At 67.1% G+C, this 115343-nt stretch carries 104 protein-coding genes and 3 pseudogenes (1 of these 107 running past the window's edge); 52 read left to right on the forward strand and 55 right to left on the reverse strand.

All coding sequences use genetic code 11. The features are described 5' to 3' along the window. From B0T44_RS03570 to B0T44_RS03580, 3 genes are all read left to right on the forward strand, one after another. On the forward strand, positions 1 to 1299 hold a 1299-nt coding region (locus B0T44_RS03570), incomplete at its 5' end, for a DUF2252 domain-containing protein (RefSeq protein ID WP_139795313.1). Positions 1300 to 1417: 118 nt separating this feature from the next. After that, positions 1418 to 2320, forward strand: a complete 903-nt coding sequence (locus tag B0T44_RS03575) for a hypothetical protein (RefSeq protein WP_077115193.1) — start codon at positions 1418 to 1420, stop codon at positions 2318 to 2320. Positions 2321 to 2368: 48 nt separating this feature from the next. Beyond that, positions 2369 to 3172, forward strand: coding sequence for a phosphatase PAP2 family protein (locus B0T44_RS03580; protein ID WP_254854141.1), 804 nt, complete (start codon positions 2369 to 2371; stop codon positions 3170 to 3172). Positions 3173 to 3215: 43 nt separating this feature from the next. On the opposite strand, the gene B0T44_RS03585 is transcribed toward B0T44_RS03580, so the two are convergent. Then, the gene (locus B0T44_RS03585; protein ID WP_077115435.1) at positions 3216 to 5141 is read right to left on the reverse strand and encodes an acyl-CoA dehydrogenase family protein; all 1926 of its coding nucleotides are present in this window, start codon (positions 5139 to 5141) and stop codon (positions 3216 to 3218) included. Between the two features lie 140 nt (positions 5142 to 5281). Between B0T44_RS03585 and B0T44_RS03590 the strand changes: the two genes are divergently transcribed. From B0T44_RS03590 to B0T44_RS03605, 4 genes are all read left to right on the forward strand, one after another. After that, on the forward strand, positions 5282 to 6976 hold the full coding sequence (locus B0T44_RS03590; protein ID WP_081511527.1) for a threonine/serine exporter family protein: 1695 nt from the start codon (positions 5282 to 5284) through the stop codon (positions 6974 to 6976). A 103-nt stretch (positions 6977 to 7079) separates the two neighbouring features. Then, positions 7080 to 7787 carry a biliverdin-producing heme oxygenase gene (locus B0T44_RS03595; protein WP_077115192.1) on the forward strand — a complete coding sequence of 236 codons (708 nt, stop codon included), beginning with the start codon at positions 7080 to 7082 and terminating at the stop codon, positions 7785 to 7787. Between the two features lie 487 nt (positions 7788 to 8274). Continuing rightward, entirely contained in the window at positions 8275 to 8913 is a 639-nt protein-coding gene (locus B0T44_RS03600) for a TetR/AcrR family transcriptional regulator (RefSeq protein ID WP_077115191.1), read from the forward strand. A gap of 3 nt (positions 8914 to 8916) precedes the next feature. Next, positions 8917 to 10599 (forward strand): FAD-binding dehydrogenase, encoded by a 1683-nt coding sequence (locus B0T44_RS03605; RefSeq protein ID WP_077115190.1) that lies wholly within the window; start codon positions 8917 to 8919, stop codon positions 10597 to 10599. A gap of 19 nt (positions 10600 to 10618) precedes the next feature. Here the strand turns inward: B0T44_RS03605 and B0T44_RS03610 are convergent, their stop codons facing one another. Both B0T44_RS03610 and B0T44_RS03615 read right to left on the reverse strand, forming a co-directional pair. After that, on the reverse strand, positions 10619 to 11440 hold the full coding sequence (locus B0T44_RS03610; protein WP_077115434.1) for an IclR family transcriptional regulator: 822 nt from the start codon (positions 11438 to 11440) through the stop codon (positions 10619 to 10621). A 127-nt stretch (positions 11441 to 11567) separates the two neighbouring features. Next, entirely contained in the window at positions 11568 to 12011 is a 444-nt protein-coding gene (locus B0T44_RS03615) for a thioredoxin family protein (protein ID WP_077115189.1), read from the reverse strand. 328 nt (positions 12012 to 12339) lie between these two features. On the opposite strand from B0T44_RS03615, the gene B0T44_RS03620 reads away from it, so the two are divergent. Then, positions 12340 to 12972, forward strand: a complete 633-nt coding sequence (locus B0T44_RS03620; protein WP_077115188.1) for a maleylpyruvate isomerase family mycothiol-dependent enzyme — start codon at positions 12340 to 12342, stop codon at positions 12970 to 12972. Positions 12973 to 13067: 95 nt separating this feature from the next. On the opposite strand, the gene B0T44_RS03625 is transcribed toward B0T44_RS03620, so the two are convergent. Then, entirely contained in the window at positions 13068 to 14822 is a 1755-nt protein-coding gene (locus B0T44_RS03625) for a 2-isopropylmalate synthase (RefSeq protein WP_077116418.1), read from the reverse strand. Positions 14823 to 14990: 168 nt separating this feature from the next. Here B0T44_RS03625 and B0T44_RS03630 point away from each other — a divergent pair, with 168 nt between their 5' ends. The 3 genes from B0T44_RS03630 (at position 14991) to B0T44_RS03645 (ending at position 17410) form a co-directional block, all read left to right on the forward strand. Next, positions 14991 to 15662: a FadR/GntR family transcriptional regulator gene (locus B0T44_RS03630; RefSeq protein ID WP_077116417.1), complete on the forward strand. Its 672-nt coding sequence runs from the start codon at positions 14991 to 14993 to the stop codon at positions 15660 to 15662. Next, positions 15659 to 16459: an ABC transporter ATP-binding protein gene (locus B0T44_RS03635; RefSeq protein WP_077116416.1), complete on the forward strand. Its 801-nt coding sequence runs from the start codon at positions 15659 to 15661 to the stop codon at positions 16457 to 16459. Before B0T44_RS03630 ends, B0T44_RS03635 begins: the two co-directional genes overlap by 4 nt. Before the next feature lie 282 nt (positions 16460 to 16741). Next, entirely contained in the window at positions 16742 to 17410 is a 669-nt protein-coding gene (locus B0T44_RS03645; protein WP_077116415.1) for a PaaI family thioesterase, read from the forward strand. Positions 17411 to 17555: 145 nt separating this feature from the next. On the opposite strand, the gene B0T44_RS03650 is transcribed toward B0T44_RS03645, so the two are convergent. Genes B0T44_RS03650 through B0T44_RS03660 form a run of 3 tightly spaced genes read right to left on the reverse strand, consistent with a single transcriptional unit; the run spans position 17556 to position 20676 of the window. Beyond that, the gene (locus B0T44_RS03650; protein WP_077116414.1) at positions 17556 to 18722 is read right to left on the reverse strand and encodes a sulfotransferase family protein; all 1167 of its coding nucleotides are present in this window, start codon (positions 18720 to 18722) and stop codon (positions 17556 to 17558) included. Positions 18723 to 18736: 14 nt separating this feature from the next. Then, complete coding sequence (locus tag B0T44_RS03655) at positions 18737 to 19513, reverse strand: SDR family oxidoreductase (protein ID WP_077116413.1); 777 nt, start codon at positions 19511 to 19513, stop codon at positions 18737 to 18739. After that, positions 19513 to 20676, reverse strand: coding sequence for a hypothetical protein (locus B0T44_RS03660; RefSeq protein ID WP_077116412.1), 1164 nt, complete (start codon positions 20674 to 20676; stop codon positions 19513 to 19515). Before B0T44_RS03660 ends, B0T44_RS03655 begins: the two co-directional genes overlap by 1 nt. Before the next feature lie 81 nt (positions 20677 to 20757). On the opposite strand from B0T44_RS03660, the gene B0T44_RS03665 reads away from it, so the two are divergent. Genes B0T44_RS03665 through B0T44_RS03685 form a run of 5 tightly spaced genes read left to right on the forward strand, consistent with a single transcriptional unit; the run spans position 20758 to position 26954 of the window. Beyond that, positions 20758 to 21663 (forward strand): helix-turn-helix domain-containing protein, encoded by a 906-nt coding sequence (locus B0T44_RS03665; protein WP_077116411.1) that lies wholly within the window; start codon positions 20758 to 20760, stop codon positions 21661 to 21663. 32 nt (positions 21664 to 21695) lie between these two features. Further along, positions 21696 to 22628, forward strand: coding sequence for a sulfate adenylyltransferase subunit CysD (gene cysD, locus B0T44_RS03670; protein ID WP_077116410.1), 933 nt, complete (start codon positions 21696 to 21698; stop codon positions 22626 to 22628). Then, positions 22628 to 24460, forward strand: a complete 1833-nt coding sequence (gene cysC, locus B0T44_RS03675; RefSeq protein ID WP_077116409.1) for an adenylyl-sulfate kinase — start codon at positions 22628 to 22630, stop codon at positions 24458 to 24460. Before cysD ends, cysC begins: the two co-directional genes overlap by 1 nt. Positions 24461 to 24517: 57 nt before the next feature. After that, positions 24518 to 26308 (forward strand): acyl-CoA dehydrogenase, encoded by a 1791-nt coding sequence (locus B0T44_RS03680; RefSeq protein WP_077116408.1) that lies wholly within the window; start codon positions 24518 to 24520, stop codon positions 26306 to 26308. A 40-nt stretch (positions 26309 to 26348) separates the two neighbouring features. Next, positions 26349 to 26954 carry a TetR/AcrR family transcriptional regulator gene (locus tag B0T44_RS03685; protein WP_245839205.1) on the forward strand — a complete coding sequence of 202 codons (606 nt, stop codon included), beginning with the start codon at positions 26349 to 26351 and terminating at the stop codon, positions 26952 to 26954. Positions 26955 to 27318: 364 nt separating this feature from the next. On the opposite strand, the gene B0T44_RS03690 is transcribed toward B0T44_RS03685, so the two are convergent. The 5 genes from B0T44_RS03690 to B0T44_RS03710 all read right to left on the reverse strand — a co-directional run bounded on the left by B0T44_RS03690 (position 27319) and on the right by B0T44_RS03710 (position 32680). Further along, positions 27319 to 27906 carry an NAD-dependent epimerase/dehydratase family protein gene (locus B0T44_RS03690; protein WP_077116406.1) on the reverse strand — a complete coding sequence of 196 codons (588 nt, stop codon included), beginning with the start codon at positions 27904 to 27906 and terminating at the stop codon, positions 27319 to 27321. Between the two features lie 98 nt (positions 27907 to 28004). Further along, complete coding sequence (locus tag B0T44_RS03695; RefSeq protein ID WP_175647994.1) at positions 28005 to 28292, reverse strand: hypothetical protein; 288 nt, start codon at positions 28290 to 28292, stop codon at positions 28005 to 28007. A gap of 234 nt (positions 28293 to 28526) precedes the next feature. Beyond that, positions 28527 to 29513: an NAD-dependent epimerase/dehydratase family protein gene (locus B0T44_RS03700; protein WP_077116404.1), complete on the reverse strand. Its 987-nt coding sequence runs from the start codon at positions 29511 to 29513 to the stop codon at positions 28527 to 28529. A 102-nt stretch (positions 29514 to 29615) separates the two neighbouring features. Beyond that, positions 29616 to 32183 carry an MFS transporter gene (locus B0T44_RS03705; protein ID WP_077116403.1) on the reverse strand — a complete coding sequence of 856 codons (2568 nt, stop codon included), beginning with the start codon at positions 32181 to 32183 and terminating at the stop codon, positions 29616 to 29618. A gap of 11 nt (positions 32184 to 32194) precedes the next feature. After that, on the reverse strand, positions 32195 to 32680 hold the full coding sequence (locus B0T44_RS03710; protein WP_077116402.1) for a MarR family winged helix-turn-helix transcriptional regulator: 486 nt from the start codon (positions 32678 to 32680) through the stop codon (positions 32195 to 32197). 254 nt (positions 32681 to 32934) lie between these two features. Between B0T44_RS03710 and B0T44_RS26930 the strand changes: the two genes are divergently transcribed. Continuing rightward, a complete protein-coding gene (locus B0T44_RS26930; RefSeq protein ID WP_077116401.1) occupies positions 32935 to 33486 on the forward strand; it encodes a DUF8020 domain-containing protein in 552 nt (183 codons plus the stop codon). Positions 33487 to 33593: 107 nt separating this feature from the next. Here B0T44_RS26930 and B0T44_RS03720 read toward each other — a convergent pair whose 3' ends face one another. Next, positions 33594 to 34781: an MFS transporter gene (locus B0T44_RS03720; protein WP_077116463.1), complete on the reverse strand. Its 1188-nt coding sequence runs from the start codon at positions 34779 to 34781 to the stop codon at positions 33594 to 33596. Between the two features lie 57 nt (positions 34782 to 34838). Here B0T44_RS03720 and B0T44_RS03725 point away from each other — a divergent pair, with 57 nt between their 5' ends. From B0T44_RS03725 to B0T44_RS03735, 3 genes are all read left to right on the forward strand, one after another. Next, positions 34839 to 35576 (forward strand): helix-turn-helix transcriptional regulator, encoded by a 738-nt coding sequence (locus B0T44_RS03725; RefSeq protein ID WP_077116400.1) that lies wholly within the window; start codon positions 34839 to 34841, stop codon positions 35574 to 35576. A gap of 313 nt (positions 35577 to 35889) precedes the next feature. Then, positions 35890 to 36678 carry an SDR family NAD(P)-dependent oxidoreductase gene (locus B0T44_RS03730; RefSeq protein ID WP_077116399.1) on the forward strand — a complete coding sequence of 263 codons (789 nt, stop codon included), beginning with the start codon at positions 35890 to 35892 and terminating at the stop codon, positions 36676 to 36678. 29 nt (positions 36679 to 36707) lie between these two features. Beyond that, complete coding sequence (locus tag B0T44_RS03735) at positions 36708 to 37046, forward strand: hypothetical protein (RefSeq protein ID WP_077116398.1); 339 nt, start codon at positions 36708 to 36710, stop codon at positions 37044 to 37046. Between the two features lie 114 nt (positions 37047 to 37160). Here B0T44_RS03735 and B0T44_RS03740 read toward each other — a convergent pair whose 3' ends face one another. Both B0T44_RS03740 and B0T44_RS03745 read right to left on the reverse strand, forming a co-directional pair. Further along, entirely contained in the window at positions 37161 to 37433 is a 273-nt protein-coding gene (locus tag B0T44_RS03740) for a hypothetical protein (RefSeq protein WP_245839206.1), read from the reverse strand. 329 nt (positions 37434 to 37762) lie between these two features. Then, positions 37763 to 38950: an alcohol dehydrogenase catalytic domain-containing protein gene (locus B0T44_RS03745; protein ID WP_077116397.1), complete on the reverse strand. Its 1188-nt coding sequence runs from the start codon at positions 38948 to 38950 to the stop codon at positions 37763 to 37765. 186 nt (positions 38951 to 39136) lie between these two features. Here B0T44_RS03745 and B0T44_RS03750 point away from each other — a divergent pair, with 186 nt between their 5' ends. Further along, the gene (locus B0T44_RS03750) at positions 39137 to 40546 is read left to right on the forward strand and encodes an MDR family MFS transporter (protein ID WP_077116462.1); all 1410 of its coding nucleotides are present in this window, start codon (positions 39137 to 39139) and stop codon (positions 40544 to 40546) included. A 70-nt stretch (positions 40547 to 40616) separates the two neighbouring features. Here B0T44_RS03750 and B0T44_RS03755 read toward each other — a convergent pair whose 3' ends face one another. Further along, on the reverse strand, positions 40617 to 41609 hold the full coding sequence (locus B0T44_RS03755; RefSeq protein ID WP_077116396.1) for a hypothetical protein: 993 nt from the start codon (positions 41607 to 41609) through the stop codon (positions 40617 to 40619). A gap of 481 nt (positions 41610 to 42090) precedes the next feature. Here B0T44_RS03755 and B0T44_RS03760 point away from each other — a divergent pair, with 481 nt between their 5' ends. The 4 genes from B0T44_RS03760 to B0T44_RS03775 all read left to right on the forward strand — a co-directional run bounded on the left by B0T44_RS03760 (position 42091) and on the right by B0T44_RS03775 (position 46313). Beyond that, on the forward strand, positions 42091 to 43272 hold the full coding sequence (locus B0T44_RS03760; protein ID WP_077116395.1) for a DoxX family protein: 1182 nt from the start codon (positions 42091 to 42093) through the stop codon (positions 43270 to 43272). A 315-nt stretch (positions 43273 to 43587) separates the two neighbouring features. Then, the gene (locus B0T44_RS03765; RefSeq protein WP_077116394.1) at positions 43588 to 44088 is read left to right on the forward strand and encodes a DUF3558 family protein; all 501 of its coding nucleotides are present in this window, start codon (positions 43588 to 43590) and stop codon (positions 44086 to 44088) included. Between the two features lie 166 nt (positions 44089 to 44254). Next, the gene (locus tag B0T44_RS03770; RefSeq protein WP_077116393.1) at positions 44255 to 45475 is read left to right on the forward strand and encodes a PucR family transcriptional regulator; all 1221 of its coding nucleotides are present in this window, start codon (positions 44255 to 44257) and stop codon (positions 45473 to 45475) included. Positions 45476 to 45536: 61 nt separating this feature from the next. After that, positions 45537 to 46313, forward strand: coding sequence for a M50 family metallopeptidase (locus B0T44_RS03775; protein ID WP_077116392.1), 777 nt, complete (start codon positions 45537 to 45539; stop codon positions 46311 to 46313). Between the two features lie 43 nt (positions 46314 to 46356). On the opposite strand, the gene B0T44_RS03780 is transcribed toward B0T44_RS03775, so the two are convergent. Next, positions 46357 to 47133, reverse strand: coding sequence for a siderophore-interacting protein (locus B0T44_RS03780; protein ID WP_077116391.1), 777 nt, complete (start codon positions 47131 to 47133; stop codon positions 46357 to 46359). A 149-nt stretch (positions 47134 to 47282) separates the two neighbouring features. On the opposite strand from B0T44_RS03780, the gene B0T44_RS03785 reads away from it, so the two are divergent. Further along, the gene (locus B0T44_RS03785; RefSeq protein ID WP_077116390.1) at positions 47283 to 48548 is read left to right on the forward strand and encodes a phthiocerol/phthiodiolone dimycocerosyl transferase family protein; all 1266 of its coding nucleotides are present in this window, start codon (positions 47283 to 47285) and stop codon (positions 48546 to 48548) included. Here the strand turns inward: B0T44_RS03785 and B0T44_RS03790 are convergent. After that, positions 48526 to 50190 carry a metallophosphoesterase gene (locus B0T44_RS03790; protein WP_245839207.1) on the reverse strand — a complete coding sequence of 555 codons (1665 nt, stop codon included), beginning with the start codon at positions 50188 to 50190 and terminating at the stop codon, positions 48526 to 48528. The genes B0T44_RS03785 and B0T44_RS03790 overlap by 23 nt on opposite strands. 432 nt (positions 50191 to 50622) lie before the next feature. Then, entirely contained in the window at positions 50623 to 52734 is a 2112-nt protein-coding gene (locus tag B0T44_RS03795) for an AMP-binding protein (RefSeq protein WP_077116460.1), read from the reverse strand. Between the two features lie 345 nt (positions 52735 to 53079). Between B0T44_RS03795 and B0T44_RS03800 the strand changes: the two genes are divergently transcribed. Continuing rightward, entirely contained in the window at positions 53080 to 53304 is a 225-nt protein-coding gene (locus B0T44_RS03800) for a hypothetical protein (protein ID WP_077116389.1), read from the forward strand. Positions 53305 to 53356: 52 nt separating this feature from the next. Beyond that, entirely contained in the window at positions 53357 to 54277 is a 921-nt protein-coding gene (locus B0T44_RS03805; RefSeq protein ID WP_077116459.1) for an LLM class F420-dependent oxidoreductase, read from the forward strand. A 53-nt stretch (positions 54278 to 54330) separates the two neighbouring features. On the opposite strand, the gene B0T44_RS03810 is transcribed toward B0T44_RS03805, so the two are convergent. Together B0T44_RS03810 and B0T44_RS03815 are read right to left on the reverse strand one after the other, a co-directional pair. After that, positions 54331 to 55746 carry a three-helix bundle dimerization domain-containing protein gene (locus tag B0T44_RS03810; RefSeq protein WP_254854182.1) on the reverse strand — a complete coding sequence of 472 codons (1416 nt, stop codon included), beginning with the start codon at positions 55744 to 55746 and terminating at the stop codon, positions 54331 to 54333. 149 nt (positions 55747 to 55895) lie between these two features. Continuing rightward, positions 55896 to 57437 (reverse strand): phytoene desaturase family protein, encoded by a 1542-nt coding sequence (locus B0T44_RS03815; RefSeq protein ID WP_077116388.1) that lies wholly within the window; start codon positions 57435 to 57437, stop codon positions 55896 to 55898. 255 nt (positions 57438 to 57692) lie between these two features. On the opposite strand from B0T44_RS03815, the gene B0T44_RS03820 reads away from it, so the two are divergent. Then, positions 57693 to 58817 carry a TerD family protein gene (locus B0T44_RS03820; RefSeq protein ID WP_077116387.1) on the forward strand — a complete coding sequence of 375 codons (1125 nt, stop codon included), beginning with the start codon at positions 57693 to 57695 and terminating at the stop codon, positions 58815 to 58817. 27 nt (positions 58818 to 58844) lie between these two features. Here the strand turns inward: B0T44_RS03820 and B0T44_RS03825 are convergent, their stop codons facing one another. Next, a complete protein-coding gene (locus tag B0T44_RS03825; protein WP_077116457.1) occupies positions 58845 to 60506 on the reverse strand; it encodes an AIM24 family protein in 1662 nt (553 codons plus the stop codon). 308 nt (positions 60507 to 60814) lie between these two features. On the opposite strand from B0T44_RS03825, the gene B0T44_RS03830 reads away from it, so the two are divergent. Further along, the gene (locus B0T44_RS03830) at positions 60815 to 61165 is read left to right on the forward strand and encodes a hypothetical protein (protein WP_077116386.1); all 351 of its coding nucleotides are present in this window, start codon (positions 60815 to 60817) and stop codon (positions 61163 to 61165) included. A gap of 259 nt (positions 61166 to 61424) precedes the next feature. On the opposite strand, the gene B0T44_RS03835 is transcribed toward B0T44_RS03830, so the two are convergent. From B0T44_RS03835 to B0T44_RS03850, 4 genes are all read right to left on the reverse strand, one after another. Then, entirely contained in the window at positions 61425 to 62336 is a 912-nt protein-coding gene (locus tag B0T44_RS03835; protein WP_077116385.1) for an alpha/beta fold hydrolase, read from the reverse strand. 73 nt (positions 62337 to 62409) lie between these two features. Continuing rightward, positions 62410 to 63408 (reverse strand): glycoside hydrolase family 17 protein, encoded by a 999-nt coding sequence (locus tag B0T44_RS03840; protein WP_139347767.1) that lies wholly within the window; start codon positions 63406 to 63408, stop codon positions 62410 to 62412. A 183-nt stretch (positions 63409 to 63591) separates the two neighbouring features. After that, entirely contained in the window at positions 63592 to 63909 is a 318-nt protein-coding gene (locus tag B0T44_RS03845; protein WP_245839209.1) for an alkylmercury lyase, read from the reverse strand. Positions 63910 to 63978: 69 nt separating this feature from the next. Then, on the reverse strand, positions 63979 to 64581 hold the full coding sequence (locus B0T44_RS03850; RefSeq protein WP_077116382.1) for a TetR/AcrR family transcriptional regulator: 603 nt from the start codon (positions 64579 to 64581) through the stop codon (positions 63979 to 63981). 53 nt (positions 64582 to 64634) lie between these two features. On the opposite strand from B0T44_RS03850, the gene B0T44_RS03855 reads away from it, so the two are divergent. The 7 genes from B0T44_RS03855 (at position 64635) to B0T44_RS03885 (ending at position 71764) form a co-directional block, all read left to right on the forward strand. Beyond that, positions 64635 to 65555, forward strand: a complete 921-nt coding sequence (locus B0T44_RS03855; RefSeq protein ID WP_077116381.1) for an alpha/beta hydrolase — start codon at positions 64635 to 64637, stop codon at positions 65553 to 65555. Between the two features lie 87 nt (positions 65556 to 65642). Then, entirely contained in the window at positions 65643 to 66245 is a 603-nt protein-coding gene (locus B0T44_RS03860; protein WP_081511533.1) for a PepSY domain-containing protein, read from the forward strand. 346 nt (positions 66246 to 66591) lie between these two features. Continuing rightward, on the forward strand, positions 66592 to 67050 hold the full coding sequence (locus tag B0T44_RS03865; RefSeq protein ID WP_217697475.1) for a GNAT family N-acetyltransferase: 459 nt from the start codon (positions 66592 to 66594) through the stop codon (positions 67048 to 67050). Positions 67051 to 67390: 340 nt separating this feature from the next. Next, positions 67391 to 68878, forward strand: coding sequence for a flavin-containing monooxygenase (locus tag B0T44_RS03870; RefSeq protein WP_077116380.1), 1488 nt, complete (start codon positions 67391 to 67393; stop codon positions 68876 to 68878). Then, positions 68875 to 69132, forward strand: coding sequence for a hypothetical protein (locus B0T44_RS03875; RefSeq protein ID WP_077116379.1), 258 nt, complete (start codon positions 68875 to 68877; stop codon positions 69130 to 69132). Before B0T44_RS03870 ends, B0T44_RS03875 begins: the two co-directional genes overlap by 4 nt. A 235-nt stretch (positions 69133 to 69367) precedes the next feature. Further along, positions 69368 to 70564, forward strand: a complete 1197-nt coding sequence (locus B0T44_RS03880) for an NAD(P)/FAD-dependent oxidoreductase (RefSeq protein ID WP_077116378.1) — start codon at positions 69368 to 69370, stop codon at positions 70562 to 70564. 303 nt (positions 70565 to 70867) lie between these two features. Further along, positions 70868 to 71764 carry an RNA polymerase sigma-70 factor gene (locus B0T44_RS03885; RefSeq protein ID WP_077116377.1) on the forward strand — a complete coding sequence of 299 codons (897 nt, stop codon included), beginning with the start codon at positions 70868 to 70870 and terminating at the stop codon, positions 71762 to 71764. Between the two features lie 126 nt (positions 71765 to 71890). Here B0T44_RS03885 and B0T44_RS28460 read toward each other — a convergent pair whose 3' ends face one another. From B0T44_RS28460 to B0T44_RS03910, 5 genes are all read right to left on the reverse strand, one after another. Next, positions 71891 to 72514 carry an RloB family protein gene (locus tag B0T44_RS28460; protein WP_077116376.1) on the reverse strand — a complete coding sequence of 208 codons (624 nt, stop codon included), beginning with the start codon at positions 72512 to 72514 and terminating at the stop codon, positions 71891 to 71893. After that, complete coding sequence (locus B0T44_RS03895) at positions 72444 to 73826, reverse strand: AAA family ATPase (RefSeq protein WP_077116454.1); 1383 nt, start codon at positions 73824 to 73826, stop codon at positions 72444 to 72446. Before B0T44_RS03895 ends, B0T44_RS28460 begins: the two co-directional genes overlap by 71 nt. 272 nt (positions 73827 to 74098) lie before the next feature. Next, positions 74099 to 74344 (reverse strand): hypothetical protein, encoded by a 246-nt coding sequence (locus B0T44_RS26285; RefSeq protein ID WP_139347766.1) that lies wholly within the window; start codon positions 74342 to 74344, stop codon positions 74099 to 74101. Between the two features lie 272 nt (positions 74345 to 74616). Beyond that, positions 74617 to 75054, reverse strand: a complete 438-nt coding sequence (locus B0T44_RS03905; RefSeq protein WP_077116374.1) for a DUF4254 domain-containing protein — start codon at positions 75052 to 75054, stop codon at positions 74617 to 74619. Then, positions 75048 to 75503 (reverse strand): DNA-directed RNA polymerase subunit beta, encoded by a 456-nt coding sequence (locus B0T44_RS03910; protein WP_077116373.1) that lies wholly within the window; start codon positions 75501 to 75503, stop codon positions 75048 to 75050. Before B0T44_RS03910 ends, B0T44_RS03905 begins: the two co-directional genes overlap by 7 nt. Positions 75504 to 75750: 247 nt before the next feature. Between B0T44_RS03910 and B0T44_RS03915 the strand changes: the two genes are divergently transcribed. The 3 genes from B0T44_RS03915 (at position 75751) to B0T44_RS03925 (ending at position 77529) form a co-directional block, all read left to right on the forward strand. Continuing rightward, complete coding sequence (locus B0T44_RS03915; RefSeq protein WP_077116372.1) at positions 75751 to 76635, forward strand: helix-turn-helix domain-containing protein; 885 nt, start codon at positions 75751 to 75753, stop codon at positions 76633 to 76635. Beyond that, the gene (locus B0T44_RS03920; protein ID WP_077116371.1) at positions 76632 to 76853 is read left to right on the forward strand and encodes a DUF397 domain-containing protein; all 222 of its coding nucleotides are present in this window, start codon (positions 76632 to 76634) and stop codon (positions 76851 to 76853) included. Before B0T44_RS03915 ends, B0T44_RS03920 begins: the two co-directional genes overlap by 4 nt. A 247-nt stretch (positions 76854 to 77100) precedes the next feature. Further along, on the forward strand, positions 77101 to 77529 hold the full coding sequence (locus tag B0T44_RS03925; RefSeq protein WP_217697474.1) for a nuclear transport factor 2 family protein: 429 nt from the start codon (positions 77101 to 77103) through the stop codon (positions 77527 to 77529). Here B0T44_RS03925 and B0T44_RS27470 read toward each other — a convergent pair. Continuing rightward, positions 77526 to 78484, reverse strand: a pseudogene (locus B0T44_RS27470) (integrase core domain-containing protein). The gene B0T44_RS03925 and the pseudogene B0T44_RS27470 overlap by 4 nt on opposite strands. After that, positions 78403 to 78735: pseudogene (locus B0T44_RS26290) on the reverse strand (nuclear transport factor 2 family protein); the annotation flags it as partial. The pseudogenes B0T44_RS27470 and B0T44_RS26290, both read right to left, overlap by 82 nt. A gap of 99 nt (positions 78736 to 78834) precedes the next feature. Here B0T44_RS26290 and B0T44_RS28465 point away from each other — a divergent pair. Then, positions 78835 to 79200, forward strand: coding sequence for a winged helix-turn-helix transcriptional regulator (locus tag B0T44_RS28465; RefSeq protein ID WP_368025865.1), 366 nt, complete (start codon positions 78835 to 78837; stop codon positions 79198 to 79200). 349 nt (positions 79201 to 79549) lie between these two features. Here the strand turns inward: B0T44_RS28465 and B0T44_RS03945 are convergent, their stop codons facing one another. From B0T44_RS03945 to B0T44_RS03985, 8 genes are all read right to left on the reverse strand, one after another. Further along, the gene (locus B0T44_RS03945; RefSeq protein ID WP_077116369.1) at positions 79550 to 80332 is read right to left on the reverse strand and encodes an ESX secretion-associated protein EspG; all 783 of its coding nucleotides are present in this window, start codon (positions 80330 to 80332) and stop codon (positions 79550 to 79552) included. Next, the gene (locus B0T44_RS26295; protein WP_077116368.1) at positions 80329 to 81642 is read right to left on the reverse strand and encodes a hypothetical protein; all 1314 of its coding nucleotides are present in this window, start codon (positions 81640 to 81642) and stop codon (positions 80329 to 80331) included. The genes B0T44_RS03945 and B0T44_RS26295 overlap by 4 nt, the downstream gene beginning before the upstream one ends. After that, on the reverse strand, positions 81639 to 82019 hold the full coding sequence (locus B0T44_RS03960; protein WP_077116367.1) for a hypothetical protein: 381 nt from the start codon (positions 82017 to 82019) through the stop codon (positions 81639 to 81641). Before B0T44_RS03960 ends, B0T44_RS26295 begins: the two co-directional genes overlap by 4 nt. Before the next feature lie 11 nt (positions 82020 to 82030). Beyond that, a complete protein-coding gene (locus tag B0T44_RS03965; RefSeq protein ID WP_081511547.1) occupies positions 82031 to 82618 on the reverse strand; it encodes a DUF3558 domain-containing protein in 588 nt (195 codons plus the stop codon). A gap of 164 nt (positions 82619 to 82782) precedes the next feature. Beyond that, positions 82783 to 83973 carry a cation:proton antiporter gene (locus B0T44_RS03970; protein ID WP_077116366.1) on the reverse strand — a complete coding sequence of 397 codons (1191 nt, stop codon included), beginning with the start codon at positions 83971 to 83973 and terminating at the stop codon, positions 82783 to 82785. Between the two features lie 9 nt (positions 83974 to 83982). Continuing rightward, on the reverse strand, positions 83983 to 84465 hold the full coding sequence (locus tag B0T44_RS03975) for a cation:proton antiporter regulatory subunit (protein WP_077116365.1): 483 nt from the start codon (positions 84463 to 84465) through the stop codon (positions 83983 to 83985). A gap of 109 nt (positions 84466 to 84574) precedes the next feature. Next, the gene (locus tag B0T44_RS03980; RefSeq protein WP_077116364.1) at positions 84575 to 85228 is read right to left on the reverse strand and encodes a response regulator; all 654 of its coding nucleotides are present in this window, start codon (positions 85226 to 85228) and stop codon (positions 84575 to 84577) included. Position 85229: 1 nt separating this feature from the next. Further along, positions 85230 to 86258 (reverse strand): sensor histidine kinase, encoded by a 1029-nt coding sequence (locus B0T44_RS03985; RefSeq protein WP_077116363.1) that lies wholly within the window; start codon positions 86256 to 86258, stop codon positions 85230 to 85232. 178 nt (positions 86259 to 86436) lie between these two features. On the opposite strand from B0T44_RS03985, the gene B0T44_RS03990 reads away from it, so the two are divergent. Genes B0T44_RS03990 through B0T44_RS04000 form a run of 3 tightly spaced genes read left to right on the forward strand, consistent with a single transcriptional unit; the run spans position 86437 to position 88551 of the window. After that, complete coding sequence (locus B0T44_RS03990; protein ID WP_077116450.1) at positions 86437 to 86721, forward strand: cation:proton antiporter regulatory subunit; 285 nt, start codon at positions 86437 to 86439, stop codon at positions 86719 to 86721. 8 nt (positions 86722 to 86729) lie between these two features. Further along, on the forward strand, positions 86730 to 87224 hold the full coding sequence (locus B0T44_RS03995; RefSeq protein ID WP_245839210.1) for a CBS domain-containing protein: 495 nt from the start codon (positions 86730 to 86732) through the stop codon (positions 87222 to 87224). Positions 87225 to 87267: 43 nt separating this feature from the next. Further along, positions 87268 to 88551, forward strand: coding sequence for an ArsB/NhaD family transporter (locus B0T44_RS04000; RefSeq protein WP_077116361.1), 1284 nt, complete (start codon positions 87268 to 87270; stop codon positions 88549 to 88551). Between the two features lie 5 nt (positions 88552 to 88556). On the opposite strand, the gene B0T44_RS04005 is transcribed toward B0T44_RS04000, so the two are convergent. Then, a complete protein-coding gene (locus tag B0T44_RS04005) occupies positions 88557 to 89411 on the reverse strand; it encodes a bifunctional 5,10-methylenetetrahydrofolate dehydrogenase/5,10-methenyltetrahydrofolate cyclohydrolase (RefSeq protein ID WP_077116360.1) in 855 nt (284 codons plus the stop codon). A 180-nt stretch (positions 89412 to 89591) separates the two neighbouring features. On the opposite strand from B0T44_RS04005, the gene B0T44_RS04010 reads away from it, so the two are divergent. Both B0T44_RS04010 and B0T44_RS04015 read left to right on the forward strand, forming a co-directional pair. Further along, the gene (locus B0T44_RS04010; protein WP_081511579.1) at positions 89592 to 90464 is read left to right on the forward strand and encodes a YdcF family protein; all 873 of its coding nucleotides are present in this window, start codon (positions 89592 to 89594) and stop codon (positions 90462 to 90464) included. A gap of 98 nt (positions 90465 to 90562) precedes the next feature. Further along, positions 90563 to 91843 carry an APC family permease gene (locus B0T44_RS04015; RefSeq protein WP_254893653.1) on the forward strand — a complete coding sequence of 427 codons (1281 nt, stop codon included), beginning with the start codon at positions 90563 to 90565 and terminating at the stop codon, positions 91841 to 91843. Positions 91844 to 91924: 81 nt separating this feature from the next. On the opposite strand, the gene B0T44_RS04020 is transcribed toward B0T44_RS04015, so the two are convergent. Both B0T44_RS04020 and B0T44_RS04025 read right to left on the reverse strand, forming a co-directional pair. Further along, positions 91925 to 92317: a MerR family transcriptional regulator gene (locus B0T44_RS04020; RefSeq protein WP_077116358.1), complete on the reverse strand. Its 393-nt coding sequence runs from the start codon at positions 92315 to 92317 to the stop codon at positions 91925 to 91927. A gap of 3 nt (positions 92318 to 92320) precedes the next feature. Next, positions 92321 to 93841, reverse strand: a complete 1521-nt coding sequence (locus B0T44_RS04025) for a SulP family inorganic anion transporter (protein ID WP_077116448.1) — start codon at positions 93839 to 93841, stop codon at positions 92321 to 92323. Positions 93842 to 94085: 244 nt separating this feature from the next. On the opposite strand from B0T44_RS04025, the gene B0T44_RS04030 reads away from it, so the two are divergent. Beyond that, complete coding sequence (locus B0T44_RS04030) at positions 94086 to 94760, forward strand: formylglycine-generating enzyme family protein (protein WP_497006529.1); 675 nt, start codon at positions 94086 to 94088, stop codon at positions 94758 to 94760. 187 nt (positions 94761 to 94947) lie between these two features. Beyond that, positions 94948 to 95865 carry a HemK family protein methyltransferase gene (locus tag B0T44_RS04035; protein WP_077116356.1) on the forward strand — a complete coding sequence of 306 codons (918 nt, stop codon included), beginning with the start codon at positions 94948 to 94950 and terminating at the stop codon, positions 95863 to 95865. Here B0T44_RS04035 and B0T44_RS04040 read toward each other — a convergent pair. After that, positions 95844 to 96671, reverse strand: a complete 828-nt coding sequence (locus B0T44_RS04040; protein WP_077116355.1) for an SDR family NAD(P)-dependent oxidoreductase — start codon at positions 96669 to 96671, stop codon at positions 95844 to 95846. The genes B0T44_RS04035 and B0T44_RS04040 overlap by 22 nt on opposite strands. Before the next feature lie 44 nt (positions 96672 to 96715). After that, the gene (locus tag B0T44_RS04045; RefSeq protein ID WP_077116354.1) at positions 96716 to 98287 is read right to left on the reverse strand and encodes a succinic semialdehyde dehydrogenase; all 1572 of its coding nucleotides are present in this window, start codon (positions 98285 to 98287) and stop codon (positions 96716 to 96718) included. A gap of 175 nt (positions 98288 to 98462) precedes the next feature. Between B0T44_RS04045 and B0T44_RS04050 the strand changes: the two genes are divergently transcribed. Then, positions 98463 to 99149 (forward strand): TetR/AcrR family transcriptional regulator, encoded by a 687-nt coding sequence (locus B0T44_RS04050; RefSeq protein ID WP_077116353.1) that lies wholly within the window; start codon positions 98463 to 98465, stop codon positions 99147 to 99149. 34 nt (positions 99150 to 99183) lie between these two features. Here B0T44_RS04050 and recD read toward each other — a convergent pair whose 3' ends face one another. Genes recD through recC form a run of 4 tightly spaced genes read right to left on the reverse strand, consistent with a single transcriptional unit; the run spans position 99184 to position 108063 of the window. Further along, entirely contained in the window at positions 99184 to 101124 is a 1941-nt protein-coding gene (recD, locus tag B0T44_RS04055) for an exodeoxyribonuclease V subunit alpha (protein WP_077116447.1), read from the reverse strand. Then, entirely contained in the window at positions 101121 to 101318 is a 198-nt protein-coding gene (locus tag B0T44_RS26300; protein ID WP_139347765.1) for a hypothetical protein, read from the reverse strand. The genes recD and B0T44_RS26300 overlap by 4 nt, the downstream gene beginning before the upstream one ends. Positions 101319 to 101362: 44 nt before the next feature. After that, entirely contained in the window at positions 101363 to 104689 is a 3327-nt protein-coding gene (locus B0T44_RS04060; RefSeq protein ID WP_077116446.1) for a UvrD-helicase domain-containing protein, read from the reverse strand. Then, positions 104686 to 108063, reverse strand: coding sequence for an exodeoxyribonuclease V subunit gamma (gene recC, locus B0T44_RS04065; protein WP_077116352.1), 3378 nt, complete (start codon positions 108061 to 108063; stop codon positions 104686 to 104688). Before recC ends, B0T44_RS04060 begins: the two co-directional genes overlap by 4 nt. 285 nt (positions 108064 to 108348) lie before the next feature. Between recC and B0T44_RS04070 the strand changes: the two genes are divergently transcribed. The 3 genes from B0T44_RS04070 to B0T44_RS04080 all read left to right on the forward strand — a co-directional run bounded on the left by B0T44_RS04070 (position 108349) and on the right by B0T44_RS04080 (position 110326). Continuing rightward, complete coding sequence (locus B0T44_RS04070; protein ID WP_254854180.1) at positions 108349 to 108546, forward strand: hypothetical protein; 198 nt, start codon at positions 108349 to 108351, stop codon at positions 108544 to 108546. Positions 108547 to 108669: 123 nt separating this feature from the next. Beyond that, a complete protein-coding gene (locus B0T44_RS04075; RefSeq protein ID WP_077116350.1) occupies positions 108670 to 109554 on the forward strand; it encodes a serine hydrolase in 885 nt (294 codons plus the stop codon). Positions 109555 to 109675: 121 nt separating this feature from the next. Further along, the gene (locus B0T44_RS04080; RefSeq protein WP_077116445.1) at positions 109676 to 110326 is read left to right on the forward strand and encodes a DUF2267 domain-containing protein; all 651 of its coding nucleotides are present in this window, start codon (positions 109676 to 109678) and stop codon (positions 110324 to 110326) included. Positions 110327 to 110337: 11 nt separating this feature from the next. Here B0T44_RS04080 and B0T44_RS04085 read toward each other — a convergent pair whose 3' ends face one another. The 5 genes and pseudogenes from B0T44_RS04085 to B0T44_RS04105 form a co-directional block, all read right to left on the reverse strand. After that, positions 110338 to 112005 carry an ABC transporter permease gene (locus tag B0T44_RS04085; protein WP_077116349.1) on the reverse strand — a complete coding sequence of 556 codons (1668 nt, stop codon included), beginning with the start codon at positions 112003 to 112005 and terminating at the stop codon, positions 110338 to 110340. Beyond that, on the reverse strand, positions 112002 to 112937 hold the full coding sequence (locus B0T44_RS04090; protein ID WP_077116348.1) for an ABC transporter ATP-binding protein: 936 nt from the start codon (positions 112935 to 112937) through the stop codon (positions 112002 to 112004). Before B0T44_RS04090 ends, B0T44_RS04085 begins: the two co-directional genes overlap by 4 nt. Then, positions 112934 to 113617, reverse strand: a pseudogene (locus B0T44_RS04095) (dienelactone hydrolase family protein); the annotation flags it as partial. The pseudogene B0T44_RS04095 and the gene B0T44_RS04090, both read right to left, overlap by 4 nt. Positions 113618 to 113691: 74 nt before the next feature. Continuing rightward, positions 113692 to 114114 carry an Hsp20/alpha crystallin family protein gene (locus B0T44_RS04100; protein WP_077116347.1) on the reverse strand — a complete coding sequence of 141 codons (423 nt, stop codon included), beginning with the start codon at positions 114112 to 114114 and terminating at the stop codon, positions 113692 to 113694. A 225-nt stretch (positions 114115 to 114339) separates the two neighbouring features. Then, positions 114340 to 115343: the 3' portion of a cytochrome P450 gene (locus B0T44_RS04105; protein WP_077116346.1), read on the reverse strand. The gene runs 496 nt beyond the window's last position; 1004 of the gene's 1500 nt are visible here — the last part of the coding sequence; its start codon lies off the right edge, out of view; its stop codon occupies positions 114340 to 114342.

Genomic DNA, 115343 nt, shown 5'->3' on the forward strand with positions numbered 1-115343 from the left:
CGCGCCGACACGCGGCCGGGGGTGGTCGAGCACATTGCGGCAGGCAATGTGGGCAGGCTGGCGCATCTGGTGCCGTTGCGGATCGGCCGGATGGCGGCCTCGCCGTTCACCTTCTATCGCGGCGCGGCCGGGTTGATGGCCGCCGATCTGGCGGGCAGTCCCGATACCGGGCTCGCGGCGCAACTGTGCGGCGACGCCCACGCCGCGAATTTCGGCCTGTACGGCACCTCACGCGGCGAGATCGTCATGGATATCAATGATTTCGACGAGACCGTGGCCGGGCCGTGGGAGTGGGATCTGGAGCGGCTGGCGGCCAGCCTCGTGCTGGCGGGCCGGGAGGGCGGAGCCGGTGCAGACGACTGCCGTACGGCCGCCCGCGACGCCGTCCGCTCCTACCGGCACACCATCGCCGCCCTGGCCGAGGCCCCCTTCCTCACCTCGTGGAACGCGTTACCCGACGAGTCGATGATCAGCAAGGCCAAGGCGGACGACCTGCTCGACAACTTCAAAAAAGCCGCGAAAAAGGCGCGCAAGAACACCAGCGCCAAGGTCGTGGCCAAATGGACCGAGCATCTAGAGGATCACGAAACCGGGATCAACCGCCACCGCTTCGTCAGCGATCCACCGATCCTCACCCATGTCGCACCCGAGGTGGCCGAAGCGGCGATAGACGCGCTGGAGGACTACGCCGACACCTTGCGTGAATCACGGCGCGGGCTGCTGGCCCGGTTCGCGGTGTCCGATATCGCCTTCCGCATCGTCGGCACCGGCAGCGTCGGCTTGCACAGCTATGTGGCGCTGCTGCACGGCAACGACGGCGAAGCCCTTGTGCTGCAACTGAAACAGGCCGCGCCGTCATCGCTGGCGCCCGTGCTCGGGGTCGGCGCGCCGCCGCACGAAGGACAACGAATCGTGCACGGGGCCAGGCTCGTGCAGGCGGAAACCGATATCCTGCTCGGCTGGACGACGATGCGGGTCACCGAAAGTGACGGTGCCATCAGGGAGTTGCCGTTCATCGTGCGCCAGTTCCGCAATCTCAAGGGCGGGATAGCCCCGCAAGAGCTGGAACCGCATGATCTCGACGACTACGGCAGGCTGGCGGGGGCGCTGCTGGCGCGGGCGCATGCCCGCTCCCTCGACCCACGGCTGACCGCCGGGTACCTGGGCGATGACGAACGGTTCGACGAGGCAGTCACCGAGTTCGCGGTGCGTTACGCCGACCGCACCGAAGCCGACCACGCCGAACTGGTCGCCGCCGTGCGCGCCGGAAAACTTCCGGCCGAGCCGACGGAGGGGTAGCGTTCGACAGCGGTACCGCCGTTGTCCGCCGGACACCCTGCGGGACCGCCGAATTCGGGCCGGCGCCGACCCGCCCTCGTATCCTTGCGGTAACGGTCGATGTGAAGGGTGGTCGCCAATGCTCGTGAAAGTGCAGAACAGCACCGGCAGCAATGCTGAACAAGCATTGATCGGCTGGCTGCGCACCTGGAAGGACCCGGGTAGCCCGCACGGCGTAGCCACCATCAACTGCAGCCTGTTCCAGGCCGGTACGCTGCACCAGTTCGACGCGGTGATCTGGACGCCGACCAGCTGCGTGGTGATCGAAGCGGCAGCGTTGCAGAGCCCACAGCACGGGACGCTGCATATCCCGTTGAACGGGGCGTGGACGGTGGCCGGCGAAACCGCCGTCTTCGCAGGCACCGACCGGCGCACGCTGCTGGAACGCTCGCGTGATCACACCTTCGCCCTGCAGAGCTGGCTGGCCGCCCGCGGTCTCGGCCAGCGCGCGGTACACGGGATCGCCCTCGTGGTGCCTCCGCGCGAGGCGAAGCTTCAGGTCGAGCAGGCCTGGAGCGACCCGGGGTTCGATGTCATCCTCGGTGACGACCCCGACCGGCTGCGCCACTACTTCGATGTGCTCGCCCAGTCGGAGAAGCATCTGTGGACCGCCAACGATGTCGCGGTCGCCTTCCGCGGGCTCGGCATCCTGCCGTATCTGCCCGCCCCGCAGGAACTGCTGGCCGAAGGCTTCCTCGGACCGATCGACGTCACTCTCTGGCACGGTGGCCCCGCCCAGGCCCAGGCCGAGCAATACGCGGAAGAACTGGCCGCGGCGCAGCGTGAAGCCGATAAACCGTCGATGCTGCGCGCGATCCGTTCCCCCTGGTACAGCCCGTGGCGGCTGTACCCCCGCGAAACCGGGGACGTGGATTTCGGGCGCGCCCTCATGCGCGCCACGCTGGCCATCGGCATGTTTGTCGCGATCGCGTGGATGATCTGGTTCATCGTCAGTGCGGTCGCCACCTATATGCCGGGCTGACCGCGGTCGCCCGATTACCCGGCGGCAGCGGCGACTATCGTCGGTCCCGTGATCACGGACCCCGCCGCATCGGACGATACCGAGCCGGGCCGCACCACCGGAAACGACGACGATGCTGCGTCGGCCGGTCCGCATCCCGGTGCCGCGACCTCGGACACGGTCGCGCCCTGGCCCTCGGTCACGCCTCACGTTCAGCCGGATCGGCCAGCCCAGCCGGCTCGGCTGGATCGGTTATCGGGGGCGGCACCGAGCCCGGCGACGCTGGGCGGTCTCGTCGTCGGAGGCGCCGCGGTGACCGCCGCGGTGCCGACGACCTTTCCCGCCGACGGGGACGCCACCGAGTTCGATCAGGTGGTGCGCGGGCCGGTGAACGCCGCCCTGGACCCGCGGCCCTGGATCGCCGAGGTCTTCGCGCTGGCCAGCAATACCTGGGTGGTCTTCGCGCTGCTGCTTTCGGGCGCGGCCTGGTTCGCCTGGCAGCGGCGCTGGTGGGAAACCGGAACCATGGTTGTCGTCCCGGAAGTGGCGGTGTCGATCAACACCTGGGTGCTCAAACCGTGGTGGGGTCGGCCGCTGCACGACTATCTGGCCTACCCCAGTGGCCATACCGTACATCTGATCGCGGTGGCCACCACGTTCCTGCTGCTGATCGAATCGGCAAGGGCCCGGATAGTTCTGGTGCTGCTGACGGTCTTCGCGTGGACGGTGGCCGGAGCCGGGATGGTCGCGCTCGACTATCACCTGCCCACCGATGTGGTGGGCGGCGCCGGAGCCGCTGTCGCGCTGTCGGCCGGGTTGTACTGGGTTTTCGCCGCCGGGCACCGCGGACTGGCGGGATCCCGGAGGATCTGATGCCGGGCGCTGGCACAGCGCCCGGCATGTCGATCCGTTTCGCTCACTGCCGTTCGTACACGCTGGCGTCGTGGAGCATCGCCGCCCGCAGCATGCTCTCCGGGACGCCCATCGCCTCGGTGAGGGTAAGGGCGTCCGGGCGGAGTTTGTCGACGAGTTCGTTCACGCCGCGGCGCACCGCCTTGGCCCGTTCCACCGACATGAACCGGTGCATGATGTACCAGGCCGAGTTCTCCTCGAGCATCGAGTAGACGTACAGGTCGCAGACCCGTTCGGCGAGTTCACGCGCGTCCGGGTCCTCGATGAGGCCGATGCCTTCGATGAAGGTCTCCAGCACCAGCCGGTCGATATGGGCGGTGCCTGCGGCGAGGATATGGTCCTGGGCGTTGTTGAACGCCTCGAACGGGCTGGTTTCCTGGGCGCGGACGCGCAGCCGGTCCGCGGCGGTGCGAACCAGGTAGTCCTCACGATCGGCGAACAGCTGCAGTTGCACCGAGCGACGCGACAGGTCGCCTTCGTCGACGGATTCGCCGCTGCGGTCACGCAGGGTTTGAATGAGCTGGCGGACGCCGGAGCGTTTACGCACCACGTCACCGGCCATGGTCGCCGCGAACCGCACCCAGCCCAGCGCATCCAGATCGCGGATCTCGTCGGCGTAAGCGGTGAGCAGTTCCTTGGCCACCAGCTGGGTCAACACCACGTTGTCGCCCTCGAATGTGGTGAACACGTCGGTATCGGCTTTGAGGGTGACCAGCCGGTTCTCGGTCATGTAGCCCGCGCCGCCGCAGGCTTCCCGGCACTCCTGGATGGCGCGGGTGGCGTGCCGGGTCTGGGCAACCTTGAAACCGGCCGCCCGCTTCTCCAGCGCCCGCTGCGCGCCCGGTTCCAGATCCTGGCCGGTCTGCACCAGATGCATCCGGCGCACCAGGTCGTTCTGCGCGAAGGCCAGCGCATACGATCGCGCGACCAGCGGCAGCAGCCTGCGCTGATGGTTGCGGTAGTCCAGCAGCACGGTTTCGCCGCCGGTGTCGGGGTCGCTGAACTGGCGCCGTTTCATCCCGTACCGCATGGCGATACTCAGCGCGACGCGCGTGCCCGCGGACGCCGCACCGCCCACGCTGATCCGCCCGCGCACCAGCGTGCCGAGGGTGGTGAAGAAGCGGCGGCTCGGATTCTCGATCTCGGAACTGTAGGTGCCGTCCGGGGCCACGTCGGCGTACCGGTTCAGCAGGTTCTCCCGCGGTATCCGGACGTGGTCGAAAACGATGCGGCCGTTGTCGACGCCGGGTAGCCCGCCTTTCAGGCCGCAGTCGGAGGTGGTGACGCCGGGCAGGTCGTTGCCGTGCTCGTCGCGGATGGGTACCAGCAGGCAGTGCACGCCGTGGTTGCCTTCCGCGGTGATGAGCTGGGCGAATACCGCCGCCATCCTGGCGTGCTCGGCGGCGCCACCGATGTAGTCCTTACGCGCCGACGGCGTCGGCGTGTGCACCACGAATTCCTGAGTGTCCGGATCATAGGTGGCGGTAGTTTCCAGGCTGGCGACATCGCTGCCGTGCCCGGATTCGGTCATTGCGAAACAGCCGAGCAGATCCAGCGACAGCAATCGTTTGACGTGGTCGCGGTGCCGTTCGGTGCCGAGGTTTTCCACCGCGCCCCCGAACAGGCCCCACTGCACACCGGCTTTCACCCATAGCGACAGATCCGTGTAGGCGAGCATCTCCAGCGCGACAACGGCCGCACCGGGCTCGCCCGTGCCGCCGTTTTCTCTGCGGAAGCCACGCTCGGCATACCCCATCTGGGCGACAGCGCGCATCTGGTCGAGCACCCGCGCTCGCGCGGCGCGGAAGTCGAGGCTGGGATCGTCGGTGAACCGGTCGCCGGCCAGCTGGGTGCGGGCTTGTTCGCGGATCTCGCTCCACGGCCCGTCCAGTGCTGCGCGCAGGTGATCTGCCGTCGATAAGCTGCTCATGATTTCGACCATAACCTCGCCGGGGACCTCCGTCGGGGAACGTAGCGCGGCGAGCGTCGAGGTCCACGTAGTGAACGTCACAATCACAGCGTGCCGAGGTGAGTGTGCGGATCCGCTGTCGATGACTACCTTCGACGGCTATGGCAGTGCAAGCGCTCCCGGAAGGAGACAAGACCGAACCATTGGTAGAGGACTTCGCCGCTCGCGGTCCCCGACGGCGCCGGATTCCCTTGCGGCTACCGGTTTTGACTCAGGCGTTCGGGAAGCTTGTCGCCGACCGGCAGGCCACCGCCGACACCATCGTCGCCGCGCCGACGCCGCTGCAGCCGATCGACCTCACCGACGACGCGCAGGTCGCCGAGGTGCTGGATCTGGCGATCCGGATGGGTGAGGTGGTTCTCGCGGCAGGCAGCGCCGTCACCGACACCACCACCACGGTGCGATTCATCGCCGCCACCTATGGTCTGGCGCGTTGCGATGTCGACGTCACCTACAACGCGATCCGTATCTCGGTGCGCCGTGATCCGTTTCTGCCTCCGGCCAGTTCCCTGCGCATCGTGCACTACCGCAGCATGGATTTCACCCGCCTGGCGGCCGTGGACCGGTTGACTCGCCGGATCCGCACCGAGGTGGTGCCGCCGGACGAGGCGCGCGCCGCGCTCGATGCCATCGTCTCCGCGCCGCACCCCTACCGCCGCTGGGTGGCCACGCTCGGCTGGTCGCTGATGGCCGCCGCGATCGCGGTGCTGCTCGGCGGCGGAATCGTGGTGTCGGTACTCAGTTTCTTCACCACGGCCGCGATCGACCGAACCAATCGAATACTGAACCAGTACGGTCTGCCGTTCTTCTTCCAGCACCTGGTGGGTGGTGCGATAGCGGCGGTTCCGGCGGTCGTGCTGGCCACCCTGGCCGGGCCGCTGCACATGGACGTCGATCCCACGCTGATCATCGCGGCGGGGATCACGGTACTGCTCAGTGGTTTGTCGCTGGTCGGTTCGGTGCAGGACGCCATAACCGGGGCCCCGATCACGGCGGCAGCGCGGCTGCTCGAGGTCATGATGATGACCGGCGCGATCATCGCGGGTATCGCGCTCGCGCTGAGCGGCGCGAACGTCCTCGGCCTCACCGTGCCGCCGTTCGAACTCACCCCCGGCCGGGTGATCACGGATCTGCCGGTGAAGCTGCTCGCGGGCGCGGTGGCGGCGCTGGCGTATTCGCTGGCCTGCTATGCCGAACGCCGGGCGTTGGCGGCTGCCGCGCTCAGCGGCGCGGCGGGCACCATCTGCTATCTGCTCACGGCCGAAACCGGGTTCGGGCCGGTGATCTCCTCCGGCGTCGCGGCCACGGTGGTCGGCCTGGCCGGTGGTCTGATGGCGCGCCGCGCCCTCACCCCGCCGCTGGTCGTCGCGGTCGCGGGCATCACCCCGCTGCTGCCCGGTCTGAGTATCTACCGTGGGCTCTACGGTCTGCTCAACGACGAACTGCTGATCGGCGCCGACCAACTGCTTGCCGCGTTCGGTGTCGGGTGCTCGCTGGCTGCGGGTGTCACTCTCGGTGAATGGTTCGACCGGACGGTGCGCAGGCCACCGATCCTGCGCCGGTTCGGTTCACTGCGCCGCCCGGTCGTGCGGCGCAAACGTCGCATCCCCGGCGCACCGGTGAATTTGCGCAAACGTCGCAGCAACTCCGGCGCGCCGGTCAACCTGCGTAAGCGCAAGGTCGATCTGCGCCGGGAGAAGCGTTCCGGTGCGGGGGCGTCCGCAACAGTGCACCAGCTCGACCCGAACAGCCGCACACCCGAACCCGGATCGAGCTCGTCGCGGGGCAACGACTGAGCCGGTATCGTCGGAGCTTCGATCAGGGTCCGATCAGGGCCGGCCGTACCGAGCGGGCGTTCACAGCAACGGTTCTGCCCGCACCATGGCAGGAGGTAGGCGGATGTCGCTGCCGGATACACCGAGCACGACCGGAACGGCCGACGGTGATACGGCCGCCGTCCCCTTTTCGGCGCTGATCCGTGCCGCCACCGCCCGCCAGCACGAAGAGGCGGAGAACTCCTCGTTCATCAGCGATATGCTCGGCGGCTCCCTCGGTATGGAGTCCTATCTGCGCTACACCGGCCAACTCTGGTTCATCTACCGGGCGTTGGAGGGCCGCTGGGACAGCCTCACCGAGGATCCGATCGCAGGCCCGTTCATCCGCCCGGAACTGGCCCGCACCGCCGAACTGGAGCGCGATCTGGCGCATCTGGCGGGCCCAGGATGGCGTGACGGCCTCGAGCCGCTGCCCGCAACCGCCGTGTACGCCGAACGTATCGACGAATGCGCCCGCAACTGGCCCGCCGGCTACATCGCCCACCACTACACCCGTTATCTCGGTGATCTGTCCGGCGGGCAGGTCATCAGGGGCACCGCGGAAAAGTTGTGGAGTCTGCCGCATCGCGGTGACGGCGTCCGCTTCTACGTCTTCGAGGGCATCGGCAATCCGGCGGCGTTCAAACGCGAATACCGCGCCCTGCTCGACCGCATCCGGATCGACGATCTGGAACGGCGTCGCGTGCTCGACGAAGGTCGGCGCGCGTTCAGCTTGAACACCGACCTGTTCGCCGAACTCGCCGCGGAGTTCCCCGCCCGCCGCCCGTCCTGACCGGTCACCCGGCTGGGGATTCCCCGCGACCGGGTGGGTCCCTGCGCTCCACTACCTGCTTGGCGCCGCGTGCTCATCTCGACGACCGTCTCCTCCGCGGTCCCGTAGACGAGGGCCTCTCTGAAAGGAGGGGCTTCCAAACCCCCCGCGCGAGCTGGATTTCGGTGTTCACCGCAGACAGCAGGAAAGCAAACACTGCGCGGTATCCGGCACTGCATGGCCTTACGCCCGCTCCGCAGGCGTTCATGTCTCCGCTGGTCCGGCGGCGACAGTCCGGGGCTGCCAGATGCGCTGACCTCCGCCTGAACGCGGAGGCTTGCCCGTTACGTTCACTGGGCGCGGACAGTGCGGGTAGAGCGGCAGTGCCGATCGGAAACCAGGATGGAGCGAACGCTGTTTCCCACTGCGGGCAGGTGCCGGTCTGATACATTCACGAATCGGATACATGGCTGTATCGGCGAATCCACCGGCTACGAGGAGGCGCAAGATGCCGTCGTCCGCAGCGGACGTGCCGGTCAAACCGTTGACCAAGCGGCGCGCCGAAACACGGGAGCGGCTGCTCGCAGCCGCGTACGAGGTGTTCGCCGAGGTCGGGTTCGGGCGTTCGACGGTGGAGCAGGTATGTGAGCGGGCCGGGTTCACCCGTGGTGCGTTCTACTCGAATTTCGTCTCACTGGACGAGCTGTTTCTCACGATGTGGGAGCAGCGGTCCACCGCGATGCTCGCCGAGGTACGGCAGACACTCGCCGCCATGTCGGTTGACGATATGAGCGATCTGCGGACCGCCGTCACCCTGCTGGCCGATGCCGTCCCCGTCGACGAGGGCTGGTTCCGCATCACCGCCGAGTTCACCGCCCACGCACTGCGTACCTCCGGACTGCGGCAGGTGATGGCAGCACGGGAGAAGGCGATCGTGGCGGCGTTGCTACCGGGTATCGAGGCGGCGCTGTCGCGTATCGGCCGCGTCGTGCCCGACCCGGCGGCCTTGGGGCAGGCGCTGGTCGCCGTCCACGACGGCACCTCGACGCAGGTACTGCTGGAACCAGGCAACCCGAAGGTAGGCGCCCGGCGCACCGAACTGTTCTGCCATCTCGTGCTCGCCTACAGCACCCCGAACGAAGGATGAACCGTGTCCGAATCCCTCGCGGCCGAGGCCGAAGTTGTTGTCGTCGGCGCAGGCCTGGCCGGGCTGGTCGCCACGTATGAACTGGTCCGCGCCGGACGCAAGGTGCTGGTACTCGATCAGGAGAACCGCAACAATCTCGGCGGCCAGGCGTTCTGGTCGCTGGGCGGTCTGTTCTTCGTCGACAGCCCGGAACAGCGACGCCTCGGTATCAAGGACTCCTACGAGCTGGCGCTGCAGGACTGGCTGGGTTCGGCCGGGTTCGACCGCGACGACGAAGACCACTGGGCCAGGCAGTGGGCGCGCGCGTACGTGCGGTTCGCCGCCACCGAGAAACGTGACTATCTGCGCGACCTCGGCCTGCGGGTGACACCGTTGGTCGGATGGGCCGAACGCGGCGGGGGCTCGGCCGACGGGCACGGCAACTCGGTGCCGCGGTTCCATCTGGCCTGGGGCACCGGGCCGGAGGTGGTGCGGGTGTTCGCCGAACCGGTGCTCGACGCGGAGCGGCGCGGCCTGGTGCGTTTCGCGTTCCGGCATCGGGTCGACGAACTGATCGTCGACGGTGACACGGTCACGGGCGTGCGCGGCAGCGTGCTGGAACCCACCGAACTCGACCGTGGGCATGCTTCTTCGCGGACCGTGGTCGGTGACTTCGAATTCCGGGCCCGCGCAGTAGTGGTGACCTCCGGCGGTATCGGCCACAACTACGAGCTGATCCGCAAGAACTGGCCTGTCGATCGACTTGGCCCGGCACCGGAAACGCTCATCTCCGGTGTTCCCGCACATGTGGACGGGCGCATGCTCGGTATCACCGAGGCCGCGGGCGGTACCATCGTCAACCGCGACCGGATGTGGCACTACACCGAAGGCATCGTCAACTGGGACCCGATCTGGCCCGATCACGCCATCCGGATCATTCCCGGGCCGTCATCGATGTGGTTCGACGCCACCGGTAAGCGGCTGCCCCCGCCGTGTTTTCCCGGTTTCGACACCAACACCACCATGAAGGCGATACTGGCCACCGGCCACGACTACTCGTGGTTCGTGCTCACCCAGGCGATTATCGAGAAGGAGTTCGCGCTCTCGGGTTCAGAGCAGAACCCCGATATCACCGGCAAGGACATCAAGCTCACCCTCGCAAGCCGGGTCGCCAAGGGCGCACCGGGACCGGTGGAGGCATTCAAACAGCACGGAGTCGATTTCGTCGTCGCCGACACCCTCGACGAACTCGTCGCCGGAATGAACAAGATCGCCCGAGGCCCGCAGATCGACCGCGCCGACCTGGAACGCCAGATCGTGGCCCGCGATCGGGAGATCACCAATCCCTTCACCAAGGACGCCCAGGTGATGGCGATCCACAATGCACGCCGCTATTTCGGCGACAAGGCGGGGCGGGTCGCCAAACCGCATCGCCTTCTCGACCCGGCAGCAGGCCCGCTCATCGCGGTCCGATTGAACATCCTCACCCGCAAAACTCTGGGCGGTCTGCAAACCAACCTGGACTCGCAGGTGATGCGCCCGGACGGGACCCCGCTGCCCGGACTGTACGCCGCGGGTGAGGTGGCTGGTTTCGGTGGCGGCGGCGTGCACGGATACAACGCGCTGGAGGGCACGTTCCTCGGCGGATGCATCTTCTCCGGCCGCGCTGCAGGCCGGGCGATCGCTGCGAGCCTGTCCGATTCCTGACAACCGGCGCCGCGCGGGTTCAGGAGCCTGCCAGTAGCCGCGTGGCCTCTCCGGCCAACGCCAGCAGCAGCCGCGCCTGGTGGCCGGTATCCACCGGGCGGTCGCCGTCGACCCGCGAGGACAACGACAATGCGGCGACGGCGGTCCCGCGTTTGCGCACCGGGACCGCCACACACGCGATACCGGCGATCGATTCCTCGTTGTCGACGGCCACACCTTGCCGTTGGCGGATCCGGGCCAGCTCCCGATCCAGTTCGGTGCGGTCGCCGATGGTGCGCGGAGTGAGTTGCGGTAGCCGTTCCCGCAGCGACGCCACAGCGAACCCGGGCTCGAGCGCCGCGAGCATCGCCTTGCCGAGCGCGGTGCTGTGCGCGGGCATCCGGCCACCGAGCCGGGTGGGGACGATCGCGGTCTGTCTGCCGCCCGCCTTGTCCAGGTAGAGCACATCGCGACCGTCGAGGATGCCGAGATGGCCGACAGTGTCGGTGCGCAGGCACAGTTCGTGCAGCAGCGGGCCGACCGCGGAGCGGATCTCGTTGTGGCCCGCGGCGAGCCCGCCCAACTCCAAGGCGCGCGTCCCCAGCCGGTAGCCGCCGGGCGCATGGGCGAGCCACCGCAGCCGGATCATCTGGTCGAGTATGCGGTGCACGGTCGAACGCGGCAGACCGGTGCGTGCGACGAACTCGTGCAGGGTGAGGGTTGGTGTGGCGCTGTCGAAGGCGTCCAGGATCAGCGACATCCGCTCGATCATCGATACCGGCGGCGATATCCGGCGCGGCGGCCCGGCACCACGCCACGGCCCGCCGGGCTCCGGATGGTGACTCAGCAGCTCGACAGTCAATCCCAACCTCCATCGTGCGGCCCGATTCAGCATATGAGCGCGGTCGCACACCGTATCGAGATTCGCGCGGACATCGCTGTGCGAACTGTCACACGGGAACTGCCCCGCTACCGGGCGGCGCCGCGGATCACAGGCCGGGCCAGCCGTAATGCTGCGTTCCCGGCGCCGGTCCCGCCAGACGAGACGGCGCAGCATCGGCCGGCGGCGCCTGCTCGGGCGCGACGGCGTGTTCACGGCGGAACGCTTCGATATCCATCCAGCGAAGGTGCTGGACCAGCTCCTCTAGTTGCTCCCCCGGCAGGAAACCGGCCTGCGAATACACCAGCGTTCCTTCGCGGAACCCCATGAGCCAGGGGAAGGCGTCGACCCGGGAGGTGGCCATCAGGGCCTGTTCGGCTTCGCCGTCGACCGTGGCGTGCACAATATCCGGGTGCGATGCGGCCGACTGCTGATAGATCGGCGCGAAACGGCTGCACCAACTGCACCACGACGCCCAGAACTCCACCAGGACGATGTGGTGGCCGGTAACGGTCCGGTTGAACGTCTGCTGGGTCAATGGTGTCGTAGGCATCTGATCCCTCCCGGCGGGCCCGCGCCGCGCGCGGACGAGCCTGTATGGACAAGCGATCTCGTATCCTCGCACGGACTTCTACCGGTCGCCCGACGAGCCTCCAGCACCTGCCATACCGCGCATCGCCTATGCGACATACTCCGGTCACGCTCGGCCGACCGGGACTGTGACGGTGCATGCTGAAACTGCTGGGAACAGCGTCTCGCTGTGGCCGATGCGCTTTCGGTCTCCTGTGCGTCCCGGTGCAGTGGCGCCCGAACCGATGAGAACCCGGGAGTTGACCCGTCTGTACTCGCGTCCGGGCAGTGCGAGAAAGTGAGGAACAGCGATGGCCGATACCCCCGAGGTGCGAGCAGCGGTCGCGGCGCAGCGCCGTGATCTGGTCGAACTGCTCGGCGGCTTCGACGAGGCGCAGTGGGAGGCGCCGAGCCTGTGCGCGGGCTGGCGGGTGCGGGAGGTGGTTGCGCACATCACCATGCCGTACCGGTTCTCGCTGCCCCGGTTCGTGTTCGGGATGATCAAGGCCAGGGGCGATTTCAACCGGATGGCCGATCGTGCAGCCCGCGCCGACACCACGCGGTACAGCGACGCCGAACTGCTCGCCTCGCTGCGCGACAACGTGGATCATCCGTGGAAGCCGCCGCGCGGCGGTTTCGTCGGTGCGCTGAGCCACGACGTGATCCACGGCCTCGACATCGTGGTCGCGCTCGGCCTCGACCATCCGGTGCCCGCCGACCGGCTGCGCCTGGTGCTCGACGCCATCGAACCGCGGAACGTCTCCTATTTCGGTGTCGATCTCGACGGCGTCCGGTTACGCGCCGACGATCTCGACTGGAGCTACGGCGAGGGCGCTGAACTGACCGGCAACGCTCAGCATCTGCTGCTGGCCCTGTCCGGACGCACCCTGCCCACTGGCACACTGCACGGCTCCCCCGCCGCCCGCTTCACCCGAGCCGGGTAACCGCGCGGCCACAAGCCCGCAGTTACCCGTCCCCGTGCAGTGGACGCCGATCTGCGGCTCGGCGGACGGCACCGGCGGCCGGGCCCGCTGTGGCGTCAGGCGCCGGCGGCGGCGCGCAGCAGCGCCGCGATGGTGGCGTCGCGCACCGTATCGCCCAGCCCTGCGCACCAGCCGCGCCGGTCACCCGCCCGGTATTCGAGATAGGCGATCATCCGGCCGGGCAACTGCTGGGTGTCCACCGTCAGCGGTTCGACAGCGCGACCGGCCTCGGCCAGTGCGGCCGTAACGGCGGCGATCGGATCGTCGCCGGGGTGTTCGCTGGCCCGGCTCGCTCCGTCGACAGTAAGAGTGACGCCGATGAACGGCGCAGTCTCCGATCCCGAAGCACGCCATTCCTTCAACTCCACCGCTGGGCCGTCCGGCTGCTCCAGGTACACCTGGTCGAACAGGTCCCGCAGTTCGGCGGCGGTGACCTCACCTCCGGTGCCGTCGGTGTGTTCCTGCACGTGCCGCGCGAAATCGATCTGCAGCCGACGCGGCAGTTCCATCCCGTACCCGGTGCACAAGAGGTAGGCGATACCACCCTTGCCGGATTGCGAATTGACCCGGACGACGGCCGTGTAGTCGCGGCCGATATCAGTGGGGTCGATCGGCAGATACGGAACGCGCCATTCGATCTCGCTTTCCGACCGACCTGTTGCCGCCGCCCTGGTGCGGTGCTCGGCCAGCCCTTTGCTGATCGCGTCCTGATGGGTGCCGGAAAACGCGGTATGCACCAGATCGCCCACATAGGGATGACGTTCATGGACAGGCAGGCGAGTGCAGTATTCGACGGTGCGGCGGATTTCGTCGATATCGGAGAAGTCGATCATCGGATCGACGCCCTGGGCGTGCAGATTCAAGGCGAGAGTGGCGATATCGACGTTTCCGGTGCGTTCCCCATTGCCGAAAACACAACCTTCGACTCGTTGCGCGCCTGCGAGCACCGCCAGTTCCGCGCAGGCGATCCCGGTGCCGCGATCGTTGTGCGGATGTACCGACAGGATGATGCCGTCGCGGCGGGCCAGGTTGCGATGCATGTATTCGATCTGATCTGCGTAGACGTTGGGGGTGGCGACCTCCACGGTGGCGGGCAGGTTCACGATTACCGGGCGCTGCGGTGTCGCGTCCCACAGTTCGGTCACCTGATCGCAGATGTCGAGTGCGTAGCCGGGTTCGGTCAAGTTGAACACCTCCGGCGAGAACTCGAACCGCACATCGGGCAGATCACCCGCACAGTCCAGCACCGCGCGGGCACCGTCGAGGATCAGCGCACACAGCTCACCGATGTCCTTGCCCAGCACGGTTTCCCGCCATACCGGTGCGGTGGCGGTGTACATGTGCACGACCACCTGGTTGCGCAGTCCGCGCACCGAGTCGACGGTGCGTTCGATGAGGTCGCGGCGGGCGGGGGTGAAGACAACGACGGTGACGTCTGCGGGCGCGATATCGGTGTCGGCGAGCAACCGTACAAAGTCGTAGTCGGTCTGCGACGCCGACGGATAGCCGACCTCGATTTCCTTGTATCCCATGGCGACGAGCAGTTCGAAGAACCGGCGTTTGCGGCTGGGGTCCATGGGCTCGGCGAGTGCCTGGTTGCCGTCTCGCAGGTCCACCGGCACCCACAGCGGGGCGCGCTCGATGCGGGCTTGCGGCCAATTCCTTTGACTGAGCGGGACTTCCACCCGGTCGTAGACATTGCGGTACCGATGCGAAGGCATCTGAGAGGGTCGCTGCCGGTTCCACGCCGGCGCGTCGGCGGGTACGGCGCCACCGGGGGTGTCGATGGTGGGAAAGGTGCGCGTGCTCATGGTCTTCTTCCTGGCCTGTTGCCGTCACGAATGCAGTGACCGGCCGCCGACGGACCCCACGGCGGGGTGGCCGGTCGTATCAGGCCCCGCCGTGGCGGCGGAGGAGAAGCACGGGGCGGAACATATGGCAGACTCTACACAACTCCTCAGACAAGTAGCGAGGTTTACGTGGTTTCCGAGATACGTCGCCACCCACTGGCCGAACAGACGGCAGCGGTGCTGCTCGACCGGATCCGTCACGGCGAATGGCCGCTGGGGCACCGGCTGCCCGGCGAGACGACACTGGCCGCTCAGCTCGGCGTCGGCCGCTCCACCGTGCGGGAGGCGGTCCGCGAACTGGCGGGCAAAGGGGTGCTGAGCAGCCGTCAGGGAGCAGGGGTTTTCGTCACCGCGGTCGATATCGTCGAGGACTGGGATATCGTGTTGCGCCGCGCCACCATCGTCGCCGTGATCGAGGCGCGGATCGCCATCGAGGCGGAGGCCGCCGCGCTGGCCGCGCTGCGGCGCACCCCCGCCGACCTGCGAACCATTCGCCGAACACTGGGAAAACGGAGCACCGAGGGACAGTCGGTAGCCGAGCACGTGGACGCCGATATGGCGTTTCACCGCGCGGTCGTGATCGCCGCGCACAACGACATCCTCACCCAGTTGTTCGACAGCTTCCTGCCCCGGCTGCGGCTGGCGATGATCGATATGCTGACCATCCGGCCGGTCCCCGCACCAGCCGCCGACCAGGCGGCACACGAGCATCTGGCCGACGCGATCGCGGCCCGCAACCCCACCGCGGCGGCCGAATCCAGCCGCACCCATCTGCAGGCCATGAAGGAGTCTTTCCGGTGAATGTCACCCCGGTACTGGAACTGACGGAGGTCACCTTCCGGCGTGACGGCAATCAGATCATCGACGGCATCTCGCTCACGGTGCGCTCCGGCGAACACTGGGCGCTGCTCGGCCCCAACGGGGCGGGTAAAAGCACCCTGCTCGGTTTCTGTGGGGCGCGCACTCACCCCACCTCGGGAACCGTGCGGGTGCTGGGCGAACAACTGGGGCGGGTGGAACTGCAGCGGCTGCGCCGCTCGATCGGCCATGTCGATCCACGCCACCCGCTGCGTTCACCGCTCACGGTCCGCGAGGTGGTGCTCACCGGCCGCACCGGCAGTATCGACATACCGCAGCGGTGGGCACCGTCCGCCGACGAACTCGCCCGCGCCGCGGCCGTGATCGACACCGTCGGCATGTCGGCCAAAGCCGACCGCACCTGGCCGACTCTGTCCCAGGGGGAACGCGGCCGCACCCTGATCGCCCGTGCGCTCATCACCGAGCCCCGCTTGCTGCTGCTGGACGAGCCGTCGACCGGGCTCGACGTGGCCGCCCGCGAACAACTCCTGCACACCGTGGACGCCCTCGGCCGCACCCACCCTGATATCGCCTCGATCCTGGTCACCCACCACCTCGAGGAGCTGCCCAGCAGCACCACCCATGCCATGCTTATCGCAGGCGGACGCACCGTCGCCGCCGGTCCAGCCGCCGAAACCATCACCACCGCAGCCATTTCCGCGGCCTTCGACCACCCCGTGCACGTCGGCTACGACGGACAGCGCTGGACTGCCCGCTCACCGCTACCACAGGCGATATGACGTCCGGCGATCGAACAACCTCCCGGTACCGGCGCACCGCCGGACCGGAACCGTTGTCGGTGCGGTCGTGGGCCTATGCGTGCGGCGCAGCCCATGACCGCGACCTGAACGCTGCGAACAATATCCTCGCGACGGGGCTGAAGAGGGCCATAAGCCCTGCCGCCCGGCCGAAGGCAAGTCCCGATGAGACAGGAACTCACCGCACGGAGAACATCGCAGGTGTTCCCGCATAGGGGTCCCGGCCGTGCACGACCGGGAGAACGTTAACGATAACGTGTTCTCATGGACGAACAACGGCCCGGGCACGGGCTGCCGAGTGCCGAGCACCACGAGGGCGCTTTCCGGCCTATGTCGGAGCTGATCGACGCGGTGCGCAATACCGACACCCTGCGCGGCGGACCGCACTACGGGATGTTCATCGAACAGGTGCGCACACTCATGGACCGGGTCAGGCTGGCCTGCCCGTCCGACGAGGTGGCACTCGAGGCGATCAGCGTGCTGGAGAAGCTCAACGACCGGCTGGAAACAACGGTGGTGGACGAATGGTCGACCCCCAACTGGACCCGCTTCGACCTCCCTGCCCACGGCAACATCACCCTGCCGCCGTACGAGGTCGATGAGGCTAACGCCGACGGTGTACGTGCCCGCATCATCTACCGCACCTTCTACCTGGGCGGTAACGCGGCCGTGCACGGCGGCCATATCTCGCTCGGCTTCGACAATCTGATGGGCATGGCGGCCGCAGCGCACAGCGGCGGCATCACCCGCACCGCTTCCCTCACTGTCGACTACCGCTCGGTCACCCCGCTCGACACCGAACTGCAACTGCATGCGTGGGCCGAGAACCGTGACGGCCGCAAGATTTATATCCGCGCGACCTTGCACCACGGGGAACGTCTCTGCGCCGAAGCCACCGGCCTGTTCATCGTCCTCGAACCAGGACAGGCCTGACCTGGCGGCAGGGACTGACCGTGCGGCAGCCCGCCGAGCCGGTTGGGGTCCGCGTGGCACAGCCCCCGTTCTCGGCGGATCTGCTCGAACTACTCCCACGGTTTATAGGGGTACAGTTTTGAACCTGTACCCCTATAAATAGGGATCAGCGCCCGCCGGGGAAGTAAACGTCCAGGTAGGGGTCGAATTCAGCGTTCACTTCCTCGGTGGTGAGGCCGAAATCCTCGAGGGTGTAGCGGTGGGCCGGGCGGGCAGCGCCGGAGGCGGATTCGCTGTGCAACGCGGTCATCGCGGTGCGCGTGTCCTCGGTGAACGGCAGGTCGAAATGCCGGTAGATGGATTCGACGGTGCCGATGGGGTCGGCGACGAAATCGTTGTAGTAGACATCGCAGAACTGGGCCTGATCGTGGCGTCGGCGATCGGCGAGGAAGGTGCGGGCTCCACGGGACCACAGGTCGAGCTGGGCCCGGCCGACGACGGGACCGCGGAATTTGTCGGACCAGCCCGCCGAGGCCTGTTCGTTGAGGCTGCACACCGAGGCGATGATGGTGCTTGGTGCGCGGTGCATCTGGATGACCAGGGCATCGGGGTACACGGCGAGCAGGGCGTCGAGGGCGAACAGGTGGCTGGGGTTTTTCAGTACCCAGCGGCGATCGCGATCGTTGAGACCGATGAGCTGCAGGTTGTGCCGATGCCTGCGGTAGGCGCCGGTCCAATCCTGCTCGCGCAGCCATTCAGAGTAGCGGGGCAGATAGCCGAGGCATTCGTAGGAGATCGACATCGCCGACTGGCGCAGCAGCTGCCAGCATTCCTCCACCTGGTCGGCGGAAATATGGTGCACACCCATGAACTCGGGGTGTTCGACATGGTGTTTCTCGTAGCCGGCCTGCAACCGCTGAAAGACCGGGTTGTCGGCCCAGGTGTCGCGCGGCGGACGCGGCTGCGGCATCTCGGTCAGCCACATCTCCAGCCCCTGATGGGCGGGGTCGGCGGTGAGCAGGCGGTGTACGGCGGTCGTACCCGAACGGGGCAGGCCGGTGACGAAGATCGGCCGGGTGATCGGCACATCGGCGTGTTCAGGATGCTGTTTCCATGCCGATTCGCTGAGCAGCCGGGCGATCAGCGCGCCGCGCAGGAACGCGCGGTTCACCTTGTTGCCGAACGGGGTCAGTTCGGCGTCCTTCTCGTAGGACTCCAGCAGCACCGCGAGTCCGGTGCGGTAGTCGTCGTCGCCGAAATCGTCGAGGCCGACCACTTTGGTGGCCGAGGCATGCAGGTCGTCGATGGTGCCGACATCATCTCTGCCGATCATGGTGTTTTCCGCTCCTAGTGGTGGTATTCGCCGCAGTTGACGTCGAGACAGGCCCCGGTGATCGCCCGGGCGAGCTCGGAGGCGAAAAACACCACGGCGTCGGCGATCTCGTCGGGTTCGGGGAGTTTGCGCAGGTCGATGGTGGCGGCGGTTTCGGCGTAGACCTCGTCGACGGTGGTACCGCGCTGTGTGGCCAGATAGTTGAAGTACCACTTCAGGTTGTCGCCCCAGATATAGCCGGGTGCGACGGTGTTGACCCGGATTCCGCGCGGCCCGAATTCGGTGGCCAGGCTCTGCGCGAGCGCCAGCAGGCTCGCCTTCGCCATCTTGTAGGGGCCGAACGTGCGCCGGGAATGCCGCAGTACCGCGGAGTTGATCATCACGACCGAGCCGCGGGTTTCGGCGAGGGCGGGCGCGAACAGCCGGGTCAGCCGCAGCGCGGCGAGCACATTCGTTTCGAAACCGGCGCGTACGTCGGCGAGGTCCACCTCGGCCAGGTCGACGATCGGCGGGATCGCGAAGGCGTTGTTCACCAGGGTGTCGACCCGCCCGAACGCGTCTTGCGCTGCGGTCACCAGATTGCGCGCGGCGTCCTCGTCGTTGATATCGGTGGGCACGGTCACCGCACGCCTGCCGAGTTCGGTGATTTCTTTGGCCACTTCGTCGAGTCGCGATGCGGTGCGCGAGGCCAACACCACATCGGCGCCGGCGACAGCGGCGCGTACCGCGATCGCGCGGCCGAGTCCCGGGCCGACGCCGGAGACGACGACGACCTTGTCCTGTAACAGCATCAGCCCAGCATCCTTTCCGCCACCGCTGCCTGCCTGGCCGCGATTCGCGCTTTCCACCCTTCGGGGGTGATCCGTGACTGCTCGTAGTAGGGCAGCCGGTCGGGCAGCTCGTCGACCCGCACCACCTCCACGGTGGGCCCGTCCTCGGGTTTCATCTCCCGCGACAGCCGCTGCCAGCGGAACTGCAGATAGCCGCGGGCGTGGCCGGTGCGTTCGATCCAGTTGATCAGTCCCGGGTCGCGTTCGCTGACCACCAACCGGATCATCCCGTCGGGGTCGACGTGGGATTGATCGGCGTTGAGGCTGGTCTGGTGGTTGATGTAGTCCAGCGACAGATACCACATACTGCCCAGCTGGAAGCCCTGGTACGGGGCATCGGATTTCGGAACCGTGATGATCATGGCTTCCGCATCGTCCAGCTCGTAGTGGCCGGCCGAGGAGAACTGGGTGGTGAGGCCGCCCGGGGTGGCGCGCGGCTCGGTCATGGTGTTGACGGGCAGGTTCAGATAGAACCATTCGGGGAAGGCGAGGAACGTCTTCAATCGTGACACCAGGATCTTGCCCGCCACCTCGTACCGCTTGGCCATCTGCTCCTTGGTCGGTGCGGGCGGCGCGTCACCGGCCCGGTCGATGCGCTGGATACGCAGGGTGCCCGGCCGTTCCTTGCTCCAGTCGCCGTAGACCTCCCGCACCGCCAGCATGGCCGAATCCGGGGCGAGCCGGACATAGTTGCGGGCGGCAGGTCCCGGCCCCAGACGTAATTCGAACGAACCGTCCGGGGCGATATCTATGGCGCGATCGTCGAAGGCGGTCTCGCTTTCGGGTACTTCTGTCGGGGAATAGTTGCCGTTGAGCACCTGGAAACTCAGGTCGCGGGTGGTGCCGCGGGTGCCGGTCACCAGATATTCGGCGTCCGGGCGCAGGTAGGAGTGGAAGTAGAGGGTGTCGGGGTTGTCCAGCCCCATTTTCGTGTACGGCCCGGTCGACTGCACAAAGAATGGGAAGTCGCGATCGTAGGCCCAGGCCATCTGAACGGCCGCGCGAATACTGCCCGCCAGATAGTCGTAGCCCTCGGCGAGGTCCTGTTCGGTGCGGATATGCGGGGCGTCGGTGATGATCTGCTCGGCGGCGGCGATGGCTTCGGCGAACGGCTCGGTCAGCACAGTAGTCTCCGTGTTCCATATATGTACCGGTCTGGTACATTTCGATTCGTCAAAGATTAGAACTTGTTCTAGGAGCGGTCAATGCCATCCAGGGTTCCGGCGGTTACGCGGCGCTCGGCGCCCACCCAGCGGGTGGTGGCGGTGCTCGATTTCTTCGTCGACAACCGGGGCCGCCGCGCCGGGCTCTCCGAACTCGCCCGGGCGTTACACCTGGCCAAACCGACCTGCCTGGGCATCCTCACCGAGCTCACCGCGGCCGGATACCTGACCAGGGACCCACGCACCCGCAGCTACGGTCCCGGCCCGGCACTGATCGCCGCGGGCCGGGTGGCGCAGGACGGTTTCACCGTTGCCTCACTCGCCCGTCCCGAACTGGAACGCCTCAGCACGAAATACCGCACGACCTGCACCGCTTCCGCCATCGTCGGCGAGCGGATCAGCGTGCTGGAAAGCACCGGACCCGGGATGGTGCGCGTCGGCGCGTCGTACCATTTCGCGCCACCGGTCGGGTTGATGTACGTGCTGTGGGATACCGATGCCGCGTTCGATGCCTGGCTGGCCACCCCACCGTCGGTACCGCTGGAGCAGGACGAGACCCGGTTGCGCCGCATCGTCGCCGAATGCCGCGAACGCGGCTATCTGGTGGAGAGCATGACCGGCGCCGGCCGTCGCCTGTACTCGCTCCTGGCCGGGGTCGCCGCCCACGATCTGCCCGACGACCTGCGTGAAGCCGTGGCCGAACTGGTCACCAGCCTCGGCGAGCGGGTCTATCTGGGTTCGGATCTGCGGCCCCGCAAGGAACATCCGGTGAGCCTGCTCGCAGCGCCCACCTACGACGCCGACGGCAGACAGCAGCTGGTGCTCACCATGTACGTCGGTGCGTCGATCACCGGCGCCGACATCACCCGCCGCGGTAGCGCGCTGGTCGCCGCGGCCGATGCGGTCACCGCTGCCGCGGGTGGACACAAACCGGATACGAACCGTTGACCTTTGATAGGAACGTGTTCTAATTTCAGAGCGTGAGCCAGTACGCAAAGTCGACGGCGAGCAGCTACGAGCTACCCCATCAGGCGGTGCTGGAGGCCGAGTCCGTTCACATATTCCGAGAAGTCGCCGCCACCTTCGAGCGGCCCGTGCTGCTATTTTCCGGCGGCAAGGATTCCGTGGTGATGTTGCATCTGGCAGCGAAGGCCTTCTGGCCTGCGCCGCTGCCGTTTCCGGTACTGCATGTCGACACCGGGCACAATTTCGACGAGGTCATCGAATTCCGTGACCGCACCGTCGAGCAATTCGGGCTGCGGTTGATCGTCGGCCGAGTGCAGGACGATATCGACGCAGGCCGGGTCGTCGAGGACATCGGGCCGCGCGGCGGACGCAACCGGTTGCAAACCACCACCCTGCTGCGTTCCATCCGGGAAGGCCGTTTCGACGCGGTCTTCGGCGGCGCCCGCCGCGACGAGGAGAAGGCGCGCGCCAAGGAGCGGGTGTTCAGTTTCCGCGACGAGGACGGCCAGTGGGATCCGCGGCGGCAGCGCCCCGAGTTGTGGAACCTGTACAACGGCAAACACCGCCCGGGCGAGCACATTCGGGTGTTCCCGCTGTCGAACTGGACCGAACTCGATATCTGGACCTATATCGCCGCCCACAACATCGACTTGCCGCCGCTGTACTACGCGCACCGCCGCCCGGTGGTCCAACGCGACGGAATGCTGTTGGCGCACACCCGTTTCCTGCATCTACTCGACGGAGAACAACCGTACGAGGCGACCGTGCGGTTCCGCACGGTCGGCGACGCCACCTGCACCGGATGTATCGAATCCACCGCCGCCTCGCCCGCCGAGGTGGTCACCGAGGTCGCCACCGCCCGGGTCACCGAACGCGGCGCCACCCGCGCCGACGACCGGATCTCCGAGGCCGGGATGGAAGACCGCAAACGCGAAGGCTATTTCTGATGAGCACCCTGTTGCGCCTGGCCACCGCAGGCAGCGTCGACGACGGTAAATCCACACTGATCGGACGTTTGCTGTTCGATTCCAAAACGCTGTTCACCGATCAGCTCGCCGCAGTGGAGCGTTCCAGCCGCGACCGCGGCGAGGACTACCCCAATCTGGCCCTGCTCACCGACGGCCTGCGCGCCGAACGCGAACAGGGCATCACGATCGACGTGGCCTACCGCTATTTCGCCACACCCAACCGTAAGTTCATCATCGCCGACACGCCGGGGCATGTGCAGTACACGCGCAATATGGTCACCGGGGCCTCCACCGCCGATCTGGCGTTGATCCTGGTGGACGCCCGCACCGGCGTGATCGAACAGACCCGCAGGCACGCATTCCTTGCGTCCCTGCTCGGCGTCCCGCATCTGGTGCTGTGCGTGAACAAAATGGACCTTGTCGACTGGTCGGCGGAACGTTTTACCGAGATCAAGGAAGAATTCGCCGGTTTCGCCTCCCGGCTCGATATCGCCGATCTGACATTCATCCCGGTATCGGCGCTGCACGGTGACAATATCGTGCACCGCAGCACCGCCATGCCCTGGTACGAGGGCACCCCCCTGCTGCACCATCTCGAGCAGGTGCACATCGCCTCGGACCGCAATCTCATCGACGCGCGGTTGCCCGTACAGTACGTGATCCGCAGTCACAGCGCCGATTTCCGGGGGTACTCCGGCACGGTCGCGGGCGGTGTTTTCGCCCCGGGCGACGAAGTCACCGTACTTCCCTCCGGGCTCAGTACGACGGTGACCGCGATCTGGGGTCCGGGAGGCACCCCGGTCGCCGAGGCGTTCCCACCGCAGGCGGTGACACTGCAGCTCGCCGACCACCTCGACATCGGCCGCGGCGACCTCATCTGCCGTCCCGCCAACCGCCCGCACACCGGACGCGATCTGGATGCCATGGTGTGCTGGTTCGCCGACGACACCGCGCTGCGCCCCGGGGCGACCTACACCCTCCGGCACACCACCCGCGGCGTCGCCGCACAGGTGCGGTCGCTGGACTACCGGCTCGATGTCAATACCCTGCACCGCGACGGCGCGGCGGAGTCGTTGTCGCTCAATCAGATCGGCCGGGTGCAGTTGCGCACCAAACAGCCGCTGCTGTTCGACCCGTACCGGCGTAACCGGTACACCGGTAGCTTCATCCTGGTCGACGACAGCACCGGCGATACCGTCGGCGCGGGGATGATCACCGGGCCGAGCCTGCCGTCGTCGCGGGTGGTCTGGCACGCGAACGCCGTTGGCCGCGAGGAGCGCGCCAGCCGCGGATTGACGGTGTGGCTGACCGGTTTGTCCGGGTCGGGTAAGTCCAGTGTGGCGGTGGAGCTCGAGCGGCGGCTGGTCGCAGCCGGACGGCCCGCGTTCCTGCTCGACGGTGACAACCTGCGGCACGGACTCAACTCCGACCTCGGTTTCGGCGCCGCCGACCGGGTGGAGAACGTGCGCCGGGTGGGCGAGGTCGCCCGGTTGTTCGCCGAGGCCGGTGTGGTGGCGATCGTCTCGCTGATCAGCCCCTATCTCGCCGATCGGGAGCGAGTGCGCGCGGTGCACGATGCGGCGGGTATCCCGTTCGTGGAGGTGTACGTCGATACCCCGCTGTCGGTGTGCGAATCCCGCGATCCGAAGGGTATGTACGCCAAGGCGCGCGCCGGTGAGATCCGTGGTTTCACCGGTATCGACGACCCGTACGAACCGCCCCTGTCCCCCGCGCTCGTGCTGCGACCCGATGACGGTGACCCGGCCGCTATGGCCACCGCGATCCTGTCCCTCCTCGCCACGATGCAATAAGGACCGCCCTACCCATATTTGATACGGTAGGCAGCACGTGTACCGAAAGGGGTGTCGATGCGGTCTACCTTGCTGTCGCGGCGGGATCTGGAGTTCCTGCTCTACGAATGGCTCGATGTCGAGGCATTGACCGAGCGGGAACGCTACAGCGAGCATTCGCGGGACACTTTCGACGCGGTACTCGACCTGAGCGAACAGCTGGCCACCGAGTACTTCGCCCCGCACAACAAACGCAACGACGCCTCCGAACCCACCTTCGACGGTGAGCGGGTCACCCTCATTCCCGAGGTGGGCCGGGCGCTGTCGGCGTTCGCCGCGGCCGGTTTACCCGGCGCGAGCATGGATTACGAACTCGGCGGCACCCAGCTGCCCACCGCGGTCGCGCAGGCGAGTTTCGCCTGGTTCCACGCGGCCAACCCCGGTACCGGCGCCTACCATTTCCTCACCGTCGCCAACGCCAACCTGCTCAGCACCTACGGTAGCGCCGAGCAGGTGGAGCGGTTCGTGAAACCGATGCTGACGGGGCGGTTCTTCGGCACCATGTGCCTGTCGGAACCGCAGGCCGGATCGTCGCTGGCCGATATCGTCACCCGCGCAGAACCGCGCGAGGACGGCACCTACCGGCTGTTCGGCACCAAGATGTGGATCTCCGGCGGCGATCACGAACTCGGCGACAATATCGTGCACCTGGTGCTGGCGAAGATCCCTGGCGGGCCGGCGGGCACCAAGGGGATATCGCTGTTCGTAGTACCCCGATTCCTGGTCGGGTCCAACGGCGAGATCGGTGAGCGCAACGATATTGCGCTGGCCGGGCTCAACCACAAGATGGGATTCCGCGGCACCGTCAACACTGTGCTGAACTTCGGTGAAGGCCGGTGGACGCCGGACGGCGAGGCGGGCGCGGTCGGCTATCTGCTCGGCGAACCGCATCGCGGCCTCAGCTACATGTTCCACATGATGAACGAGGCGCGGATCGGGGTCGGGCTGATCGCCGCCGCACTCGGCTACACCGGCTATCTGGAGTCCCTCGATTACGCGCGCACCCGCCCGCAGGGCCGCACCAAGGGTGCAGGCGATCCGGCCGCGCCGCAACGCCCGATCGTGGAGCACGCCGACGTCAAACGCATGCTGCTGGCGCAGAAGGTTTACGCCGAAGGCGCGCTGGGACTGGTGCTGTACTGCGCGCGGCTGGTGGACGAGCAGCGCACCACCGATTCCGACGACGAGCGCCGTACGCTCACCCTGCTGCTGGACATCCTCACCCCGATCGCCAAGAGCTGGCCGTCGCAGTGGTGCCTGGAGGCCAACAGCCTGGCCATCCAGGTGCTCGGCGGTTACGGCTACACCCGTGAATACAACGTCGAACAGCATTACCGCGACAACCGCCTCAACCCGATCCACGAGGGCACCCACGGTATTCAGGGCCTGGATCTGCTGGGCCGCAAGGTGACCCAGCACGGCGGGGCGAGCCTGCGCGAACTCGACAGCCGGGTCCGAGCCACTATCGCGGCGGCGCGGAAGGAAGACGCGAACGAGTTCGCCGACCCGCTGGAGGCATCGTGGGAGCGGCTGGTGCAGGTGACCGCGAGCCTGTTCGCCTCCGGCGATATCGAACGCGCGCTCGCCAACAGCTCGGTTTACCTGGAGGCGTTCGGGCATATCACGCTCGCCTGGATCTGGTTGGAGCAGCTGCTCGCCGCCCAGGGACGCGAGGGCGACTTCTACTCCGGCAAACGGCAGGCCGCGCGTTTCTTCTATCGGTATGAGCTGCCCAAGACCGGTCCGCAACTGGATCTACTCGGCGAACTCGACACCACCACACTCGAGATGCGCGACGCCTGGTTCTGATCTATTTAGATACATCTAGCATACGGTGTATCATTCATCGGTGACGACCAGCCCCAGTACGCGCCGCCCGCCCGGCCGCCCAGCCTCGGCCACCCGCGAGGAGGTCGTCGCACTGGCCCGCCAGGCATTCCTGGCCGGCGACCGCGTCGATATCCAGGCCATCGCCGCCCGCCTCGGCCTCAGCCGTGCCTCGATCTACCGCTGGTTCGGCTCCCGAGACGGCGTCCTCGGTGCCGTACTGGCCGGGGAATTCGAAGCGCTCATCGAACGCGCCGATACCCGCCGCCGCAGTTCCGGCGGCCAGCGCATCCTCGACGTCCTCGACCGGGTCAACCGCTGGATGGCGGACAACGAGCCTTTTCGTCGCTATTTCGACAACGAACCCCTGGCCGGTCTGCGCATCCTCACCACCGCCGACGGCCCGGTCCAACCCCGGGTTGTCGCCGCCGTCGCGGAACTCATCGCCCGCGCCGAAGACGACGACGACTACTTCCCGCCGCTCGAACGCTCCCTACTGGCCTACTCCCTGGTCCGTCTCGGTGAAGCGTTCCTTTACAACGACAACGTCGCAGGCATTCGCGGCGACGTCGACCGCCTGCACCGCGTCCAGTCGGCCCTGCTCGGCCTACCTCCCTCCGGCGCATAGCGACACCGAAACCGGTGCCGTCCTGCCGGGCGTACCGCGCTCCCGAATGGCCGCGCCGATGCGTTCCCGAGTTGCGCGCCGATCACCGATCTCGAGCCGGCGACCGAAATTGGAATCGGCGTGATCTGAAACCGGCAGTCCACGCAAAGGGTGGCGCAATACGGCCGTCCATCTCCGTACGCCCTGTTCACGCCCAATGGTTACGCGGCACGAGCAACGTGGGGCTATATCGGGCTTCCGGTGCCCGGACGCTGATGTCCGCGCCTACGCCCGGCGAACAATCTCGGCCGGTGCGGCGACGTCCAAGAGTGACGGACCAGGCGGCGCCGTGCGGATGACCACCCGGACCTGGGTGCGCGGCGCATCAGCGCTCGGGTGCATCCGCGAGTACGACGACCCCGGTGGGCGCATCCAGCAACGGCACCGTGCGTTCGGCGGCGGCGTCGACGTGGATGCGGGGGTGGTCGGGCAGATCGGTTTCGTAGTAGGTGCCGGGACCGAAGAGTTGGCCGTAGCGGATCACGACACCGCCGATATCGAGTACGGCCTGTTCGTGGCCCGCAATGACCTCACCGCGGCCGGGTGGGTTCCAGGCGATGCTCTGGGCAAGGAAACGGGGCACCGCCGCGGCCGCGGCGGCGGCGATGAGGTTGGCGGTGCCTTCGGTGCGGATACGGGCGTTGGCGGCGGCCAGCTCCTGGATGCGGGAGGCGTCGTCGGGTAGATCGGTGAGCTGGTGCATCACCAGATCGGGACGGAAGCCGACTACCGCCGCGGTGAGGGCCGCCGCGTCGTACACATCGCAGACGACCGGCTCGCCGCCTGCCGCGCGGATCGACGCCGCCCGGCTCGCCGAGCGGGTCGTTCCCGCAACAACGTGCCCGGCCCCGGTCAGCAAGGGCAGCAACCGGATGCCGAGCACGCCGGTCGCACCGGCCAAGAAGATACGCACCCGCCCAGATTAGTGCGAGACAGCTGAGCTCGGATGCTGGAACCCGTGCGACCAACCGGCCGCACGGGCGCACAAACGAATGCGGTGCGGGAGCTGGTTCAGGCCCCGACTATCGCGTTCATGATCGTCCCCGCGCTGGTGGCCACCGCTCCCCCGGCCATGGCGCCCGCCACCATCTTCGGTGACTGTAGGGTGCCACCGCTCCACTTCTCCCAGGCGAACCGGCCGCCACCGTAGGTGATAGCAGTTATCCCGGAGAGCAACGTAGCCCAGGTGAAGTACCTGGACAACTGCATGGCTTTATCAGAGAGGGGCGGCGCTTCCGGAGTCGGATTACCCATCTGCGCCACAACTCCGTAACTGTCGTGCAGCGCGGCGAGAATCATGCTCACGTTCGTGCTCCTTCTGGCGATGGTAGTGATACCTGGGCTGGAGATTCACGAAAGAGCCGGGCGGCACGCGACTGCAGAAGCCGTTGACCGCGTGACGCCTCGGTGTCCGCGGTGGAGAACACAGACGCGATAGATTGAACCCCAGCAAGATCACGACTGGGCGACGACACACCGCGATTTTTCGTCCGTCGGCGTGGCGGGCGGCGTGTCGCGGAACCCGGCCCGTGATCAGCCCAGTTGCCTGCGCACGGATTCGGTGATGGCGGGGCCGACGGGACGCCAGGTGAGGCCGAGGTCGGACAGGGTGCGCGAATCGTCGGTGGGGGTGGCGGCGGTGAGCAGCCACGCCGCCTCGTAGCTGAGGCCTGCGCTCACCGGCAGCAGGCGGGAAACGGCGTCGGTGGCGCGGCCGAGACCACGGAACAGCGGTGCGGGCACCGGGATACGGCGGAAGGGACGGCCCACTGCCGCTTCCAGGAGGTCGACGATCTCGTCGAAAGCCAGCAGATGGCCGCCACACAGGTAACGGCGCGGACCCTGCCCCGGGCGCATCACGGCGGCGTGCACGGCGGCCACGTCGCGGACGTCGATCATCTGCATACCACCGCGTAGGCGCGGGGCAAACCTGGCGCGCACCATCACATCCCAGCCGTTGGCGGTGATACCGGGCTGTTCGCCCAGGCCGGGACCGACCACGCTGGAGGGGTAGGTGATGATCACGGGTGCGCCGGTGGCCTGCAGGGCGCGGGCGATGCGGTCGGCGGTGGATTTGGTACGACCGTAGGCACTGCGGCCCGCAGCGGTGGGGCTGTCGGGGCCGATCACCGGGTCGGGGCAGGGGAACAACGCGCTGTAGCTGGCGACGTGCACGATCGGATCCAGCCCGAGCGCCGCCGCACGAGCCAGCAGTTGACCGGTGGCGTCCACGTTGACTTCCCACATCAGCTGTTCACGGCGGTCGTCGGTGCCGACAACACCGGCCGCGTGCAGAACCGCGTCGCAGCCGTCGAGCAGGGATTCGATGGTGTCGTGGTGGCGGATGTCGCCGACGAGCGTGTCGATGACGCGGCCCGAGTCCGAGGCCGCCTTCGACAACGCCTCGGGTACGGCTTCGTTCGGTTGCACCAGCAACCGGACATCGTGCCCGTCCTCGAGCAGGGCGAGGACGGTGTGGGCGCCCAGGTATCCGGTTCCGCCGGTGACCGCGATCCGCATGGTGTTCCTTTCCGCAGGTGTCTGCAGGGAGCCGCCGACCCCTCGATCGACGACGAGCGAGCGGCCGTGCCCGCCGGACGGAGAGCACGGCCGCTCAGCTGTTCACTGTCCTGCTCGGTCTTCCAGGTCGTATCCGAGCCGTACGTTGTGGGCGACCTCGCCGCCTGCGATGGTGATCCGGCTGCTCACCGGCGGATAACCGCGGGCGACAACGGTGTAGTCACCTGCGGCCAGGTCGGTGACCACATAGCGGCCGTTCTCGTCGGTGAGCGCGGAGGCGGTCAGCTGGCCGGTGGCGTCGAGCACGCTGATCTGTACGTCCGCCACGGCGCGATCGCCGTCGGCGAATGCCGCACCGATCAGGACAGCGTTGGGCTCCAACTCGATATCGTGGTGCAGCAGGCCGCTGTCCGGCACGGTGAGCGTGGTCGCGACCGGACGCATACGGTCCGCGACCGCGACAAGGGTGTAGGTGCCTGCAACCACGCCGTGGCAGGTGTAGGACCCGTCTTCGGAGGAAAGGGCCGAACCGATGACTTCACCGCGCTGATCGGTCACCGTGACCGTCGCACCGGCGAGCGCGGCCCCGCGCGCCGAACGGACCACTCCGGTCACTTCGCCCGATCCCAGCAGGGTGATGTCCACTCGCTGCGCCCGCTGCCCAACGGAAACGTTCACCGCGGCGGGTTGATGCCCGCCCGCCGACGCGATCAGCACATACGAGCCTGCCGCGGGCACGCCGATCCGGTAGTCGCCGCCTGCGCTGCCGTGACCGCGCCCGACCTGCCTGCCACGCTGATCGATCAGCGTGAGCACGGTATGGGGGACAGCCCGGCCGTCCTCGCGATGCACCCGGCCACCGATCGAGGGGCCGCCGTCGGAACCGTCGAGCCCTGGCGAATCCACGGCCATTACCACCCTTTCCGGGGCGCTCAGCTGCGCCCCGCGCTCGGCACCCGAGGGCCGCGCGCCTGCAGCGGCCAGCACCGGTTCCGGCTCGGAAAACACCTCAGCGGCCCCTTCCCACACCTGTGACTTTTCCCAATCGGACTCCGCGGCTTTCGCTGTCTCGGCGTCCGGCTCGTGCACCGCCATCGGATCGTCACGCAACGGAATCTCCTTCATGAACAGCAGCACCACACACGCCAGCAGCACCACCGCGGCGGCTGAGTAGAACACCCCCTGCATGGACTCGGTGAACCCGGTCAGCACCGGAACCCGGATCGCATCGGGCAGGGCCGCGATACCACTGGTGTTGCTTTGGGTTTCGTTGAGCCGGGCGGCGTCGAATCCGGGCGGCAACTGCCCGCCGAACGCGTCGACGATCTTGTTGGGCAGCAGGTTGAACAGAATGGTCAGGAAGATCGCGACACCGAGGGTGCCACCCATCTGCCGGAAGAACGTCGCCGACGCGGTGGAAACGCCCATATCCGAACGTGGTCCGGCGTTCTGCGCGGCAATGATCAAGGTCTGCATACAGCCGCCGAGCCCGAGTCCGATGACCGCACCGTAGGCCAGCGGCTGCCACAGCGGGCTGTCGTAGTGCACCTGCGCGTACAGCACCGCGCCCACCGCGACGACGAAGGCGCCGACCACCGGCAAGATCTTGTAACGGCCGGTCTTCTTGGTGATCTGCCCGGCGATCCCCGAACCGATCATGATGCCGAGCACCAGCGGCAGCATGAGCAGACCCGCCTCGGTCGGCGAGTAGCCGCGCACCACCTGGAAGTACTGGGGCACCATGGTGATCGCACCGAACATGCCGACGCCGATGAGGAAACCGCCGAGGATGACGATGCTGAACGTGGAACTGCGGAACAACCGCAGCGGGATCAGCGCGGCATCTTTCATCAGCAACTCCACCAGCACGAACAGCACCAGCCCGCCCGCGCCGATCCCGTAGCAGATCAGGGATACCTGCGAACCCCAGCCCCATTCGCGGCCGCGTTCGGCAACGATCAACAGCGGGACCACGCAGACGGTGAGCATGATTGCGCCGAGCCAGTCGATGCGATGTTTCTGCCGCCGATGCGGGACATTGAGCACCTTGGCGACCACCACCATCGCGATCACCCCCACCGGGACGTTGACCAGGAACACCCAGCGCCATCCGTCCAGGCCCGCCAGCGATTCATGGTCGGAGAAGAATCCGCCGAGCACCGGGCCGAGTACCGTGGCTGCCCCGAAGACCATCATGAAATAGCCCTGGTAGCGCACACGTTCGCGGGCGGGAACCAGATCGCCGACGATGGTCATCGCCAGCGACATCAGACCGCCCGCACCCAGGCCCTGGAAGGCGCGGAATGCGGCCAGCTGATACATCGTCGTGGCGAAGGTGCAGGCTATCGAGCCGATGATGAACAGCCCGATCGCAACCAGATAGAACGGTTTACGCCCGTAGATATCGGCGAGTTTGCCGTAGAGCGGGGTGGTGATGGTCGCGGTGATCAGATAGGCGGTAGTCGCCCACGCTTGTTCGTCGAAACCGTGGAGGTCGTTGGCGATACGCACGATGGCGACGCTGACGATGTTCTGGTCCAGCGCCGCCAGGAACATACCCAGTAGCAGGCCGGACAGGATGGTCAGTACCTGCCGGTATGACAGGGCCGGGTGCGCCTGGTCGTCCGGTTCCGGTGCGGCCGGGATCCGAGTTGAGGTTGCGGTGGTCATTGTTGTGAGCCCTATTTCTGATCGGCTGGGTGTCGTGGAGTTTTCTCTATCCCGGTATTGAGCCGGTCGATCAGTGCGACCAGGGTGCCGCGATCCTGTGCGGGCCAGTCGGCCAGGATCTCGGCCAGCCAGTGGGCGCGCGCCTCACGGCTACGCTCGAGCACCCGCTCTCCCTCCGCGGTTGCCGCGAGCACACATGCGCGCCCGTCGATCGGATCGGCCCGGCGTTCGACCAGACCGTGTCGCACCAGCGATGCACTCTGCCTGCTGATGGTGGACAATTCGGCGTGCAGTAGTTCGGCGAGTTTCCCTGTACGCTGCGGCCCTTCGTGAACGAGGCAGTACAGCACCGCTAACGCGGGTCGTTCGAGTCCGTCGGGTTCTGGCAGCTGTGCTTTCGCCCGGTTGATCGCGCGCACGAACCGGCTGAGTTGGACGCCGAGACGATCGGCGACGTCGAAATCGGCCGCGCTGATCTCGCCGCGGGCAGCGCACATCGGAACTCACCTTTTTCACCAGCAAACATGATTGGCAACGACAACTAGTTGCTTTGGGCAACTATACGTATCGGGTGTAATTCGTGGATCACCAGGGCCCCGGAGAACATCTGGCAACCAACACCATTGGCGGGCGGTATCGGCAAAAGCATTGTTTCCCACGGGTCGTGCCGCAAGAATGATCCCGAGGCCGAGATCCGGCTTCTTGGGGACCCGCCGGCGCCCAGCGCCGGCAGAACAAGTGGGGAAACATCATGAGAGCCAAGCAATTCGCCGCCGCTGCCATGCTCGCGATCGGCGCACTCGGCGTCAGTACCGGCACCGCGCACGCGGGCCCGGCCGCCCCCGAGGTGAGTGTGCGCGCCGCCGAACAGGGGATCGGATACGTCGCAGCGCCCACCTCCGACGGCACCGGTGTCGTCGCCACACTCGACGCGGGCAGCTTCCGGCTCACCCAGGACGCCACCGCCGTCGTCCTGTCCGACAACACCGGCCGCACCGTCGCCACCCTTCCGCTGGCTGTCCAGGCCTTCGGTCAGACCTCGGCGCTCGCACCCGCGATCTCCGATTCCGGCCGCACCCTGACCCTGACCCCCGTGAACGCTCCGCGCAGCAGCGAGCACATCGCGGAACTGGTCGACGAAAGCGAGACCCTGGCCCGCAAACAGCACAACGCGGGTATCGGCGCACTCATCGGCGCCGGTATCGGTGCGGTGCTCGGCTTCTTCCTCGGCGGTGTCGGCGCCCTGCTGACCATCCCGATCGGGGCGGGTATCGGCGCGCTCATCGGCTACGCCACTCCTTGACCTCCTCCTCACCGGGAACGGTGAGGATTCCTACGCAACCGCACCGGTGATGGGGTCTGTTCGGTGGGTTCCTGCTTCACCGGCGTCTGCCAACACGGGTGCTGGTCTTACGTCGCCTCCACAGCCGGTGCGGCGTCCATCGCGGTTTCAGCTGCCCGCGAGGCGGCAGGATCGCGCAGGGTGCGGAACAGCAGCCAGCTGAGCACGGGCATCACGACCAGCGGGATCAACGCGACCTGCAGGGATGTCGCATCGGCGAGGCGGCCCAGCACGGGACTGGCCAGTCCACCGATGGAGACTGTGAGCCCGAGGGTGACGCCACTGGCGGTGCCGACTCGTGAGGGCAGGTAGTCCTGTCCGAGGGTCACCTGCAGCGAGAACGGCACATACAGCCCGACCGAGGTCAACGCCACGAACAGGTAAACACCCGGGCCCGGTACCCACACCACTCCGGCAATCACAATTGCGGTGAGCACATACGACCACCGCGACACTGTCACCCGGTCCCAGCGCGCGGCCAGATACCCGCCCAGCACCGAGCCGACCACACCGCCGAGGTAGAGCACGAACAACGCCGCCGTGCCCGCGGCCGAGCTCCCACCCATACGCCCGCTGATGTGGAGGGCGATGAAGGTACTCGAGCCGACGAACGCGATCGAGCGAAACACCACCGCCAGTGACATCCGCACGAATGATGCGACATCGTCGTCCCCGGCCGGCGTGAACTCGGCGACCCCGGCGGCCTGGCGCTGCTGCAGGGCACGCAGCACCGGCACGGTTATCGCTGCTCCCGCCAGGGCCGGTAGCAGCAGCAGCGGTGTCCAGTGCAAGCCACCGACCGCGACCGTGGCAGCAACCAGCAGCGGCGCCAGCGCGAATCCGATATTGCCGCCGGTGGAGAAGTACGCCATCGAGGTGTGGCTGCCGCGGCTCGCAGCTCGCGCGATCCGGGCGGCCTCGGGATGATAGGCCGCTACCCCGATCCCCGAGATAGCGGCGAACACCAGGGTGAGCGCATAGGAGCCGGACAGGCCGGTGACCGCGATTCCCGCACCGCCGATCACGGTGCTCACCGGCAACAGCCACGGCATCGACCACCTGTCGGTCAACGCACCGAACAACGGCTGTACCACCGATGACAGCAGTGACGCCGCCAGCACGATCCCCGACACCGCGGCGTAGGTGTAGGCGCGTTCGGCAACGAAGAACGGCACGAGCGCGGCGACCGCGCCCTGGTACACATCGACGCAGGCATGGCCGCTGGACAGCAAAAAGACAGAGGTGTTTCGTCGCACGGACTCCATGCTCACCAGCCAGCAGCTGTCGCACTTCCGATAAACTGACAGTCCGTAATGGAAATCCGCCATCAACCCGCCGCGCCGACCCGCGCCCAGCTACTCGCCCCCGGCGAAGAGATCGACGCGCACCGCCACGACGACCATCAGATCATCTACGCCGGCCGCGGGGTGCTCTCGATCACCACCGGTTCCGGAACCTGGGTCGCCCCCGGCACCCACGCCATCTGGATTCCCGCCGGAACCGCGCACGCCCACCGCGCCTACGGCGAACTCGAACTGCACCTGCTCGGCCTGCCCGCTACCGACAACCCCCTCGGCCTGACCTCGCCCACCGTGCTGATCGTCGGTCCCTTGCTGCGGGAACTGCTCATCGCCTACACCCGCGACACCGGCGACACCCCCGAACGGGCCAGACTGCGCGCGGTTCTGCTCGACCAGCTGCGCGCCTCACCACAACAACCCCTGCACCTGCCCACCTCCACCACACCGCTACTACGCACCGTGTGCGGCATGCTGCTCGACAACCCCGGCGACACCCGCACCCTGACCGAACTCGGCCGCGACGTCGGCGCCAGCGCCCGCACCCTGTCCCGACTGTTCCGCAACGACCTCGGACTGACCTTCCCACAATGGCGCACCCAACTACGCCTGCACCATGCCCTGATACTGCTCGCCGACCGAACCCCGGTCACCACCGTCGCTCACCGCTGCGGTTGGGCCTCGGCCAGCGCCTTCATCGATACCTTCCGCACCACATTCGGCCACACACCCGGTACCCACCTCCACTTCTGAGCTACCGCCCCCATAAGCCCAGCTGTTTGCACAAAGTCGCTCATGGCCAGGATCCAGCGCTCAGTCGCTGGGGCTTCGTCACGCACGGTGCGTTCCCAGACGTGGCTCTGGCGGCGTCCGGCCGGGCGCGAGCATCGGCCCATATTCGACCACGCAGCCTCAGTCCTATGGACCGGTATCACTGACAGTTTCGTGCAGCCTCTCAGCTGGTTCCGATCGGCTTGTCGCCGGGCGTTCATTGCGCGTGTGTAGGCGTCGGGCCTGGCTCACACGGATCAGGTATGACCGCCGCACACCCGGGTAGACGCAGGATATGAGTGACAACCCTCCCCTCGCCTTGATCACCGGAGCGTCCAGCGGGATCGGCTTCGAACTGGCCGATCAGTTCCGCAGGCACGGCTACGACCTGGTGATCGCGGCCGAAGATCATGCGATAGACACCGCGGCGGACTCACTGCGGGCAGCGGGGGCGCGGGTGCATCCGGTGCGGGTTGACCTGCGCGCCGCCGAGGGCGTGGAACGTCTGTATGCGACCGCGACACAGGACGGGCGCCCCCTGGCCGCGGTGGCGTTGAACGCCGGTGTCGGGCGCGGCGGCTATTTCGCCGATACCGATCTGGCCCAAGAACTCGACGTCATCGCGCTCAATGTGCAGTCCACCGTGCACCTGACCAAGCTGGTACTGCCGGGGATGATCGAACGCGATGACGGAAAGCTGCTGTTCACCTCGTCGATCGCCGCACTGATGCCCGGCCCTCGCCATGCGGTGTACAACGCGACCAAATCATTCGTCCAGTCCTTCGCCGAAGCGCTACGCGAAGAGCTCCGCGACCACCACATCACGGTCACCGCGCTACTGCCCGGCCCGACCGATACCGATTTCTTCCGCCGCGCGCGGCTGCTGAGCAGCCGGATGGGCCAGGCGCCCAAAGACGACCCGGCCGAGGTGGCGCGCCAAGGTGTGGACGCGCTGATGCAGGACAAACAGCAGGTCGTCGCCGCCTCACTGGCCTCGAAGGGGATGGGGCTGGCCGGGCGGCTGCTGCCGGATACGGTCAAGGCCAAAGCACACGACGTATTCGCCGGACCGCCGCGGGCGTAACGAACTCCACTCGGCCGAAGGAGAACAGCATGCTTCCGATCGCCACCCGCATCGCATGGGGTACCGCTGCCGCCGCTTTCCTGACGCTCGCCGCCGCCCCGCTGGCCAACGCCTACCCGGCAGGGCCGTGGGGTGTCGAGGGCCCCTGCCGGGGTCTTGCCCCGCACGAATGCCCGGCCATCCCTTCGGATGACGGGCTCACCTGGACCTACGCCGGGCGGGCGCTGCATTACGACAAACTGGGTGTACTGGTCTGTGCAACGAGTGCCGACAAACCGCTGGAGAACATCGTCTGCGAGGGCGCGATGCTGTTGGTCCGGGCGGTACCCCCGACCCCGTTCGGCCAGTTGCTCGGGCCGCAGAGCTGAGTTCCCACGATACAGCTGGCCCCCTGACCACCACGGTGCCCGGTCCCGTCATAAAGCATCTCCTGTGTGCGATGGCGCCGGTGTCCCGGGTTACCGGGCACCGGCGCCATCGGATCAGCCGACGGTCACCGGCTCCGGCTCGGCGGCTGCCCGGGGACGGGTGCGCAGCAACACCAGGCCCAGTGCTGCGGCGGCGACCACGAATCCCGCGCTGATCCAGGCGCCCGTGGACATGGCCTCGGCGAACGCGGCTTTCGCTGGTTCGGCGTACCCGAGTGCGAAAGCGGGGCCGATGGATTCGTGGGCGGCAGCGGGAGCGTCGACGGGCATGTTGGCGGTGAAACCACCGGCCGGGACGTTCCCCAGCAGGGCGATGCTGATAGCCATACCGACCTGCGTCTTCGGACAGGTGTTGCCTGCGCTCGCGTGGGAGAAGGCCTACGGCAATGCCCCGGTCGACACCGACGGGATGATGCGCGTGATGGAACACATGACGCAGGGCTATCCGGAAATGCTCGACGACTACCGCCACACGGTGCCGCGGGACCAGAACGCGGCCCGGGTGATGGCGTTCGATTTCGGACTGCTCTGCGTACTGGACGGGCTCGCCGCACGGCTGCCCGAGCAGCGGGGAACGAACCCGAACCGAGCGATGACCGTGGCGAGCCCGCTCGCAACAGTAGGCACCCCTAGCGGTTCGGAGCGCAGAGCGCGGATCAGGCGGCCGGCTCGAGCAGAATCTTCACCGCTGCGTCGGCCTTGCGCTGGAATGTCGCATAGGCCTCGGGAGCGCCGTCGAGGGGCAGCCGATGGGTGGCGAAACCATCCACGCCCAGCGGGTCGTCGTCGCCGAGCAGCGGCATGATGTCGTCGACCCAGTGTTTGACGTTGGCCTGCCCCATCCGCACCTGGATCTGCTTGTCGAACAGCACCCGCATCGGCATCGGGTCCGCCATACCGCCATACACCCCGATCAGGGAAATGGTTCCGCCGCGGCGCACGATATCGATCGCGTCGTACAGCGCCGACAGCCGGTCGATTCCGGCGGTGTCCATTACTTTGCGCGTGACGAAATCGGGCAGGAAGCCCGCCGACCACTGCGCCAGCGATGTGATGGGGGAACCGTGGGCTTCCATGCCGACCGCATCGATCACCGCATCGGCGCCGCGACCGTGGGTGAGCCCGCGGATGATCTCGCCGAGCGGTTCGTCGATCGCGGTGCGGTCGATGGCCTCGATACCTCGGGCCGCGACCCGCGCCACCCGTTCGGGCACCCGGTCGACACCGACCACGGCGTAGCCCCGGTGGGCCGCCACCCGGCAGCACATATCGCCGATCGGGCCGAGCCCGAGCACGACGAGGAGGCCGCCGTCGGGTACCTCGGCATATTCGACCGCCTGCCATGCAGTGGGCAGCACATCCGACAGGTAGAGGAACCGGTCGTCGGCGGGGCCGGGCGGCACCTTGATATGGGTGTAGTCGGCGTGCGGTACCCGCAGGTACTCGGCTTGACCACCGGGCACCTGCCCGTAGAGCTTGGAATAGCCGAACAGGGCGGCGCCGCTGTGCTGTTCGTGCACCTGGGTGGTTTCGCACTGGGTTTGCAGGCCGTGGGTGCACATATAGCAGTCACCGCAGCTGATCTGGAATGGAACCACCACGCGGTCGCCACCGGACAGCCCCGTCACGGCAGGGCCGACTTCTTCCACGATGCCGATGGTTTCGTGCCCCAGCACGTCGCCCTGGCTCATATACGGCCCGAGTATCTCGTACAGATGCAGATCCGAGCCGCAGATACCGGCAGAGGTGACCTTGATGATCGCGTCGGTGGGTTGCTCGATCCGAGGATCCGGAACGGTCTCCACGGCGACCTTGCGCTTTCCCTGCCACGTCACAGCTTTCATACGTACTCCTCGCCCGGTCGGGTCCGTCTGTCCCCGGGCCTACCCTGGCCCCTGCGGTCGAAACCGAATGGGGCGGCAGCGGACCGCCCGAACCTGCGCTGACCAGCGCTCGAGCGGTACGGGGAATAGCGGCCGCTGCTTTACGTTCGACCCAAGTGGTTAGGTGTACGAACGAAGGGGTTGCCGGTGGTGACCGACGCTGCCCACATCCGGGTCGGACTACGGTCCGAGCGCGGGCCGATCCTCGGCTCCCTGATGCTGTCCACGGGGCTGGTCGCGCTGGATTCGACGATCATCGCCACCGCGGTGCTCACTATTACCGAAAGCCTCGGTGGGTTCGCCCAATTTCCGTGGTTGTTCTCGATCTACCTGCTGGCGCAGGCGGTCACGGTGCCGATCTACGGCAAGATCGCCGATATGGTCGGCCGCAAACCGGTCATCCTGTTCGGTATCGCGGTCTTCGCGGTGGGGTCGCTGCTGTGTGGGCTGGCGGGCAGCATGCTGGGGTTGATCATCTTCCGCGCGATCCAGGGCGTCGGGGCGGGCGCGATCCAGCCGATGACCATGACCATCGCCGGAGACCTGTACACGCTGGCCGAACGCGCGAAGGTCCAGGGCTATCTGGCCAGTGTCTGGGCGCTGTCGGCGGTGGCGGGCCCGCTGTTGGGTGGAGTATTCGCCGAGTACCTCAGCTGGCGGTGGATTTTCCTGATCAATATCCCGCTCTCGGCATGGGCCGGGTGGATGCTGCTGCGGCATTTCTCCGAAACCGCGCCCCGCCAGCGCACCCGTGTCGATTATCTAGGCGCGGTGCTGCTCACGCTCGGCGCCGGGGCGCTCATCCTCGGGTTGCTCGAAGGTGGGGAGGCGTGGGCATGGGATTCCCCGGTGAGTATCGTCATCTTCGCAGGCGGTGCGCTGGTGCTCGTCGTCTTCGCGCTGGTGGAACGGCGAGCTGCGAACCCGGTCCTACCGCTGTGGCTGTTCACCCGGCGGGTGGTTGTTGCCAGCAGTCTCGTTTCGCTGCTGGTCGGCGCGCTGGTGCTGGGCCTCACCTCTTACGTGCCGACCTTCGCCCAGGGCGTGCTGGGTACGGGTGCGCTGGTGGCCGGTCTGACGGTGGGTGCGCTGACGCTCGGCTGGCCGCTCGCCGCGACGAACGCGGGCAGGGTCTATCTGCGGATCGGGTTCCGGGCGACCGGTCTCATCGGCGGTGCCCTGGCCACCATCGGCGCGGCGAGCACGCTGTTCATCACCGAGAACTCCACCGTGTGGCAGATAGCGGCGTCATGTTTCGTGATCGGCGGCGGCATGGGCTTGATCGCCACGCCGACGCTGATCGCCGCCCAGACCAGTGCCGAATGGAATGAGCGCGGCGTGGTCACCTCGGCGAATATGTTCGCCCGTTCCATCGGCAGTGCGGTGGGTGTCGCGGTGTTCGGCGCGCTGGTCAACTCTCGGGTCGACGCCGACCAGCCCGCGCCCGCGGCACTGGCCGACGCCGTGCACCTGGTGTTCATCGCGGTCACCGTGATGGCGGTGACGGTGCTGCTGGCCGCGGCGGCGATGCCGCGCCGCACGACAACCACCGCCTGATATGAGCTGCGCTACTGCGCTGGTCCGTGCTGGGTGCGCGGGTCGGCCGCGCACCCAGCACGGCAAGCGGTCATCCGGCTGCCGGAAGCACCTCGACGAGTTCGGCGGCATCGAATTCGATCACCTGCCGGACCCGGGAATCGGCGACCGGACCAAGATCGGCGACGACGACGCCATCGTTGTTCGTCACCGATTCGACGACCGCCTCCAGGGGGCTGCCGTCGGTGCCTGCAAGGCGGATGCGGTCACCGACAGCGAGGGCGTCTGCGCGGACGCCGTCGTCGGTGCGGCGCGGACTGTACACACCGCAGTAGGTGCGGCCGGCCATATCGCCGACACCGCGCTGAGCGATCGTCCACCACACCGGATTCGTGCTGTCGCCCGCGTTGCGCCGATGCCAGCGCAGTACCCGGTCGCGCCCGGCTTCGGCGGCTGCGCGACTTTCGTGCACCGAAACATGCCGTTTCACCGGCGCGCTGCGCGGTTTCACCGTGCCTTCGGCGCCGTCGACGACGAGCACCCAACTGGCGGATACGTCCTGGTCGAGAGCGGCACGCACCCTTTTGGCCAGGCCGTGGCCGGGAGTGGCGCCGAGTCGGTCGGCGACTTCGGCGAGGTTTTCGGCCAACCCGAGCGCCCGCAGGAATTCGGCGACCGCCAATTCGGCCGTGCCGAGTCGCTGCGCCAGCACCGGCATCGGCGTCCTGTCCCGCCACGCCGCCCTGGCCAGATGCTCATGCTCGGTGAGCCACAGCGACGACGCGCTGTGGGTGTGATGTTCGACCACCACCGACCACCAGTCCCAGTCCGGTTCGGCCGCCAACCGGTCACGGATCCAGCTCGCCCGCTCACCGGCACGCACTTTCTCACCCGGGGGCACGAAGTTGCGCAGCACCGCTTGCACGGCCGTCGGCGTGCGACCCAGTTCGGCCGCGATCGCGGGCAGTTCGACACCTGCCCGCAACCGAGCCTCGATCACCCGGTACTCCGATTCCCGCCACGACGCACCGTGCTGCCGCGGCGGCAGCAACTGCTCCTGCTTGATTTCACCCGTCCAAGTCATCACAGAACCCCCGTTCCTGATGCGCCGACGAAACCTGAAAGCATTGCACAGCAACGTCTTTCATGGTCTCCGCCGACTGTTTCCTACCCTGTGAAGGATACTCGGGGGGTCTGACAGAAACGGGCCGCGCGCAGGCCGACGCAGGCATGAAATCCGCAGCGCGCACCGGTGGACCGGCATTCTCCTACGGCAAGGTTGTCAGCGTCAACGGCAGCTCTGATGAGCCGCCGTGTCTCCGCGTAACTTGCCCGGCCCCCGTCCCTACAACTTGGATCCCCCACCATACGGTCGACCTTTTCCTTGAAACAGGGCATGAGCTCTGAGGGCTGTCCTCGTTGCGTCGATCTCCGGCCGGAACCACCCCCTCTATGCGCCCGCTGTTTCCCGGTGCCGATGCCGGGTACGCGGGGACTGGCCTGGTCTGGACCGCGATGTCCTGCCGGAACAGGATCGACAAACACCGAGGAAAGGGGTTCACGCCATGCTGATACGCCGGCTTGCCCGCCCGCTGCTGGCGAGCACGTTCGTGGTGGACGGAGTCCAAACCCTGATGCATCCGGACTCCCGGGTCAAAGAGGCATCGACGCTGGTGCGCCAGGGTGAGCAGACGTTGCCCACCGAGGTCGCGGCGAAACTGCCGTCCGACCCGAGCACGCTGGTCAAGGTCACCGCTGCCACCCAGGTTGCGGGGGGAACGCTGCTGGCGCTCGGCAAGGCGCCGCGCCTGGCCGCGCTGGCGCTGGCGGCCACGGTCGTCCCGGCGACGGTCACCGAGCAGAACTTCTGGTCCGAATCCGATCCGGAGCGCAAGAGCGCCAAGCGGACCGCTTTCCTCAAAGACGTCGGCCTGCTGGGCGGGTTGATCATCGCCTCGGCCGATACCGCGGGCAAACCGTCGCTTGGTTGGCGTGGCCGTCGCGCCGCGCACACCACGGCGGCCACGGTAAGCGGGGCGCTGCCGTTCGCCGGCACTAAGAACGGTACGGGCGAGGCGTTGCTCGAGCAGTTGCAGCACGCCGCGGACCGCGGCCGGGAACTGGCGGGCACTGCAGCGACGAAGGGCGCAGCGCTCGCCGAAACAGCGCAGCAGCGCGGCCCGGGCTGGGCCGAAACCGCCAAGAGTCGCAGCGCGGAATTGGCCGAGGTTGCCAAACACCGCGGAGCCGAGCTGGCCGACGTCGCCAAACACCGCGGCGCGGAGGTCGCCGATGTGGCCAAACATCGGGGCGCCGAGTTCGCCGATATCGCCAAACAGCGTGGCAGCGCGCTTGCCGAAACCGCGCAGCATCGGGGGCCGGAGTGGGCCGATGTCGCCAAGCACCGCAGCGCCGCCCTGGCCGCAGCCGCGCAGCAGCGCGGCCCGGTATGGGCCGATCTGGCCAAACACCGCGGTGCGGAGGCCGCCGAGCGCGCCAAGCATCGCGGCGCCGCGCTCGGTGAGGTGAGCAAACACCGCGGCCGGGCCAAGAGCGAGCAGGCTTATCAACGCGGAGCCGAATGGGCTGATCTGGCCAAGCATCGTGCCGCCGAATTCGCCGACATCACCAAACATCGTGGTGCGGCGATCGCCGAAGCGGCGCAGAAGCGGGGCACCGAGCTGGCGGAAACGAGTCCGTCCGCCGCGCGCGGCAAGAAGCGGTGGGGCAAGTCGAAGCGGTGCTGATCGGGCGTCACCCTGCCACAACTGCTCAGGCTGTCGCCGTGGGCGCCGCAGATCGCCGCCGGTGGCGCACAGCACCGCCACAGCCTGCGGCGAACCCGGACGAACTGGACACAACCCGATGAGGACCCTGCGGGATTGCCGCCGGAATGCGGTGTGATCGCGGGGTTTTCGTCGTATCCGCTGCGCAGACCCAGTGGTCGTCACAGGCCCGCCGATCCCGGAACCTCGAGGCGCAGCCACCTACCGCGTCGGAATCGACTGTGACAGCGCACAAGACGGATGCGCCGGAACGCTTGCGGCCGTTAGCATCCGCCCATGATCCGCCTGGCCGCCATCCTGATCACCGCGGGCGTTGTCGTTACCGTATGCGGCTGCGCCGAGCCCGTGTCACCGGAGCCGGAGCCTCCTGCGTCCTGGGATCCTTGCACCTTGCCCGATGCGCTGCTGGAGCAGGCCGGTTTTGCCGCCGCATCCCGACGTAAGGACGTCGCTGCCAACACCGGGTGGGCCGGCTGCGGTTGGAGCAGCGACGATGCCGCGGTGCGGGTGCTGTTCGCCGACGGTGTGCCACTGGCGCAATTGCGCGCAGGCGACGAGGTGCGCGACCCCGCCGATATCACTGTCGCGGGTCGTGCGGGGCTGCGTTTCCGCACCGGCGACGACGATCCGGGCGCCGCGTGCAGTGTCGCGCTGCCGACCGGCACCGAGGGTCTGGTGCGCATCCGCATCGACCGCTCGCCCGGCGCACCGGGCGAGCGCGCGTGCGCGCGCGCCGAACGCACAGCGGCCGTTCTGGTGCCCGCGTTGCCCCGGTGATCAGCCGCTGAACTGGGGGCACCCAGCTCCACTGTGACCGCTCACAATGGTGTGCGGCTGCCGGTCATCGCCGCTCCAGTGACGGCTGGAAAGTGTTCGACGCCCGATACCGGATAGCTACCGTGTACCGGCAGTGACGCATATCTCGGGGGCAGAAGGAGTCAGCATGACCGTCGACAGCGTGGCCAGGACGAAATTGACCGTATCGGGGCAACCGATGTCGGCGCCGCTACAAGACGTCCGGACGTTGTCGCGGCATATGGTCGGCCATTTCGTGGAAAACGTCGTGCCGTGCGGCACCCTGCCCGGCGATGCCATCTCCGGCGATGTCACCACCATCACCCGTGTCTGTCTGGAACTCGCGGTGAGCGTGCTCGACGGCCAGGACATTCCGGAAAAGACCCGCCGCCTGGAGAACGCCGCGGCGGGTTGGGCGCGGGAAGGGGTGCCGATCGACACCATTCACCACGCCATCCACGAGGGCTTCAAGCTCGGATTGGATCTGGTGGTGTCGAATGCGACGGTCACCGACTACTCCAACCTGGTCGACGGCGCGAAACTGGTTGTGGAGATGCTGGACCGGGTGACGGTGTCGATCTCCATGGCCTATGTGCGCGAACTGCGTTCGGTGGTCAGTGAACACCATACGGCCGTGCACACCCTCACCTCCGCGCTGCTGGGTGGGCACAGCACCTCCACCATGGCACGCGAATGCGGTATCGAGATCGCCGCAGCGTATCGGGTGCTGGCGGTAGCGATTCCGGCCCATCCCGACGAAGCGGTGCCCGCCCTGGACGGCAAGGTCGTCGCGCGGCGGAAACTGCGCAGGGTGCAGGCCGAATTGGCGATCCGCTGCGGTGACACCGCGCTGTCGCTGCTCAGCGTCGACGGTGGCACCGTCCTGCTGCCCGCACAGGCGCGCGCCGACGATGCGCTCGACGAACTCATCGCCCAGTTGTCGAAGGCGGCGCAGGTGCCGATCACCGCGGCGGTGGTGGAATCACCCACCGCGCAGGTCCCTTCGGCCGCCGACCAGGCGCATGAACTGCTGGATATGGTGCAACGCCTGCGTTGCGTGCCCGGCCTGTACCGGTTCGACGATATGGCGCTCGAGTACCAGCTGACCCGCCCCGGCCCCGGCCGCGAATACCTGGGCTCGCTGCTCGATCCGCTCGACGATCACCCCGAACTGCTGGAAACCCTGCAACGCCATATCAGCAACAACCTCAACCGTCAGCGCACCGCCCGGCTCATGCACATCCACACCAACACCATCGATTACCGGCTCAAACGGGTCGCCCAGCTGACCGGTTTCGACCCCACTCAGCCATCGGGGCTGTGGTATCTACGTTCGGCTCTGGTAGCGCGCAGCTATCGCACGAACTGACCGGTCGATGCGGTGAATATCCCGGCGGGCGCAACCCCCGCCCGCCCGATAGGGTGCGGCGGTGGACACAGCGCAATTGGTCGAACGCGGCAGCTCCATCGCCGACCGGCTCACGACGACGCAGGCGGCGCCGCCGTCCTGGCTGGTGCTTGGCGCCGCCGCAGTGGCGCTGCTACTGGTCACCTACCGGCCGCTGTGGCGGCTGACCCGCAATGTGGTCACCATCGCGCACGAAGGTGGGCACGCGCTGGTGGCTTTGCTGACCGGGCGCAGGCTCAACAGCATCACCTTGCATTCGGATACCTCCGGCCTGACCGTCTCTAGCGGTAAACCGTACGGGTTCGGCATGGTTCTGACCGCGCTGGCCGGTTACCCCGCTCCCCCGCTGATCGGCCTCGGATTCGCCGCGCTGCTGGGCGCGAACCGGATCACCCTCATGCTGTGGATCGCCATCGCCGCGCTGGCCGCGATGCTGATCATGGTCCGCAATGTGTACGGCGTGCTGTCGGTATTCCTCACCGGCGCCCTCGTTTTCGGGGTGTCCTGGTTCGGTTCGGACACCCTGCAGGCCGGGTTCGCCTATCTGGCGACCTGGCTGCTGCTGTTCGCGGGCAGCAGGCCGGTGCTGGAGTTGCAGCGCACCCGCTCCCGGCTGCGGGACGGCACCACCGATGCCGACCAGCTCGCCCGGCTCACCCGCCTGCCCGGGCTGCTGTGGGTGCTGGTGTTCGGCGCGATCGCGTTGGCCGCACTGGTCATCGGGGCGGGGCTGCTGCTGTCGGCGACGGCCGGGATCTGCCTGCCCATCCCCCAGGGTGGTGCCTGCCCGGCGACCTGACGCCGGGCAGGCACGCGAGACCTGGTTCAGCGGGGGGCACGGCTCACCTGCCGGTTTCGGCGGAGGCCAGTTCTTTCTTCCAGACCCGGAACCCCTCTTCGGTGCGGCCGCGACGCCAATACCCGGAAATGGAGGCGAATTCCGCGGGCACACCACGCTCCTTGCGGATATAGGGACGCAGATTGTGCATCACCGCCTGCGCCTCACCGTGGATGAACACACCCGCCTGTCCCGGCAGCCACGCGGCCCCGCGCACGGCCGCGATCAGCGGGGCATTGTCGCCGGCCCGGTCGTCGCCGACCTCGTGCGCGGCCGCGCCGCGGTGGATCCAGGTGACGTCGACCAGCGCCTTGGATGCGAAAGCGATCTCGTCGCCTGCGTCGGCCACTTCGATGAACACCTTCGCGGGCGCGCCCTCCGGCAATGCCTCCACGGCCGCGGAGATGGCAGGCAGGGCCGATTCGTCACCGGCGAAAAGGTGCCAGTCGGCGTCCGTACGCGGAGCGTATGCGCCGCCGGGACCGTACATCGTCACCTGCTCACCCGGCTGCACCGTCGCAGCCCACGGTCCGGCGATACCTTCGTCACCGTGCACGACGAAATCGATGGCTATCTCGCGGGCGGCGGTGTCCACCGAGCGCACCGTGTAGGTGCGCATCACCTCACCGCCTGGCTGGTCGAACAGCAGCTTGACGTAGGCGTCGGTGAAGTCGTTGGGGGTGAAATCGTCGAATCCGGGGTCACCGAGATACACCCGGACGAAATGCGGGCCGAGCCGCTCGGTGCGCGACACGGTCAGGGTCGTGCGCTTCCTGGCCATCAGATCTCCCTCACGAGTTAGGTTCCCCTAACCGAACGTACCAGGCCGGTCCGCGGAGCCGGTAACGGTCACCCAGCGCGGTCCGAATTACCCAGCGAGCACCCGCTTCTGGGCTAGCCTCACTGCATCACCCCGGGGAAGGCACCACCATGACCGCAGCCACCATCGTTCGCCCATTGGCTCCGAGCGAGCAGATCTTTGCTTTCGGTGAGGTGTTCGTCGGGTATTCGGCCCGGGTGGCGGGCCGGCTGGATACGGCGGCGCTGATCTCGGCGTTCGAGACGGTGGTCCGGTCACGTCCGCTCCTGGCCGCCGCGCTGGAGCCAGGGGCTGGGTTCGGGCACACACTGGTGACGTCGGAACCCGCCGCTGCCGCCGCTCCCACCGTGACGGTCACCGACGGCGACCCCGAGCAGCTGCTCACCGGCGCCGAACTCGACCAGCGCCGCGCCGTCTGCGCCCTGTGCGTGGTCCGCCGCGGCGATACCGCCGCTGTCACCCTGCTCACCCATCACAGCATCGCCGACGCCATCCATTCGCTGGCAGTGTTCGAAGAGCTCTGGTCCTGCTATTGCGGGATCGTCGCAGGGGAAACCCCGCGTCTCACGGCGCACCCTTACCCCGCGCCCGTGGAGGAACTGCTCGCGGCCCGCAACGTGACAAAGTTCCCGGCCCCCTTCCCGAGCTCCCCGCAGCCGCTCCCGCCCGCGCCCCCGTCGTCCGCCGACGAGCCGTATCCGACGCTGGTCACCTCCCGCTGCCTGCTCACCGAGGCGCAGACCGTCGCGTTGACCGAGCTGGGGCGCTCGGCGGGAGTGACGATCCACGGTCTGGTCTCGGCGGCGCTGCTGCTCACCGAGTCCGCGGCCAGGCAGCGGCCGCTGACCGAGCTGATGTGCTCGTATTCGGTGGACCTGCGTCCCCGGGTGAGCCCACCGATCGGCGCGACCGAAGGCACCAATGTGCTCGGCTTCACCGGCTACCTACCCGCGGCCGATACCGAACCCACCCTCGTCGGGCTGGCCCGCGGGGTCTGCGCCGCGCTGCGTGACGGCCTCGCCTCCGGTTTCATCCAGCAGACACCGCTGCAGCTCCCCGATATGGCCGGCGCGCCGCCACCGAACAGCAACGGCACCGTCATGACCACCAACTGGGGGCGCATCGCGCCGCTGCCCACCCCGGAGGATCTGCGTGTAACCGACTTCCGTTCCACCATGATCGCCAAGCCCGACCGCACCGGCCGCAGGCCCCAGCAGCCCGGCGGCGGAACCACCATCGTCAGCACCTACGGCGGACGGCTGAGCATCGAGATCCATCACCCGCCGGAGTTCACGCCCGTCCAGCTGCCCCGTATCGCCCGGCTCACCGAGCTGCTCGGTGGATCGTCCGCGGTCAGGGCTGCTGGAGCGAGGTGAGTTCGAGAACCGTCACATCCGAGGGTGCGGCTACGCGCACCGGCGGACCCCAGGCCCCCGCACCCCGGGTGACGTAGAGCTGGGTGTCACCGTAGTGCTCCAGACCGGCCAAGGTCGGGTTCGCCAGGGCGGCAAGGAGATTGCCCGGCCAGAGTTGCCCGCCGTGGGTGTGGCCGGACAGTTGCAGGTCGACGCCGTGGTCGACAGCATCGTGCACGAGCACCGGCTGATGCGCCAGCAGTACACACGCCCGGTTCGTATCGCGTCCGTCCAAGGCGGCGGCGACATCGGGCCCGCGGCCCAGGGCTTCACCTTCGATGTCGTCGACGCCCGCGAGGTCGAAGTCGGGGAGCGCGACCCGGCTGTTGAGCAGCACCCGCATCCCCAGCTCAGCCGCGTGCGCAATCCACTCGTCGGCGTCGGAGTAGTACTCGTGATTGCCCGGCACGTAGTAGGCGCCGAGCCGTGCCCGCAGCCCGGCCAGCGGAGCGACCTCCGACCGCATATCCGCGACCCGGCCGTCGGCGAGGTCACCGGCGACAGCGATCAGGTCCGGCCGTGTGCCGTTGACGGTCTGCACCACTCGCTCGGCGAAACCGCGCCCCAGCGCCGGTCCCAGATGCAGATCGCTGAGCAGCGTGATCCGGAAGCCCTGTCCGCTGGCGGGCAGTTTCGCCAGCGGCACGGTGACCCGCCGCACCATCGGCCCGTTCAGCACCCCGTAGGTGCCGGTGCCGACGGTCGCCGCCGCCGCTGCCACGGTCGCCCCCGCGGCGAGGCGGGAGACGAACAACCGGCGCGATATCGGCCGAGGACGGGGTTCGGTTTCGGCCTGTTCCTGCGCTTGTCCAGCCGGCGGCACTCCGGTGCCGGGACCAGCCGCGATATCAGCAGGCTCCGGGGCCGAGCCTTGCGCCGCGGCTGCGGAATCAGCGCGTCCTGGATCCGGTGCTGTCGTCGCCGTGACAGCACGCCCTCCCGGGTCCGCGGAACCAGCGGCGGACTCGGCTGATTGCGGTGTGGAAACCGGTTTCGGGAGCACTGCCGTACCGGCGCGGGCCGATGCCTGGACAGCAGCACTGCCGCTCGGTTTCTGGGGCTCTGCGGCGTCAGCACTCTCCCGACCCGCCACACCCTCCACACCTGCTGCGCCCGTCACACCCGTCGGACTCGCCACACCCGCTGCAGCAGCGCGTGTTCCGGAAACCTGTTCGTCCGGCGTGGAGTCACCGGCACTCGGCCGAGCGACAGCAGTAGCGTGGGTGGTTTCCGCGTCGCTGGTTTCCGGGACTTCGCTCGGTTCGGGTGCCGTAGCCGCGGTCCCTGCGTCTCTGCGTGACAACGCCCGCAGCAGCAGCGGCCGCACCACCTCGCCGACCAGCACCCCGATCAGCAGATACAGCAACAATGCGGCGCACAGATACCCCGGCCAGGCGACAGCGCGAATCACACCCAAGGGCGCCCCGCTCGAGGGCACGGCGAACGCCGCCATCATCAGTACCACGCAGAGCACCAGCCCCATGGTGCCCGCCCACCACCACACCGATCCCCGCGTGGTCGTGTCTCCCACCAGCCGCCGCCACACATGCCAGGGCAGGCCGACGAGCAGCCCCAGCACGACAATCCCAGCGAGTACCGTCACAATTACCACCACAGTGGGGCGCCTCTTCCTGACTTACTGCACCTGCGGCCGCTGAACTTACGCCCACCCGCTCCGCGTCCGCCTCACACTACGACAACCGCCTACCCCTGCCCTCACTCACCGTCTTCCTCGAGGCGACGCCCCCGCGTCGGCGCCGCGTTCCGATCGGCCGAGTCATCCCTGCATCCTGCCTGCTCGGCGCCCGCTGTACCGGACGACGCGACAGCTTCAGAACCGACCGAGAACCATGGGCCGTCCGACAGCCACGGCGGGCCGGATGTCGACAGATACCGTGCGAGCACTACAGACCTGCGATAGCTCTGCCCGTTGATTTCCAGTGCTGTGGCGTAGTTTCCGGTGCTGTGGCGTGGTTTGGCGTCCGCTTCCGAACGCGGAGGGGCTCTATCCCTACCCGGCTCTGCGGGGGAGCCGTTACGCCGAGCCCGGCACCCCCACCCCGCCGATTCCTGGTGGCGCGGGTGAGCGGCCCACTTCCGGCCCGGTGAGCAGGCGTTTGAGGATCTTCCCGGTTTCGCCGCGGGGAAGGGCGCTGAGGAAGGTGACGTCACGGGGGACGGAGAAGCGGCTGAGGCGGTGGCGGATGTAGGTGCGGATCATATCGGGGTCGAGGCCGGAGCCTTCATGTTTCACCACGAAAGCGGCCAGCCGCTGGCCGAATTCGTCGTCGGGGACGCCGACGACGGCGACCTCACTCACCTGCGGCAGATGGGACAGCGCTTCCTCCACGGGTCGGGGGAAAACGTTCTCGCCACCGGAGATGATCATCTCGTCGTCGCGTCCGGCGACGAACAGGCGCCCGGAGACGTCCAGGTAGCCGAGGTCGCCGGTGTCGAGCATGCCGTCGGCTTCATCTGGCGGCGCGGAGTTGACGTAGCCGTCGAAGAGCATGTGGTTGCCGACGAAGATGCGGCCGGTGGCCCCGATCGGTACGGGTTTGCGATCCGCGCCGAGCACCGCGACTTTGGTGCCGAGCGGTGGGCGGCCCGCCGTCGTCGGGGAGGTGCGCAGGTCCTCGGGAGTGGCGATGGACGCCCACGACACCTCGGTGGAACCGTAGACGTTGTAGAGGATTTCGCCGTAACGGTCCATGAACCGCAGCACCGTCGCCCCCGCCAGCGGTGCGCCGCAGCTGATCACGTGACGCAGGCTGGAAGTGTCGTAGCGGCTGCGGATCCCGGCGGGCAGGTCGAGGATCCGGTTCACCATGGTCGGCACCACGATGAGGGTGGCGACGCGGTGTTCTGCGATCCGGCGCAGGCAGTCCTCGGCGTCGAAACGTTGCGGCAGCACCACGGTCGCGCGCAGCGCGGTGCTCAGTTGCAGCCCGGCCAGGCCCCAGGTGTGAAACAGTGGCGCGGGGATGAGCATCGCCTCGTCCATCTGCATCGGAATCCGCGACAGCAGCGCGGCGATGGTGGCGAACCCCTTCGGGTGCGGGCGTCGCGCACCTTTGGGGGTGCCGCTGGTTCCGGAGGTGAGCACGATCAACCGTCCGGGCTGAGTCGGTGTGCGGAAAGTGTTCTCGCCCTGGGCGATCAGCTCGTCGATGGTGACGCGGCCGGGCACCGGGGGGCTGCCGTCGGTGTTGTAGCGCGGGATGTCGTTGTGCAGGTAGCAGACGAGTTCTTCGAGGTCGCCGTCGACGAACAGGGCCGAAAGACGGTGCCGCTGCACGATCTCCTCGATCCGCCGCCCGGACAGCCCCGCGTTGAGCAGGGCGACGTCGACGCCGAGTTTGCCCGCGGCCACCATGGTCTCCACCATGCCCGCGTGGTTGCGCGACAGCAGCCCGATCGCATCGCCTGAGTCCAGCCCCGTTGCGCTCATAGCCCCGGCCAGTGCGTCGCTGCGCTGATCCATTTCGGTGAACGTGCGGGTGCCGCGGTCGTCGACGACAGCGATCCGGTCGGGTGAGTGCGCGGCTCCGGCCGCGTAACCGCCCGCCAGGTTGAAGCCCCATTTGTGCAGTCCGCGCACCTGTTTGAGGGCCAGCGCCGGATTGGTGGCGCGCACCACCCCGCTCGTCATCACCTGCCGCATGACACCGGCTTGCATCCGCACCGGGGAGTTCTCGCCGTTGACGACGACAGAGGTGGGCACTGCGCGCACGATATCGGCGACGCGGCGGAGCCCGCGCTCGGTCCAGTCGGCAATGGCGGCGTTGGTCAGGTCGCTGACCCGCCGGTGCACCCGGCCGGGAGTGAAGTAGGTGACCGAGACCTTGGCTTTGTCGCCTTCTCCGAGCAACCGGACCGAGGCGAAACTGCCCAGCTCATGGCAGTGCAGTTCCACGCTTTCGTACCAACGCCCGACCCGCATCTGCACTTGTATGAGGCGAATACCTGCCTCGGGGGTGCCGATGCGGAACTCCAGCACCGGATGCTGTCCGGGGATGTCGAGCCGCTCGCAGGCGCCGATGCCTGCAAAGACCCGGGGATAGGTGTTCGGATCCAGCAGCAGATCCCACACAGAGGAGCGGGATGCGGGGAGATCCACTACCACATCGATGACGTCGGTGACCACTGCTTGCAACTTCTCGTCGGCCCGCAACGAACAACTCGGGTCGGCGGGTAACCAATCTGTAACGCCGATCACAATACCGCGCCACCCTGGTTCACACCACCACCGCCGCAGTCCCGGAAATGCGGGATGACCTGCTATAAGCCCGGTTTCACGAGGTTCACCGGCCCGCTACACGAGGATCGCAGGCCGCGCTGTTGGAACTTGCCCAAACCTTGCCGCGCAGCGGTGTGAAACTTCCCAGCGACCACAGATGTGACGACAAACACAATCGATGCCCGTTAGATTCGCGGTGTCGCTATCCCTGCTCGCGTCATTCGGCGCGGAACCGGCGCCGGAGGAACGCTGATGAACCCACAGGGTCGCCGTGTGGCGATCACGCACACCGACGAAATACTCAACTACTTCGGCAAATGTGGGGCGTGCGGCTATCCCGCCCGCGCGGCCACCACCAGGCAGGTCTACGACAACGGTGATGTCGAAACCTCTGTGCTGGCCACCTGTTCCCTGCCCTGCGGCTGGTCCGACCAGGTGCAGCCGACCACCATGACGAGGTCGCCGTCGCGCGCTTGATCTGCCTGGACCGGTAACCGGACGTGCAGCCGGGTCGGGCACGATGGTGGGCATGGAACTGCGCATTTTCATCGAACCGCAACAGGGCGCCGACTACGACACACAGCTGCGGGTGGCCAGAGCGGCCGAAGACCTGGGTTTCGCGGCGTTCTTCCGGTCCGACCACTATCTGCGCATGGGTGGCGCCGACGGCCTGCCCGGCCCCACCGACTCGTGGATCACGTTGGCGGGACTGGCCAGGGAGACCAGCCGCATCCGGCTCGGCACCTTGGTCACCGCGGCCACGTTCCGGCTGCCGGGACCGCTGGCGATCCAGGTGGCGCAGGTGGATCAGATGTCGGGCGGCCGGGTGGAGTTCGGGCTCGGCACCGGCTGGTACGCCGAAGAGCACGCCGCCTACGGGATCCCGTTCCCGGAGCAGAAGTTCGCTCCGTTCGAAGAGCAGCTGGCGATCGTCACCGGGCTGTGGGAAACCGAACTCGGCGACACCTTCAGCTTCGACGGCGCGCACTACCAGATCGTCGACTCCCCGGCATTACCGAAGCCGGTGCAGCGGCCGATACCGGTGATCATCGGCGGCGGTGGGGCACGCCGCACCCCACGGCTGGCGGCTCGGTATGCCTCCGAGTTCAATATGCCGTTCGCCTCGATCGACGACAGCTCCGCCCAGTTCCAGCGGGTGCGCGCCGCGGCAGAGGAACACGGCCGAGCGGCCGGCGACCTGGTGTACTCCAACGCGCTGGTCGCTTGCGTCGGCTCCAGCGATGCCGAGGTGGCCCGTCGAGCCGCCGCGATCGGACGTGAGGTCGACGAGCTGCGCAGCAACGGTCTAGCCGGTTCCCCCGCCGAGGTGGTCGACAAGATCGGCCGCTACCGGGAGATCGGCGCCCAGCGAATCTACTTGCAGATCCTGGATCTGTCCGATCTGGATCATCTGGAGCTCATCGCGAACCAGGTGGGCGGACAGCTCTGACAGTCGACGGGGTGGGTGCGCCCTCGGGCACACCCACCCTGTTCTCGTTCAACTCACTGATAGGCGTTGGCGACACCTTCGAGGAGGTGTTCGAGGGTTTCGTAGGCGGGGACGTCGACGACGTCGATCAGTTCCTGCGTCACCGGGACGTCGTGTTCGGTGACGACCTCGGTGAACTTCGCGACGTCACCGGTGCGGAACCCGTGTTCGGCGGCCAGCGACTGCAAGCGAGGGTCGGTGGACAGCAGCCGGCCGACGCGGTCGCCTTCATCGCCCAGCGGTACCAGGGTGTGCCGCGAGACCACCGTAGGCGACGGGTACATCAGTACCATGCCCGGTTTGATCTTGTCCTCGATGGTGGCCGCAACGAACTGCGCCTCGTAGATCCAGGCCAGCGGCGCGGGCCCCATGCCAGCGGAGAGGTATTCGGTGAACGGGCCCTGCGTGGAATCCTCGGTGTAGCCCTGGCCGAGGAACAGCCGTGACAGCAGCGGCAGCACATGCTGTTCGGCGGCGGGGCCGCGCACCACGGCGTTGTCGTTGACAACGTAGCTGGCGACCGCGGCATACATGGCCGCAGAGTTGGAGCTGCGCGGGTCGCTGGTGGATACCAGAACGTTCTTGCGCACCGGGTAGACAGTATTGCCTTCCAGCTGATCCCACTGCACTCCGCGCGCGACCATATCGAGGTAGGCCGACATGTCGAACGTCGGCACCGGTCCGGGTTTCACCACGCCCGCGCGGGTCAGCACATCGACGATCGGCTGGAAGGTGGCGATGGCCATCGGCGAGAAGAACGGCGTGTGCTGTGTGGTCACTCCGGTTTCGCGGGTGATCCGTTCGGCAGCGGGCAGGCTGGAGGGGAAGGCGAAGTCGTAGTCGGCCAGGTCGACGGAGGTGGCGATCCGGCGCGACCCGGCGGGTTCGACCTCCACCTGCACGCCGTGGTCGGCGAGTACCTCGACGACGCGCGGGTCTTCGAAGAACGCCATCTTCTCCGACCCCACCACACCGCGTACGACGGTCAGTGGCGCATCGGCCGCGGCGGCGGGGGCGGGGTCGGATTCGGGACGGGTCACGGCGACCACGAGAGCGACAGCAATGACGAGCACGCCCGCGGCAACCAGAGCCGGCGCGAGACGCTTGCCGCCGAGCAGTTCCCGGCGCCAGGTGTCTACACGGCCCCGGAAGCTCGAATATGGTTCGGCCATTTCCTTATCGGTTTGCTCGGTCTCGGGTTCGCGTGGTGCGTCGGCCGTTTCGGCTTCCGGTTCCGCCAGTTCGCGGCGCACGATGCGTTCGACGAGAATGGGCACGAAATCCCGGATGGGAAGGCCTTCGAATCTATGGCGCGCGGTCTGTACCGCGTCACCGATCCGGTCCGCGGAGTAGGCGTCCGTATAGTCGGCTACCAGGCGATTCTCCAGATCGCGCATCGCCTTTTCTTCGCGGACGGTATCGGGTTCCACCTGGTTCTCCTCGGCGCCGTTCGATTACTTCAGACGGCCCACCGGACCTGTCCCGGCCGATAACGATACCGCCGCAATCTGTTTGGAATCACCACTGGTGAATAGGGCAGGGAATACTCGATAAACGTTCACTTGCCGTTTCCCGGAAGCTACCCGGAGGTTGCCTCTAGCACCGCCATGGCGGCGTTGTGGCCGCCGATTCCGCTGACCCCACCACCGCGCACCGCTCCCGCCCCGCAGAGGTATACGTTGCGCGGCCCGGCCGCAACACCCCAACGCTCGGCCGGGGCGTCGGCGGGGTTGTCGCGATAGGGGAAGGACAGGTCGCGGTGGAAGATGTGACCACCGGGCAGCCCGATATCGCGCTCGAGGTCCAGCGGTGTACGCACCTCGAGGCAGGGCGCGCCGTGGGCATCGGCTGCCAGGCAATCGCGGATCGGTTCGGCAAGCACCGCATCCAGTCGATCCAGTGTCGCCGCCAGTATGGCGGCACGCGCGCCTTCCGGGTCGTGGTGGAACAACCGTGCCGGTGTGTGCAATCCGAAGAGGGTGAGGGTGTGCACGGTCTCGGCGCCGCGGCCGAGGATGGTCGGGTCGGTGAGCGTATGGCAGTAGATCTCCGACGGTGGCTGGGACGGCATGCGACCGCTTGCGGCTTCGCGGTAGGACCGCTCCAGTTGCGCATACGATTCGGCTACATGGAAGGTGCCCGCGAAAGCATCACGCGGGTCGATGTCGCTGTCGCGTAGCCGGGGCAATCTACGCAGCACCATGTTCACCTTCACCTGCGCGCCTTCGGGTTTCGGCTCACCTGCCTGCCCGAGCAGCCGCTGCAGTTCGTGCGGCGCGGCATTGACCAGGACATGCCCGGCACCTACCGCGCCCGTCTCGAACCGCACTTCAGCTCGGGCACCGTCGGTGTCGATATCGGTGACACGGCATCCGGTGACCAGTTCGGCTCCCGCGGCGCGAGCGGCGGCGGTGAGCGCATCGGTGAGCGCGCCCATCCCGCCGACGGGCACATCCCAGTCCCCCGTGCCGCCCCCGATCACGTGGTAGAGGAAGCAGCGGTTCTGTTTCAGCGACGCATCGTGGGCGTGGGTGAAAGTGCCGATCAGCGCGTCGGTGAACACGACACCGCGCACGATGTCGTCGGAGAAGTAGGTTTCCAGTGTTTCGCCGAGCGGCCGTTCGAACAGCGCGTCCCATGCGGCCGCACCGACCCGCTGCCGCAGCTCTGCTCGCGTGGGCAGCGGCTCGGTCAAAGTGGGGAACACCTGCCGCGCGACTCCAGCGGTCAGCTCGTAGAACCGCTGCCAGGACTCGAATTCCCGATCCGAGCCGGTGAGCCGCACGAAGCTGTCGCGGGTCCGTGCCTGCGACTCGGTGTCGATCAGCAGCCCACCCTCCCCCACCGGGGTATACGACGAGATCCGCCGCCGCCGTGTCTCGAACCGCAGCCCCAGTTCCCGCACGATCCGCGCGGGCAGCAAGCTCACCAGGTACGAGTACCGTGATACCCGCGCGTCCACCCCGTCGAACATCCGCGCCGATACCGCCGCCCCGCCGAGCCGCCCCCGCTGCTCGAGCACCAGTACCGTTTTCCCGGCCCGCGCCAGATACGCGGCCGCGACCAGCCCGTTGTGCCCGCCGCCCACGATCACCACGTCGTAACGTGTACGCCTCACCATCCGTCTTCGATACCACGGGTGGTGCGCAGCGGCGATCTCCTCGTTCCGCGCGTCTCGGCACGACAACGAACACCGCCGCGACCAGACCCGGAGGCGATACGGCGTCGGCCGTGAAGGACACGTCGGTCGAGCGCGGCGTCCGTAGGGTGGAAGCGGGAAGGCCGCGAACGCAACGGTGCGGTTCGCGTCGCACGGATTCAGCCGAGCTACCGTGTCGCACCGCGTCTTCCGGCGACTACGACGAAGGGTGCACGCGTGAATGAAGGAATCCAGCAGCAGCAGATCGACCCCGTCGGCGTGGACACCCTGACGGTATCGGCGCAGACAGCCACCCCAGCGCATATCGCCGCGGTGCTGCTCACACCGGACGGGGCGTTACGGGACCATGCGGGTTTCGTATTCGCCAACCAGACCGAAGCGCCGGGCGTCCGGCTGGCCGATACCGCGCCGGGGCATACACCGTCGCTGGCGATATCGCTGTCGGCGATCCCGCATTCGATCACAGCGGTGCGGATCGTGATCGTCCTGGACAACCCGCATCTGACGTTCGCGGCCGCCCCCGCACTCCAGGTGAGCGATCTGAACGGTAACACCGTCTACCACAACAGTTTTCCCGGCGTATCGGCCGCTTCCGCGGTGGCGCCCATCGATATCGAGCGTGCCGGGGCGGGATGGCAGATCAACACCGTCGGCCGTGGTTACGCTGGCGGGTTCGCTGCAGTGCTGGCCGAGCATCATGTGCGGGTCGGTGGTCGCGGCGAGCCACGCAGGCAGATCGAGGCAGCGCCGCTGACACTCGGTCGCCCGCTGGGCTTGGCGCCAGGCCAAGCGGTCCGGCTGCGCACCGACACCGGGGAAACACTGAACCTGGTGCGGCTCGGTCTCGGCTGGGATCCGGTGCCCGGCGCCACGCACAGCAGCGATACCGCGGCCCACGCCGACCTCGATGCCGCGGCCCTGCTGTTCGACCGGGAACACCATCTACTCGACGCCGTCTATTTCGCCCAGCTCACCTCCAACGACGGTTCCGTGCGCCATCTCGGCGACAGCATGACCGGCCAAGGACGCGGGGAGAACGAGGTGATCGCCGTCGACCTGTCCCGCATCCATCCACAGGTCGCGACGGTGGTGCTGGTGGTCACCTCCTACAGCGGCCACAGCTTCGACATGATCGGCAACGCCTTCTGCCGGCTGGTCGACGGCAGCTCGGGCGTCGAACTCGCCCACCTCGACCTGCGCGGCGGCGGCTCGCACACCGGGATGGTCATGGCCAAGCTCTACCTGGCCGCCACCGGATGGAAAATGCAGGCCATCGGCGAAGCCATTGCCGCAACCCATCCCGGTGAAGCTGTCCCCCAGCTCACCCACCATTTGGCCTGAGCAGCTGGTCGCCCCTGCGGTGGGGCGCTAACCGAACAGGCCGCCCAGCACCCCACCGCTCTGCCCGGCTTCCTGACCGCCGCCGGTGCCGCCGAGGAACCCGCCGGGCGGCAGTTCGGACGGCTGCACGATAACGAAACCACGACCGGAGAACGACAGGGTCATCCCTTCGCCGGTGGTGCGGCCCATGAGGCGGCCGAGGCCGAAGGAGTCGTTGCGTTTGATCCCGGTCTGCAGGCTCGACGACCAGGCGATCGCCGCTTGCGGATCGGCGTAGGTTGGCTGGTCGACGTTGAGGACCACCGGCGCGCCGTGGCTGGTGATGGCGATGCGGCCGCGTCCGGTGAACACACAGTTGAACAGGCCCGCGTTGCTGGCGAAACCGGCCGCACCCTGCACCATCTTCACGTCATAGGACAGGGTGGGGTCGAAGGCGAGCACATTGGAGCCGTTGATGGTGAGACCGTCGGTGCCGTCGAGGTCGATGATGTGCACATCGGAGGCACCGTTGGCAACGAACAGGTCACCCCGGCCGGACACCTTCATCAACGGCACGCCTTCACCGGTGATGCGCGCCTGGATAGCGCGGCCGATACCGCCGGAGCCGAGTGCCTGGAAATGCAGATCGCCCTGGTAGGCGACCATCGAACCGGCGCGGACCATCGTCTCCCCGTTGACCCCTACCTTGATCATCTTGCTGCCCTGTTTCTGGATGCCGAGCCCGCTGACTTCGGCGTGGCTCGGGTTGAACAGATCGCTCTGCATCGACAGCGCTCCTTGCTGAGGTGAGATCGGTTGAGGTGCGGCAGCGTGCGGATGCCCGGATGCCTGCGGGTGGCCCGGCGCGGGCTGGGCGGCCGGAGGGTAGTGCTGCGGGTGGGGTGGGTAGCCGGGCGCGGGTTGCCCGGGGGGATACGGCGCGGGCTGACCTGCCTGCGGGTAGGGCTGGCCTGTCTGCGGGTAGGGCTGGCCAGTGTGGGGATATGGAGCCGGTGGAGGCGCCGGGTATCCCGCGCCCTGCGGGTGTGCGGGCTGCGACGGGTATCCGGGAGGCTGCCCGCCAGCCGCGGGATACTGCGGCTGCCCCGGTGCGCCCGGCCCAGGGGCGGGCGGATACGGCTGCCCGACCGGTGCCTGGGTGGGCATGGCGACCTGGGTCGGTGCCTCACGCGAGGTGGACGGCGGCGCGGGTTCGTCGTCGATGTTCACGCCGTATGCAGTGGCGATACCGGCCAGACCGTTGTCGTATCCCTGCCCGACCGCGCGGACCTTCCATCCGCCGCCGCGCCGGTAGATTTCGACGCACACTACGGCCGCTTCACTGGTCAGCCCGGATATCGGGAAGGTCAGCGTCCCCGACGGCGAGCCGATCGTGGCGACCAGCGAACCGACAGCGCCGAAATTGGCGGGACCACGCCCGTCGAGGCTGGCGGTGACAACGACCTTGTCGATATCGCCGGACACGGCGGAGATGTCGACGTCGACCATGTCCCCCGCGCCCTGGCCGTGCCGGTACACGACGCCCGCGCCGACAGGCTGGTTGAAGAACACGAAATCGGCGTCGGAACGCACCCGGCCGTTCGACGCGAGCAGCAGCGCCGACACATCGACCGGCGCGGAACAACTGACCGTGACCGTCATCCGGTCTGCGGGGGCGGGGCGGTTCTCACCCCGGGCGAGTTCGGTCACCATGCACCGCCCCCGCCGCCGACCGGTCGGCCGAATACCATGCGATTCACAGCAACGAGTCTGCCGTGAACCTGTCGCGCCGCGCTACCGGGGCACCACTGTCGCCGCTGTCTCGGTTTCTGATATCGACCATCGTCATTACATCGAGTTACGCCTGTATAGACCGGGTGTTCCGATGCGGCAACGGCCGGGGGTAGTAACGCTGAGGGCGGAATCTGAGAATTTTCATAGGAACGCCACAGGTTGAGGCCAGGCTGGAGCCGCATCCTGGGTGAGGAACCAAGTCCGGCGGACCACGGAGGTGCACGATGGTAGAAGTCGAGGTCAGCGGTACGACGGTGACGATTCACGTTCTCGGCGCGCATCGGCTGTTCGCATTACGCGACCATGTGACCTTCGATCTGGCGAATATCACGTCGGTGCAGGCCGCCGAGGTCGATCTGCGTCCGCCGTGGGTTCGCACGCCCGGCACCTTCTTCCCCGGCGTGATCGCCGCAGGCACCTTCCGCGGCAAGGGGCGTAAAGAGTTCTGGGACACCATGTTCGACGAACGCGCGGTGCGTATCGAACTCGCAGGCACCGATTTCACCCGCATCGTCGTCGATGTCGCCGACCTGGACGCGGCCCTGCACACACTGTCCCAATCGGCCGCCGCCTGACGGACGTCCCCACCACCGCATCGCGACCGAGAAATCTCCGCGCCCGGTCGCGATGGTGTTCCCCATCCCCTCGCCGGTTCGCTCACCTCCGCGTTCTCGATCGCGGGCACGCCCGGCACCGATCGCGGTTCGGCATCCCCCTACTGGAGAAGAGGATGCCGATCCTCGCGGGCCGGGTTTCCTGTTCACCCTGGCCAGCTGTGCCGGATGCGCTGACCTCTGCCTGAACAGCGGAGGCGTGCGCGCTACGTTTGCTCAGTCATGGCTTGCGAGGTTGTCCACCCACCTGGCTATCGTGGAATTCGATGAAGGCGCGCAACGTTTCTTGCGGGGCCTCGATCTGCGGGTAGTGCCCGATATCAGGCAGCTCCACTACATCCGGGCCGGGCACCAGCTCTCGGTAGCGGCGAACCATGTGCGCCCCCGACACCGGGTCGCGCAATCCGGCGATGAGCCGCACCGGCATCTCCGCATCGACCAGCGCCCCGACCCAGCGTTCCCGATGCGCGCGGCGCTCGGCCATATAGCGAATCAGCTTGTGCCCGTTGCGTTGACCATGTTTGGTGGACCACAGCCGCCAGAAACGGTCCAGTTCCTCGACGCTCGGCTTCGTCTCGGGCCCGAACACCGCTGCCAAGCTGCGGCAGAATGCGCGTTCGGAACCGAACCGGCTGATCAGCGGCCCGAACGAACTGGCGAGTAGCCGCTGGATCGGTCGCGGCCGATGCGTTTCGGGGAACAGTCCGCCATTGAGCAGGCACACCGACTCGATCACCAGCGTTTCGTCGCCCACGGCCCGGCGCTGCGCCGCGCGGGCCAGCATTTCCTGGGCCACCGTGTCGCCGTAGTCGTGGGCCAGGAGGTGGACCCGCCCGATCCCGTGCTCCCGTAGCAGCTGTTCGTGCAGGTCGGCCTGGTCGGCGATGCTGTAGGCATAGTGCCGTGGTTTGGCCGACCACCCGAACCCGATCATGTCCGGCGCCAGTACCCGCCCGAACCGTGCGCACAGCCCCGGCCAGAGCGCATGCCAATCCCAGGACGCGGTCGGAAAACCGTGGATGCACAGCAGGTCAGCGCCTCCAACCCCGCTGTCGTTTTCCCGCCAGAAGATCTGATGCCCGTTATGGGTGAACCGTCGCCCCAGTGCGCGCCATTCCGCAAACTCCTCCATACGCCCAGCATTGCGCGCCGGTGCCGTAGGAACGGGAATTGGTTACGCGTGTCGCGCGAGTATCATCTGCCCGCTATCGGGTCAACGGGAACTTGGCTTCCCCGTCGGCGTGCCACAGACCTGAATGCGCATCGGCTATCGGACCGCGGGTGGGGTCGTCCCAGCCGGTGTGCCAGGTGAACGGGAGCTGCTGGCTGATCAGCCAAGTCGTTGCAGCGTAATAGTAGGCGGATTCATCGGCGATACCCGGTGCGGCGGCATAACGTTCGGGTCCGCGCGAGGGCCAGCCGGTTTCGACGACGAGCGGTTTCGGTTTCGTTGCGAGCCGAGCGGCCGCGACCCGGTCGCGCAGATAGGTCAGGGCGTCCTCGACCGCGGCCCCGCCCCGGTACGGCTGCACCTCTAGGCCGATGAAGTCGACCGCGTGCAGCACCTCGGCGTTGACCGGGTCTGCCCAGCTGCCCAGGGTGTCGGTGACACCGACCGGGATGTTGTAACCGAAGTCGTGCTGCAGCATATCTTTGATCTCGCGCACCGAATCCGCCAGCCGCGCAGCGGATACTTCCCGGCGCTCGAGTGCTTCTCGACCCACGATGACATGACCGATGCCGGCGAAGCCGTGTAGCCGGAAGGCACGCTCGAGCGCGATCTTTTCCCGATCGAAAAGCTTCTCCGAGCGAACAGCCAACCCGACGTCGACACCGATCCCCTTCCGCTGCGCAATCGGCAGCACCACGCTGAGCAGATCGCATGCGGCGGCGGTATTCAGCCGCACGGTACGGAATCCGGCGTCTTCGAGTTGCTCGAGCCGATCCCGGACAGTGGCGATGTCCAGGCACCGCCCGTCCGGACGCAGCGTGGGCAGCGTCGCACCGGCTGTCGTATGCCCTTGCGGTGCGGCGTGTGCGACACCGGAACCGGCTGCCGCCGCGCCGACGACCAGCATCATCACGGCAACGGAGGTGAGTATTCGAGCCCTACGCTTGGCGAGCCCCTGCGTGCGCCTGCCCGCCCGGCCGGGCAGGGCGACGCCGGTGTAGGACACCATGTTTCGACCGACGAATATATTCACCCCCGGCACACTAAGTGATGTACACCACACTATCGCCATTCTGGCTGGCGTGTCGCCGATGTTGTCTTCCCCCAAGGGATGACAGCCGACCACACGTCAAAGCGATGCTGTCTCAGTACATGTGGTGTCTGCGCTGAGAGTTTTCACCAGAATCTCAGCGCTGCGATTCGTCAAGAGCCGTGGTCAGGACCTTGCTGCAAGCGGGAACAGCGCCTCGTGGAGTACGGCTACCGAGGGAGCGCCGTCGAGTCCGCCGTCTTCACGGGGGTAGAGGCGGCACGACAGGCTCGGAGCCTGGCCCGGGATCGCGAACGGGTCGCGGCCGTCGACCAGCAAGGTCGGCGAGCCGGCCATGCCGGTGACGCGGGCCCGGTCGACGTCCTCGACGACCCGGTGCGCGATGTGCAGTTCCATGGGCTGCCCGGTGGCGGCGCGCCGGAGGCGTTGGTCGAGCACTGCCGCGTTGGGGCAGCCGGGAACGTACAGGATTTCGAGGTTCATGATGGCCGGCTTTCGTAAAGATGGAGCGCCAGAGCTCAGGCTACGGGCTGTCCCGAGGGATGGGGCCGCCTACGTAAGTGATCGGGTCCAGAAGTCGATCACGGCCTGCACGCACTGCTCGGTAGTTCGGCCTGAGGGCGGATTGAGAACTGCGCCGTGGACTTGTGCTTCGACGGCTTGAACGAACAGCAGCGCGGTCAATGCAGGGTCGGAGCCGCCGACGTCGAGACGGCACAGGTGGTAGGTGACTTCGTCGGCGAGGCGTTGTTCGAGTTGCCGGAGCTGGGCGACCCCTTCGGGTGTGCGTGGCGCTTGTTCGAACAGCAGCCGGTGCATGCGTGGTTGAGCGCTGTGCAGGTGCGCGACCGCGGTGATCAGTCGGTGCACGGTTTCGCCAAGGGGCGGCTGGTCGGCGCGCAGGGCTGCGGCTTCGGTGAGCAGTGCGTGCGCGGCCTGCCGCAGGTGGCGTTCGGCGAGAGCGAAGAGCAGGGCGTCCTTGTTGGGGACGTAATGGTAGAGGGTGCCGATGGAGACGCCGGCGAGTTCGGCGACCTTGTTTGTGGTCGTCGCCGCGTAGCCGTGCTGGTGGAAAAGTCGAGCAGCCGCGTCCAGGATCGCGTCGAAGGTGAACTCCGATCGCTGCTGGCGCGGGGTTTTGCGGGGTGTGGACATAGGGGTCCCGAAGTCGAGTTGTCAAAACCGAGGATTGCTCGAATCATTGTGGCATGCACAGCTCCTACCTCGCATTTCTTCCCTCCGACCTGCATCCCGACCCGGATCTGCAACCGGTGTCGACGTGGTGGAACCGGTGCGGCGACGACGTGCATATCGAACGCACCTCCCGAGTGGACGCAGACGTGCGAATGCTGCTGGTGCACGGCGCCGGCGGTCATGCGGCGGCCATGTGGCCGTTCGCGGCGCTGGCGGCCGAACAAGGTTTCGAGGTTTCGGTGCCCGATATGCCCGGCTACGGCCGAACGCGAGTGCGCAACAAACGCGGAATCCGATACCCGGATTGGGTGGACTGCCTCACCGACCTGATCCGCGACCAGTACGCAGCCGATCCGCGGCCACTGGTGGTACTCGGCGCCAGCATGGGCGGCATGCTCGCCTACGAAGCCGCCGCCCGTACCGGCCTGGCCGCCGTCGTCGGGGCGACCTGCCTGCTCGATCCGCGGTTGCCGCAGGTGCGTGCCGCGATCGCCCGGCGCCCTTGGCTGGGTCGCTATGGGCCCCGGCTGCTCTCACCTGCCGTCGACGGCCTCCGGGTCCCGATGCGCTGGATGGCCAACATGGGCGCGATGTCCAACGACTCGGAGCTGACACAAGTGGTTGCCACCGATACTCGCGGTGGGGGTGTGTCGATGCCGTTGGGATTCTTGCGCACCTATCTGCAGTCGGTGCCGCAGGTCGAACCAGAGGCCTTCACCACCTGCCCGGTCTGGCTCGTCCATCCCGGCGCGGACGCGTGGACGCCACTGTCGTTGAGCGAGACGTTCTTCAACCGGATCGCGGCGCCCACGAAGCTGATCGTGCTGGACAACGCCGGTCACTACCCGATCGAGACCCCCGGTATCCATCAGCTGGTCCGCGCACTGGCCGACCTCCGCGAGGAAGTCGGTTCCAGCGACACGCGCGACCGCTGATCGGGGTTCCGGCGGGCCGGTTTGCGGAAACCTTCGCCGGGTACGCGCGCACCGACGAGCTGACCACGACGAGACAGGCGGTGCGCAATGAATCGGTGGCGACGGATCGCAGTGGCGGGTATCGCGGTAGGCGCGCTCGGGCTGGCCGGATGCGGTGACGACGACTCCGAAGCCGACCGGACTGCCGATACGCCCTCACCGGCGACCAGTGTGGTCAACACGTCGCCCACCTCGGCTCCCCCGGGCGCCGCGGCGGGGGATGGCGCCTCGACCTCGTCCGCGCAGCAGGCGGTGCGGACCGCAGCAGGCGATGTGCCCAACGGCCGGGTCTTCGACGTGGAGCTCGAAACGGACGACGGCCGCCAGGTCTTCGATATCAAGGTGGCCTCCGGCGGCGACGAAGTGAAGGTTCTCGTCGACCAACCGGGCGAACAGGTCATCCGCAAGAACCAGTCGGACCGACCCAGCGATGACGTCGCCAAGGTCGAGACCGCGGGCATCGATGCCGAGCGGGCGCTGGAGGTCGCGGCCGAGCGTGAGCCGGAGGCGAAGCTGTCGGAAATGGAGATCGACACCAACCGGGACGGGGTGCTGATCTGGCAGGTCGAACTGGTCCGCGCCGACGGCTCCGACGTCGAGATCGACATCGACGCCCACAGTGGTGCAGTGGTGGGCACCGACCAGGGCTGATCCGCCGGCCGAACCCGTCCGGGCTCGGCCTCTACCGGGGTCCACCCCGCTTGCTTCAAGGAGTTGCCAAGCGTTCACATGCTGCGCCGCCACAGAGTTCTGTTGAGGCGCTATCCTGGACGGTGAATGCAGGAGACAAGAGCTGCCGCGAACCACAGGGGAACGCCCCGGAGCCGATGCGCTCCAGGGCTTCTCTCTCCACAGGGGTTGGACAGTCTCGCCACTGACGCAATTCGGCCGTTTCACACTGTTCGGCGCGCGGTACTTTCCTCCCTCCCGCACGATGGATGTCATGCATTCTGCGCATAATTTCGGCCGTGCTGCCGCTCGTATCCAGATTCGCGTCTTGACCAGTGATGATTGGGAAACGCTGCGCGACATCCGGTTACGTGCTCTCGCCGATGCCGCAGAAGCTTTCGGTACGAAGCTCGTCGAGGCACAGGCCCTCAGCGAACAGCAGTGGCGTAGTCGGGTTACCGGTCGTGCTCAATTCATTGCAATTTCGGCGGGATATCCCGTGGGCATGGTCGCGGCTGGACCCGATCCCGACGGTGACGGTGTCTACCTGAGCTCTATGTGGGTGATCCGGAGCTATCGTGGCCGCGGAGTGTCCGATCAGCTCATCCACGCGGTCGTCGAATGGGCGCTCGGCCAGGGGCATCGCGTCATCCGACTGGAAGTAACCGAGGGCAACCACCACGCCGAGCGCCTGTACACCCGGCATGGATTCGCCCGGACCGGCCGCACCAAACCAATGGCCGACGACGATCCGCGCATCGAATTCGAAATGACGCTCATAATCTGATTCCTTGCCCGTGGCTACGGTCTCGGCAGTGCCACGGGACATCGAAGCCCGTCCCCGCCGACTGCTGCCGATCACTCGGTTGGCTGCGGCTGCGCTCCAGCCGAAATCCGGGTAGTGCCCGAGCCGTTGCCGAGACCGTCGTGACAGCGTTGCGATAGCGCATGATGGGTGGGCCGCGCGGCACCTCGATGCGAAAGGGGGTGAATCGTTTTCAAGAAGCCGCTTGACCACGTCTGTGACCGTTAGTTACGTTAAGATTTGGATCACATCCACGAGGCCGGGATGCTGTAGCGGGTAACCGATATGACGCAACCGGCCCGGTCGGTGCTGGAAGGGACTCATGACAGCAACGAGGCCACCTCGCGACCCGAAGATCGTCATCATCGGTGCCGGCGTCGCAGGCATCACCGCTGGTGTCGTATTCAAGCAGGCCGGTTTCCACGACTTCGTCATCGTGGAAAAGGGCTCCGATGTGGGTGGGGTCTGGCACTGGAACCGCTATCCCGGGCTGACTTGCGACGTGCCGTCCCAGATCTATCAGTTCGGTTTCGCGCCGAAGACCGATTGGTCCCGGATCTGGGCCGAAGGCAGCGAGATCCAGCGCTACCACCGCGACGTGGTCGAGCAGTTCGGTCTGGTCGAGCACCTGATGCTCGACAGCGAGGTCACCGACGCCGCCTACGATGACGACGGCTGGCAGGTCACCCTCGCCGGTGGCAGGCAGTTGCAGGCGGATTTCGTAATCGCTGCCACCGGCGTGCTGCACCACCCGTTCACCCCTGACATCCCGGGCATGAACCGGTTCGCCGGCACGGTCGTGCACACCGCCCGCTGGGACGACGCGATCCAGACCGCGGGAAAGCGCATCGCGGTGATCGGTAGCGGATCCACCGGCGTGCAGGTCGTGTCCGCGCTGCAGCCGCAGGCGGCGGAACTCATCCAGTTCGCCCGCACACCGCAGTGGGTGCTGTGGGCACCGATGAGGTTGCCGCAGCCACGGTTGTTCGGCAAGCTGCTTGCCGCCACACCGGCGGCCCATCGCCGTCTCTACGATGGCCTGCTGTGGGCCTCGGGCATCCTCGCCGACATCGTATTGAAACCGACCTGGCGGCGCCGCACTGCGCAGCAGCTGGCCCACTGGTCTTTGCGGGCGCAGGTGCGCGACCCCGAACTGCGGGCCGCGCTCACCCCGGACTATCAGCCTTTCTGCAAAAGACAGGTGCTCTCCGGCACCTACTATCAGGCCATCACTGCCAGTAACGCATCCCTGGTGACCGAGACCATCACCGAGATCACCGAGACCGGTATCCGCACCGCCGACGGCACGGTCCACGATGTCGACATCATCGTCTTCGCCACCGGCTTCCACCCACACAACTACATGCGGCCGATGAACCTGCGCGGCCGCGACGGGCTGAGCATCGACGACGCCTGGCACAAGGGGCCCCGCGCTTACCGGATGACCGCGATCCCGGGCTTTCCGAACCTGTTCACCGTGCTGGGCCCGAACTCGCCCACCGGATCGATCTCGCTGCAATACTCGGCCGAGCTGACCGCCCGCTATATCACCCACTGGCTGCAGCGGTTCCGCGCAGGCGAGCTCGACGCGGTGGAGGTCACCGAGGAGGCGACCACCGCATTCAACGACGCGGTGGCCGCGGCGATGGGCCCCACGGTATGGAACACCGGCTGCAACTCCTGGTACTTCACCGATCAACAGTCCATCGACTTGTGGCCGTTCGACCGCAAAACCATGACCGCCCTGCTCGCCGAACCCGACGACCGCGACTACCTGATCACCTGCGCCGACCACGCCGTGCCACGGTGACCACCCACCGCGTCCTCCGCTTCGACTACGACACCAAGGACACCAAGGACACCAAGGACACCAAGGACACCACCATGCCAGGCTCAGCCCGCCGGATCGATCCCGCCGGCGCTGTCGTCATCATCACCGGAGGTGGGCGCGGTATCGGCGCCGCGGGCCGCAAGGCCTACACCGACCGCATCGAGAACGCGATGCGCACCGCACCGGCAACAGTTGCGGCCGCGCTGGTCGCCGCCGGTGTGCCCTGTCGGTAGCCCAGGGTCCCTGAACCTCTCCCGGAAGCGGGGCCAGGTCATCCGTAGGTCGCTGTGTTGACATGGGTACGGTGCTGGCCCACCGTCGAATTCGAACCGGTCTCGATATACGCAGGGTCGGAGGCGCGGTGACCGGCGTGGGGCCACACCCATGCAGTGATCTGACCCACACGCCGTCACAATGTTCTTTCCCGCGGTGTCTTGTGGTTGAACCCTTTGAAACGGAGGAGACACCATGACCGAGAACATCGATGTCGTCGTGATCGGTGGCGGGTACGCGGGCGTCATGGCAGCCAACCGCCTGACGCAGCACGATGAGGTGACGGTAACTCTGATCAACCCACGCCCGGCCTTCGTCGAACGGATCCGCCTGCACCAACTGGTAGGCGGATCCTGTGATGCCGTCGTCGACTACAGCGAAGTGCTGGCCGAGGGCGTACGGCTGGTGGTCGACACCGTGGCACGGATCGACGCTTCCGAGCGCAGCGTGACGTTGGCGGGCGGCGGTACGGTCGGCTACGACTATCTGATCTACGCGGTGGGCAGCGGCAGCGCCGAGCTGCGGGTGCCTGGAGCAGCCGAGTTCGCCTACCCGGTCGCCGACCTGGAAGAGGCGCAACGATTGCGGCCGGTGGTCGACGCCGCGCCCGCCACGGGCGTGGTGACGGTTGTCGGTGCCGGTCCGACCGGTATCGAGATCGCCGCGGAGCTGGCGGAGACCGGGCGTCCCGTGACTCTGGTGTGCGGTGAGGTGCTCGGCCCGTACCTGCACCCGCGGGGTCGGCGGTCGGTCGCCGGGCAGCTGGCGGCGCTCGGGGTGACAGTGCTCGAGGGGCCCGGCGCGACGGTGACGGCGGTAACGTCTGACGCCGTACAGCTCAGCGACGGCCGCGCGCTGCCCAGCCAGGTGACCGTGTGGGCCGCCGGGTTCGGTGTACCGGACCTGGCCCGCCGTAGCGGGCTGAGCACCGACACCACCGGGCGCCTGCTCACGGACGAGACGTTGACGAGCGTGGACGACGAGCGCATTGTCGCGGCAGGGGACTCGGCGGCCCCGTCGAACTTGCCGCTGCGAATGAGCTGCCAGGCCGCGATACCGCTGGGCGCGCGGGCCGCCGATACGGTACTCAGCCGAATCGCAGGTGAGCAGCCCTCGCCCCTCAACCAGGCATTCGCCGGCCAGTGCATCAGCCTGGGCCGACGCGCAGGCATCTTCCAGTTCGCTCACCGCTACGACGTCGCACTGTGGTTCCACATCGGCGGTCGACCCGGCGCGAGGATCAAGGAGTTCGTGTGCCAGGGCATCGTCAAGCATCTGGCCCACGAGGCGCGCAAGCCCGGTTCCTACCGCTTGCACCGCATTTCCGGGGGTGACAAGCGTCGGCAGCTGCTCCAGGCCGAGCGCGGCGAGGTGTTGGCGTCCACCCACTGAACGGACAATCTGGGTCATGTATCGGTGGCCGGCCCGGACGTCCATGAGCGGACCTGGTCTCCCATGTCGTGCGGCGGCGCCCTTATCGCGGGGCGGCGCCACACGACATGCGGTCGGCGGCGGTCCTCGGAGCAATGGACCGTCAGCAGCTCGGAGTACCCAGCCGTGCACCGGGGCGATGTCTCTCGACCGCACCGACCCCGTGGGTCGATCGAACGGCAACCGACGAAAGAGGACCGTGCTGTGGATGACATGTGCGAAGGCCGTCGGTACCCAGAACCGGCGAGAAGGAGAAGGGACGAGATGAGCGAGCCCACCACCACCCCGGCGACCGAAGCTTTCCTCGCCCACCGCAACCTGCTGTTCACCGTCGCCTACGAGATGCTCGGATCGGCGGCCGACACCGAAGACGTCCTCCAGGAAACCTGGCTGCGCTGGGTGAAAGTCGATGTGGAGCAGGTGCGCGACCAGCGCGCCTACCTGGTTCGGATCGCGACCCGGCAGTCGCTCAACCGGCTGCGCGCCATGAAGCGCCGCAAGGAGGCCTATGTCGGCCCTTGGCTACCCGAGCCGCTGCTCACCGCGCCGGATGTCGCCGAGGACGTCGAGCTCGCCGAGAGTATGTCGATGGCGCTGCTGCTCGTCCTCGAAACGCTGTCGCCGACCGAGCGCGCTGTCTTCGTACTGCGCGAAGCTTTCGATATCAGCTACGACGAGATCGCGGCCGCCGTGGACAAGAGTCCCGCGGCCGTCCGTCAGATCGCGCACCGCGCCCGCAGGCACGTCGATGCCCGCCGCCCGCGCCAGGTGGTGTCCCCGGGCCGGGCCCGGGCGGTGCTCGAGTCGTTTCAGCGCGCACTGGAAACCCGGGACCTGCAGGGCTTTCTCGACGTGCTCGCCCCGGAGGTCGTTTTGGTGAGCGATGGCGGCGGCGTCAAACGGGCTGCGCTGCGGCCGGTTATCGGCGCCGCGAAGGTGGCCCGCTACATCCTCGGAGGCACCGGCAGAACCGAAGCCACGATCACCGGCGACCCCACTGTGGTCAACGGCAACCCGGCATTCGTGCTCCGCCTGGACGGCGAGCTCGACGGCGTGCTGGCGTTCCGTGTCGAGGGCGCCCGCATCACCGGCCTCTACTACGTCCGCAACCCGGAGAAGCTGACCCGCGTCGCATCCGAGACCCCGCTCACCCTGCGGTGAATATCGGTGGCAGTGGGTTGAGGATCGGTGAATCACATTGCCTCGAACCGCTTCACGTAGTCGATCCCGGCTGAGGCGGAGGACCGGACGCAGCCACGTTAATTGCTGCCGTGGCCGTTACCTTCATTACCGTTGTCCCTTGGCTGAGTCAACCCTGATGTGCTCCACCAGTTCGTCGATGTCGGTCCAAGGATTGGAGAGGTGACCGTCAACTGCGCCCAACCGCAAAGCGAGTGCGTTCGCCCTAGCGGTGCCGTAGAGGTTTCGCAGCGCGGAATACTCGATCGCCTTTCTACGTGCGTCGTAGCCGCAATATCCGCGTTGACGGAGCAAACTCTGCATGCGAGTGGTCTCATGGTATGCGGTCACCGATTCGAAATGCAGCACCACCCATAATTCGAAGCAGGGATTCGCTAACGCAACCCGAATCCCGTGCACAGCAGCCAGCTGCAGCGCTGATGCCAGACCTGGGTGTGGTTCCGGCGCTTCTACATCAACGACGCACCACACCTCGTCGTATTCCGTGCATCGATCCTCACGACAGTTCGGCGCTCGGTTCTTGTGGGCAATTGCCGCTTTGACCAAGCTTAGCGGCTCGCCGTGCTGAGGACCGATCTTGATCTGCGCGCGTAACTCACCCGCCAGCCCTTTGAAGTAATCGACCCCCGCGTTCTGGTCCTCACAATAGATGAGATAGCGGCTCCTCTCCGGACGCTTCCCGCGTGGTCGCTGAAGCCGTTTCCCCCTCATTCACATCCTCACGCTCGAAGAGCCGACCAAAAAAGCGTGGTACGTCCTCGTCCAGATAAGGAACCGCACCATATTTTCCTACCAGATATCGTGGCTCGAAATTGTCTGTTTCACGAACTCGGAATTCAGTCAGCGGGAACAAGCGAGTGGCCAGCGTGTCGGGATCTTTTTCGGTCAGCCAGATCTGGTCACGGAACAATTCAGTGCGTGCGTTCCGCCCGAGCAACGTCACATCATGTGAGCTGAAGATCAGTTGGGCACCATACTTGTTCACCTCTGGGGAGACAAACAAACCCACAAATGCATCGACCAGATGCGGGTGCAGACGCGCATCCAATTCGTCGACACATAGGACAGCACCCCGGACCAGGGCAGAAACCGCTACACCGAGAAGCCCTATCCAAGTTCGGGTTCCGCTCGACTCCATTCCGAGGGGCAGTGCGAATTCCCCTTCCGCCGTACGGTGCACCACCTCGATATCCTTGTAGCGCGAGGACTCGATGACGATGCGGTTCTCCCCGAGCGTCTCCCGTAGCACGTGCTGAATCTTGCGGAACTCCTTGGCATCGGTCTCCTCGGTCTCCCTGGCGGCAAATTCCGCAGCACCGAGATCGGCGAATGCCAGGAGCGCCACGACTGCTTTCGACTCATAGTCGTGCTTGTCACTACTAATAAGGTGCAGGGTGTGATCCAGGCGCTGTCGGTAATCGGCGTCGTCGGCGCCGGTCAACCCGAACCGGAACCAGCGGAAGATGCGGCTCAGCTGCTGATGTCCCTGCGCTGCCGCCACGGATATAAAAAGACTGTTCGGCCGCAGCGAGTCGGCGATCGTCTTGCGCCGACCGGTGAGCCAACGCCCGAAAGTCACGGTGCAGTCGGCGTTGCGTTCGTATAGCCGCCGGGCGCGACCTTCCGGGAAGTAGCTCAGCCATTCTCCGAGAATTTTCTCATCATCGATGGAGAAGCCGAATTCATAACGCGTCCGATCGATGACGAAATCGACTTGGAACTCTGTCGGATGCGCTTCCGGGTCACGCCGGAACAGAAAGGGACGGCGCGGTACGCCGCCGCTTGGATCCCAACGCTGATAGGACGCGAGGACAGCCCCGCGCATCCACCTGAGTGCATCGATCACGTTCGACTTGCCGGAGGCGTTCGGCCCGTATACGACGGCCACCGGGACCGTCACCAGCTCGCCTGCACCCGGCACTACGGCCTCGGCGCGACGCTCCTGCCGGTCCTGGGCAACGAGAGACAGCTCCTGCTCGTCGCGCAACGACGCATGATTCTGCACGCGGAATCGCAACAGCATCTCACCCTCCCGCAATAGACAATGTTGATAAACGCCTTATCCCGTCGAAATCTGACCATACACCCCCTGAATCAACATCGAAGTGAAATCGGTAGTGAACATCGAAGCTCTCTGAGTTCCTATCCCTCCGCGCTCGAACCCGCGAACGTCCCATCTGTACTTCGGGGGCACAGGCGTGGACGAGCTGCATGGAGGTGGCGGCGATGCGGTGTCGGGCGTCGCCCTACCGCTCCCACCATGAGCGCCCGGGTGGTCTCCCGCCCATTGGATGTTCAGTTCTCGATGTCGGCAGCGACTTCGTTCGTGTCCCAGGCCGAGCGGAACAGCGGTTCGAGTTCGCTGTCGGGGATGCCGTGGCGCCGCGCCTCGCGCAGCAACTCCAAGGCGCGGTCCGAGCGTTTGCCGAGTTCCAGCATCTCGTACTCGCAGGTCTCGATATAGGCGTGGGCGCCCATCAGCGCCAGTTCGCCGCGTAGGCCGGGGTCGAGGTTCGGGTTGGCGAGGTGAATATCTATCATCCAGGCCACCTCGCGCCATGGTGGTTCGTCCAAGAACATGTTGGCGGGGTCGAAGCACTCGGCGAGGGATGGCGGTAGCCGACCCGACTCGATGAGTGCGGTAACACGCTGTGGCACCGGGGGTGTGTCGAACATCGTTTCCTCACTGCGTCTGATCGAGTGGGACGCAGTCCTGCGCCCGGGCAACCGGAGACTACCGCTTCGACATGCCGAACACCGCTGGTCATCTCCGCCAACGCATCGACCACCGACTGAAACCCAGCGTTGCCCCGTCATGGACCGCCCGGCAGGCGGCGGCGGCCGGAACCCAGTTCGGCGGCGAGATCGTCGTAACCGACGGCGAGTTCGGCGAGACGTTCCCAGATGGTGCCCAGATCGTCGGCGGTGGGCGCGGTGAGTGCGGCGTAGGCGTGGGCGGTGAGCTGGGCGAGGCGGTCGACGACCGCGCCGACGGTTTCGGTGTGCAGACGGGCCGAGCCGGGTGACGGTGGGAGCTGGGAGTTGACCCAACGGTCGATATCGCGGACCAGGCGGGCCCGATCGGTGTCGATGGTGGTGAGCAGGTCTTGGGCGCCGGGCGGGCTGCACAGGCGGCGTTCGTGCAGCGTGGTGAGTTCGTTGGCGTGACACAACAGCGGGTGATTGGTGCGCAGCGCGCCCCGGCAGGCTTGCAGGAGTTGATGTTTCGACGGAAGCGGGTCGGTCAGCAACGCGGCCTCCTCGGGGCGACCGCGCGTATGGAATCGACCAGGACGAGCCCGGACGGACGGAAGGTGTCGCGCGGTGCGATCACCCATTTCCGGTAGCCGCCGTCGGCGGGGGAAGGCAGCGCGATCGACCCGCCCTGCGGCACCACCGAAACGTTCAGCCGGAACAATTCGGCGAACAACGGCACCTCATCGGGCAAATCGGGACGGCACAGGAAAGTCCAACGCCCCGACCGCAGATGCGCGATCACCGGTCCCAACGGATTCCGCCGAGACGTCATCTCGTGCCGCACCCGCGCACCCAGCGAACCGGGCATCGTGATCGCCCCGATTGCCCCGGCCCGCAAGGTGATCCGCCGATACAGCGGGTCGATACCCACCGGAAGACCGCACGTGCGCCGATAGAACACACACCGGGAACCCGCGGTATCCGCGAATGCCGGACTCTCCATGAAAACCTCGACTCGAATTCGGATGCCAATGATCTGACCGGCTGGCAACGAAGCTGCTAATTTGACAGTGGACTCCGCGCACGCAGCTTCACCAGGCGCACAGCAAACCAACACCATGGCCGGGTGGTGCTGTGCGCGGTCGCGGGCAACATCGAGAAATCGCCTGAAACCCCAGCAGAATCACCGCGGCTCGAGCCGTGAAGTACCCGAAGCGGGCAACTACGCCCGCCCGAAATGGGGAGGAACCATGGAAGACAACGGATCTACCTTGCCGCGCCGCCAACTCGGGCGGTATCTCCTGGACTGGCGCACCCGCGCGGGGTTCAGCCAGGTGAAGGCAGCTGAACTACTCGAAATCGGTTCCAGCAGTTTGCAAAGGCTGGAGAAAGGACTCAACGGCCGCATTCGCGTGCGTGATGTGGAGGCCGCGTGCGACCTGTACGGAGTGCCCGAAGAGCTTACGGCGGCGTTCGTCGGGCTCGCTCGTCAAGCGAATGTGAAGAGTTGGTGGCATGAGTACGGGGATCTGATTCCCCGAGACTTCAATGTCTATGTCGGGTTGGAAACTGCTGCGGTGAAGCTGGTTTCATACCAGCCAGAGCTCGTACCCGGGCTACTCCAGACACCGGACTACGTCAGAGGGCTCACGAGCCGGTTTTCACCTACACCGTCCAGTGCCGACCTGGACCGATGGGCAGGGCTCAAAAACCAACGTCAGCAAGCAATACTTCGAAAGAAGCGACCGATCGTGTTTGAAACGGTCATCGGAGAGGCCGCCCTCCGGCGCGTCTCGGGCAGCAGCAAGACGATGGCAGCACAACTCCGACATATCGCCGACATCTCTACCAGGCCCAACGTGACCGTTCAGGTTCTCCCGTTTCATGCTGGTTTCCCCGAAGGTATGGCTCTCGGCCCCTTCGTAATCCTGGACTTCGGCACAACGGCTACTGGGCAGGCTGCCGAACCTCCAGTTGTCTACCTCGAAGGTGGGACCGTCGGTGACATGTATCTCGAGAAGTCCGCAGACGTCAATCGCTACTATCAGTCATATCACGCCCTCCAACAGGCGGCCTTGGACGGACCGACGACCAGGATTCTGCTCAGACAGCTAGCGAAGGAGCACTACGCATGAATGAAGAACCGCCCGCCCCTAGCTGGTTCAAAAGCAGCCGAAGTCAAGGTAACAAAGAATGCGTCGAGGTTGCTTTCTTCGACCTGGGCACGGTCGGTGTACGCGACTCCAAAAACCGCGGCGGGCCAGCCTTGCGGTTCACCCCGTCTCAGTGGGATGCGTTCACGGCCGACGTAGCGAAGGGGCGTTTCCAGCAGTTTCGAGGAAGTCCGCTCTAGTTGCTTCCGCATCGTCGGTCAACGCCAGCCGCGGTGTCGCACCGAGGGGTGCGCCGCTGTCGCGCGGCCGAGGCGTTCAACGAGCCCGGGTCGGTCATCGGTCCGGGCTCGTTGGACCCAAACCGGCAGAACCTCTGGGACAGCCCAGCAAAGAGCGTTCCAGACGCCGCCTCGGTGCCGGGCCGCCCCCCTGGGCGTTCCGGATGCTCCTGTCGGATTTCCAGGTGTTCATCGCTATCCTCGTCCGGTGACCGATGAGAACAAGGCAATCGTCCAAGCCATGTGGCACGCGTTCACCGAGCGCGACTTCGACCGTTTCACCGCCTTTTTCACCGACGACGCGGAGTGGCTCGCCCCCGCAAACAACGCCACCGCCTTTGCGCTCGAGGTCTCGAGCCATATGATCGGCCGCACCGCCATCACCGACTTTTTCGCCAACGACTTCCCTCGCCTGTTTGTGCAGGATGTCGCGATCACCAACCACGGGCTCTACGCCGAGGGGGACCGAGTCATCGTGGAGCACACCATGAGCGCCACCCTCGCCAACGGCAACCCCTACGTCAACGACTACTGCTTCGTCTTCGAACTCCGCGACGGCCGCATCCACCGCGTGCGCGAATACCTGGACAGCTCTCGCGGCTTCGAAATGATCTACAACGAACCCGTTGCGGACTAGCTGCATGAGGGCTGGATGTTGGTGACGCCTTCCCGCAATCGGGAGGCCGGTGGCTGACCGCCTGCGCCTGAGTGTGGTCGATGATAGTTGTAGTGGATGTTCCAGACCGCGATCGCGGCCGTGCGGGCGTCCTCGCTGGTGAAACCCCATGCGTAGAGCAGATCTTCGGCCAGGATTCGCTGATAGCGCTCGACCTTTCCGTTGTGGCGAGGGGTGTAGGGCTTGGTCCTCTGATGCTGTATCTGGGCACCGACGATGCGGGCGAAGTCGCCCGAGCGATAGCACGCGCCGTTGTCGGTGACGACGCGATGGATGTGAGTGATGTCGTGGGCGGCGAACCGGACCTTCGCCCGCGCCAGGAACGCTGCCGCGGTCGTTCCTTTCTCGTCGGGTAGTGGTTCTGTGTAGGAGAGTCGGGAGAAGCCGTCGATTGCCGAGTGCAGGTAGGTATACGCCATCCGCCACCATCGGGGATCCTGCCGTCCTTCTTCACGTCCAGGTTCACCATGTGGCCTGATCAGCGGGCGGTGATCTTGCCCGGTTTGCGGTTGCTGTCACCGTCGGGGTCGATGAACCGGCGTCGGCCGAGGCCGAGTCGGGTCAGGTGGCGGCTGATAGTGCGGCGGTCGATCCGGTGACCCAGGTCGGCGAGTTCGTCGGTGATGCGCTGGGCCGACCATTTGTGTTCACGCCGCCAGGTCTCGAGGTACTCGATGGCGGCTTGTCGCGTTGGAGATTGATCTACGCCGTTGCGCGGACTCGGGCGAGCTGCTCGATGTCTCGGTTCCCTTCGTCGTACAGGACTCGCACCCGCGACGATGAAACCCGCCACGATCCGTCCATGTAGGTCAGGCCGAAGGTGTAGTGGCAACCAATCGTCCAGAGTGGGGCGTCCTGGTCGGCGACGAGATGGGTGACTCGGGCATGGAACCGAGCGGTGGCCGACTCCTGAGATGGTCGGTCGACGACGATCGGCCCGAGTAGGTGGTGAGTCTCGTCGAACCCGGGCAGGAATTCGCGCAGTCCGGTGACGAAGGCATGCGCGGAGAGTCGCTCGGGACCACCCTCCTTAGAGGGGTAGTCGACGTCGATGTGCTCCGCGGTGGCGGTGCGGATGGTGTCCCAGTCCCGGTCGTCGAGGGCGTGGAAGAGTCGTACGACGGCCTCAGCGATCTCGGTCTTCTGCGGCTCGGGCTTGTTTACCATGGGTACCTCTCTTGCTGGATGGTTTGGCACCGGACGTGTGTTGGCGATGGATGAACACCATCAACGAAGCTAGGGAGACATGTCGTGGCTCACCAAACAGTGAGGGATCCGGCACTCGAGGTACGGCGACGCTGTCCGGTCCCACTGCCGGCGTCTGGCAGCCCGGGATGCCCGATCGAGACTGGGATCGAGTTGCTGCGCAGGCGGTGGACCGCGCATTTGCTCCTAGCCCTGCTCCACGGGCCACGCAGCTATCAGGAGCTCTCCGCAGATATTCCCGGGATATCGGACAAGGTGTTGGCCGAGCGGTTAGCCCTGCTCACAGCATCCGGCATCGTTGACCGGGACCGCCGGGCAGATTTTCCTCCGCGCGTCCGGTACTCGCTCAGCGGACGCGCCACAGGACTTGTGCGCGTCCTAGAGTCACTGCGGAGCTGGGATGACACCGATCACGACGGTGGGTGAGTCGTCGTCCTTTCCATGCCCCCGCCGGTCATCGCCAGCCCCTCCAAAGGCTGCCCCATGCGGCTGCCTCACCGACATCAACCTCCTGCCCCGCAACAACTAGCGCTCCGCTCCTGAAACACGTTTAGTACACGCAGATTTCGCCGGTAGCGAGGACCGGGCGGCCGAAGAGAACTGTGTCGACCGAGGCCGAGTGGCGGGAGTTGCTACACGGGGCGCGGCAGGCGACTTCGACGCAGACGTATGTGCTGCGGCGCCGGAACGTGTCGGTACGTGCCGAGCCGGGCGCTTTCAGCACCCCTGTGGCTGCCGGGGCATGGGACTCAGGTATGCCGGTGGCCAAGGCGGCTCAGCGGCGCGTGCGCAGGTAATCGTCGTGTTCTCGGTCTTCCCGATAGAACCGCTGGGTCAGCCCGGCCAGCCGGGTGATCTCGGCGGCCATGGCGCGGGCCGAGATGGGTTTGGCGACGATCGGGTCGCCGGTGCGGACGTAGTAGCGGCCGTCGTCGTAGTCCATCCACCAGAATCCGCGGCTGAAGGCGGGACGGGCGTCGACGGCGGGGCCGGGGAAGATGCGGATTTCACCCATGGAGTGGCGGGGGCGTTTGAAGATGCGGTCCAGGCGTTGGACCAGGCTGTCCTCATGGTAATTCCGCACATACCGTTCCCGGTCGGCGCTGATCTCCTCGCGACGCACCTCGAGCGGGCCGTGCTTTCCCGCCGCCACGGGCGGTAGCGCGGAGACGGCTTGAGCGGGGACCTGCCCGGCGGAACAGTTGGCGACGATCACGTCGCCGCCGGTGTCGTCGTCCACACCGGGTAACTGCACCAGGGTGGCGCCGGCGGTGCCGCTGATCGCGCCGTGGAAACGGTAGGTCCGGGCCATATCGGTATTACCGAAACCCTTGAGTTCCACCCGGACTTCCGGTTCGCGCAGAAGGTCGAGCACGCGGACCAGTTCGGGTGAATAGTACTTGTCCAACAGCACCGCGACCGCGGCCTCACGCTGGCTGCGCAGATCCTCGAAATCCTCGGCAACCGGCCGGAACCGCAGCGGGTACGGCAACCGGTCGTGCCCGAACGCGGTCCAGAGGATATCGAACTCCAAACCGGTGAAACGCCAATTGCTCATCGGTCGTCGTCTCCCAGCACGGGCGGAACGGTTTTGGGGATGCGGTCGAGGCCGGTGAGTTCTTCGCCGTGTTCTTTGGTGATCAGGTACTCCTTGATCGCCGACTGGCCGTTGCGTTCCTCGTCCTGGCCGCGTCCCACACTCGGTGCCATACCCATCGGCATTCCCGGCATACCCGCGCGTCCCGCCGGGACACCATTCGCTCGCGCCGCGGCGGCTGGGGCGACACCGTTCTGCTGGGGCGTCTGGGGCGTGCCCGGAATGCTGCGGCCCGGGGCGGGGCCTGTCGGTGTCCCGGGGGCGCCCGGTGTGCTCGGACGGCCCGGGCTGCCGGGGGTTCCCGGGCTGCTCGGACGGCCGAGCGTGTTCGGGTTGCCCGTGGTGGTCGGAACATACGGGGTGCCCGGCGTCGTAGAGGGCGTATTCGTCGGAGCCGATATGGTTGTGCGGCCGGGATCGGTCGGGGTCGGCGCCGTCTGCGGTGTCGTACTCGCCGCCGTGGTGTTCTCGTTCGGGGTGCCCTGCGGCTGCTCACCCGGATCCTGCGGTGTTTCACCCTGCTGCGGCTGCTGCGGGTTGGAACCCGGATCATCCTGCTGACCGGCGGTACTCGGCCTGCCGGTTGTCTGCGCCGGTCCCGGCCCCCCGTCGTCGACGACCACGGGCGCGCTGGGCAATACCGGAACACCGTGGTCGGACTGATGAGCGACCTGGGAGTAGACGGTCCGCAGGACCCGCCTGCCCTCGTTCTCCGCCTCCTCCTCGGTGTAATCGCCTTCCTTCATGATGCCCTCGGCGGGGAGGGTTTTACCGCGCAGGTCGGGGCGTTCGGAGACCAACGGCATAAGTGCCTTGGTCTGGTTCAGCCCGGTTTCCATCTCGTTGAGTTTGAGCCCGACCAGATGCGCCGCGGTACCCAAAACTTCGGTCTGGCCGGTGTAACGCTGCACGCTCGCAACCGCCTGGTCGGCGGCGACACCACCCCACGCCCGCGTACCACCGTCGCCCTCGACAGTTTTCCGGAACTCGCTGTTGAACGCCTCGGCGGCGTCCTGCAACTCGGAGCTGATCTTGAACCAGGTCTTGCCCGCCGCCTGCACCAGCGCCGGGTTCATCTTCTCGACGGCTTCCACCATCTGCGCCAGCGTCATGGTGTCGTAGTTGTCCGGGCCGGGAATCGTCGGAGGCTCCAAATCACCTTCGAAACCGCTGCCCACCAGCATCGACGCGATATAGATCGCGGAACGCTCCTGGTTCCACTGCGTCTGCGCGTCGATTATCCGCTGCCGGTAATCCTCGTAATCGGTCATTGAGAGCCCGTATCGACGATTCGTTGGCTGTTCTCCTGATCCACCGCTTCGGCATTAGCGATGGATTTCGCGACGACCTGCTTGATCAGCTTCACCGTTTCGATGTGTTCTTTGATGATCGCATCGATGGACTGGGGTGTGCCCGTGCCTTTCAGAGAAAACTTTTGTTGCAACGCCTGCCCGGAAGGAAACGGGCCGAACCCTTGAACGACACCCACCTGATGGGCGGCATCGAGAACGCCATCGAGCCGGTCCAAATAGGTGTCGCAGACCTTGTCGAGATTTTTGGCAGCATCGGGGTCCAGAGTCAGTTCACCAGCGTTCGCTCGATCGAGTAGACGCTGCCATTCCGCCGGATTCACACCTCCGATATCCATACACTCCCCCTTCAGCTCTTCGGCAAGTAGCTTGCCAGATCACTGGCATGCCGCTCGGCTTCCGCACACGGATCTCCCTGCCGACCGACCGAGTACCGCACCTGAACATCGAAGAGTACAACCCCCTGCGACAACTCGACAGCGATACCGCATTTGTGGCCGTCGGTATCGCCGACCGACTTGTACTGAACAGCTTCGCGCGAATCGATCGACCGCGGTGCGAAACCCGTGAAATCAGGCCGGTTCTTCACCTCGTCGAGGGTAGGTGCGCCCGACATGATGGCCAGCGTGTACCAGCGCGCCTCCGAGCGCCAGCTGCACACTTTCCAGCCGGCCTCGGTGAAGTCGACGCCTGCTATCCCAGTCTTCTTCGATGACGCGTCGAGGCCGGTCTTGTCGGTCGCCGTTTCCGGTAACGCACACGGGTCCCACAGCGCCGCTTGCTGCGCCGTCGTCGTCGCCGCGCTCCCATTGTGCTGCACATCCGCGCCGCGATTGCGTTTCCCGCTGTCACCGCTGGTTTCCCCGCATCCGGCAAGAACCAGCATCACCGCGACAACCACTGCGACACCACGAGCGATCCTGGCTGTACCGGACATCCAGCCCCCTTCCTTACCGACGTGACCGACGTGAATCGACGAAAGCCCATCCAGCGCGGATCGGCCCTCCCCAGCTGACCTTCCCGCGAACCCTACCGCCCGCCCGGAAACCCGGCAATACCGGCAGGTAGGGATCCGCCGGAGCGGTTGGGGCGGTGCCGGGTTCACTCCTCAGGGACGTCGACGGTCGGTTTCGGGGTTCGCATGATCAGGCCCATCACGGGTTCAACCACGCGGGCGGTGATCGGGCCGAGGATGGCCATCAGCAGCACATACGTGGTGGCCAGGGCGGCGAACTCGGCGGGCACAGCGGACGCGGCGACGGCCAGGCCTGCGATGACGATGGAGAATTCGCCGCGCGCGACCAGCGCCGCACCCGCACGGGCGCGCCCGAGCACACTGGCCCCGGAGCGGCTCGCCGCCCACCAGCCGGTGGCAATTTTTGTCACGGTGGTGACCACGGCGAGCAGCACCGCCCAGCCCAGCACCGGCGGGATGCTCCGCGGATCAGTGTTCAGGCCGAACAGTACGAAGAACAGGGCGGCGAACAGATCGCGCAGCGGTTCCAGGATTTTGGTCGCATTGTGCGCGGTGGAATCGGAGATCGCGATACCGAGCAGGAACGCGCCCACCGCGGCCGACACCTGCACCGCCGACGCGATACCGGCCACCAGCAGCGCCGCGCCGAGCAGCTTGAGCAGGAAGATTTCGCGGTCCTCGCTGGCGACCACCGCCGACACGTAGCGGCCGTAGCGCAGCGCTACCACGAGGACCAGGGTGACCGCGATCAGGGCGATGCCCAGCGTTTTCAGGCCGGCCAGCAAGCCGACCCCGGCCAGTACCGCGGTGAGCACCGGTAGGTAGGCGGCCATCGCGAGGTCTTCGAAGACCAGGATCGACAGGATGACGGGGGTTTCCCGGTTACCCAGCCGCCCCAGATCGTTGAGCACTTTGGCGACGATGCCCGACGACGAGATATAGGTGACCCCGGCCATCGCGATGGCGCCGGTCGGTCCCAGTCCGAGCATCAGCGCGACGATCACCCCGGGCGTCGCGTTGAGCACGATATCGAGCAGGCCCGCAGGCCATGATCTTCGCATTCCGGTGACGAGTTCGGCGGCACTGTATTCGAGGCCGAGCAGCAGCAACAGCAGGATCACGCCGATTTCGCTGGCGAGATGGATGAAGGCATCCGCCTCGTGTAATTCGATCAGCCCGCCGTCACCGAAGACGAGACCACCCACCAGATACAGCGGGATCGGCGACATACCGAATCGTGCGGCGACGCGCCCGAGCACACCCAGCCCGAAGAACACCGCCCCCAGCTGGATCAGAGCCAGCGTAGTAGCACTCATCACCCCGGGTCAGCCGTTGGTGAGGATATCGGCGGCGGCGTCGAGCCCCTCACCTGTTCCGACAACAACCAGCAGATCTCCCGCGGTGAACGCGAATTCGGGGCCGGGTGACGGATGCACCTGCCCTGCCCGCATCACCGCGACGATGGATGTTTTGGTACGGGTCCGCATCTGGGTTTCCCCGAGGGTGCGCCCGTCGTACGGCGAGGCTTGACGAATGGCGAGCTGGCGGGTGTTGACGCCTTCCATATCGCGGTGTTCGGCACGCAGTTGCGCGACGAGTTGCGGGGCGCCGAGCAGATTCGCCAGCACACCCGCTTCGGCCTCGGTCAACGGGATCTGGGTGGTGGTGTCCGGATCGCCGACCTTGGTGAAGATCAGGTCGATCGTGCCGTCTTTATGGTCGATCACGCCGATTCGTCGGCGGACCCCCGCCAGCGGAAAATCCTTGCGTACGCCGATTCCCGGTAGCGGCGTCACATCCACGTTCACAACAACAACCTTAGCTCGACACTGTATGGCGACCGGTGTGTGTGTTCATCCCGGCCGCAGGGCAACCTACCGCGAACGGTGAGCAACCCGCGAGTCGAGCAGGTGGGATTCAGGGTTCGATCAGGCCCGATCGGATCGCATAGCGGGTCAAGGCCAATCGATCGCGTAAACCGAGTTTCTGCAGGATGTTCGCGCGATGGCGGTCCACTGTTTTGGCGCTGATGAAGAGGGTGTCGGCGACCTCTTTGGTGGACATGCCCTCAGCGATCAGCTTGAGCACCTCCTCCTCACGTGGGGTGAGGATGGCGTCGGGCAGGTCGATCCCCTGCCGGATCAACTGCAGATAGTCGCGCACCAGGGCGGTGACCGCGCCGGGATACAGGAACGATTCGCCGCGCATGGTGGCCCGGCAGGCTTCGAGCAGGTCCCGGTCGGCGACGGATTTCAGCACGAAACCGGACGCGCCCGCCTTCAGCGATTCGAAGAAATACTGTTCGTTGTCATACATCGACAGCATCAGGATCCGCACTTCCGCATCGGTGCGGGTGATCTCGCGGGCGGCCTGGATACCGGTCATGCGCGGCATCGCGATATCGAGGATGACCAGGTCGATATCGTGTTCGGACAGGGCAGCGACGGCTTCGAAACCGTTGGACGCCTCGGCGACCACGGTCAGGTCCGGTTCGTTTTCCAGGATCATCCGCAGACCGCTGCGCACAAGGGCGTGATCGTCGGCGAGCAGGATCCGGGTCGGTTCGGCCATCTCAGAGTCCGTTCCGCAGATGCCGAGGGGGGATCACCAGCCGCACTTCGGTACCGCCGCCGGGGGGTGAGGTGATCGTGAGCTCCGCGTTCACCAGCAAGGCACGTTCACGCATCCCGCGGATACCCGCTCCCTCGGCGACCACGCCGCCGTGCCCGTCGTCGCGGATGCACACCGTGATCCGATCGCCCGCGGCATCCAACCGCAACTCGACACTGCTCGCCTCCGCATGCCGCACGATATTGGTCAAACTCTCCTGCGCGACGCGGTAACACACCAACTCCACATCGGGGTCGAGGCGCGGCAGGTTCGGCTCGATTTTACGGGTGACGTCGAATCCCGCGGTGCGCCCGAATTCGTGACACAACGCGTGCAGCGCGCTGGGCAGACCAAGGTCTTCGAGCACATCCGGGCGCAGCCTGCGCGCTATCCCACGCACCTCGTCCAGGCAGCCGCGCACCGTTTCCTGTGCGCTGTGCACATCGTCGCGTAGTTCCTCCGGGGCCCGGTCCACCACCCGTTTGAGCCGTAACAACGCCACTGTCAGGCTCTGGCCGATCTCGTCGTGTAATTCGCGCGCGATGCGCTGGCGTTCACCTTCCTGGGCGGCCAATGCCGACGCGCTGGCGATGGAGCGCTCCGACTCCAGCCGGTCGAGCATGGTGTTGAAGGTTTCGATCAGATGGTTGAGGTCGCCGTTACCGCGGCGGTCGCTGCGGCCGTCGCGGCGCAGCGGTTCCACTCGCCGCATCGAGGTCACCAGCTCGTCCAGCGGCGCGAGGCTCGATCTGAGCAGGAAAGCGTTGGCGGCCAGGATCACCGCGAGGCCGATCACCAGCACCGGTATCTCGGTCAGCCGGACCCGCGAGGACACCGTGGCCGGGGACAGCGCGAGTACCAGCGTGCCGAGCGTGAACACCAAACCGTTGATCACGCAGACCCGCCGGAACAGTGCATGCACCGGTGTCCGGGGAGCCACGACATCGCCGGAGGACCCCGACCATCCCCGCGGCACTGCGAGACCGTTCATAACCCCAGCATGGGCGTGCGCCCGCGCGGTGTCTATGGGGGGCAACTCTCATCCGGGGTCGCGCCGCGACCGTCCACCCCGCACACAAATGGGTGTTTCGCCCGATTTCACCGATTCGCGTAGCGGCGAAAACTCGAAGGCGCAGCCGCCGATGCCGCGGCCGAAGGGAGCGCAACGGATGGAGATCGACCGGACGACAGTCCCCGGCGCCGGGGTGCTGCACCACTTGTGCAGCCGTTCCGGGGCGCGTTTCGCACTGCTGGTGAAAGCCGATCAGGCCCGTCATCTGCTGGCCTACCGGGACGGCTACGACGAGCCGGTCGTCGATATCGCACTCGAACTCGACGAGGCAGATCAGGTTGCGCAGCTGCTGCAGAGCCGCTCGGTGCACGAGCGGCTGGCCGATGTACACAACCGGCTGGCCGAACTGGAGCGCCGACTGGACCACCTCACCGGAAAGTGAGAACCCCGATGAGCACATCCCAGCCCACCACTTGGAGAAGCGCGATGCAAGCACGCGATATCGCGGTGACGGTGCCGACCGTGTGGACCAGCGACCCGGTCGCCAAAGCAATGCGGCTGATGGTGGTCGAACGGCTACCCGGACTGATCGTGGTGGACGCTCAGCAGCGTCCGCTGACGGTATTGCCCGGCACCCAGGTGCTGCGGCTGGCCATCCCCGGTTCCTACCAGAGCGATTCGACGCTGGCTCGCACCATCGACGAGGTGCACGCCGACCTGTTCTGGCAGGAATCGGGCAGCTACACCGTCGGTGACTGCCTGCCCGAGCGGCCCGCCAAACCGGCCACCGTCGCCCCGGACGCGACACTGCTCGAGATCTCGACGGTGATGGCGGATAAACACAGTCCCCTGATCGCGGTGGTCGACCGGTCCCACACCCTGCTGGGCGCGATCACCCTGGAACGGCTGCTGGCCAGCTTGGCGATCGCAGGTCCGGGTGAGTGACCACAACCGGCTCCGGACGAGGCCGACGGAAGCGAGCTGAACCATGTCCGCCGCCCTGGCCGTCATCATCTTCGTGGTCGCGTTCTTCTTCATCGCCACCGAAAAAGCAGACAAAGTGAAAACGGTGCTGATCGCCGCCGGATTGATGGCGGTGCTCGGCCTCGTTCCCGGCGACGAGGTGTTCTTCTCCCCGCATGAGGGGATCGACTGGAACGTCATCTTCCTGCTGCTCGGCATGATGATCATCGTCGGCGTCGTCAAACACACCGGGTTGTTCGATTTCCTGGCCATCTGGTCGGCCAAACGCTCCCGGGGCAAACCGTACCGGCTGATGGTGATGCTGATGTTGATCACCGCGGTCGCGTCACCGTTCCTGGACAACGTCACCATCATCATGCTGGTCGCCCCGGTGACGATCGTGGTGTGCGCCCGGCTCGGTATCGCCGCACAGCCGTTCCTGATCGCCGAAGTACTGGCCTCCAATATCGGTGGCGCGGCCACCTTGATCGGCGATCCGCCCAACATCATCATCGGCAGCCGGGCCGGGTTGTCGTTCAACGACTTCCTGGTCCATATGGCGCCGATCGTCGTGGTGACCTTCCTGCTGTTCGTGCTCGGCACGCGGCTGATGTTCCGGTCGGCGCTGCGCGGGAACTCCAGGTCGATCGAATCGGTGATGGCACTGCAGGAGCGGCGCGCGATCCGCGACCCGGCGCTGCTGGTGCGGTCACTGATCGTGCTGGGCGGGGTGGTCGTCGGGTTCGCGCTGCACAGTGTGCTGCATGTGGCGCCGTCGGTCGTGGCGCTGCTCGGGGCGGGGACGATGGTGCTGGTATCCGGGCTCGATATCGGCGACATCCTGCGTGAGGTCGAGTGGGCGACGCTGGTGTTCTTCATGGGGTTGTTCGTGATGGTGGCGGGGCTGGTGCACACCGGGGTGATCTCCGCGATCGGCGAAGCGGCCACCTCGGTGCTCGGCGACAACTATTTCCTGGCCGCGACATCACTGGTGTTCGGGTCGGCGCTGCTGGGCGCTTTCGTCGACAACATCCCCTATACCGCGACGATGGCGCCCGTGGTCGAAGACCTGGTCGCCGGGACACCGGACCCGCAGACCGGGCAGGGGCTGTGGTGGGCGTTCGCGCTCGGCGCCGATTTCGGCGGCAACGGCACCGCGGTGGCGGCCAGCGCGAACGTGGTCGCGATCGGGATCGCGAAGCGGGCCGAACAACCGATCACGTTCTGGCAGTTCACCCGGTACGGGATCGTGACCACCGTGTTCACCACAATCCTGGCCTGGCTGTACGTGTGGCTTCGCTACTTGTGAGCGCGCTATGCGGTGCGCGCGTTTTCCGCCGCGACGACGACGTGCCGCATCAGCAGCGCGGTGGTGACCGGGCCGACGCCGCCGGGCACCGGGCTCAGGGCCGACGCGACGCCGCGGACGGTGTCGACGTCGACGTCGCCGACGATGCCGCCGTCCGGGGCTTCGTTGGTGCCGACATCGACGACCACCGCGCCGGACCCCACATGTTCACCACTGATCAGGCCGATCCGGCCCGCGGCAGCGACCACTACATCGGCAGTGGAGGTGACCGCGGCCAGGTCGGTGGTGCGGGAGTGGCAGACGGTGACGGTCGCGTTGCGGGCGAGCAGTAGCTGGGCCAGCGGTTTGCCGACCACATTGGAACGCCCGACGACCGCGACATGCTGTCCGCTCAACGGGATCTGGTGATGGGTGAGCAGTTCGACCACCGCTTCGGCGGTGGCCGGAACGAAACCGTCGAGGCCGGTGGCGAGCAGACCGAGCGACAGCGGGCTCACCCCGTCGACATCCTTGACGGCGGCGATGGCTGAGCTCACATCGTCCAGATGCACCCCCGCGGGCAGCGGGGTCTGCAGCATGATGGCGTCGGTTTCGGGGTCGGCGCTGCGGGTCGACAGCTCGGAACGGATCGTGTCGGCGCTCGCGTCGGCACCCAAATCGACTGTGTCGCAGTCGATGCCGAGACGTCCCGCCGCTTTACGCAGCGAGTTGACATACCACGCGCTGGCCGGGTCGTCGTTGGCGACGACCAGCGAGAGCCGCGGGGCGCGTCCACCGGAGGTGAGGGCGGCGGCGCGTTCGGCGGTGTCGGCATTGATGGCGGCGGCAAGCTCCTTGCCGGTCAGCGAAACGGTTTCCACGGGATGACACCCTAGCCCCTGACCTCGCGTGGATCGTCGCGGCGGCGTCGGCGGTTCGCCGACGCGCAATTACCAGGTGGCGGGCTCGACCGGTCGTATCGTGGTCCCAGCTCGGAAAACGCAACTGTCAGCTGATGTACCGAAAAACCCCGTGTTCCACGTGGAAAGGTGCTGCCTGAAGTGAAGATCTCGAGACATCTGAGAACCCTTGCCGCGGCCGGTTTCACGGCCGCCGCCTTGGCTGGATTCGCCGGCTCCCCCGCCCAGGCCGAACCCGGCACCGACACGCTCTACCATGCGGCGCTACGCCATTTCGCCGCGGGCAACGACGAAGCCGGTCGCGCCGGGCTGCTCACCTTCGTCGACAACCACCCCGACGACCCCGCAGCCCTGTCCCAGCAGGCCATCTGGGCCCACTACGCCAACGACCTCCCCGGCTACCTTCACGCCATGACCCGTCTCCGCGCCGTAGACGCGCGGATAGCCGCAGGCACCGACCAGGTGATCAACGCGGTCCGCGCCGCTGTCGCTACCCTGCCCAATCCCCTTCCGGCCCTGGTCGGCCCGCAGACCGGGATCGTCGTACTCGGCTACGGTCTGCTCCCCGACGGCTCGCTGCGTCCCGAACTCGTGAACCGCCTCACCGCCGCCTGGATCCAGTCCATCGCGTCCCCGTTCTCGCCGATCGTCGTCACCGGCGGCAACCCCCGCAACGGCATCACCGAAGCCGAAGCCATGCGTAACTGGCTCGTCGGCCGCGGCGTCCCCGCCGCCCGCATCCATGTGGAGAACCGGGCCGGGTCCACCGTCATGAACGCCGTGTACAGCACTCACCTCCTCCGCGATATCGGCGCCACCAGCGCCGTCGTGGTGACCTCCCCGAACCACATCCGCCGCGCCGTCGCCGATTTCCTCGTCGCGGGCAGCCACGTCGTCGGGGCAACCACCTCCCTCGAACAGTTGGTGTCCCAGCTGCCGCCACCCGACAAAGCCGCGCAACGTGGGATCTACCTCGACGCCATCCGGACGTTCCAACTCACCTACGGCCACTGACCCGCACCCCATCCCGCCTGCCGGTGACCGCGCCGGTGGGCGGGATGTTCTCTTCAGAGATACCGTCTCCCCGACGTCGGTTATCAATAGGAGCTGCGGTGTCGGAAAACGCGTCGACCGGTGAACCGGCCCCCGCAGCCGGGCAGTTGCGCCGCAGCCTGGGACCGACCGATGCCGTGGTGATCGGGCTGGGCTCGATGATCGGGGCAGGCATCTTCGCCGCACTGGCTCCAGCAGCCCGGGCGGCGGGGTCGGGGTTGCTGGTCGGGCTGGCCGTCGCGGCCGTGGTCGCCTACTGCAATGCGACCTCCTCGGCGCGGCTGGCCGCACGCTATCCGGCCTCGGGCGGCACCTACGTCTACGGACGCGAACGGCTCGGCGAGTTCTGGGGATACCTGGCGGGATGGAGTTTCGTAGTCGGTAAGACCGCCTCGTGCGCGGCGATGGCGTTGACGGTGGGGAGCTATGCCTGGCCCGAGCATGCGCATCCGGTGGCCGCGGCGGCGGTGGTGGCGGTGACCGCGGTCAACTATCGCGGGGTGCAGAAGTCGGTGGTGGTCACGCGGGTGATCGTGGCGCTCGTGCTCGCCGTGCTCGCTGCGGTGGTAACCGCCGCGTTCGCCTCCGGCGCGGCCGAGGCCACGCGGCTCGGGTTCGGTGCCGATCTGTCGGTGAGTGGGGTGCTGCAGGCGGCGGGTCTGCTGTTCTTCGCCTTCGCCGGATATGCGCGCATCGCCACCCTCGGCGAAGAGGTACGCGATCCCGCCCGCACTGTCCCGCGGGCGGTCCCGCTGGCGCTGGGCATCACCCTGGTCGGGTACGCGCTGGTGGCGGTTGCTGCGCTGGCGGTGATCGGCCCCGACGGGTTGGCCGGCGTGACCGCTCCGTTGACGACGGTGGTGCAGGTTGCCGGGGCCGGCTGGCTGGAACCGGTGGTCCGCGCCGGGGCCGTGATCGCCGCGCTGGGGTCACTGCTGGCGTTGCTCCTCGGCGTCTCGCGCACCACCCTGGCCATGGCCCGCGACCGGCACCTGCCCCACGCTCTGGCCGCGGTGCATCCGCGGTTCGGGGTGCCGCACCGCGCTGAACTCGCCATCGGCGTGATCGTCGCCGTTGCCGCGGCGACCACCGACGTCCGTACCGCGATCGGGTTCTCCTCCTTCGGCGTGCTTCTCTACTACGCCGTCGCCAACGCCGCCGCCGCGACACTGACCCGGGCCGAGGGACGCCCGATACGGGCGATCCCTGTGGTCGGGTTGGCCGGGTGCCTGGTACTCGCATCCACCCTGCCCGGGCAATCAGTGGTGGCCGGTGCCGCGATCGTGGCCGCGGGCGCGCTGATCTACGCGATACGCCGCCGCCTCACGTCACCGGCCTGAGCCGGCTGGGACGGTCCTCGGTGAGGAATTCGCGGGCCAGTTCCTCGGTCGACCACACCCCAGGGACATCCTCGGCGGCGGTCAGCCGATATCGAGCACAGCGCTGAACTCCTCGGCATAGGCGAGGTGGCGCCGCAGCCGGTCGATGCTGTCGCGGGTCTTGCCCCGGCATTCGCGCAGGAACTCCGTTGCTGCGCTGCGCTGCGCGGCGGTCGCGGTGTCGCCTGCGAGGACATCGAAGGCGTCGAGCAGCTGTTTCATTTCTGCCAGTGTGAATCCGAGCGGTTTCATCCGGCGGATGACCAGCAACCGCTCCACGTCGGCGGTGGTGTAGAGGCGGAACCCGCCCCCCGACCGCGCCGAGGGCATGACGAGGCCGACGTCGTCGTAGTGGCGAATCGTCTTGATCGACAATTCGGTCTGCTCGGCGACCTGCCCGATCTGCAGGTATCCGCCCTCGGTGTCGGTGCTCATGGCTCAATGGGCACCGGCGAGATGGCCGGAGAGTCGTTCGTGGCGGGCTTCGGAAGCGGGATTGAGACCGATGATCTCCACATGTTTCCCCTTCGCGGCGTACTTGGTGGTCACCGCGTCGAGGGTGGCCACGGTGGAAGCGTCCCAGATGTGTGCTTCGGACATGTCGATCACGATATTGTGCGGATCCCCGAGGTAATCGAATTGGTAGACCAGGTCGTTGCTGGAGGCGAAGAACAACTCTCCGCGCACCTTGTAGACACGGGTGTCGATATCGCCGTCGTGATCGGTATCGGATTCGTGAACCTTGACCACCTCGGTGAAGTGCGCAACCCGCTGGGCGAAGGCGACCATCGCGGTGAGCACGCCTGCGATGACACCGTAGGCGAGGTTGTGGGTGGCGACGGTGACCACCACGGTCACCAGCATCACCGTGGTTTCCGCGATCGGCATCCGCCGCAACGTCTTCGGGGCGATGGAATGCCAGTTCATGGTGCCCACCGACACCATGATCATCACCGCTACCAGCGCGGCCATCGGGATCCGGGCGACCAGCCCGCCCAGGCCGACCACCAGAATCAGCAGGAACACACCGGCCAGGAACGTCGAGAGCCGGGTGCGGGCACCGGAGACCTTGACGTTGATCATGGTCTGGCCGATCATGGCGCAGCCGCCCATACCGCCGAACAAGCCGGTGACGATATTGGCCACCCCCTGGCCCCAGCCTTCGCGAGTTTTGTCGGAGTGGCTGTCGGTGATGTCGTCGACGAGTTTGGCGGTCATCAACGACTCCAGCAGACCGACCAGCGCCATCGCCAACGCGTACGGGGCGATGATCTGCACTGTGTCCAGCGTCCACGGCACGTCCGGGATGAGCAGCGACGGCAGGCTCGACGGCAACTCGCCCTCGTCACCGACATCGGGCACGTGTAACGCGAACGCCATGGTGACCGCGGTGAGCGCCACAATCGCCACCAGCGGTGCCGGTACCACGGTGGTGAGCTTGGGCAGCAGCACCATGATCGCCAGCCCGGCCGCGACCATCGGGTACACCAGCCACGGCACCCCGAGCAGATGCGGGACCTGGGCCAGGAAGATCAGAATCGCCAGGGCGTTGACGAAACCGACCATGACGCTGCGCGGGATGAACCGCATCAACCTGGCCACCCCCACCACACTCAGCACGACCTGCAGCAATCCTGCCAGCAGTACCGTCGCTATCAGGTAGTCCAGTCCGTGTTCTCTGACGACCGGAGCGACCACCAGCGCGACCGCACCGGTCGCGGCGGAGATCATTGCCCGGCGCCCACCGACGAAGGCCAGCGTGACCGCCATGGTGAACGAGGCGAACAACCCCACCCGCGGGTCCACCCCGGCGATGATGGAGAACGAGATCGCCTCCGGGATCAACGCCAGCGCCACCACCAAACCGGCCAGCACCTCGATCCGCAACCGCCGCGGGCTGCGCAACGCCGCCCACACCGACCCCTCGGCATCATCGGGCCGACGAACCGTCGAAACCATCGAAACTCCGTCCACGGATACACGCCCACCGGCGCGGCCGATCGAGCGTAGGCGCCGACCAGCAGAAAGTCGAAAGAAGCCGAGCGGACATCGACACAGGGGCTGAATCCATCCGGCCACACTGCCGGGCATCGACGAACAGCAATCGCTCAGCGACCCGAACACTACCCTCCCGTAAGGGTAGAGTTGCAACTCCGACAGGGTGACCGTGGCACACATCTCATCACCGGTAGATTGACGAGCTGTGCAGGAAAGCTCCGGAAAAATGATCGCCATCCCGCCGGGGCAGGTCACGCTGTCGGACCGGCGGACCCAGCGGAGATGGTCGGTCGCGTTGGATCCCTACGAGATCGCGGCCTTCCCGGTGACCCAGGAGCTATATGCGCTGGTCACGGGCTCTTCGCCGAGTGTGACCGCCGGGGCGCAGATGCCCGTCGAAAGTGTCTCCTGGTGGGACGCGGTGCGTTTCTGCAACGCCTTGTCCGAACGCGACGGCCTCACTCCCGCCTACCATGTCGCCGCGGACGGCGAGAACATCCGGTGGGACACCTCCGCCGACGGGTACCGGCTGCCCACCGAGGCGGAGTGGGAGCACGCCTGCCGGGCCGGCACAACGGAACCGCGGTACGGGCCGCTCGACGAAATCGCGTGGTACCGCGCGAACTCCGGCGAGCAGCTCCACGAGGTCGGTGGCAAGCAGCCCAATCCGTGGGGTCTGTACGACATGCTCGGCAACACCTGGGATTGGTGCTGGGATCTCTACGACCCCGAGGTGTACGGCAGCTATCGCGTACTGCGGGGCGGCGGCTGGTTCGACGAACAGTGGAGCTGCCGCGCCTCCGCTCGCCGCCGCAGCCACCCCACCCTACGGATCGATGATGTCGGGTTCCGTCTGGTGCGTTCTGCCGAGCAGTGCTGACACCATCAGCATCCTCTCCGACCGCGACCGGCTCACCCATCTCGATATGACCGCGGGCCTCGGCTGAGATCTCGGACATGGCCGGGGTGGCTCCGAGAGCACGGCGGCTGTCCGGTGCGTACTATCCCGTCGGTTCCGTGCAAAAAATCGAAGGCAAGCCAGGCAGCGATGTGAACAGACTGGGGTTATGGATTCCTCCGAGATCGAAGTAGTGACTACGTTGCGTGCGGCTGGTTGTGTGTTCGCCGAGGACGAGGCGCGGCTGCTGATGGATGCGGCCGGGTCGGGGCGGGAGCTCGACGAGTTGGTCCAGCGGCGGGTCGCGGGGACGCCGCTGGAGTATTTGCTCGGGTGGGTGGAGTTTCATGGGATACGGGTCGGGGTGCGGGCGGGAGTGTTCGTGCCTCGGCAGCGGACGACGTTTCTGGTCGATGAAGCCGCTGCGCTGGCATCGTTCCGTGTGGGAAAAGCCCTCACTGTGGTTGATTTGTGCTGCGGTTCTGGGGCTTTGGGGCTGGCGCTGCTGGTTTCGCTCCACAACACCGACGAGCGCGGCAGACCGGCCGCCGAGTTCGTGGACGGCGCAGTGCGTTCGGGCGCGGACGAATCTCTGGACGAGCAAGGCGGTACGCCGGGCGCGGTTCCCGCTGTCGAGCTGATTGCCGCCGACATCGACCCCGTCGCCGTCGCCTGCGCCCGCGACAATCTCGCCGTATACGACGCGCAGGTTTATCAGGGGGATCTGTTCGAGGCGTTGCCCGAGCGTCTCCAGGGCCGTGTCGACCTGCTGCTCGCCAACACGCCCTATGTTCCGTCGGCGATGATCGCGCGCATGCCACCGGAAGCCCGCGACCACGAACCGGCCACCGCGCTCGACGGCGGCGGTGACGGGCTCGACATCTTCCGCCGGGTCGCCACCGAAGCCGCTCACTGGCTCGCACCCGGCGGTCATCTGCTGGTGGAGATCAGCGAGGGCCAAGCCGAAACAGCGGCCGCCGTCCTCGCCGACCACGCACTCAGCCCGCGGATCGCCCACTCCCCTGACCGGCACGCCACCATCGCCGTCGGCACGAAACCGCGGACCTATTTCCGTCCGGTGAATTGATCCATCGAGCGGTAAACGCCGACCGTGTTCAGGAACAGGTCACGCAGTTTGATCGGCAGCACACCTGATAGCGCCTTGTTGAGCCGGGACGTCCACGGCAAGATGACGATCGGCGTCCCGTCCTTCATCTGCTTCCAGGATGTTTCGACGACCTTGTCCTGATCCAGGATGGGTGTCAACCAGAAACCTGTGGCGCCTTCGAACATTCCGGTGTTGATATAGGTCGGGCACACCGTGGTCACCTTCACGTGCTGATGCCCGGCGTGTTCGAGTTCGATACGCACCGAATCCGACCAGCCGAGCGCAGCCCATTTGGATGCGGCGTAGACGCTCATGCGCGGGTTGTGCACCAGGCCCGCCGAGGAGGCGATGTTGAGGATGCGCGCCTCGGCTCCGTTCGCGACCATGGCGGGCAGGAATTCGAGGGTGATGTACATCGGGGCGAGCGAATTGATCGCCATCGTTTTGTCGATATCGGCGCGGTCGCTGATTTCCCAGAAGTACTTGTTGCCGCGCACGATACCGGCGTTGTTGATCAGGATGTCGATATCGCCGACTTCATCGCGCACCGCGGCGGCGGCTGCGGTGATGGCGTCACGATCGGAGACGTCGATCACCTGGTGATGGATCGTGCCGCCGATCGCCGACATTTCGGCGACGGTGTCCTTCAACGCGGCCTCGTTGATATCCCACAGCACCACCGCGGCCGCGCCTTCGCGCACGGCGCGTTCGGCGAACAACCGGCCAAGGCCCATGGCGGCGCCGGTGATCAGAACCTTCTTGCCCGCGACCGAATCGATTTTCATCTGTTCATTCCTTCATCAGCCGACTGATTGCTGCAGGGTGCGGGTTATTTCTGGCGCAACCTTTTCATGACACCGAAATACAGCGTCATAGTCTTGGCCCACGTGGCTTCCGACATCCCGGGCAGCGGCCCGATGGGCAGCACCCGCTGGGTGGCGATGGTCTGGGTGTCGACGTATTTGAGCAGGCCTTCGGGACCGTGCCTGCGGCCGGTGCCGGAGATACCGAGACCGCCCGATGGGGCGTCGGCGCTACCCCACGCGGCGATGAAACCCTCGTTGACATTCACCGATCCCGCGTTCACCCGGGCCGCGACCGCGCGGCCCCTGCTGCCGCTGCGGCTCCACACGCTGGCGTTGAGACCGTAGGCGGTGTCGTTGGCCTGTTCGATGGCGTCCTCGTCGCTGCTCACCTTGTACACCGAGACGACGGGACCGAAGGTTTCCTCGCGGTACACGGTCATCCCGGGCCGAACATCGGTGAGCACGGTGGGTTCGTAGAAGTACGGGCCGAGGTCGGGGCGGTGTTTGCCGCCGGTGAGGACCTTCGCGCCCTTGGCGACGGCATCGTCGACATGGGCGCGGACGGTGTCGAGCTGGCGCGGGAAGGTCAGCGAACCCATATCGCTGGTGAACGCCAGATCGGCGCCCAGTGTCAAGGCTTCGACGCCTGCGATGAATTCGGTGATGAACTCGTCGTAGACGGCTTCGTGCACGTAGATACGTTCCATTGATTCGCACAGCTGGCCCGCCGAGGCGAAACTGGCCCGGACAGCGGTTTTTGCGGCGGCGGATGCGTCGGCATCACCGAGCACCAGCAGCGGGTTCTTGCCGCCGAGTTCCAGGGAGTAGCCGATGAGCCGCTCACCGGCCTGCTTGGCGATGGTCCGGCCGGTGGCGCTGGAACCGGTGTAGTCGACGTAGTCGGCGCGGGCGATCACCTCGCCACCGATCTCGCGGCCGCGGCCGAGCACGATCTGCCACAGGCCGGTGGGTAGCCCGGCACGTTCGGCGGCATGGACGGCCCACAGGGCGGTCAGCGCGGTCTGGTTGTCGGGGCGGCCCACTACCGCGTTACCGGCGACCAGCGCGGGCAGCGCGTCCGATACCGCAAGAGCCAGCGGGTAATTCCACGGCGAGATGACAGCGACGACACCCTTGGGGCGGTGCCGGACGTCGACCCGGGTCAGCGCCGGTAGCACGCCGCGCGGCCGGCGGGTGGCCAGCAGCCGACCGGCGACGGCGGCGTAGTAGCGCGAGTTCACCGCGACATCGCCGACCTCGTCGAAGGCGTGCGGCCGCGATTTGCCGGTTTCGGTCTGCACGATGTCGAGAATCGTGCCCTGTTCGGCCAACACGATGTCATGGAAACGGCGCAGCACCGCGACACGCGTGCGGACCGGGGTGCGGGCCCATTCCTGCTGCGCCTGCCTGGCCCGGCCGAACGCGGCATCGATATCGGCGATCGAGGACTGCGGCAGATCGGCGATTTTGTGGCCGGTGGCGGGCGCGAACACCTCGACCGACGGCGCGCCCCCTGCGGCGGCCCGGTGGAGCAGCGGCCGCACCAGATCCTGGGGCAGCGCGACGGTATCGGCGGGCCGTTGGGCGGTGGTCATAGGTGGACCGTCTCCTGGGTCGGACAGACGTGCGTTCAGACGAAACCGCACATCAGAGATTAATTGAACAGCGGTGTTAGAGTAATCCTCGTGCCATACGCCGTGTCAAGCGCTCCGTTTCGTGCCACAGTCACGAGCCGACGCAGTTGTGCACCGTCACAAGCCGTGAGCTGTCATGGCCGCTGAAGGGACCGCGCGTCGCGGTAGGCCCCCGCAGACCCGCGCACAAGCCGAAGAGGTGCGCGCCCGAATCGTGGCGGCCACCGCGGAGGTCTTCACCCGCGGCGGTTCCCGCGGACTCAGCGTCAGCCAGATCATCGAACAGGCCGGGCTGGCGCGGCCCACCTTCTACCGCTACTTCGCCAACGCGACCGAACCGCTGCACGTGCTGCTCGAAGCCTCCAACACGAGCCTGGTCGGCGGAATCAGGGACGCGCTCGGCGTCACCGCCGAAGGCGTGGAACTCGGTATCCGGCTCATCGACGCCTACCTGGACTGGGCGCGCAGCCACGGCGCGATGCTCGGGCCGCTGTTCACCGAACTGCACGATCCCAGCTCCCCCGTTTCGGTCTACCGGGAACAGGCCCTCGACGATATCCGCACCATGCTCCGTGAAACCCTCGCCCAGCTCGGCCGCCCGATCCCCGCCGACCTCGACCTGGACGCGGCCCTGCACGTCTGCGAATTCGTCGTCTTCCGCATCTCCGTCGCCACCACCTCCGGCACCCCACCCGACCCGGCAACGGTCTCGGCCGCCCGAATGACGATGATCCGCGTTGTCTTGGCGACGCTCGGCACCATCGACGACTTCTACTACGCGATGGAACTGCCCGGTATCTTCCCGGCCGCACCACCGCGCTGAGCACGGTCGACGTGACCACAGGTTCCCGACGGGGTCAGTCGGTGAGGCTCAGTCCGCTGGCTCGCAGGACGCGGCGGTCGACGGCGGCGCGGATGGCGGCCGGGGTGCCGATGACGCGGACGTGGGCGCGGGCGCGGGTGATCGCGGTGTAGAGGAGTTCGCGGGTGAGCAGGGAGGATTCGGGTTCAGGGAGGACGATGGTCACCGCATCGTATTGGCTGCCCTGGCTGCGGTGGATGGTCATCGCGAAAACTGTGACCACGGCCGGGAATTGGGTGGGATGCACCAGATAGGGTTCGCTGCCCCGCTGGAGCGCGACGCGCAGCGAGCCGTCGGGCCGGCGGATCACCACACCGGTGTCGCCGTTGTAGATGCGGGCCTCGTGATCGTTGGCAGTAACCAGCAAGGGTTGGCCCGGATACCACGTGGCGTGGGTGGTATCCGGGCCTGCCCCGGCTGCCGCGGCCCATTCGGCGGCCATGCGGTCCCAGCGTTCGACACCGTAGGGGCCCTGGCGGTGGGCGCACAGCAGGCGATGGGATTCGAGTGCAGTGAGTGCGGACCAGGCGTCGCCGGCTAGGGCGGCGTCGGTGCTGCGGTGTGCGGTGTCGACGACGTCGGTGCGGATATCGGCGATATCGTCGGGGTCGTGCAGTGACAGCGCGGCACCGCCTGCACGCAGGAGCTCCAGTGCGCGGTCGGCGTCGCCCGCACGGACCGCCACCGCCAGGTCGGCGATGCGGCCGCCGAACCGGCGGCCACGTGTCAACCGGACGATGCCGCCACGAAGGCGGGTGAGTTCCAGCGGAGTCAGCGACTCCGGGTCCGTTTCACGGCCCAGGGTGTGCGGGCCGGTGATCTGTTCCAGCTGCGGGTTGGGCGGGCCGAGCACCGGGCCTGCGACCAGGTCGGCCAGTACCGCGCCCGCATCCACGGACGCCAACTGGTCCGGATCGCCGACGAGCACCAGCCGCGTGTCCGGGCGCAGCGCAGCCAGCAGCCTGCTCATCATGGTCGAGGACACCATGGAGGTTTCGTCGACCACGATCACGTCGTAGGGCAGCCGGTTGAATTCGTGATAGCGGAACCGGGTGCCGCGTCCGCGCTGCCAGCCGAGCAGCCGATGCAAAGTGGAGGCGGTCAGCTCGGGCAACCCCAGTTCGTCTGCCTGGTCGCGTACGGCTTCCTGCAGTCGTGCCGCAGCTTTCCCTGTCGGCGCGGCCAGCGCGATCCGCGGCACGGGCGCCTGTGGCTGCGCTGCCCGATGCGCCACGAGCAGTGCCAGGATCCGCGCGATGGTGTGCGTTTTGCCCGTACCCGGGCCGCCTGCGACCACGGTGGTCCAGTGGGTGGCCGCCAGCGCAGCCGCGAGCCGCTGCCGGTCCGGCCCCGCTGCGCCCGGTGCGAAGCCTTCGGCCCCCGTATCCGTCGAAGCAGCTTCGTTCTGCGACGCCCCGGGAGTGCCGAAGAGCCGATCGAGCTCACGGCGAACGAGCGCCGGATCGATCACCGGGTGTGTCGCCGCACGCTCGGTGAGCACGCGCCGGATGGTTTGTTCCTGCTGGTAGTAGCGATCCAGATACAGCAGCGGACCGACCCCCGGCCGGTTCGTGTCGACCAGCCGCAGCGGACGCAGCGGACCCGAGGTGCCGCCCAGTACCAGCGGACTGGACCGCAGTGCGGCGACCACTGCCTCGATGTCGGGCCACGACAACTGCTCGGTGTCGATCGGCTGCTCGCGGTCTTCGTCGATATCCACGCCGATCTCCCGCATCCGCGCCAGATCCAGGCATACCGACCCCGACCGCACCGCGCGCACCGCCAACGCGGCCGCGAACAGCACCGGCTCCGCAGTCTCCCCGCCCAACCGGCCCAGCCGTAACGCCACATGCACATCGGCCGCGGCGAGGACGCCCGCTTCGTTGAACTCACGCAACAGACCCGTCCCCCGCTGCGCCACCTGAATCGATGTCACACCGCGCTCCTCGCATTGCAGGCCGACCGCGGCGCCGCCGCCGACACCGGCCGTGACGCAGCCATCACCCACATCGCTGCCAACAACACCGACCCCGCCGCGACCGACGCCGCAACAGGCGCGAACAACACCGCACCGGAAGCGAACAACACCGCACCAGCCGCAGGCACCACCACACCAGACGCGAGCATCACCGCTCCACCGTGGGAGGTGCAGCTGCGTAATACCCTCGCCGTGCTCACTTCGGATCAGCTCCTGCGAGAAGGTCAGACAGGGCGACGATCAAGGCCACTGGTGGGCTCCAGTCGAAAACACCGGCATCGTCCGGGGTTTCGGGGCCGATCATGCCGCGTACGAACAAATAACGTGCACCACCGAGGTGGCAGGACGGGTCGTAACCGGGCAGACGCCAGCGCAGGTAGCGGTGCAGGGCAACCGAATACAAGAGTGCTTGCAGCGGATAATGGGAACGCAGCATTTCGGCTGCCATGCGGTCGCGGGAGTAGTGGGCGACGGTGAGATCACCGGTGCCGAGACGGTTGGTTTTGTAGTCGACGATCACGAAACGGTCGCCGTCGACCCGCAGCACCGCGTCGATGCTGCCGGTGAGGTAGCCACGCAGCGGGGTGTCGTCGAGGGTGGCGAGGCGGTCGGCGTAGGAGTGGAAATCCGTGCCCGGCGGGAGGTGTTCGCGCAGCAGATCGGCGATGCGGTGCAGGGTGGCGGACACGGCGGCGGGTGTGTCGCCGCCAGCGAGGGGGAGTTCGAATTCCAGTTCGCACAAGCGGTCCCGGGTGGGGATATCGGCCAGGGACCCGAAACCGAGCGGGGTGCGCAGGACCGCGAGCAGCGCGATCGACAGCAGCGCCGTATCGACCTCGGCCAGCATTTCCGTCGCGGTTTCCGCGCAGCGGGCGCTGACCTCGGCGGCGAGATCGGGGGCGTCGGTGTCGATACGCTCCAGCACACCGTGCACCAGCGTGCCGAACTCGGCGCCGTAGGGCAGTTCGTTCATCAGCGACGGCGCGCCCGTCAGCGGTTCGTCGCCCATGAACGAGGGTGCGCCCGGTTCGTCGTCGCGGCCGGGAGCTGCCTCGGGTTCGGTGCCTGTGACGAGGTCGTGCGCGGATGCGGTCAACGCCGAATACGAGGTGCGCCGCCACTGCTGGTCCAGGGGCCTGTCGAAAACAGCGGCGGCCACACCGGCTGGCCCGGTGTCGCGCCTGAACCGGCGCGGTGTCACCGGCCCGGTTCCGTCGACCCCGGTGACCGCGATCGCGCCACCCGCAGCCGACGCCCACCTGGTGATCCGTTCCAGCATGGCCTTGTCCGCGCCGACGGTGACCCGGCCCGGCACCGCAGCCGTACCAGCGGTCCTGCCCAGGACGAGCCGGTGCAGCGGTGCGGTCGCCGTGGTGAACGCGGGCGCCCACCATGCGACGACCTGGCATCGGGCGCGGGTCAGCGCCACATAGCACAGCCGCAGCTCCTCACCGGCTTCCTCGTCCTCGGCGAGCTGTTTGCGTGCGGCGTAACCGGGGGCTTGCGGCCCGCCGACGTCGAGCATCCGGTCGCCGTCGCGGTGGAACAGCAGGGTCGCCGGTTTCGGGTTCTTCGGGTTGTCCCACGCGAAGGGTAGGTAGACGACGGGAAATTCGAGCCCCTTGCTGGCGTGCACGGTCGCCACCTGCACGGCGGCATCGTCCCGGTCGAGCCGGCGGCTCCGGTCGGCGACCGTCCCGGAGGCAGGGTCGCGTATCCGGTCGGTCAGCCAGCGGGTCAGCGCGGTCAAGCCGAGACCTTCGGTCAGTGCTGCCTGGTCGAGCAACTGGGCGATATGCCGCAGGTCGGTCAGCTCCCGTTCCCCGTTCTCAACCGCCAGCAGCCGCGCAGCCAGCTGGGTATCGGCGGCCAGTTTCTCGAATACCGCCGCGAAACCCACTCGGGCGAACAACCTGGCCAGGTCCCGCAACTGGGTACTCACGCGGCCGACCAGATCCGCTCCCCCGCCGTCGAGATCGGCAGCGGCGTACCCGAACAGCGCAGTGCAGGCCGCCAACCGCACTCGATCCCCGCGATGCGGCTGCTCCAGCGCCCGCAGCACCCACAGCCAGTCGGTAGCACTGTCTGTGGCGAAAACGCTGGCCCCACCGGCCAGCACCGAAGCAACACCGGCTCGATCCAGTGCCGCCCGCACGACATCGATCTGCGACCGGGTGCGCACCAGGACCGCGATATCACCGGGACCGATGGGGCGATCCATCGGTTTCTCCGAACCGAAGGGGTCGACCGAGATCCGCATTCCCGATTCGAGTAGCCGAACGATATCGGCGGCGAGGTCGTCGGCGACCTTCGCGCGCATCCGGCCGACGGTAGGGAAACCGGATTTGTTCAACGGCCCCGCACCGGTGCGGGGCAAACAGCGCAGGCGCAGCGGAGCTATGAGGTCTTCCGGGCCCGACAGGCGCGACCACGGGCGGGTCGCGGTGACCGGCTGGACCACGATCTGGTCGTGACCCAGGGCTGCCCCGCCCATCAGGTGGTCGAAGGCAGCCAGTAGGCCTGCGTCGCTGCGCCAGTTGGTGGTCAGCTCCTGGCGGGTGGTGGCGTGGGCGACGGCGTCGAGGTAGCTGAGAACTTCCGCCCCGCGGAAAGCGTAGATGGCTTGTTTGGGGTCGCCGACCAGAACCAGAGCGGTGCTGCCGTGGAAGGCGCGGCGCAGGATCTCCCACTGCAGCGGGTCGGTGTCCTGGAATTCGTCGACCAGCGCGACCTGGTAGCGGTCGGCGATGCGGCGGCAGGCGCGCGGGCCGTGTTCGGGGTCGGCCAGGGCGTCGCGGAGCAGGGTCAGCAGATCGTCGAAATCGCGGATGCCCGAGAGTCGTTTACGCCGTTCGGTTTCGGCCCGGACCGCGGTGGCGAACGCTACCCGTTCCCCGGCGGCACCATCGATGTCGGGAGCGAGACGAGCTTGGCGGTCCCGCACCGCGTCCAACGCCAGCTCATGGGCTTCCCTCACCGTGAACGGTGGTTCGGCACGGGCGTAGCGGTTCAGATACAAGTCGTCGGCAACAGTGAGCGCCAGATCGTCGACGGCCTCGACGAAGCGGCAGCCCGGCTCGTGTTCTCCGGCGAGCCCGAGCTCGTCGAGCATGCGCTGGCAGAAACTGTGGGTGGTGGCGATGGCGCCGGCGTCGAAATCCGACAGCGCCGCCAGTAGACGAGCCCGCCTGCGCCACACCTCGTCGTCGTCCGCGCCGGCGAGATACCGGGTCAACGGATCACCCGCCGCGCGTGCGACCTCGGGTGCTGCGAGGGCGTCCGCTACCGCGACGAACCGCTCCCTGGTGCGTTCCCGCAGTTCCTGCGTGGCGGCGCGACTGAAGGTGACCAGCAGCAGCCGGCCGATATCGATCCCGGCCTCGGCGACGTAGCGCACCGCGAGGCCGACGATCGCATGTGTTTTCCCGGTGCCTGCGCTGGCCTCGAGCACCGTGGTACCGCTCGGCAGCGGACCGCACAGGTCGAAGGCCGAGCCCAGACCGGAGTCAGCGGTAACGGTCACGGCGCCCCCTGCTGTTCGGCGCGCAACAGCGGAACCCACAGGCGGCGCGCCAGCGAACCGAAACGGGTGGTTTCGACGGGTTCGCCCGCGGGTGCGGGTGCCGCGAGGAGCTGCTCGAGGCGGGGCGCCGCGCCCCAGATGTAGCGCAGGTGCCGGTCGGTGTGTTCGCCGAAGCGGCCGGGACCGTCGGTGCCGCCGAGGAATTCGCGGTCGGCGGCGGACAGGGCATCCTCGGGTGTATCGCCAGCGAACCGTCGCTCGGCGTAGACGGCGGTCGCAGCGGTGGCGATGGGCAGCGGTTCGCGCAGTCCGGCGTCACGTAACGCCACCAGTTCACGCACTATCGCCAACGCTTCCGGTGCGGGAGGTGCGGTGAGCTCGCACCGCCAGACGGGGTAGCGGCGCAGTTTACCGCGACCGGTGATCACCGCACGCCACGGCCGGCTCTCGGCGACGGCCAGCGCGAGCAGCGAAACCCACGCCGTGACACGGTGTTTGGGTGCCAGACGCGAATAGGTAGCGCGTACCAGCAGGTCACCGTGCACCTCCGGAACCGTCCCGGTGAGCCTGCGCCCGTCACCCAGGTCGATGGCGATATCCACCGCGCGCGCCGGATGCCGGTAGTCGTGTTCGGCGGTCCGGACCAGCGTGTCCACGGTGGTTTCGACGGTGTCGAGCACCTTGCCGCCCAGACCGAACGGCGGCAAGGTGCCGCGCCGCCATTCCGCCGCTCGCAGCCCGGCCGGTTCGGCTCCGGTGAGCCGTGCGGTCAGCATCCGTTCCCCCAGATCCCAGGTGGCCAGACCGTCGAGTTCGATGGGCAGCCGGTTGTCGATATCGTCCTCGTGGTCGGGTACTCGCAGCCCCAGACGCTGCCAGAGGAAGCCGCGCACCGGATGCTCGAGGAACGACACCAGTTCGGCCAGAACGATATCGGCCGGTTCGGGCGACGGCAGCGGCCCTGACAGGAACTGCGGCCGGGGCCGCGGCGGCTGACCGGCCGCCACCGCGCCGGCCAAGGCCGCCGTGTCGAAGCTGAACGGCTCGGCGGGCGCGAAATTGCGGCTGTCGAACGCCTGCAGCGGATGCCGGGTCACCACGGTGTCCATTCCCGCCGCCCCGACATGGGCGCGCAGGACGTCCAGCAGTTCGGCCACCGGTATGGCCGGCGGGCGGTACGCGCCGGTGACCGGGTCGGCGCCGGTGTGCAGCAGCACCAGCTTCTCCCCGGCCGCCATGATCGCGTCCAGCAACAGCTGCCGATCCTCCGACCGCGGATCGCGTTCGCCGAGCAGCGGTTCGCGGGCGAGGACATCGTCGCCGTCGACCCCGCAGGCGCGCGGGAACACGTCGTCGTCCATACCGAGCAACACCACCACCCGATGCGGCACCGACCGCATCGGCACCATGGTGCACACGGTCAGTTCGCCGGTGCGGAAGTTGGCGCGGGTGGGCTGAGCCGCGAGACGGTTCGCCAACAGCACCGAGACATCCTCGAGGCGCATGATGGTCTCACCCGCATGCGCGGTGGCGGCGGCCAGTTCGCGGCGTGCCTCGGTACGCAACCACGCTTGGGATTCCGGCACATCGGTGAGCAGATCCAGGGCGCGAGCCAGGATCGCGGTCCATTCCGCTGCCGGGTGCGGGCCGCGCAGATCCCGCAGGGCGACCGCGAGCCGGTCGACGAACTCGGCGAACCGGCCGGCCAGGTCGATATCGTTGCTGTCGACGTCGGACAGCGGCAGCACCAAATCCAGCCAGTCGTCGGAGGTTTCGCCCGCGGTCACCCCGAGCAGGATCCGGTCGACGGCGCTGTTGAGGGTGTTCTGCGCGAAATCGGCCAGCCCGAACGCCTGCCGCTGCCGCTGCCCGATCCCCCACCGCGCCCCCGATTCGGCCGCCCACTCCCGTAACCGCTCGATATCGTCGTCGTCGAAACCGCACCGTCGCCGCACGGTTTCCGATGCCGCCAGATCCAGCACCTCGGTGACCGTGACCCGCCCGTCCGCCATGCCCAGCAACACCTCGGTCACCGCCAGCAGCGGATTCGTGACCCCGCGCCCACGGTCGGCCAGCCGCACCCGCAGCCGGTGCCCGGGATGCTCTGCATCGTCACGCGGCTCCAGCGTCCCGGCCGGGCGGTGCCCGAACGCGGCCCGCACCAGCGGCGCGTACGCCTCGACTTCCGGGCACATGATCAGAACGTCCCGCGGTTCCAGCGTGGGATCGGCGGCGAACAGCCCGAGCAGGCATTCCCGCAGCACCTCGACCTGACGGGCCGAACCATGGCAGGCGTGCACCTGCACGCTGTCGTCACCAGGGCACGGCACCGGCGGCCAGCGGTCGTCGCGGAGATGGGCCTGCAGCTGTTCCAGCAATGTTGCAGCGACGGGTTCGGGCCAGGAAGTCGCAGTGTTGTTGTCTGCCGTGACATCACCGGTCGAAAGCCGATGGTGGGTGTCGGTTGCCGCCGCAGGCAACCGCTGTTGCAGTTCGCGGATATCGCGGGCAAGCCCGCGCAGCAACGGATGCGCGACCGCAGTCACCGAATTGTCATCCGCGCGAGCGGTCGCCGCCGGAAATCCGGAAAGCGTGTCCCACATGGCCGGGCTCGGGTGAGTGAGCCACAGGTGCACTGCACGGTGCTGCGCGAGCGCGGCCAGCACAGCGAGCTGATCGGACGGCAGCCGGGTTGCGCCGAACAGCGACAACCGAGACGGTAGGTCGACCAGAGCGGGTTCGGCGCACAATCTTTCGCAGACGACGCTCGCGCGTTCGGCCGGGCTCGGTTCGCCCACTTCGGCGCGCAGCCGCCGCCACAGTTGCGCTTGCCAGCACATATCGTCGGGCAGCGGCTGCCCGGTTCCGTCGGTGTCCGCACCAGCCGCCCAGGCGGTGATCAGGCAGGGACGCTGCACCGCGTAACTGTCGAACAGCGCCGCCAGATACGCGGCGGTTGCGTAGCGGCGGCCACGCCGATGATCCGATTCCGCGCCGGACGCGCCGAGATGACGGGCCAGCACCGCACACCAGGGTTCGACCACCGCTGTATCGATCACCTGCAGCAATGTCCACACGATCCGCTCGGGAGCCCACGGGTCGTCCTCGGGCGGCACCCCGCTCACCTGGGCCGCCACCTCGGCCACCAGTGCGGTCGGCGACGGAAACCGGATATTGGCTGCCACCCCGTCCGTCCCTGGCCGCGCAACACCGAGCACTCCCGAAAGCCGTTGGGTGAGCCAGCGTTCCACACCGGTGGCGGATACCGCGATCACCTCTGCGGAGAACGGGTCCGGCAGCGGGTCGGCGAGCACGCCCGCCAAGGCGGCAGCGAGCACGTCGGCGCGTTCGGCACGGTGGATGTGCAGCGGCATACGCGCCCTTTCGCTCGGTCCGGCTCCCGCGTTCGCGCCCGCGGCTCGTTCATCCCCGGCGCGCGCGGGCACATCGTGCACCTGTTATACGCCCAGCGGCCGACACGCTACGTGTTGGCCCAGCCGAAGCCGGGACCGCCATATCACCGACTAAACAGTGATGTAGGCCACAGAGATTCCGACACGCGGCGTATCGCCGAGGTCGACGGTATCCGTTATGCCACAGTGCAGATCCGGGGAGATCGAAAGACTGTGTCGAAAGGCTGGTTGGCGCTCATGGATGCGATGGTGATTCCCCTGGTGCCGAAAGACGGGTTCACGGTTCGCCGGGTCGGTGATCGATGGGAACTGGTGAACTCGCGTTCGTACGGCCGCGCCGTCGTCCTACACACCTGGCCGTTCGATCAGCACTCCGAAGCGTTCGAACACTGCTGTCGGCTCAACGGCCGCGCCGTCGAAGAGCTGCGCGCAGCCTTCCGCTGACCGCACCGGCCCGGCGCCGACCAGCGGAAAAGCTTGCGCCGCAATCGTTGACTCTGGCTAGCACATCATGGGCGTGACCTCAAGACGTGCGTCGAGCGCGCCGATGTGCCAAGGTGTTCCCTCGTGCGTAACCCCAAGGCCGCCTCCGGGGCCGTTCCCCGTGCCGCGACATCCGCTTGTGTCCTCGCCGCCGCGGCGATTTCGTTCGCCAGTGCGCCCGCCGTACTGCCCAGCGCCCACGCCGCGCCGCTTGCGCACACCCAAGGTTGCCTCGATGGTTTCGACTGCGATATGAGCAGCCGGATCGCCAGCGTCAACTCCTATCTGTCGTCACGCCCTGGCGTCACCGGTTACGTGCTGCGTGACCGCGTCAGCGGCGGTGTCTACGCCAACGAGCACGCCGAGGACATGGTGTGGACGGCCTCCACCATCAAGCTCGCCATCGCCGCCGATCTGCTCAACCGGGCCAGGGTCGGCGCTATCGGGCTCTCGCCCGAGGACCGGGGCCTCATCGAATCCATGCTGGCCACCTCCAACGACCAGGCCACCGATGTGCTGTGGAACAAATACGCCGGACTGGACCGGATGGCATTCAACAATGCGTTCCGCGCCAATGGCATGACCAGCCTCGACCCGCAGCCCACCAATACTGCGCTGTACCCGGACTGGTCGTTCCAGAAGTGCACCACCGCCGACCTGGACCGGCTGATGTCGCACGTCCTCGACAAGATGCACCCCGATGACCGCAACTATCTGCTGGACCGGATGCGCAAGGTCGACTCGAACCAGCATTGGGGTGTGTGGGGCGCGGGTGCCGCGATGCGGCCCGGGCTCAAGAACGGATGGTCGGCCGAACAGGGCGGCTGGGTAGTCAACTCGGTCGGTTTCGCCGGTCCCGGCGAACGCTACACGCTGTCGATCATGACCTCGATGGGCTCCGAAGGCGGGTACACCGACGGCGCCGACACCGACACCAAGGTCGCCGAGCTGCTGCTTTCCGGGCGCTGACCGCACAACAGGACCATCGCCCCGTACCGCGCCTACCTTGTGCTCTTGGCGTGTCCGCGCCCTCGGCGAAGGCTCGATGATGCGACCTCGCGATTCGTGCCGGAACATCGAGGAGGACACCATGGCCCATCACGTCGATCCCTTCGCACCATCCGTCCAGAACGCGCACGACTGGCTGCGCACCATCGCCGACAGCCTCGGTACCGACGACCTCTGCTTCGCCTACCGGGCAACACGCGCCTGGATGCACACCGTCCGGGACCGGATCGGCGTCGCCAATTCGGCGCATCTGGCCGCACAACTGCCCGAAATGCTGCGCGGCACCTACTACGAGGGCTGGGTGCCCAGTCATGTCCCGGTGCGGCACGACCTCGCGTCGTTCGTCGAGCAGTTCAGCTCGACCGCCGGTATCGGCAGGCCGGAGACCGGAACCGTGGCCGGTTCGGTCACCATCGCATTGACCGATCTGTTCTCCCCGGGGCAACTGGATCGGGTGTTCGCGGTGCTGCCTGCGCAGTTGTGCGACGTCATGCGCGGCGCGACGCCGAACCTGGACCGGCCTGCCGGGCGCACCCCGGTCAACGGAGACCGGCTGACCTCGGTCGAATCCCGTATCACCGCGCTCGGCGAAGCCATGGCAGTGCTGGCGCGCGGTATGGAGCGGATTCCGGTCGGCGACACCGACAAAGGGCGGATGGCCGATGCCGCGCAGCAGGCGCACCGGCTGCTACTCAGTGAAGGTTTGGCCGGACCGTCTTCCCGAGGAAGTTGACCCCCCGTAGATCAGTAGCCGATATCGCGTGCCCGCACACCGGCGGCTCCGGCGACCGTTCCCGCGGCGGCCACCGCTGCGACGATGAGGATCGGGGTCACCGTCACCGCTGCCAGCGGCGCTTGCGGCAGGTGAGTGTACGGTGAGGCGTCGGCGAACCAGGACGGCAGGTCGAAAGAGTCGGCGAACAACACCGCGACGATGAAGTAGGCGAACACCGTCCACGCCACCGGTGCCGCCACCGCGGGAACCCACCCGGCCGCGGCGATCGCGACAGCGACGACGAGCCAGGCCGCGGGCAGGTAGACGAGCGCGGAGCCGACGAGCCGGGGCAGCTGCGTCGGCTCGCCCACGGTCAGCGCGTACGCCAGCCCCTCACCGAACCCACCGCAGACCAGCACCAGCGCACTACCGGCGAAGGCGATGGCCGTCTGGCTGAAAAACCAGCCGAGGCGGCTGACCGGGGCCGCCAGTACCGGTTCGGCGCGGCCCGACGTCTCCTCCGCCCTGACCCGCAGCACGCTGGTGATGCCGTAAGCCCCCGCGAGCAGCCCGGACAGCGACAGCGTCAGCGCCAGATACGAATCCACTGCGTCGGCGGCGCCGCCGGGCAGATAGTTCGCTATCTCCGGGTTGTCGGCGAGGAACTGCTCGATGCTGTCGGCGACCGAACCGTAAGCCGCCCCGAGCACGAAAACACCGAAACACCAGCCAGCCAGCGAACCCCGCTGCAGACGCCAGGCCAGGCCGAGCGGCGAACCGAGCAGCCAGGAAGCCTCGGGCCTGCCTGCGGCATAGCCGAGCAGCCCGGCACCGAAATCGCGTCGCTCCAGCAGGGCGAAAGCGATACCGATGAGCACCAGCGCCGCCAGCGCGAACAGCAGCACCGGCCACCACCGGTCGACGACGAACGGGTAGGTGCGCTGCCCCCAGCCGATCGGCGACAGCCAGGACAGCGTGCCGTTGCCGACATCGCCGATCGCCCGCGCCATATACGCGGCCGCGACCGCCAAGGCGACCGAACCGTAGACGCTGCGCGGGTTCTCGAACACCTGCGCCGCAACCGCGGTGAGCGCAGCGAAGGTGAGCCCGATACCCGCCAGCGATACCCCGAGCAGCAGCGAACCCGGCACAGGCAACCCGGTGGCGACCGCGACCGCGAACACCACCACCAGCACCGCGATATCGGCCAGCATCGCCAGTGCGAGCGCGGCGAGCACCGGCGCGCGCCGACCGACCCGGGCGGAACGGATCAGCTCGCCGCGCCCGGTTTCCTCATCGCTGCGGGTGTGCCTGCCGATGAGGAACATATTCATCAACGCGACCACCACGGCCAGGTAGGCGAAGATCTCGAACAGGACCTCGCCGCCGATGGTGTCCAGCAACCGCGTCGGCCCAGCCATCGCGACAGCTGCCGCGTTGGCGCCCATGGTTTCGCGGAACTGCGCCAGCTTCGCGGGGGTGTCGTAGAAGCGCTGGCTGCTCACCGACTGAAAGCCCAGCAGCACGCCGGTGGCGAGCAACCACCAGGGCAGGCCGAACCGTTCCCGCCGCACCGCGAAACGCAACAGCGTGCCCGTTCCCGTACTGCTGGAGCCTTGCACCGCACCGCCGGAACCGGCTGCCGGGCCGGGGGTCGGCGGCGCCTGGGTTTCGGCTCGCGATACCTCGCTGCTCACGACGTCGCTTCCAGCGCAGAAGTTGCCGAAGTACCCGACGTTTCTTCGGAGCCGTAGTGCCGCAAAAAGATGTCTTCCAGTGTCGGCGGTGTGCTGGTGAGGCTGCGCACCCCCGCATCGGTCAGGGCCCGCAGGATCGGGTCGAGGCGGGCGGTGTCGACGTCGAAGCGGGCCCGGGAGCCCTCGACCACGAGGTCGTGTACGCCGGACATGGTGTCGAGTCCGGGTACCGGGTGCACGGTTTCTACGGTGACGGCAGTACGGGTGAGGTGGCGCAGTTCGGCGAGGGTGCCGCTTTCCACCGTGCGTCCGTGCCGGATGATGCTCACCCGGTCGCACAGGGCCTCGACTTCGGCGAGGATATGGCTCGACAGCAGCACGGTGCGGCCTTCGCGCCGCATCTCGACCACGCAACGCTGGAATTCCGATTCCATCAGCGGGTCCAGGCCTGCGGTCGGTTCGTCGAACAACAGCAGTTCGGCGTCGGAGGCGAGCGCGGCGATGAGGGCGACCTTCTGCCGGTTGCCCTTGGAATAGGTGCGGGCCTTCTTCGCCGGGTCGAGGTCGAAACGTTCCAGTAGTTCGGCGCGGCGGCGCCGGTCGAGCCCGCCGCGCAGGCGCCCCATCAGGTCGATGATCTCACCGCCGGTGATACCCGGCCACAGATTGACCTCGCCGGGAACGTAGGCGAGGCGGCGGTGCAGGGTGACCGCCTCGCGCCAGGGGTCGCCGCCGAGTAACACCGCCGTGCCCGCATCGGCGCGCAACAGACCGAGCAGCACCCGGATGGTCGTGGTTTTACCGGCGCCGTTGGGGCCGAGGAACCCGTGCACTTCGCCGGTGCGCACCTGCAGGTCGAGCCCGTCGAGTGCCCGGGTGCGGCCGAACATTTTAGTCAGACCGGTGATCGAAACAGCGGCATCGGTCGTCATCTGTCGATTGTCGGCTCTCGGTCCGCCGCTTCGCTGTGTTTTCCGGCGACACGCCCGAACTTGGCAACGAACCAGTCCCGCGCCAGCTCCGCGACTTCCTCCAGCGCCCCCGGCTCGGGGAACAGATGGGTCGCGCCCGGCACCACCGCCACCGCCGATTCACACGACATCGCCGTTTGCGCGCGGTGATTGAGGTCCAGCACCACCGGATCCTGCCCGCCCACGATCAGCAGCGTCGGGGCCTGCACCGCTTCCAGCGCGCTGCCCGCCAGATCCGGTCTGCCGCCGCGCGACACCACCGCGGCTGTCCCGGCCCCGTGGACCGCCGCCGCGCGCAGGGCCGCCGCCGCTCCGGTGCTCGCTCCGAAGTATCCGAGCGGCAGGTCACCGATCGCGCCCAGGCCACGCACCCAGTCGGTGACCTCGACCAGCCGCCCGGCCAGCAGGGCGATATCGAAGACCTGCTCGCGATCAGCTTCTTCGGCCGGAGTGAGCAGATCGAACAGCAGCGTGCCCAGACCGGCCCGGTTGAGCACTTCCGCAACATAACGGTTGCGCGGGCTGTGCCTGCTGCTGCCGCTGCCGTGCACGAAAACGACCATGCCGATCGCGTCCGGCGGTACCGTCAGACGCCCGGGTAGCTCCACTTCACCCGCGCTGACCTGCACCTGTTCATCACGCCTGTCGATTATGCGCTGCTCGTCGATCATCACAAACCTCCCGGCCGCCGCGGGGCACAGCGCGGCTGGCTCGCCTAGTGGCTGTATTTGACCTCGACCTTCTTCGTGTTCTCCGCCGGTTCGTTCATCGGAACGCAAACGGTGAGAATCCCTTGCGAGTAATCGGCTTCGATACCTTCTTCCGACGCCCCGGCCGGCAGAGTCACTGTCCGGTAGAACGAGCCGTAGTTGAATTCCGAATGGCCCTTCTCCTCCTGTCGCTCGGTGCGTTCGGCCTTGATGGTCAACTGCCGGCCCTGCACCGATACCTCGACATCTTTCGCTGGATCGATGCCGGGGATCTCAGCACGCACGATGTAGTTCCCCTCCTCGACGCAGTCCTCCACTCGCAGCAGGCGCCTATCGAACATCGGCGCCAGGCCCGCGGGGGTGAAGGAGCGCCACAGGTCGTCGAGATCGGGGAACAGCGATTGCCGGTGAGCTGGAAGCTGAGCCATGGTTTCCTCCTTGCGCAGTGTTGTGTGGCCACATCGATTCCATCGCGCGCATACCCCGGAACGGGCGCCGATAACATCCGGCACACGGCTGTAGTTTCAGTGCACCGATGCGGGTACTGCTGGAGGTCGGCAGCCGTGGCCGATCTCCCCTCGCATCGATGGCTCGGTTCGACAGCCGACGATCTGCTGCACCGTGCCGGTACCGATGCGCTGCCGCGAGAACCGTCAGAGCCGCTCGAGATGCAGCGGCGCGTTGTCGCGCGGGAACGGGATGGTGCTGAAACCCCACGGCATGCGGTAGCTGTCGGGGATATGCCAGCGGTAGCCGCGCACCAATGCCGAGATGATTGTCTTCACCTCGAAAACACCGAAATGCATACCGATGCATTTGTGTGAGCCCGCACCGAACGGCATCCAGGCGAGCCGATGCGATTTGTCCTCGCGGCGGGGTTCGTCGAAACGTAACGGGTCGAAGACCTCGGGGTCGGTCCAGAACTCCGGCAGCAGATGGTTGACCTGGTAGCCGAGGTCGACAGGTGTACCTGCGGGAACGTAATGGCCTGCGATCTCGGTATCGCGGACCGCGCGGCGCACGATCCCCGGCACCGGCGGCATCAACCGCAGGCTTTCCTTCACCACCAGGTCCAGATTGTGCAGCCGGTCCAGTTCGGAGATCGTCGGGATATCGGTCTCGGCGTCGGCGGCCAGCACCTCCGCACGCACCTTCTGCTGCCAGTCGGGGTGTTTGCCGAGGTAGTAGGCGACGGCGGTGGCAGCGGTGGTTGTCGTGTCGTGGGCGGCCATGATCAGGAAGATCATGTGGTTGACCACGTCGGCGTCGCTGAAAACATCCCCGTCCTCGGTGCGGGCATGACACAGCCCGGAGAAGAAGTCAGGAGCGTCTTTTCGCCCTTCGGCAGGACTACGCCGCTTCTGCGGCAGCATCGATGTGAAGTACTCCTCGAGCACCCGGCGTCCGCGCAGCCCGGCCCGCCATTTACCGCCCGGCACCGGATGCCGCACCAGCGCGAGCCCGGCATGGGTGCAGGCGACGAACGCGTCGGTGAGGATGCGCCGCTGCTCACCGACCTCGGCGTCCATGAACGTCTCGCCCGCGATCTCGAGCGTGAGCGCCTTGATCGCCGGGAACAACCGCACGGTGCGACTCGCGCCCGGCCCCGCAGGCACCCAGCGGTCGATCGTCTGCCGCACCACCGGGGTCAGTTCGG

Origin of the sequence: Nocardia donostiensis (genome assembly GCF_002081715.1) — a bacterium.
In the GTDB taxonomy this organism is placed as follows: Bacteria; Actinomycetota; Actinomycetes; order Mycobacteriales; family Mycobacteriaceae; genus Nocardia; species Nocardia donostiensis.

Coding starts and splice junctions, on each gene's coding strand:
- B0T44_RS03575 (WP_077115193.1), top strand. CDS start 1,418: ATGCTCGTGAAAGTGCAGAACAGCACCGGCAGCAATGCTGAACAAGCA.
- B0T44_RS03585 (WP_077115435.1), bottom strand. CDS start 5,141: ATGAGCAGCTTATCGACGGCAGATCACCTGCGCGCAGCACTGGACGGG.
- B0T44_RS03590 (WP_081511527.1), top strand. CDS start 5,282: ATGGCAGTGCAAGCGCTCCCGGAAGGAGACAAGACCGAACCATTGGTA.
- B0T44_RS03595 (WP_077115192.1), top strand. CDS start 7,080: ATGTCGCTGCCGGATACACCGAGCACGACCGGAACGGCCGACGGTGAT.
- B0T44_RS03600 (WP_077115191.1), top strand. CDS start 8,275: ATGCCGTCGTCCGCAGCGGACGTGCCGGTCAAACCGTTGACCAAGCGG.
- B0T44_RS03615 (WP_077115189.1), bottom strand. CDS start 12,011: ATGCCTACGACACCATTGACCCAGCAGACGTTCAACCGGACCGTTACC.
- B0T44_RS03620 (WP_077115188.1), top strand. CDS start 12,340: ATGGCCGATACCCCCGAGGTGCGAGCAGCGGTCGCGGCGCAGCGCCGT.
- B0T44_RS03625 (WP_077116418.1), bottom strand. CDS start 14,822: ATGAGCACGCGCACCTTTCCCACCATCGACACCCCCGGTGGCGCCGTA.
- B0T44_RS03645 (WP_077116415.1), top strand. CDS start 16,742: ATGGACGAACAACGGCCCGGGCACGGGCTGCCGAGTGCCGAGCACCAC.
- B0T44_RS03650 (WP_077116414.1), bottom strand. CDS start 18,722: ATGATCGGCAGAGATGATGTCGGCACCATCGACGACCTGCATGCCTCG.
- B0T44_RS03655 (WP_077116413.1), bottom strand. CDS start 19,513: ATGCTGTTACAGGACAAGGTCGTCGTCGTCTCCGGCGTCGGCCCGGGA.
- B0T44_RS03665 (WP_077116411.1), top strand. CDS start 20,758: ATGCCATCCAGGGTTCCGGCGGTTACGCGGCGCTCGGCGCCCACCCAG.
- cysC (WP_077116409.1), top strand. CDS start 22,628: ATGAGCACCCTGTTGCGCCTGGCCACCGCAGGCAGCGTCGACGACGGT.
- B0T44_RS03680 (WP_077116408.1), top strand. CDS start 24,518: ATGCGGTCTACCTTGCTGTCGCGGCGGGATCTGGAGTTCCTGCTCTAC.
- B0T44_RS03695 (WP_175647994.1), bottom strand. CDS start 28,292: ATGATTCTCGCCGCGCTGCACGACAGTTACGGAGTTGTGGCGCAGATG.
- B0T44_RS03700 (WP_077116404.1), bottom strand. CDS start 29,513: ATGCGGATCGCGGTCACCGGCGGAACCGGATACCTGGGCGCCCACACC.
- B0T44_RS03705 (WP_077116403.1), bottom strand. CDS start 32,183: ATGACCACCGCAACCTCAACTCGGATCCCGGCCGCACCGGAACCGGAC.
- B0T44_RS03710 (WP_077116402.1), bottom strand. CDS start 32,680: ATGTGCGCTGCCCGCGGCGAGATCAGCGCGGCCGATTTCGACGTCGCC.
- B0T44_RS26930 (WP_077116401.1), top strand. CDS start 32,935: ATGAGAGCCAAGCAATTCGCCGCCGCTGCCATGCTCGCGATCGGCGCA.
- B0T44_RS03725 (WP_077116400.1), top strand. CDS start 34,839: ATGGAAATCCGCCATCAACCCGCCGCGCCGACCCGCGCCCAGCTACTC.
- B0T44_RS03730 (WP_077116399.1), top strand. CDS start 35,890: ATGAGTGACAACCCTCCCCTCGCCTTGATCACCGGAGCGTCCAGCGGG.
- B0T44_RS03735 (WP_077116398.1), top strand. CDS start 36,708: ATGCTTCCGATCGCCACCCGCATCGCATGGGGTACCGCTGCCGCCGCT.
- B0T44_RS03740 (WP_245839206.1), bottom strand. CDS start 37,433: ATGGCTATCAGCATCGCCCTGCTGGGGAACGTCCCGGCCGGTGGTTTC.
- B0T44_RS03745 (WP_077116397.1), bottom strand. CDS start 38,950: ATGAAAGCTGTGACGTGGCAGGGAAAGCGCAAGGTCGCCGTGGAGACC.
- B0T44_RS03755 (WP_077116396.1), bottom strand. CDS start 41,609: ATGACTTGGACGGGTGAAATCAAGCAGGAGCAGTTGCTGCCGCCGCGG.
- B0T44_RS03760 (WP_077116395.1), top strand. CDS start 42,091: ATGCTGATACGCCGGCTTGCCCGCCCGCTGCTGGCGAGCACGTTCGTG.
- B0T44_RS03765 (WP_077116394.1), top strand. CDS start 43,588: ATGATCCGCCTGGCCGCCATCCTGATCACCGCGGGCGTTGTCGTTACC.
- B0T44_RS03770 (WP_077116393.1), top strand. CDS start 44,255: ATGACCGTCGACAGCGTGGCCAGGACGAAATTGACCGTATCGGGGCAA.
- B0T44_RS03780 (WP_077116391.1), bottom strand. CDS start 47,133: ATGGCCAGGAAGCGCACGACCCTGACCGTGTCGCGCACCGAGCGGCTC.
- B0T44_RS03785 (WP_077116390.1), top strand. CDS start 47,283: ATGACCGCAGCCACCATCGTTCGCCCATTGGCTCCGAGCGAGCAGATC.
- B0T44_RS03800 (WP_077116389.1), top strand. CDS start 53,080: ATGAACCCACAGGGTCGCCGTGTGGCGATCACGCACACCGACGAAATA.
- B0T44_RS03805 (WP_077116459.1), top strand. CDS start 53,357: ATGGAACTGCGCATTTTCATCGAACCGCAACAGGGCGCCGACTACGAC.
- B0T44_RS03815 (WP_077116388.1), bottom strand. CDS start 57,437: ATGGTGAGGCGTACACGTTACGACGTGGTGATCGTGGGCGGCGGGCAC.
- B0T44_RS03830 (WP_077116386.1), top strand. CDS start 60,815: ATGGTAGAAGTCGAGGTCAGCGGTACGACGGTGACGATTCACGTTCTC.
- B0T44_RS03835 (WP_077116385.1), bottom strand. CDS start 62,336: ATGGAGGAGTTTGCGGAATGGCGCGCACTGGGGCGACGGTTCACCCAT.
- B0T44_RS03845 (WP_245839209.1), bottom strand. CDS start 63,909: ATGAACCTCGAAATCCTGTACGTTCCCGGCTGCCCCAACGCGGCAGTG.
- B0T44_RS03850 (WP_077116382.1), bottom strand. CDS start 64,581: ATGTCCACACCCCGCAAAACCCCGCGCCAGCAGCGATCGGAGTTCACC.
- B0T44_RS03855 (WP_077116381.1), top strand. CDS start 64,635: ATGCACAGCTCCTACCTCGCATTTCTTCCCTCCGACCTGCATCCCGAC.
- B0T44_RS03860 (WP_081511533.1), top strand. CDS start 65,643: ATGAATCGGTGGCGACGGATCGCAGTGGCGGGTATCGCGGTAGGCGCG.
- B0T44_RS03870 (WP_077116380.1), top strand. CDS start 67,391: ATGACAGCAACGAGGCCACCTCGCGACCCGAAGATCGTCATCATCGGT.
- B0T44_RS03880 (WP_077116378.1), top strand. CDS start 69,368: ATGACCGAGAACATCGATGTCGTCGTGATCGGTGGCGGGTACGCGGGC.
- B0T44_RS03885 (WP_077116377.1), top strand. CDS start 70,868: ATGAGCGAGCCCACCACCACCCCGGCGACCGAAGCTTTCCTCGCCCAC.
- B0T44_RS28460 (WP_077116376.1), bottom strand. CDS start 72,514: ATGAGGGGGAAACGGCTTCAGCGACCACGCGGGAAGCGTCCGGAGAGG.
- B0T44_RS03895 (WP_077116454.1), bottom strand. CDS start 73,826: ATGCTGTTGCGATTCCGCGTGCAGAATCATGCGTCGTTGCGCGACGAG.
- B0T44_RS26285 (WP_139347766.1), bottom strand. CDS start 74,344: ATGATAGATATTCACCTCGCCAACCCGAACCTCGACCCCGGCCTACGC.
- B0T44_RS03910 (WP_077116373.1), bottom strand. CDS start 75,503: ATGGAGAGTCCGGCATTCGCGGATACCGCGGGTTCCCGGTGTGTGTTC.
- B0T44_RS03915 (WP_077116372.1), top strand. CDS start 75,751: ATGGAAGACAACGGATCTACCTTGCCGCGCCGCCAACTCGGGCGGTAT.
- B0T44_RS03920 (WP_077116371.1), top strand. CDS start 76,632: ATGAATGAAGAACCGCCCGCCCCTAGCTGGTTCAAAAGCAGCCGAAGT.
- B0T44_RS03945 (WP_077116369.1), bottom strand. CDS start 80,332: ATGAGCAATTGGCGTTTCACCGGTTTGGAGTTCGATATCCTCTGGACC.
- B0T44_RS26295 (WP_077116368.1), bottom strand. CDS start 81,642: ATGACCGATTACGAGGATTACCGGCAGCGGATAATCGACGCGCAGACG.
- B0T44_RS03960 (WP_077116367.1), bottom strand. CDS start 82,019: ATGGATATCGGAGGTGTGAATCCGGCGGAATGGCAGCGTCTACTCGAT.
- B0T44_RS03965 (WP_081511547.1), bottom strand. CDS start 82,618: ATGTCCGGTACAGCCAGGATCGCTCGTGGTGTCGCAGTGGTTGTCGCG.
- B0T44_RS03970 (WP_077116366.1), bottom strand. CDS start 83,973: ATGAGTGCTACTACGCTGGCTCTGATCCAGCTGGGGGCGGTGTTCTTC.
- B0T44_RS03980 (WP_077116364.1), bottom strand. CDS start 85,228: ATGGCCGAACCGACCCGGATCCTGCTCGCCGACGATCACGCCCTTGTG.
- B0T44_RS03985 (WP_077116363.1), bottom strand. CDS start 86,258: ATGAACGGTCTCGCAGTGCCGCGGGGATGGTCGGGGTCCTCCGGCGAT.
- B0T44_RS03990 (WP_077116450.1), top strand. CDS start 86,437: ATGGAGATCGACCGGACGACAGTCCCCGGCGCCGGGGTGCTGCACCAC.
- B0T44_RS03995 (WP_245839210.1), top strand. CDS start 86,730: ATGAGCACATCCCAGCCCACCACTTGGAGAAGCGCGATGCAAGCACGC.
- B0T44_RS04000 (WP_077116361.1), top strand. CDS start 87,268: ATGTCCGCCGCCCTGGCCGTCATCATCTTCGTGGTCGCGTTCTTCTTC.
- B0T44_RS04020 (WP_077116358.1), bottom strand. CDS start 92,317: ATGAGCACCGACACCGAGGGCGGATACCTGCAGATCGGGCAGGTCGCC.
- B0T44_RS04025 (WP_077116448.1), bottom strand. CDS start 93,841: ATGGTTTCGACGGTTCGTCGGCCCGATGATGCCGAGGGGTCGGTGTGG.
- B0T44_RS04035 (WP_077116356.1), top strand. CDS start 94,948: ATGGATTCCTCCGAGATCGAAGTAGTGACTACGTTGCGTGCGGCTGGT.
- B0T44_RS04040 (WP_077116355.1), bottom strand. CDS start 96,671: ATGAAAATCGATTCGGTCGCGGGCAAGAAGGTTCTGATCACCGGCGCC.
- B0T44_RS04045 (WP_077116354.1), bottom strand. CDS start 98,287: ATGACCACCGCCCAACGGCCCGCCGATACCGTCGCGCTGCCCCAGGAT.
- B0T44_RS04050 (WP_077116353.1), top strand. CDS start 98,463: ATGGCCGCTGAAGGGACCGCGCGTCGCGGTAGGCCCCCGCAGACCCGC.
- recC (WP_077116352.1), bottom strand. CDS start 108,063: ATGCCGCTGCACATCCACCGTGCCGAACGCGCCGACGTGCTCGCTGCC.
- B0T44_RS04070 (WP_254854180.1), top strand. CDS start 108,349: ATGGTGATTCCCCTGGTGCCGAAAGACGGGTTCACGGTTCGCCGGGTC.
- B0T44_RS04080 (WP_077116445.1), top strand. CDS start 109,676: ATGGCCCATCACGTCGATCCCTTCGCACCATCCGTCCAGAACGCGCAC.
- B0T44_RS04090 (WP_077116348.1), bottom strand. CDS start 112,937: ATGACGACCGATGCCGCTGTTTCGATCACCGGTCTGACTAAAATGTTC.
- B0T44_RS04100 (WP_077116347.1), bottom strand. CDS start 114,114: ATGGCTCAGCTTCCAGCTCACCGGCAATCGCTGTTCCCCGATCTCGAC.